Source organism: Aquabacterium humicola, from assembly GCF_030167915.1.
Classification (GTDB): Bacteria; Pseudomonadota; Gammaproteobacteria; order Burkholderiales; family Burkholderiaceae_C; genus Pseudaquabacterium; species Pseudaquabacterium humicola.
In genome coordinates this window covers 1-112,195 of sequence record NZ_JARGNB010000001.1, presented here as the reverse complement: position 1 = coordinate 112,195, position 112,195 = coordinate 1, and the positions used below count along the sequence as shown (strand labels likewise).

At 69.3% G+C, this 112,195-nt stretch carries 103 protein-coding genes, 1 tRNA gene, 4 pseudogenes and 1 riboswitch (1 of these 109 cut by a window edge); of the genes and pseudogenes, 62 read left to right on the top strand and 46 right to left on the bottom strand.

Annotation, left to right across the window (positions count from 1 at the left end; all coding sequences use genetic code 11):
* From P1K89_RS00540 to P1K89_RS00525, 4 genes are all read right to left on the bottom strand, one after another.
* Window positions 1-260: the 5' portion of a 2-hydroxyacid dehydrogenase gene (locus P1K89_RS00540; protein WP_284614397.1), read on the bottom strand. The gene continues 727 nt to the left of window position 1, outside the view; only the first 260 of its 987 coding nucleotides appear in the window; the start codon lies at window positions 258-260; its stop codon lies beyond the left edge, outside the window.
* A gap of 4 nt (window positions 261-264) precedes the next feature.
* The gene (locus tag P1K89_RS00535; RefSeq protein ID WP_284614396.1) at window positions 265-1,686 is read right to left on the bottom strand and encodes a sodium:proton antiporter; all 1,422 of its coding nucleotides are present in this window, start codon (window positions 1,684-1,686) and stop codon (window positions 265-267) included.
* Window positions 1,687-1,787: 101 nt separating this feature from the next.
* Complete coding sequence (locus P1K89_RS00530; RefSeq protein ID WP_284614395.1) at window positions 1,788-2,234, bottom strand: acyl-CoA thioesterase; 447 nt, start codon at window positions 2,232-2,234, stop codon at window positions 1,788-1,790.
* On the bottom strand, window positions 2,231-3,211 hold the full coding sequence (locus tag P1K89_RS00525; RefSeq protein WP_284614394.1) for a histone deacetylase family protein: 981 nt from the start codon (window positions 3,209-3,211) through the stop codon (window positions 2,231-2,233). The genes P1K89_RS00530 and P1K89_RS00525 overlap by 4 nt, the downstream gene beginning before the upstream one ends.
* Before the next feature lie 183 nt (window positions 3,212-3,394).
* On the opposite strand from P1K89_RS00525, the gene phaP reads away from it, so the two are divergent.
* Window positions 3,395-3,958 carry a TIGR01841 family phasin gene (gene phaP / locus P1K89_RS00520; protein ID WP_284614393.1) on the top strand — a complete coding sequence of 188 codons (564 nt, stop codon included), beginning with the start codon at window positions 3,395-3,397 and terminating at the stop codon, window positions 3,956-3,958.
* Between the two features lie 255 nt (window positions 3,959-4,213).
* On the opposite strand, the gene P1K89_RS00515 is transcribed toward phaP, so the two are convergent.
* Window positions 4,214-5,110, bottom strand: coding sequence for a patatin-like phospholipase family protein (locus tag P1K89_RS00515; protein WP_284614392.1), 897 nt, complete (start codon window positions 5,108-5,110; stop codon window positions 4,214-4,216).
* Window positions 5,111-5,263: 153 nt separating this feature from the next.
* Between P1K89_RS00515 and P1K89_RS00510 the strand changes: the two genes are divergently transcribed.
* The 18 genes and pseudogenes from P1K89_RS00510 (at window position 5,264) to P1K89_RS00425 (ending at window position 27,063) form a co-directional block, all read left to right on the top strand.
* The gene (locus P1K89_RS00510) at window positions 5,264-6,031 is read left to right on the top strand and encodes a sulfite exporter TauE/SafE family protein (RefSeq protein WP_284614391.1); all 768 of its coding nucleotides are present in this window, start codon (window positions 5,264-5,266) and stop codon (window positions 6,029-6,031) included.
* A 31-nt stretch (window positions 6,032-6,062) separates the two neighbouring features.
* The gene (locus P1K89_RS00505; RefSeq protein ID WP_284614390.1) at window positions 6,063-7,754 is read left to right on the top strand and encodes a nitrite/sulfite reductase; all 1,692 of its coding nucleotides are present in this window, start codon (window positions 6,063-6,065) and stop codon (window positions 7,752-7,754) included.
* 16 nt (window positions 7,755-7,770) lie between these two features.
* Window positions 7,771-8,322, top strand: coding sequence for a DUF934 domain-containing protein (locus P1K89_RS00500; protein ID WP_284614389.1), 552 nt, complete (start codon window positions 7,771-7,773; stop codon window positions 8,320-8,322).
* Window position 8,323: 1 nt separating this feature from the next.
* A complete protein-coding gene (locus P1K89_RS00495) occupies window positions 8,324-9,100 on the top strand; it encodes a phosphoadenylyl-sulfate reductase (RefSeq protein ID WP_284614388.1) in 777 nt (258 codons plus the stop codon).
* Complete coding sequence (cysD, locus tag P1K89_RS00490) at window positions 9,097-10,056, top strand: sulfate adenylyltransferase subunit CysD (protein WP_284614387.1); 960 nt, start codon at window positions 9,097-9,099, stop codon at window positions 10,054-10,056. Before P1K89_RS00495 ends, cysD begins: the two co-directional genes overlap by 4 nt.
* Before the next feature lie 2 nt (window positions 10,057-10,058).
* Window positions 10,059-11,369, top strand: coding sequence for a sulfate adenylyltransferase subunit 1 (locus tag P1K89_RS00485; RefSeq protein ID WP_284614386.1), 1,311 nt, complete (start codon window positions 10,059-10,061; stop codon window positions 11,367-11,369).
* A 5-nt stretch (window positions 11,370-11,374) separates the two neighbouring features.
* The gene (cobA, locus tag P1K89_RS00480) at window positions 11,375-12,124 is read left to right on the top strand and encodes a uroporphyrinogen-III C-methyltransferase (protein WP_284614385.1); all 750 of its coding nucleotides are present in this window, start codon (window positions 11,375-11,377) and stop codon (window positions 12,122-12,124) included.
* 82 nt (window positions 12,125-12,206) lie between these two features.
* Entirely contained in the window at window positions 12,207-12,530 is a 324-nt protein-coding gene (gene fdxA, locus P1K89_RS00475) for a ferredoxin FdxA (protein WP_284614384.1), read from the top strand.
* Between the two features lie 43 nt (window positions 12,531-12,573).
* Complete coding sequence (locus P1K89_RS00470) at window positions 12,574-13,623, top strand: NAD(P)/FAD-dependent oxidoreductase (RefSeq protein WP_284614383.1); 1,050 nt, start codon at window positions 12,574-12,576, stop codon at window positions 13,621-13,623.
* Between the two features lie 110 nt (window positions 13,624-13,733).
* A riboswitch (TPP riboswitch) is annotated at window positions 13,734-13,838 on the top strand.
* Between the two features lie 78 nt (window positions 13,839-13,916).
* The gene (locus P1K89_RS00465) at window positions 13,917-16,049 is read left to right on the top strand and encodes a TonB-dependent siderophore receptor (protein WP_284614382.1); all 2,133 of its coding nucleotides are present in this window, start codon (window positions 13,917-13,919) and stop codon (window positions 16,047-16,049) included.
* Window positions 16,050-16,108: 59 nt separating this feature from the next.
* Window positions 16,109-16,184, top strand: a tRNA-Asn gene (locus P1K89_RS00460).
* A gap of 265 nt (window positions 16,185-16,449) precedes the next feature.
* Window positions 16,450-16,643 (top strand): annotated as a pseudogene (locus tag P1K89_RS00455) (transposase); the annotation flags it as partial.
* A 54-nt stretch (window positions 16,644-16,697) separates the two neighbouring features.
* Window positions 16,698-19,442, top strand: coding sequence for a type I restriction endonuclease subunit R (locus P1K89_RS00450; protein WP_284616281.1), 2,745 nt, complete (start codon window positions 16,698-16,700; stop codon window positions 19,440-19,442).
* 20 nt (window positions 19,443-19,462) lie between these two features.
* Complete coding sequence (locus P1K89_RS00445; protein ID WP_284614381.1) at window positions 19,463-21,991, top strand: type I restriction-modification system subunit M; 2,529 nt, start codon at window positions 19,463-19,465, stop codon at window positions 21,989-21,991.
* Window positions 21,988-23,718: a restriction endonuclease subunit S gene (locus P1K89_RS00440; RefSeq protein WP_284614380.1), complete on the top strand. Its 1,731-nt coding sequence runs from the start codon at window positions 21,988-21,990 to the stop codon at window positions 23,716-23,718. Before P1K89_RS00445 ends, P1K89_RS00440 begins: the two co-directional genes overlap by 4 nt.
* A complete protein-coding gene (locus P1K89_RS00435; protein ID WP_284614379.1) occupies window positions 23,718-25,520 on the top strand; it encodes an AAA family ATPase in 1,803 nt (600 codons plus the stop codon). The genes P1K89_RS00440 and P1K89_RS00435 overlap by 1 nt, the downstream gene beginning before the upstream one ends.
* 49 nt (window positions 25,521-25,569) lie before the next feature.
* Window positions 25,570-26,613: an HNH endonuclease signature motif containing protein gene (locus P1K89_RS00430; protein ID WP_284614378.1), complete on the top strand. Its 1,044-nt coding sequence runs from the start codon at window positions 25,570-25,572 to the stop codon at window positions 26,611-26,613.
* A 102-nt stretch (window positions 26,614-26,715) separates the two neighbouring features.
* Window positions 26,716-27,063, top strand: coding sequence for a PDDEXK family nuclease (locus P1K89_RS00425; RefSeq protein ID WP_284614377.1), 348 nt, complete (start codon window positions 26,716-26,718; stop codon window positions 27,061-27,063).
* Here the strand turns inward: P1K89_RS00425 and P1K89_RS00420 are convergent.
* Window positions 26,982-27,146 (bottom strand): annotated as a pseudogene (locus P1K89_RS00420) (integrase core domain-containing protein); the annotation flags it as partial. The gene P1K89_RS00425 and the pseudogene P1K89_RS00420 sit on opposite strands and share 82 nt — an antisense overlap.
* Here P1K89_RS00420 and P1K89_RS00415 point away from each other — a divergent pair.
* The 4 genes from P1K89_RS00415 to P1K89_RS00400 all read left to right on the top strand — a co-directional run bounded on the left by P1K89_RS00415 (window position 27,082) and on the right by P1K89_RS00400 (window position 29,990).
* Window positions 27,082-27,213 carry a hypothetical protein gene (locus P1K89_RS00415; protein WP_284616353.1) on the top strand — a complete coding sequence of 44 codons (132 nt, stop codon included), beginning with the start codon at window positions 27,082-27,084 and terminating at the stop codon, window positions 27,211-27,213. The pseudogene P1K89_RS00420 and the gene P1K89_RS00415 overlap by 65 nt on opposite strands.
* A gap of 184 nt (window positions 27,214-27,397) precedes the next feature.
* Window positions 27,398-27,727, top strand: coding sequence for a helix-turn-helix transcriptional regulator (locus tag P1K89_RS00410; RefSeq protein WP_284614376.1), 330 nt, complete (start codon window positions 27,398-27,400; stop codon window positions 27,725-27,727).
* Between the two features lie 3 nt (window positions 27,728-27,730).
* Window positions 27,731-29,005 (top strand): type II toxin-antitoxin system HipA family toxin, encoded by a 1,275-nt coding sequence (locus tag P1K89_RS00405; protein WP_284614375.1) that lies wholly within the window; start codon window positions 27,731-27,733, stop codon window positions 29,003-29,005.
* A gap of 46 nt (window positions 29,006-29,051) precedes the next feature.
* A complete protein-coding gene (locus P1K89_RS00400; RefSeq protein WP_284614374.1) occupies window positions 29,052-29,990 on the top strand; it encodes a helicase-related protein in 939 nt (312 codons plus the stop codon).
* 33 nt (window positions 29,991-30,023) lie between these two features.
* On the opposite strand, the pseudogene P1K89_RS00395 reads toward P1K89_RS00400, so the two are convergent.
* Window positions 30,024-30,845: pseudogene (locus P1K89_RS00395) on the bottom strand (PIN domain-containing protein); the annotation flags it as partial.
* Window positions 30,846-30,908: 63 nt separating this feature from the next.
* Window positions 30,909-31,214, bottom strand: a pseudogene (locus tag P1K89_RS00390) (nucleotide pyrophosphohydrolase); the annotation flags it as partial.
* 180 nt (window positions 31,215-31,394) lie between these two features.
* Between P1K89_RS00390 and P1K89_RS00385 the strand changes: the two are divergent.
* The gene (locus tag P1K89_RS00385) at window positions 31,395-32,375 is read left to right on the top strand and encodes a M15 family metallopeptidase (protein ID WP_284614373.1); all 981 of its coding nucleotides are present in this window, start codon (window positions 31,395-31,397) and stop codon (window positions 32,373-32,375) included.
* Window positions 32,376-32,594: 219 nt separating this feature from the next.
* Here P1K89_RS00385 and P1K89_RS00380 read toward each other — a convergent pair whose 3' ends face one another.
* From P1K89_RS00380 to P1K89_RS00370, 3 genes are all read right to left on the bottom strand, one after another.
* Window positions 32,595-33,569 (bottom strand): sensor domain-containing diguanylate cyclase, encoded by a 975-nt coding sequence (locus P1K89_RS00380; RefSeq protein WP_284614372.1) that lies wholly within the window; start codon window positions 33,567-33,569, stop codon window positions 32,595-32,597.
* A 135-nt stretch (window positions 33,570-33,704) separates the two neighbouring features.
* Window positions 33,705-34,211: a MaoC family dehydratase gene (locus tag P1K89_RS00375; protein ID WP_284614371.1), complete on the bottom strand. Its 507-nt coding sequence runs from the start codon at window positions 34,209-34,211 to the stop codon at window positions 33,705-33,707.
* A 71-nt stretch (window positions 34,212-34,282) separates the two neighbouring features.
* Window positions 34,283-34,672: a hypothetical protein gene (locus P1K89_RS00370; RefSeq protein WP_284614370.1), complete on the bottom strand. Its 390-nt coding sequence runs from the start codon at window positions 34,670-34,672 to the stop codon at window positions 34,283-34,285.
* A gap of 150 nt (window positions 34,673-34,822) precedes the next feature.
* Here P1K89_RS00370 and P1K89_RS00365 point away from each other — a divergent pair, with 150 nt between their 5' ends.
* Entirely contained in the window at window positions 34,823-37,573 is a 2,751-nt protein-coding gene (locus tag P1K89_RS00365) for an ATP-binding protein (RefSeq protein WP_284614369.1), read from the top strand.
* Between the two features lie 10 nt (window positions 37,574-37,583).
* Here the strand turns inward: P1K89_RS00365 and P1K89_RS00360 are convergent, their stop codons facing one another.
* Window positions 37,584-38,849, bottom strand: a complete 1,266-nt coding sequence (locus tag P1K89_RS00360; RefSeq protein WP_284614368.1) for a di-heme oxidoredictase family protein — start codon at window positions 38,847-38,849, stop codon at window positions 37,584-37,586.
* Between the two features lie 124 nt (window positions 38,850-38,973).
* Here P1K89_RS00360 and P1K89_RS00355 point away from each other — a divergent pair, with 124 nt between their 5' ends.
* Window positions 38,974-40,557 carry an ATP-binding protein gene (locus P1K89_RS00355; protein ID WP_284614367.1) on the top strand — a complete coding sequence of 528 codons (1,584 nt, stop codon included), beginning with the start codon at window positions 38,974-38,976 and terminating at the stop codon, window positions 40,555-40,557.
* Window positions 40,554-41,246, top strand: a complete 693-nt coding sequence (locus P1K89_RS00350) for a response regulator (protein ID WP_284614366.1) — start codon at window positions 40,554-40,556, stop codon at window positions 41,244-41,246. Before P1K89_RS00355 ends, P1K89_RS00350 begins: the two co-directional genes overlap by 4 nt.
* 21 nt (window positions 41,247-41,267) lie before the next feature.
* On the opposite strand, the gene P1K89_RS00345 is transcribed toward P1K89_RS00350, so the two are convergent.
* Together P1K89_RS00345 and P1K89_RS00340 are read right to left on the bottom strand one after the other, a co-directional pair.
* Window positions 41,268-41,729 carry an acyl-CoA thioesterase gene (locus P1K89_RS00345; protein ID WP_284614365.1) on the bottom strand — a complete coding sequence of 154 codons (462 nt, stop codon included), beginning with the start codon at window positions 41,727-41,729 and terminating at the stop codon, window positions 41,268-41,270.
* Complete coding sequence (locus P1K89_RS00340) at window positions 41,726-42,511, bottom strand: SDR family NAD(P)-dependent oxidoreductase (RefSeq protein WP_284614364.1); 786 nt, start codon at window positions 42,509-42,511, stop codon at window positions 41,726-41,728. The genes P1K89_RS00345 and P1K89_RS00340 overlap by 4 nt, the downstream gene beginning before the upstream one ends.
* Window positions 42,512-42,704: 193 nt before the next feature.
* Between P1K89_RS00340 and pssA the strand changes: the two genes are divergently transcribed.
* Window positions 42,705-43,322 carry a CDP-diacylglycerol--serine O-phosphatidyltransferase gene (pssA, locus tag P1K89_RS00335; RefSeq protein ID WP_284614363.1) on the top strand — a complete coding sequence of 206 codons (618 nt, stop codon included), beginning with the start codon at window positions 42,705-42,707 and terminating at the stop codon, window positions 43,320-43,322.
* Between the two features lie 48 nt (window positions 43,323-43,370).
* On the opposite strand, the gene P1K89_RS00330 is transcribed toward pssA, so the two are convergent.
* From P1K89_RS00330 to P1K89_RS00290, 9 genes are all read right to left on the bottom strand, one after another.
* Window positions 43,371-43,853, bottom strand: a complete 483-nt coding sequence (locus P1K89_RS00330) for a CreA family protein (RefSeq protein ID WP_284614362.1) — start codon at window positions 43,851-43,853, stop codon at window positions 43,371-43,373.
* A gap of 59 nt (window positions 43,854-43,912) precedes the next feature.
* Window positions 43,913-46,294: an ATP-binding protein gene (locus P1K89_RS00325; protein WP_284614361.1), complete on the bottom strand. Its 2,382-nt coding sequence runs from the start codon at window positions 46,292-46,294 to the stop codon at window positions 43,913-43,915.
* A 92-nt stretch (window positions 46,295-46,386) separates the two neighbouring features.
* On the bottom strand, window positions 46,387-47,916 hold the full coding sequence (locus tag P1K89_RS00320; protein ID WP_284614360.1) for a D-arabinonate dehydratase: 1,530 nt from the start codon (window positions 47,914-47,916) through the stop codon (window positions 46,387-46,389).
* A 63-nt stretch (window positions 47,917-47,979) separates the two neighbouring features.
* Window positions 47,980-48,453, bottom strand: coding sequence for a hypothetical protein (locus tag P1K89_RS00315; protein ID WP_284614359.1), 474 nt, complete (start codon window positions 48,451-48,453; stop codon window positions 47,980-47,982).
* Window positions 48,454-48,585: 132 nt separating this feature from the next.
* Window positions 48,586-49,452: a fumarylacetoacetate hydrolase family protein gene (locus tag P1K89_RS00310; protein ID WP_284614358.1), complete on the bottom strand. Its 867-nt coding sequence runs from the start codon at window positions 49,450-49,452 to the stop codon at window positions 48,586-48,588.
* Between the two features lie 63 nt (window positions 49,453-49,515).
* On the bottom strand, window positions 49,516-50,283 hold the full coding sequence (locus P1K89_RS00305; RefSeq protein WP_284614357.1) for an SDR family oxidoreductase: 768 nt from the start codon (window positions 50,281-50,283) through the stop codon (window positions 49,516-49,518).
* Window positions 50,284-50,290: 7 nt separating this feature from the next.
* The gene (locus P1K89_RS00300) at window positions 50,291-51,331 is read right to left on the bottom strand and encodes an L-idonate 5-dehydrogenase (protein WP_284614356.1); all 1,041 of its coding nucleotides are present in this window, start codon (window positions 51,329-51,331) and stop codon (window positions 50,291-50,293) included.
* Window positions 51,332-51,381: 50 nt separating this feature from the next.
* Complete coding sequence (locus P1K89_RS00295) at window positions 51,382-52,152, bottom strand: SDR family oxidoreductase (RefSeq protein WP_284614355.1); 771 nt, start codon at window positions 52,150-52,152, stop codon at window positions 51,382-51,384.
* A 117-nt stretch (window positions 52,153-52,269) separates the two neighbouring features.
* Window positions 52,270-54,009, bottom strand: a complete 1,740-nt coding sequence (locus tag P1K89_RS00290) for an IlvD/Edd family dehydratase (protein ID WP_284614354.1) — start codon at window positions 54,007-54,009, stop codon at window positions 52,270-52,272.
* A 112-nt stretch (window positions 54,010-54,121) separates the two neighbouring features.
* Here P1K89_RS00290 and P1K89_RS00285 point away from each other — a divergent pair, with 112 nt between their 5' ends.
* The 11 genes from P1K89_RS00285 to P1K89_RS00235 all read left to right on the top strand — a co-directional run bounded on the left by P1K89_RS00285 (window position 54,122) and on the right by P1K89_RS00235 (window position 63,812).
* A complete protein-coding gene (locus P1K89_RS00285) occupies window positions 54,122-55,081 on the top strand; it encodes a 2-hydroxyacid dehydrogenase (protein ID WP_284616279.1) in 960 nt (319 codons plus the stop codon).
* A 127-nt stretch (window positions 55,082-55,208) separates the two neighbouring features.
* The gene (locus tag P1K89_RS00280; protein ID WP_284614353.1) at window positions 55,209-56,585 is read left to right on the top strand and encodes an ABC transporter substrate-binding protein; all 1,377 of its coding nucleotides are present in this window, start codon (window positions 55,209-55,211) and stop codon (window positions 56,583-56,585) included.
* Between the two features lie 37 nt (window positions 56,586-56,622).
* Window positions 56,623-57,495 (top strand): carbohydrate ABC transporter permease, encoded by an 873-nt coding sequence (locus tag P1K89_RS00275; protein WP_284614352.1) that lies wholly within the window; start codon window positions 56,623-56,625, stop codon window positions 57,493-57,495.
* A complete protein-coding gene (locus P1K89_RS00270; protein ID WP_284614351.1) occupies window positions 57,492-58,334 on the top strand; it encodes a carbohydrate ABC transporter permease in 843 nt (280 codons plus the stop codon). Before P1K89_RS00275 ends, P1K89_RS00270 begins: the two co-directional genes overlap by 4 nt.
* 12 nt (window positions 58,335-58,346) lie before the next feature.
* Window positions 58,347-59,423 carry an ABC transporter ATP-binding protein gene (locus tag P1K89_RS00265; RefSeq protein WP_284614350.1) on the top strand — a complete coding sequence of 359 codons (1,077 nt, stop codon included), beginning with the start codon at window positions 58,347-58,349 and terminating at the stop codon, window positions 59,421-59,423.
* A gap of 13 nt (window positions 59,424-59,436) precedes the next feature.
* A complete protein-coding gene (locus P1K89_RS00260; RefSeq protein WP_284614349.1) occupies window positions 59,437-59,961 on the top strand; it encodes a gluconokinase in 525 nt (174 codons plus the stop codon).
* Window positions 59,958-60,728, top strand: coding sequence for a glucose 1-dehydrogenase (locus P1K89_RS00255; protein WP_284614348.1), 771 nt, complete (start codon window positions 59,958-59,960; stop codon window positions 60,726-60,728). Before P1K89_RS00260 ends, P1K89_RS00255 begins: the two co-directional genes overlap by 4 nt.
* A 115-nt stretch (window positions 60,729-60,843) precedes the next feature.
* The gene (locus tag P1K89_RS00250; RefSeq protein WP_284614347.1) at window positions 60,844-61,230 is read left to right on the top strand and encodes a cupin domain-containing protein; all 387 of its coding nucleotides are present in this window, start codon (window positions 60,844-60,846) and stop codon (window positions 61,228-61,230) included.
* The gene (locus P1K89_RS00245) at window positions 61,227-62,018 is read left to right on the top strand and encodes a FadR/GntR family transcriptional regulator (RefSeq protein WP_284614346.1); all 792 of its coding nucleotides are present in this window, start codon (window positions 61,227-61,229) and stop codon (window positions 62,016-62,018) included. Before P1K89_RS00250 ends, P1K89_RS00245 begins: the two co-directional genes overlap by 4 nt.
* Window positions 62,019-62,064: 46 nt before the next feature.
* Window positions 62,065-63,063: a D-erythronate dehydrogenase gene (denD, locus tag P1K89_RS00240; protein ID WP_284614345.1), complete on the top strand. Its 999-nt coding sequence runs from the start codon at window positions 62,065-62,067 to the stop codon at window positions 63,061-63,063.
* Entirely contained in the window at window positions 63,060-63,812 is a 753-nt protein-coding gene (locus tag P1K89_RS00235; protein WP_284614344.1) for an SDR family NAD(P)-dependent oxidoreductase, read from the top strand. The genes denD and P1K89_RS00235 overlap by 4 nt, the downstream gene beginning before the upstream one ends.
* Window positions 63,813-63,867: 55 nt before the next feature.
* Here P1K89_RS00235 and P1K89_RS00230 read toward each other — a convergent pair whose 3' ends face one another.
* The gene (locus P1K89_RS00230; protein ID WP_284614343.1) at window positions 63,868-64,752 is read right to left on the bottom strand and encodes an SDR family NAD(P)-dependent oxidoreductase; all 885 of its coding nucleotides are present in this window, start codon (window positions 64,750-64,752) and stop codon (window positions 63,868-63,870) included.
* A 77-nt stretch (window positions 64,753-64,829) separates the two neighbouring features.
* On the opposite strand from P1K89_RS00230, the gene aat reads away from it, so the two are divergent.
* The 12 genes from aat (at window position 64,830) to P1K89_RS00170 (ending at window position 74,869) form a co-directional block, all read left to right on the top strand.
* Window positions 64,830-65,606 carry a leucyl/phenylalanyl-tRNA--protein transferase gene (gene aat, locus P1K89_RS00225; RefSeq protein ID WP_284614342.1) on the top strand — a complete coding sequence of 259 codons (777 nt, stop codon included), beginning with the start codon at window positions 64,830-64,832 and terminating at the stop codon, window positions 65,604-65,606.
* Complete coding sequence (locus P1K89_RS00220; protein WP_284614341.1) at window positions 65,603-66,352, top strand: arginyltransferase; 750 nt, start codon at window positions 65,603-65,605, stop codon at window positions 66,350-66,352. The genes aat and P1K89_RS00220 overlap by 4 nt, the downstream gene beginning before the upstream one ends.
* A gap of 125 nt (window positions 66,353-66,477) precedes the next feature.
* A complete protein-coding gene (gene ribBA, locus P1K89_RS00215) occupies window positions 66,478-67,575 on the top strand; it encodes a bifunctional 3,4-dihydroxy-2-butanone-4-phosphate synthase/GTP cyclohydrolase II (protein ID WP_284614340.1) in 1,098 nt (365 codons plus the stop codon).
* 30 nt (window positions 67,576-67,605) lie between these two features.
* Window positions 67,606-68,070 carry a 6,7-dimethyl-8-ribityllumazine synthase gene (gene ribH, locus P1K89_RS00210; protein WP_284614339.1) on the top strand — a complete coding sequence of 155 codons (465 nt, stop codon included), beginning with the start codon at window positions 67,606-67,608 and terminating at the stop codon, window positions 68,068-68,070.
* Window positions 68,067-68,555, top strand: coding sequence for a transcription antitermination factor NusB (nusB, locus tag P1K89_RS00205; RefSeq protein ID WP_284614338.1), 489 nt, complete (start codon window positions 68,067-68,069; stop codon window positions 68,553-68,555). Before ribH ends, nusB begins: the two co-directional genes overlap by 4 nt.
* An 8-nt stretch (window positions 68,556-68,563) precedes the next feature.
* Window positions 68,564-69,742: a pyridoxal phosphate-dependent aminotransferase gene (locus tag P1K89_RS00200; RefSeq protein WP_284614337.1), complete on the top strand. Its 1,179-nt coding sequence runs from the start codon at window positions 68,564-68,566 to the stop codon at window positions 69,740-69,742.
* Window positions 69,743-69,849: 107 nt separating this feature from the next.
* Complete coding sequence (locus P1K89_RS00195; RefSeq protein WP_284614336.1) at window positions 69,850-71,028, top strand: serine/threonine-protein kinase; 1,179 nt, start codon at window positions 69,850-69,852, stop codon at window positions 71,026-71,028.
* A gap of 57 nt (window positions 71,029-71,085) precedes the next feature.
* On the top strand, window positions 71,086-71,505 hold the full coding sequence (gene ybgC, locus P1K89_RS00190) for a tol-pal system-associated acyl-CoA thioesterase (protein ID WP_284614335.1): 420 nt from the start codon (window positions 71,086-71,088) through the stop codon (window positions 71,503-71,505).
* A 34-nt stretch (window positions 71,506-71,539) separates the two neighbouring features.
* Window positions 71,540-72,220, top strand: a complete 681-nt coding sequence (tolQ, locus tag P1K89_RS00185) for a protein TolQ (RefSeq protein WP_284614334.1) — start codon at window positions 71,540-71,542, stop codon at window positions 72,218-72,220.
* Window positions 72,221-72,248: 28 nt separating this feature from the next.
* Window positions 72,249-72,674: a biopolymer transporter ExbD gene (locus P1K89_RS00180; RefSeq protein WP_284614333.1), complete on the top strand. Its 426-nt coding sequence runs from the start codon at window positions 72,249-72,251 to the stop codon at window positions 72,672-72,674.
* Between the two features lie 10 nt (window positions 72,675-72,684).
* Window positions 72,685-73,494 (top strand): cell envelope integrity protein TolA, encoded by an 810-nt coding sequence (tolA, locus tag P1K89_RS00175; RefSeq protein WP_284614332.1) that lies wholly within the window; start codon window positions 72,685-72,687, stop codon window positions 73,492-73,494.
* Between the two features lie 52 nt (window positions 73,495-73,546).
* Complete coding sequence (locus tag P1K89_RS00170) at window positions 73,547-74,869, top strand: S8/S53 family peptidase (protein ID WP_284614331.1); 1,323 nt, start codon at window positions 73,547-73,549, stop codon at window positions 74,867-74,869.
* Window positions 74,870-74,878: 9 nt separating this feature from the next.
* Here the strand turns inward: P1K89_RS00170 and P1K89_RS00165 are convergent, their stop codons facing one another.
* Genes P1K89_RS00165 through P1K89_RS00150 form a run of 4 tightly spaced genes read right to left on the bottom strand, consistent with a single transcriptional unit; the run spans window position 74,879 to window position 77,385 of the window.
* The gene (locus P1K89_RS00165) at window positions 74,879-75,358 is read right to left on the bottom strand and encodes a DoxX family protein (protein WP_284614329.1); all 480 of its coding nucleotides are present in this window, start codon (window positions 75,356-75,358) and stop codon (window positions 74,879-74,881) included.
* Entirely contained in the window at window positions 75,355-76,194 is an 840-nt protein-coding gene (locus P1K89_RS00160) for an HvfC/BufC family peptide modification chaperone (protein WP_284614328.1), read from the bottom strand. Before P1K89_RS00160 ends, P1K89_RS00165 begins: the two co-directional genes overlap by 4 nt.
* The gene (locus P1K89_RS00155; RefSeq protein ID WP_284614327.1) at window positions 76,191-77,072 is read right to left on the bottom strand and encodes an MbnB/TglH/ChrH family RiPP precursor modification enzyme; all 882 of its coding nucleotides are present in this window, start codon (window positions 77,070-77,072) and stop codon (window positions 76,191-76,193) included. Before P1K89_RS00155 ends, P1K89_RS00160 begins: the two co-directional genes overlap by 4 nt.
* 37 nt (window positions 77,073-77,109) lie before the next feature.
* A complete protein-coding gene (locus P1K89_RS00150; protein ID WP_284614326.1) occupies window positions 77,110-77,385 on the bottom strand; it encodes a BufA1 family periplasmic bufferin-type metallophore in 276 nt (91 codons plus the stop codon).
* Between the two features lie 157 nt (window positions 77,386-77,542).
* On the opposite strand from P1K89_RS00150, the gene P1K89_RS00145 reads away from it, so the two are divergent.
* The gene (locus P1K89_RS00145; protein WP_284614325.1) at window positions 77,543-78,112 is read left to right on the top strand and encodes a sigma-70 family RNA polymerase sigma factor; all 570 of its coding nucleotides are present in this window, start codon (window positions 77,543-77,545) and stop codon (window positions 78,110-78,112) included.
* Window positions 78,113-78,194: 82 nt separating this feature from the next.
* Window positions 78,195-78,389 (top strand): anti-sigma factor family protein, encoded by a 195-nt coding sequence (locus tag P1K89_RS00140; RefSeq protein ID WP_284614324.1) that lies wholly within the window; start codon window positions 78,195-78,197, stop codon window positions 78,387-78,389.
* 28 nt (window positions 78,390-78,417) lie between these two features.
* Here the strand turns inward: P1K89_RS00140 and pcp are convergent, their stop codons facing one another.
* From pcp to P1K89_RS00095, 9 genes are all read right to left on the bottom strand, one after another.
* Entirely contained in the window at window positions 78,418-79,065 is a 648-nt protein-coding gene (gene pcp, locus P1K89_RS00135; protein ID WP_284614323.1) for a pyroglutamyl-peptidase I, read from the bottom strand.
* 12 nt (window positions 79,066-79,077) lie between these two features.
* Window positions 79,078-79,617 (bottom strand): hypothetical protein, encoded by a 540-nt coding sequence (locus P1K89_RS00130; RefSeq protein ID WP_284614321.1) that lies wholly within the window; start codon window positions 79,615-79,617, stop codon window positions 79,078-79,080.
* A 2-nt stretch (window positions 79,618-79,619) separates the two neighbouring features.
* Window positions 79,620-83,261 (bottom strand): hydantoinase B/oxoprolinase family protein, encoded by a 3,642-nt coding sequence (locus tag P1K89_RS00125; RefSeq protein WP_284614319.1) that lies wholly within the window; start codon window positions 83,259-83,261, stop codon window positions 79,620-79,622.
* A complete protein-coding gene (locus P1K89_RS00120) occupies window positions 83,258-84,241 on the bottom strand; it encodes a TRAP transporter substrate-binding protein (RefSeq protein ID WP_284614318.1) in 984 nt (327 codons plus the stop codon). The genes P1K89_RS00125 and P1K89_RS00120 overlap by 4 nt, the downstream gene beginning before the upstream one ends.
* A 49-nt stretch (window positions 84,242-84,290) precedes the next feature.
* Window positions 84,291-85,592, bottom strand: coding sequence for a TRAP transporter large permease (locus P1K89_RS00115; protein ID WP_284614317.1), 1,302 nt, complete (start codon window positions 85,590-85,592; stop codon window positions 84,291-84,293).
* A gap of 41 nt (window positions 85,593-85,633) precedes the next feature.
* Window positions 85,634-86,152: a TRAP transporter small permease gene (locus P1K89_RS00110; protein WP_284614316.1), complete on the bottom strand. Its 519-nt coding sequence runs from the start codon at window positions 86,150-86,152 to the stop codon at window positions 85,634-85,636.
* Window positions 86,153-86,294: 142 nt separating this feature from the next.
* Entirely contained in the window at window positions 86,295-87,278 is a 984-nt protein-coding gene (locus tag P1K89_RS00105) for a TRAP transporter substrate-binding protein (RefSeq protein WP_439897944.1), read from the bottom strand.
* Window positions 87,279-87,310: 32 nt separating this feature from the next.
* Window positions 87,311-88,096, bottom strand: a complete 786-nt coding sequence (locus tag P1K89_RS00100) for a putative hydro-lyase (protein WP_439897963.1) — start codon at window positions 88,094-88,096, stop codon at window positions 87,311-87,313.
* Window positions 88,097-88,252: 156 nt separating this feature from the next.
* Window positions 88,253-89,197 (bottom strand): LysR family transcriptional regulator, encoded by a 945-nt coding sequence (locus tag P1K89_RS00095; protein ID WP_284614315.1) that lies wholly within the window; start codon window positions 89,195-89,197, stop codon window positions 88,253-88,255.
* Window positions 89,198-89,310: 113 nt separating this feature from the next.
* Between P1K89_RS00095 and P1K89_RS00090 the strand changes: the two genes are divergently transcribed.
* From P1K89_RS00090 to P1K89_RS00065, 6 genes are all read left to right on the top strand, one after another.
* Window positions 89,311-90,318: a TRAP transporter substrate-binding protein gene (locus P1K89_RS00090; RefSeq protein WP_439897943.1), complete on the top strand. Its 1,008-nt coding sequence runs from the start codon at window positions 89,311-89,313 to the stop codon at window positions 90,316-90,318.
* Between the two features lie 103 nt (window positions 90,319-90,421).
* On the top strand, window positions 90,422-90,874 hold the full coding sequence (locus tag P1K89_RS00085) for a TRAP transporter small permease (RefSeq protein ID WP_284616275.1): 453 nt from the start codon (window positions 90,422-90,424) through the stop codon (window positions 90,872-90,874).
* Complete coding sequence (locus tag P1K89_RS00080; protein ID WP_284614314.1) at window positions 90,867-92,168, top strand: TRAP transporter large permease; 1,302 nt, start codon at window positions 90,867-90,869, stop codon at window positions 92,166-92,168. The genes P1K89_RS00085 and P1K89_RS00080 overlap by 8 nt, the downstream gene beginning before the upstream one ends.
* A 156-nt stretch (window positions 92,169-92,324) precedes the next feature.
* A complete protein-coding gene (locus P1K89_RS00075; RefSeq protein ID WP_284614313.1) occupies window positions 92,325-94,844 on the top strand; it encodes a GspE/PulE family protein in 2,520 nt (839 codons plus the stop codon).
* Between the two features lie 177 nt (window positions 94,845-95,021).
* The gene (locus tag P1K89_RS00070) at window positions 95,022-95,654 is read left to right on the top strand and encodes a response regulator (RefSeq protein ID WP_284614312.1); all 633 of its coding nucleotides are present in this window, start codon (window positions 95,022-95,024) and stop codon (window positions 95,652-95,654) included.
* Window positions 95,655-95,842: 188 nt separating this feature from the next.
* On the top strand, window positions 95,843-96,268 hold the full coding sequence (locus tag P1K89_RS00065) for a response regulator (RefSeq protein ID WP_284614311.1): 426 nt from the start codon (window positions 95,843-95,845) through the stop codon (window positions 96,266-96,268).
* A gap of 6 nt (window positions 96,269-96,274) precedes the next feature.
* Here the strand turns inward: P1K89_RS00065 and P1K89_RS00060 are convergent, their stop codons facing one another.
* The 5 genes from P1K89_RS00060 to xseB form a co-directional block, all read right to left on the bottom strand.
* Window positions 96,275-97,498, bottom strand: a complete 1,224-nt coding sequence (locus P1K89_RS00060; protein WP_284614310.1) for an SUMF1/EgtB/PvdO family nonheme iron enzyme — start codon at window positions 97,496-97,498, stop codon at window positions 96,275-96,277.
* Window positions 97,499-97,545: 47 nt separating this feature from the next.
* Window positions 97,546-98,337: a GTP cyclohydrolase FolE2 gene (gene folE2, locus P1K89_RS00055; protein WP_284614309.1), complete on the bottom strand. Its 792-nt coding sequence runs from the start codon at window positions 98,335-98,337 to the stop codon at window positions 97,546-97,548.
* Between the two features lie 84 nt (window positions 98,338-98,421).
* Window positions 98,422-100,338, bottom strand: coding sequence for a 1-deoxy-D-xylulose-5-phosphate synthase (gene dxs / locus P1K89_RS00050; RefSeq protein ID WP_284614308.1), 1,917 nt, complete (start codon window positions 100,336-100,338; stop codon window positions 98,422-98,424).
* Window positions 100,339-100,346: 8 nt separating this feature from the next.
* Entirely contained in the window at window positions 100,347-101,237 is an 891-nt protein-coding gene (locus P1K89_RS00045; protein ID WP_284614307.1) for a polyprenyl synthetase family protein, read from the bottom strand.
* 106 nt (window positions 101,238-101,343) lie between these two features.
* A complete protein-coding gene (gene xseB / locus P1K89_RS00040; protein WP_284614306.1) occupies window positions 101,344-101,580 on the bottom strand; it encodes an exodeoxyribonuclease VII small subunit in 237 nt (78 codons plus the stop codon).
* A gap of 283 nt (window positions 101,581-101,863) precedes the next feature.
* On the opposite strand from xseB, the gene P1K89_RS00035 reads away from it, so the two are divergent.
* The gene (locus P1K89_RS00035) at window positions 101,864-103,015 is read left to right on the top strand and encodes an aromatic ring-hydroxylating oxygenase subunit alpha (protein ID WP_284616274.1); all 1,152 of its coding nucleotides are present in this window, start codon (window positions 101,864-101,866) and stop codon (window positions 103,013-103,015) included.
* 49 nt (window positions 103,016-103,064) lie between these two features.
* Here the strand turns inward: P1K89_RS00035 and P1K89_RS00030 are convergent, their stop codons facing one another.
* The 4 genes from P1K89_RS00030 to P1K89_RS00015 all read right to left on the bottom strand — a co-directional run bounded on the left by P1K89_RS00030 (window position 103,065) and on the right by P1K89_RS00015 (window position 106,895).
* Entirely contained in the window at window positions 103,065-104,213 is a 1,149-nt protein-coding gene (locus P1K89_RS00030; RefSeq protein WP_439897962.1) for an ABC transporter substrate-binding protein, read from the bottom strand.
* A 5-nt stretch (window positions 104,214-104,218) separates the two neighbouring features.
* A complete protein-coding gene (locus P1K89_RS00025; protein WP_284614304.1) occupies window positions 104,219-104,884 on the bottom strand; it encodes a TetR/AcrR family transcriptional regulator in 666 nt (221 codons plus the stop codon).
* Between the two features lie 11 nt (window positions 104,885-104,895).
* Window positions 104,896-106,203, bottom strand: coding sequence for a phenylacetate--CoA ligase PaaK (gene paaK / locus P1K89_RS00020; RefSeq protein ID WP_284614303.1), 1,308 nt, complete (start codon window positions 106,201-106,203; stop codon window positions 104,896-104,898).
* A 179-nt stretch (window positions 106,204-106,382) separates the two neighbouring features.
* Window positions 106,383-106,895, bottom strand: coding sequence for a ZrgA family zinc uptake protein (locus tag P1K89_RS00015; protein WP_284614302.1), 513 nt, complete (start codon window positions 106,893-106,895; stop codon window positions 106,383-106,385).
* Window positions 106,896-107,210: 315 nt separating this feature from the next.
* On the opposite strand from P1K89_RS00015, the gene P1K89_RS00010 reads away from it, so the two are divergent.
* Both P1K89_RS00010 and P1K89_RS00005 read left to right on the top strand, forming a co-directional pair.
* On the top strand, window positions 107,211-110,357 hold the full coding sequence (locus P1K89_RS00010; RefSeq protein WP_284614301.1) for a type VI secretion system Vgr family protein: 3,147 nt from the start codon (window positions 107,211-107,213) through the stop codon (window positions 110,355-110,357).
* Window positions 110,354-111,859, top strand: coding sequence for a hypothetical protein (locus tag P1K89_RS00005; RefSeq protein ID WP_284614300.1), 1,506 nt, complete (start codon window positions 110,354-110,356; stop codon window positions 111,857-111,859). Before P1K89_RS00010 ends, P1K89_RS00005 begins: the two co-directional genes overlap by 4 nt.
* Window positions 111,860-112,195 lie beyond the last annotated feature (336 nt).

The following is a 112,195-nucleotide window of genomic DNA, read 5'->3' as shown; positions in this document are numbered from 1 at the left end:
GCCGTGCAGGCCGGCACGTCGATGTTGTTGAAGCCCACCGCCATGCTGCAGACCGCGCGCAGGTCGGGGCAGGCATCGAGCAGCGCGGCATCGATCGTCGGCGTGCCGGCGACGAAGACGCCGCGCCGGCCCTGCAGCCGGTGGATCAGCTCGTCGCGCGCGGTGATCGGCGCGTCGCCGCAGCTGTCGACCTCGAAGTGCTCGCGCAGGCGCGCCAGCACGTCGTCGAACACGGGAATCGCGACCAGGATCTGGTTCATGGCCTCAGGTCATCCAGATGAACGTGATCAGCACGAACAGCGGTATCAGGATGGTGCCGGACCACAGCATGTAGCCGAAGAAGCTGGGCATGCGGATGCCGCGGTCCTCGGCGATCGCCTTGACCATGAAGTTCGGCGCGTTGCCGATGTAGCTGTTCGCGCCCATGAAGACCGAGCCGGCAGAGATGGCGGCCAGCGTCGTCGCCAGCGGCCCCATCAGCTGCTGCGGATCGCCGCCGGCGAGGTTGAAGAAGACGAGGTAGGTCGGCGCGTTGTCGAGGAAGGACGACAGGATGCCGCTGAACCAGAAGTAGGCCCACGGCAGCGGCTGGCCGTCGGCACCCGTCACCGCGCGCGTCACGGCGGCGAAGGCGCCGGACTCGCCAGCCTTCAGCATCGCGAGCACCGGCAGCATCGTCACGAAGATGCCGATGAAGAGCTTGGCGACCTCCTGCATCGGCCCCCAGCCGAACTGGTTGGCCAGCCGCACCGACTGCGGCGTGATCGCCAGCGACACGAACGTGACGACGATCAGCAGGCCGTCGCGCACCAGCTGCTGCAGTTCGACCGTCGTTCCCCAGACGTCGAAGGCGATGCCCGGCTGCCAGGTGCCGCTCATCAGCACCAGCGCCACGATGGCGGCCAGCGACAGCAGGTTCACCTTGCCGTCCAGGCCGAAGGTGGGGGCCGCGTCGGGCGTGGGGTCGACGGGCAGCACGCCCTCGCGGCGGTACCAGTAGCTGTCGAGCGCGAAGAAGATCGCCAGCAGCGCCCCGACGAGGAACAGCGTCTCCGGAAACAGGTGCTTCAGCGTCCAGGTGAACTCCACGCCCTTCAGGAAGCCGAGGAACAGCGGCGGATCGCCCAGCGGCGTCAGCGAGCCGCCGGCATTGCTGACGATGAAGATGAAGAAGATGACGACGTGCGCGACGTGCCGCCGGTTGTCATTGGCGCGAATCAGCGGCCGGATCAGCAGCATCGACGCGCCGGTGGTGCCCATCAGGCTCGCGAGCACCGCGCCGATGGCCATCAGGCCGGTGTTCAGCGCGGGGCTGCCGTGCAGGTTGCCGCGCACGTAGATGCCGCCCGAGACGGTGAACAGCGCCGTGAGCAGGATGATGAACGGCAGGTACTCGGCCAGCAGCGTGTGCAGCAGCGCCTGCGCCGCGGTGCCGGCGCCGTAGCTGGCCGCGAAGGGCAGCACGAAGGCCAGTGCCCAGCCGGCGGCGATCTTGCCGTAGTGGTGGTGCCAGACCTGGGGTGCCAGCAGCGGCATCAACGCGATCGACAGCAGCACGCCGGCAAAGGGCAGCCCCCACCACGCGGCGAGCGCCGCACCGTTCACCTCGGCCGCCGTCGCCGCGGTGGCCACTGTCCAGAGGCCGAGCCCGAACGACAGCAGGGGCAGGGTTCGACCGAATCGCATGCGCAGCTTCCGCGTTGGTGGGCAATGGCGGCGCATTCTAGGAAGCGCACTGCGCGCGCGGCTGAACGGCGGCTGAATCCGCCGCTCGGGACAACCCGCAGTCAGCCGCCGATCGGACGCAGCGGCTGCAGCGCCTGCTTCAGCGCGTCGGGCAGCGGCACGGGCCGGCGCGTCTGGCGGTCGACGTAGACATGCACGAAATGGCCGATCGCCGCTGCCAGGGGCTCTCCCGGCGCGAACAGGCCGATCTCGTAGCGCACGCTCGAGCTGCCCACATGCGCGACACGCAGCCCGGCCTCGACCTCCATCGGGAACGACAGCGGCGCGAAGTAGTTGCAGTGCGTCTCGACGACGAGGCCGATCACCGCGCCGGCATGGATGTCGAGCGCACCGGCCTCGATCAGGTAGCGGTTCACCACCGTGTCGAAGTAGCTGTAGTACTGGACGTTGTTGACGTGGCCGTAGAGGTCGTTGTCCATCCAGCGCGTGGTGATGCGGGCGTGGTGGCGGAAGGTCTCGCGGCCCTCGGGTATCGGACGAATGCTCATGCGGGCGATTGTTGCCAGCCGGCCGCCGGCGCGCTGTCGCGCGCATGGCAGGTCTGCCAGCGGTTCCAGGCGCCGAGCGCCAGGCGGACCGTCTCCATCTGCGCGGCGACCGTCACCGCGATGTCCCGGCCATAACCGCCGGCCATCGTCACGACGACCGGCACGCGGTGGTGCAGCAGGCGATCGAAGATTCGGCGGTCGCGTTCGGCCAGGCCCGCCAGGCTGAGCTTCAGCCGCCCGAGCCGGTCATCCTCGTGCGGGTCGGCACCGGCGAGGTAGAAGACCAGGCCGGGCGGCGCTTCGCGCTGGCGCTGCCAGGATTGTTCGAACGCGCGGTCCAGCGCATCGAGGTAGGCCTCGTCGCGGCAGCCGTCGGGCAGCTCGACGTCGAGGTCGCCGCGCTCCTTGCGGAACGGGAAGTTCTTCGCGCCGTGCAGCGACAGCGTGAAGACGGTCGGATCGTCCTGGAAGATCGCCGCGGTGCCGTTGCCCTGGTGCACGTCGAGGTCGATCACCCAGACCCGCAGCAGGCGGCGCTCGCGCCGGTGCACCTCCGCCTGCATCAGTCGCGCCGCCACGGCCACGTCGTTGAATACGCAGTAGCCGCCGCCCCGGTCGGCGTAGGCGTGGTGCGTGCCGCCGCCTAGCTGCAGGCCGACGCCTTCGGCCAGCGCGGCGCGGGCCGCGGCGATCGTCGCGCCGACCGAGCGCCGCGAGCGCTCCACCATCTGCGGCGACCACGGAAACCCGATCGCCCGCTGTGCCGGCCCGGGCAGCGTGCCGGCGAAGACCGAGCCGATGTAGTCGGGCGTGTGGGCCAGCGCGAGCTCGCCTTCGGAAGCCGCCTCGGCTTCGGCGAGCCGCAGTTCGGGCAGCTCGGCCTGTACCCGTTCGCGCAGCAGCCGGTACTTCGGCATCGGGAACGTGTGGCCCGCGGGCAGTGCCAGCGCGAAACGGTCGTTGCTGAAGACTTGCATCGATGACGGCATTGTGGCGAAGCGGCGGTAACGGATCGATCCAGGGCTGAACTAGGCCGGCATCCCTAGATTGCTGCACCGCAACAAAAATGTCTTGCAATCACGTCGCCGGCCTCTATACTTCGGGTCATGTTGCAGTGCAACATCGGAATTCAGATCTACCCACTTCCTACGGAGCCGCACATGTCCTACCTGACCCCCGAGCAATTCGCCGCCGCCAACAAGGCCAACATCGAGACCCTGTTCGGTCTGACCAACAAGGCCTTCGAAGGCGTCGAGAAGCTGGTCGAACTGAACCTGCAAGTCGCGAAGACCGCGCTGGGCGAAGTCGCCGAGAACACCCTGGCCGTGCTGGCCGTCAAGGACGCGCAAGAGCTGCTGGCCCTGCAAGCCAGCCTGCTGCAGCCGTCGGCCGAGAAGGCCGCTGCCTACAGCCGTCACCTGTACGACATCGCCAGCGCGACCAACAGCGAAGTCACCAAGACCGCCGAGACCCAGCTCGCCGAGCTGCAGAAGAAGTTCCTGTCGGCCGTCGACACCGCCGTCAAGAACGCCCCGGCCGGCACCGAGAACGCCGTGACGCTGGTCAAGTCGGCGATCACCGCCGCCAACAACGCCTACGAGTCGGTCAACAAGGCCGCCAAGCAGGCTGCCGACATCGCCGAAGCCAACTTCAATGCCGTCACCACGACGGCCGTGAAGGCGTCGCAGGCCGCTTCCGTCAAGCCGGCCAAGCGCGCCGCCTGATGACCCAGGCCCGCGCAGTCGCGGGCCTGAAGCGGGTCGTGTCACGGAGAAAGGCGGAACCAATCCGCCGGCCCGGGCCTCAGACCAGCGACCGTGGCGTTAGCGCGCTGCGGTCAGGGTGAAAGGTTGTCTCCTCGGTACCTCTCGAAACCCCCTTTCAAGGTACCTTCAGCCCGCAGGCTTCGGCTTGCGGGCTTTTTCTTTGGCGGCAACGCCTGTTACCCCGCGGTTCCGGCTCTTGGCGGAGCCAGTCCGTCAGTGCGCCGCCAACGCGGCCAGCCGCTGCTTCAGCGGCCCCAGCGCGGCGAGCGCCGCTTCGCGCCCGGCATCGATGGTCTGCCTGCGCACGGTGAAGTCGGCGCCCGAGAAGCCCCGCAGCTTCGGTCGCAGCACGACGTCGGCTTCCTTCAGCTCGAAGCGGTTGATGCTGCGGCCCATGATCGCGAAGGTCTGCAGCAGCAGGCGCATCATGTCGCCGGTCGGGTTGCCGTCCGGGGCGGTCGAGATGTCGACCGCGATCACCAGCTCCGCACCCATCTGGCGGGCGAAGCGCACCGGCACCGGCGACACGAGGCCACCGTCGACGTATTCGCGCGTGCCGATCTTCACCGGCTGGAACACCGCCGGCACCGCGCTGGATGCCCGCACCGCGACGCCGGGATCGCCGCGCTGGAACAGCACGGCCTCGCCGCTGTCGAGGTCGGTGGCGACGATGCCCAGCGGCAGCGGCAACTGCTCGATCGACTTGCCGCCGGTCTGCTCGCGCACGTAGCGCGCCAGCGCTTCGCCGCGGATCAGCCCGCGGCCGGGGAAGGACCAGTCGGTGATCGCCGATTCGTCCATCGCCAGCGCGATGCGCGCCAGCTCGGCGCCCGAGCGCCCGGCGGCGTACATCGCCGCGACCAGGCTGCCGGCGGACGTGCCGACGACCAGTTCCGGCCGGATGCCGGCTTCTTCCAGAACCTGGATGACGCCGATGTGCGCGAAGCCGCGCGCGGCGCCGCCGCCCAGCGCCAGGCCGATCTTCGGCGGGCGCGGCGGGGGTTCAGGGGTGGCGGGCGGCGGTGCAGGGCTCACCGGCCGCGGGGTGGTCTGGCAGCCGGCCAGCGCGAGCAGCGCGGCGAGCCCCAGGCAGGCATCACGACGGTTCATCGGCTGCGATTCTAGGAAACGGCCGGTCCCGGCTTGCATCTCTAAATTCCGCAGAAGAATTTGCAGACAACTTATATGTAGTTCTCATCTATATACGGGTTTACTACAGTCCGCCACTCGGACGGCCGCCCGGCCGCACGCCTTGGAGCATTCATGGATTGGTTGGCGATCGTCAGTGGGTTCGGCATCGGCGCCATCGTCGGCATGACCGGCGTGGGCGGCGGTTCGCTGATGACGCCGCTGCTGATCAGCGTCTTCAAGCTGCACCCGGCGGTGGCCATCGGTACCGACCTGTGGTTCGCCGCGATCACCAAGTCCGGCGGTTCGTGGGCCCACCACCGCCACGGCCATGTCGACTACCGCATCACCGGCCTGATGCTGTTGGGCAGCATCCCGGCGTCGATCGCGACGATCGGCATGATGCACCTCACCGGCGTCACCAAGGGCTGGGCCAGCGCGCTCACCCTCGCGCTCGGCATCGCGCTGCTGCTGACCGCCGTCACGGTCTTCTACCGCCAGGCCTGGCAGGCCGTCGGCATCCGCCTGGAGCGCTGGCTGCCCGAGAGCCGCAAGCGCGGCCTGACGATCGCCGCCGGCGTGCTGCTGGGCGTGCTGGTGAGCTTGAGCTCGATCGGCGCCGGCGCCGTCGGCGCGACGCTGATCCTGCTGCTGTACCCGCGCCTGCCGGCGCAGCGCCTGGTCGGCACCGACATCGCGCACGCCGTGCCGCTGACGCTCGTCGCCGGCATCGGCCACGCCACGCTGGGCCACATCGACTGGGGCCTGCTCGGCGCTTTGCTGATCGGCTCGCTGCCCGGCATCTGGATCGGCGCCCACCTGACGAAGGCCATGCCCGAGCGCATCGTGCGCACGCTGCTGTGCCTGTCGCTGGTCGGCGCCGGCCTGAAGGTGATCCACTGAGCACCGACTGAACCCACAAGAAGAGCACCCGATGTACGCCTACACCGACTTCGACCGCCAGTTCGTGCACGCCCGCGCGGCGCAGTTCCGCGACCAGCTGGAGCGCAACCTGCGCGGCGAGCTCTCCGATGACGACTTCCGCCCGCTGCGCCTGCAGAACGGCTGGTACGTGCAGCGCCATGCGCCGATGGCCCGCATCGCCGTGCCCTACGGCGAACTCAGCGCGAACCAGCTGCGCCGCCTGGCCCGCATCGCCCGCGAGTTCGACCGCGGCTACGCCCACTTCACGACGCGCCAGAACTGCCAGTTCAACTGGATTCCGCTGCCCAAGGCCGCCGACGTGATGGAGCTGCTGGCCGATGTCGACATGCACGGCATCCAGACCAGCGGCAACTGCATCCGCAACATCACCAGCGACGCCACCGCCGGCGTCGCCGCCGACGAGATCGTCGACCCGCGGCCCTACTGCGAGATCCTGCGCCAGTGGAGCACGCTGCACCCCGAGTTCGCCTTCCTGCCGCGCAAGTTCAAGATCGCCGTCTCCGGCGCGAAGGAAGACCGCGCCGCGATCGCCTGGCACGACATCGGCCTGCAGCTGAAGAAGAACGCGGCCGGTGACGTGGGCTTCGAGGTGCTGGTGGGCGGCGGCATGGGCCGCACGCCGGTGATCGGCCAGGTCGCCAGCGCCTTCGTGCCGTGGCAGCAGATCCTCTGCTACATCGAGGCGATCGTGCGCGTCTACAACCGCTACGGGCGGCGCGACAACGCCTACAAGGCCCGCATCAAGATCCTGGTGAAGGCCGAAGGCAAGAAGTTCTTCGACGCCGTCGCCGCGGAGTTCAAGCACATCCTCGAGGACGACGCCGCCGGCAGCGCCCACCTGATCCCGCAGGCCGAATTCGACCGTGTCGCCGCCTGCTTCGTGCGCCCGGCGGGCGTGGCGCCTATCGCCGAAGAGACGCGGCCAGACGACGTCGACCGCCCCCAGGCCTTCAGCCGCTGGCTCGAGCGCAACGTTCATGCGCACCAGGTGCCGGGCTACCGCGCCGTCACGCTGTCGCTGAAGCGCCCGGGCCAGGCGCCCGGCGACGTGACCGATGTGCAGATGGAGCTGGCCGCCGACCTCGCCGACCGCTTCAGCCACGGCGAGCTGCGCGTCACGCACGACCAGAACCTGCTGCTGCCCTGGGTGCGCGCGAGCGAGCTGCGCGCGCTGTGGCAGGCCGCGCGCGACGCCAGCTTCGCGACGCCGAACATCGGCCTGCTGACCGACATGATCGCCTGCCCCGGCGGTGACTTCTGCGCGCTGGCCAACGCACGCTCGATCCCGATCGCCGCGGCGATCACCGAACGTTTCGACGACCTGGACGCGGTCTACGACATCGGCGACATCGACCTGCACATCAGCGGCTGCATCAACAGCTGCGGCCACCACCACAGCGGCCACATCGGCATCCTCGGCGTCGACAAGGACGGCAGCGAGTGGTACCAGGTGTCGCTGGCCGGCTCCGACGGCTCGACGCTGTCCGGCACCGCGGTGCCCGGCAAGGTGATCGGCCCGTCGTTCGCCGCCGAGGAAGTGCCCGACGTGCTGGAGGCGCTGATCGACGTCTACCGCCGCGAGCGCAGCGCCGGCGAGCGCTTCATCGACACCGTGCGCCGCATCGGCCCCGCGCCGTTCAAGACCGCCGCCGATGCGCAGCGCCACCTCACCGCCGCCTGACCGCCTTCTGAACGCCATGACCATGAAGTTCATCGACACCCACCACGACCAGTGGCACGTCGCCGGCGGCGAAGACGGCCCGATCCAGAACCCCGCGCCGCGCGCGCACCTGCTGCTGAGCCTGGAGCAATGGCACGCGGTGCGCGAGTCGTGGCCCGCAAACCTGCCCACCGGCGTCATCGTTCCGAACGACACCGACATCGAGACGCTGGTGCCCGACCTGCCGCGCCTGGCGCTGATCGCCCTGCAGTTCCCGAAGTGGATCGACGGCCGGGCCTACAGCCAGGCGCGCCTGCTGCGCTCGCGCTACCGCTACGCGGGCGAAGTGCGCGCCACCGGCGACGTGGTCGTCGACATGATGCCGCTGCTGGCCCGCACCGGCTTCGACGCGGTGAAGCTGCGCCATGACCAGAAGCTGGAGTCGGCGCGCCGCGCGCTGAACTTCTTCCCCGGCCACTACCAGGGCGACGTCAAGCAGACGCAGCCCGCCTTCGCGCGCGATGTCGCGGCCGAGGCCCAGGCGCACGCGCAGCGCAAGGCCGATTCGTTCGTCGGCGAGGGGATCTGACATGAGCGCGATCGACCTCTACGCCCGCGCCACCCCGGGCTTCGAAGACCGCGTCGCGCGCACCGTCGCGCAGCTGAAGCAGGCCGCGCATGATCATGCCGGCCGCATCGTGCAGGCCACCAGCCTCGGCGCCGAGGACATGGTGATCACCGACCTGATCGCGCGCCATCACCTGCCCATCGCGATCGGCACGCTGGAGACCGGCAAGCTGCATCCCGAAACCGTCGCGCTGATCGGCCGCATCGAGCAGCGCTATCGGCTCAAGGTCGAGGTCTACCAGCCGAAGCACCAGGCGGTCGTGCACTTCGTGAAGCAGAACGGCGAAGAGCCGATGTACAAGAGCCTGGAGCTGCGCAAGGCCTGCTGCGGGCTGAGGAAGCTCGAGCCGCTGTCGCGCATGCTGGCCGATCGCAGCGCGTGGATCACCGGCCTGCGCCGCGAGCAGAGCGATGCGCGCGGCGAGGTGCCGTTCGAGGACCGCGACGACGCCGGCCGCGCCAAGCTCAACGTGCTCGCCGACTGGACCTGGAACGACGTCTGGCACTACATCGCCAGCAACGACGTCCCGTACAACCCGCTGCACGACCAGTTCATGCCGAGCATCGGTTGCGCGCCGTGCACCCGGGCCATCGCCGTCGGCGAAGACTTCCGCGCCGGCCGCTGGTGGTGGGAACAGGACAACGCCAAGGAGTGCGGCCTGCACGTCAGTGCAGCCGCCGACGAACAAGAAGGCGGCGCCGTCAGCCTGCTGCAGCGCCCCGTGGAGAACCGTGTATGAATGCCCGCGTCGACCTCGACCAACTGCTGCCCGAACTCGACCACCGCCACCTCGACTGGCTGGAGGAAGAGGCGATCTTCATCCTGCGCGAGGTCGCGGCCACGTTCGAGCGTCCCGCGCTGCTGTTCTCCGGCGGCAAAGATTCGTGCGTCGTGCTCCGTCTCGCCGAGAAGGCCTTCAAGACGCGCATCGACGGCAATGACTTCAAGGGCAAGCTGCCCTTCCCGCTGCTGCACGTCGACACCGGCCACAACTTCCCCGAGGTGATCGAGTTCCGCGACCAGCGTGTCGCCGAGATGGGCGAGCGCCTGGTCGTCGGCCACCTCGAGGATTCGATCAAGCGCGGCACCGTGCGCCTGGCCGATCCGCTCGAATCGCGCAACGGCCACCAGACCGTGACCCTGCTCGAAGCGATCGAAGAACACCGCTTCGACTGCCTGATCGGCGGCGCGCGGCGCGACGAGGAGAAGGCGCGCGCGAAGGAGCGCATCTTCAGCCACCGCGACAGCTTCGGCCAATGGCAGCCGAAGGAGCAGCGGCCCGAGCTGTGGACGCTGTTCAACACCCGCCACCGCCCCGGCGAGCACTTCCGCTCGTTCCCGATCTCGAACTGGACCGAGCTCGACGTCTGGCTCTACATCGCGCGCGAGAACATCCCGCTGCCGAACCTGTACTTCGCGCACCAGCGCGAGGTGATCCGCCGCAAGGGCCTGCTGGTGCCGGTGACCGGCGTGACGCCGCCGGCGGCCGGCGAGACGGTCGAGACCGCGACCGTGCGCTTTCGCACCGTCGGCGACATGACCTGCACCTGCCCGGTCGAAAGCGGCGCCGAGACCGCCGCCGACATCGTCGCCGAGACGCTGACCGTGACCGTCAGCGAGCGCGGCGCCACGCGCATGGACGACCGCACGTCGGATGCCTCGATGGAGCGCCGCAAGAAGGAAGGGTATTTCTGATCATGAGCGCCGTGCTGAAGCAACAACAACCCGACCACCGCGCCCTGAGATTCCTGACCGCCGGCAGCGTCGACGACGGCAAGAGCACGCTGATCGGCCGCCTGCTGTTCGATGCGCAGGCCATCCTCGCCGACCAGCTCGACAACCTGCACAAGCGCGCCGCCGGCGAGCCGATCGACCTGTCGCTGCTGACCGACGGCCTGGAGGCCGAGCGCGAACAGGGCATCACGATCGACGTCGCCTACCGCTACTTCGCGACGCGCCAGCGCAAGTTCATCATCGCCGACGCGCCGGGCCACGAGCAGTACACGCGCAACATGGTCACCGCGGCCGCGGGCAGCGATGCCGCCGTCGTGCTGGTGGACATCACGAAGATCGACTGGCAGCAGAAGCCGGTTCAGCTGCTGCCGCAGACACGCCGCCACGCGCTGCTGGCACACCTGCTGCGCGTGCCGAGCATCGTGTTCGCGGTGAACAAGCTCGACGCCGTCGACCAGCCGCAGGCCGCGTTCGAGGCCACGCGCGATGCGCTGCTGAACTTCGCCGAAGAAGCCGTCATCCGCGACGTGGCCGGCATCATCCCGGTCAGCGCGCTGCGCGGCGACAACGTCACGCGCAAGCTCGACGCCGCGTGGTACGACGGCCCGTCGCTGCTCGAGCTGCTGGAATCGCTGCCGACGACGCAGGAGCGCACCGCCGGTGAACTGCTGCAGCCGGTGCAGTACGTCGCGCGCGATGCCGGCGTCGAAGCCGATGGCGCCGGCCACCTGCCGCGCGTCTTCTGGGGCCGCATCGCCCACGGCAACGTGCGCGCGGGTGACTCGATCCAGGTCTTCCCGAGCGGTGAACGCGCGACCGTCGCCGAAGTGCGTCGCGCCGGCAGCACCGTGCCGTCGGCCCAGGCCGGCGAATCGGCCGGCATCGTGCTCGACCGCCAGCTCGACATCTCGCGCGGCGACTGGATCGCCAGTCCCGACAGCCTGAAGCCCACGCAGCGCTTCGACGCCACGCTGGCCTGGCTGGACACCGAGCCCGCGCAGGTCGGCCGCAAGTACTGGGTGCGCCACGGCAACCGCTGGGTGCAGGCGCGCATCGCGTCGATCGAGCACCGCCTGGACATCCATACGCTGGAGCCGACCGGTGCGCACGAGCTCGCCGTCAACGAGATCGGCCACGTCACGGTCGAGCTGCAGCAGCCGCTGCCGCTGGAGGCCTACGAGACCAACCGCGTCGGCGGCGCGCTGATCGTGGTCGACCCCGCGAGCAACCGCACCAGCGGCGCGCTGCTGGTGCGCAAGGCCAACGCCGCGTAAGCACCATGGGCCGCGTGATCTTCATCGGTGCCGGGCCCGGTGCGGCCGACCTGATCACCGTGCGCGGCGTGCGCCGGCTGGCCGCCGCCGACGTCGTGCTGTTCGACGCGCTGACCGACCCCGCGCTGCGCGAGCTCGCACCGCAGGCGCGCTGGGTCGACGTCGGCAAGCGCGGCTTCGGTCCGGCGGCGAACCAGGAGGCGATCAACGCGCGACTGGTGCGCGAGGCCCAAGCCCATGACGTCGTCGTGCGCCTGAAAGGCGGCGACCCCAGCGTCTTCGGCCGGCTCGAGGAAGAGCTGCAGGCGCTGCAGCGCCACGGCATCGACTACGAGATCGTGCCCGGCGTCACCGCCGCGCTGGCCGCCGCCGCCGACAGCGCCCGTCCGCTGACCCGCCGCGGCAGCGGCCGCAGCGTGAGCCTGACCACCGCGATGACGCAGCTCGGCACGCTGCAGGCCACGCGCAGCGCCGACACCGAGGTCTTCTACATGGCCGGCCGTCAGCTCGGCGCGCTGTCGCGCAAGCTGCGCGAAGCCGGCTGGCCGGCCGAGGCGCCGGCCTGCGTGGTGTCGCGCGCCGGCTGGCCGGATGCGATCACCAGCACGCACCGCGTCGAGTCGCTGGCCGATGCCGCGGTGCTGCATGCCGGGCGGCCGGCGGTCGTCACCGTCGGCGCCGGCGCCCTTGCGCTGGATCGACCCACGGTCACGGCCGATACCCAGGCGACATCCCAGACCACGCCGCAGCCTTAAAATCCGCCTTTCGTCGCCCCGGCCGCGTCAACCGCCGCTACAGCGCCGCCTTCAACCGCCGCCAACAACCCTGGCCAGACCCATGACCCACGTCGTCACCGAATCGTGCATCCGCTGCAAGTACACCGACTGCGTCGACGTCTGTCCGGTCGACTGCTTCCGTGAGGGCCCGAACTTCCTCACGATCGATCCCGACGAGTGCATCGACTGCGCGGTGTGCATCCCCGAGTGCCCGGTCAACGCGATCCTGCCCGAGGAAGACGTGCCGAGCGACCAGCTGGCGTTCATCAAGATCAACGCCGACCTCGCGAAGCAGTGGCCCAGCATCACCAAGCGCAAGGCCGCGCTGCCGGATGCGGACGAGTGGAAAGACCGCAAGGACAAGATCCAGGAACTGATCCGCTGATCGGGTCCGTCGGCGCAACCCGGGCCGATCCAGCCGCTTCCCGATGATCGAAACCGATGCCGTCATCGTCGGCGCCGGCCCCGTCGGCCTGTTCCAGGTCTTCGAGCTCGGCCTGCTGGAGATCAAGGCCCACATCGTCGACTCGCTCGCCTACCCCGGCGGGCAGTGCATCGAGCTGTACCCCGACAAGCCGATCTACGACATCCCCGCGGTGCCCGTGTGCACCGGCCGCGAGCTGACCGACAGCCTGCTCAAGCAGATCGAGCCCTTCGGCGCCACCTTCCACCTGGGCCAGGAAGTCACCCGCGTCGAGCGCCAGGAAGACGGCCGCTTCTTCGTCGAGACCAGCCGCGGCACGCAGTTCCTGACGAAGACCGTCTTCGTCGCCGGCGGCGTCGGCGCCTTCCAGCCGCGGCAACTGAAGGTCGAGGGCCTCGACAAGTACAACGACAGCCAGGTCTTCTACCGCGTGCGCGACCCCGCCCAGTTCGCCGGCAAGGAACTGGTGATCGTCGGCGGCGGCGACTCGGCGCTGGACTGGGCGCTGAACTTCGCGCAGGAAGGGCCGAACCAGGCCGCCAGCGTCATCCTGGTCCACCGCCGCGACGGCTTCCGCGCCGCGCCGGCCTCGGTGGCCAAGATGCGCGAGCTGTGCGATGCCCTGCAGATGCAGTTCATCGTCGGCCAGGCCACCGGCATCGAAGAGAAGGCGGGCCGCCTCACCGGCCTGAAGGTCACCGGCGCCGACGCGGTGACGCGCATCGTGCCGCTGGAGATGCTGCTGGTCTTCTTCGGTCTGAGCCCGAAGCTGGGGCCCATCGCCGAATGGGGCCTCGGCATCGAGCGCAAGCAGGTCACCGTCGACACCGAGAAGTTCGAGACCAACATCCCGGGCATCTTCGCGGTCGGCGACGTCAACACCTACCCGGGCAAGAAGAAGCTGATCCTCTCGGGCTTCCACGAAGCGGCGCTGGCCGCCTTCGGCGCCGCGCCCTACGTCTTCCCCGACAAGCGCGTGCTGCTGCAGTACACGACCACCAGCCCGAAGTTGCACAAGGTGCTGGGCGTCGAGACGCCCTCGTTCGACGACTGACCTGGACGACTGACGCAGCGCAAGGCTGCGATGTCCCTGCCGTCGCAACCAAGCGACACCCGTCGTCGATAATCCGTTCTCCTCGCGGCGGGTCCACCCGACCGGCCGCGCGGCTTCGCTAGGGGTGTTGCGCCGGTGCAAGCAGGCGCGACTGAGACAGTCCCTTTGAACCTGACTGAGGTAATCCTCGCGCAGGGAAGCAGCTCTCGAACGGCGCGCCAACTCTGTCGTCTCCCGGCGCGCACCGTCTGCAGTGTTTGCCCACCTGCCATCGACGCATCGAAGGTCACACGATGGCACTCCGCACTTGTTTCGCGTTAGGAACGCTGGCCCTCGCCGCGCTGCAGGCGCTGGCCCAGGACAGCAGCAGCGCCGCGGCGCAAACCGTCACCGTCACCGGCCGCACGCAGGCCAATGCCAGTGTCGCCGGGTTCAACGGCGTGCCGATCGGAAAGCTGCCGATGTCGGCCACCGCCATCGGCACCGACCAGCTGGCCGACGCCGCGATCTCGACGCTGGCCGACATCACCCGGCTCGACGCCAGCCTGAGCGACGCCTACAACTCACCCGGCTACTGGAGCAGCCTGACCATCCGCGGTTTCGTGCTGGACAACCGCTACAACTACCGCCGCGACGGTCTGCCGATCAATGCCGAGACCGCCATCGGCCTGGCGAACAAGCAGGCCATCGAGGTGCTGAAGGGCACCTCCGGCCTGCAGGCCGGCACCAGCGCCCCCGGCGGCCTGGTGAACCTGGTGGTCAAGCGGCCGGTGGCCGGGCTGCGCAGCGCAGCCATCGGCGTGGAACAAGGCGGCAGCGTCGGCGCATCGCTGGACCTGTCCGACCGCAGCGGCACCAACGGCGCTACCGGATCATTCGGCTGGCGCATCAACGCCGACGCCGAGAAGCTGGACCCGCAGCTGCGCCATGCCGAAGGCCGCCGCCACCTGCTGGCACTGGCCGCCGACGCGCGCTTGGGCCCGGGGAGCCTCATCGAAGCCGAGCTCGAATGGAGCCGCCAGCGCCAGCCCAGCCTGCCCGGCTTCAGCCTGCTGGGCAGCCGCCTGCCCGATGCCGGTGCCATCGACCCGCGCACCAACCTCAACAACCAGCCGTGGAGCCTGCCGGTGGTGCTGGAAGGCCGCACCGCATCGCTGCGCTACACGCACGAGCTGCGGCCCGACTGGAAGCTCAGCGTGCAGGCGATGACCCAGCGCCTGCGCAGCGACGACCGCGTGGCCTTCCCCTTCGGCTGCAGCGCCGAGAACAACTACGACCGCTACTGCAGCGACGGCACGTTCGACTTCTACGACTTCCGCAGCGAAGGCGAACGCCGCGACACCGACGTGCTGGACGCCGCCCTGAGCGGCCGCACCACGCTGGCTGGCATGGAGCACCGCTTCACCGTCGGCCTGATGGCCACGCGCCTCGACGCGCGCTTCAACCGCCAGGCCTACAACTGGGTGGGCGTCGGCCACATCGACGGCAGCGCGATCGCCCCCGCCGACCCGACGCTGACCGACGAGAACACGAACCGCGACGAACGCAGCACCGAGCTGCGCCTGCAGGACCAGGTGGCGATCACCCGAGACACCACGCTGTGGGCCGGCCTGCGCAGCTCGAAGGTCGAGCGCGCCAGCGTGCGCACCGACGGCTCGCGCCCGACCGACTACGAGCAGACGCTGAGCACCCCGTGGCTCGCCATCAGCCACCAGCTGAGCCCCGCGACGATGGCCTACGCCAGCTGGGGCCAGGGCGTGGAAACCGAGGTGGCGCCGAACCGTGCGCGCTACCTCAACCGCGGCCAGCCGCTGCCCGCGCTGAAGAGCCGGCAGCTCGAAGCCGGCCTGAAGCACCGCAGCACCGCGGTCGACGCCGGCGTGACCCTCTTCGACATCCGCCGCCCGCTGTGGGCCGACATCGGCAGCTGCGACGACGACGGCACCTGCATCCGCCGCGCCGATGGCGAGCAGCGCCACCGCGGCATCGAGGCCGAGGCCGAGGCCAGGCTGGGTGCCTTCAGCCTGCGGGGAAGCGCGATGCTTCTCAAGGCCCGGATCGAAGGCAACAGCAACCCTAGCGTCGAAGATAAGCGGCCCACGAACGTGCCGAAGATCGCGCTCAAGGCCCAGGCCGCGTACAACGTGCCGACCCTGCCCGGCCTGGCGCTGCTGGGTTTCGTCAGCCACGAGGGCGACCGCGCCGTGCTGCCCGACAACAGCATCGTCGCCGCCGGCTGGACCCGCATCGACCTGGGCCTGCGCTACGCGATGAAGGCCGGCCCCACCACGCTGACCTGGCGCGCCGGCATCGACAACGTGGCCGACCGCCGTGCCTGGAAGGAGACCCCGTACCAGTTCAGCCACGCCTACCTGTACCCGCTGGCCCCGCGCCGCGCACACGCGTCGCTGAACGTGCAGTTTTGACGGCTTGAGGCGGCCGATCTGGACGGCCGAAAAAGTTGGGCTATACTGCGAGGCTCACTTCCCCGATAGCTCAGTCGGTAGAGCGCCGGACTGTTAATCCGTAGGTCCCTGGTTCGAGCCCAGGTCGGGGAGCCAAAAAAGCTAGTAATAGCAAGCACTTAGCCCAGCCTTAACCGGTTGGGCTTTTTGCTTTGTGGGCTGGGCAAGCGCGGGGCAAGCAGGCTGAGATCGCCATGACTACAAGACGCACCGGCCGCCCGCGGATAGCAGACGACCGGCGAGTAGCCTTGAATGGCTGCATTGACAGCCCAGGCCCCACCAAGCATGGAGGGCCGGCATTGGGCTGCCGCCGGTTTCAAAGACACCTTGTTTCGGTGGAAGATGGAACCGGAGGTGGGCGATGGGAACGAGACGGCAGTTCAGCGGGGAGTTCAAGCCTGAGGCCGTGAGGCTAGTCAAGGAACGGGGCGTGACGGAAGCGCGGGCCTCTCGTGACTGGACGTACACGAGAACGCGTCGCGCAAATGGGTTCACGGCAGGCGTCCGATCCGCAGCAATCGTCCCCCCGGCAATGGTGTCATGAAGCCCGAGCAGGCATGTTCGATTCATCGAGTCCAAGGAACCGGCAGCACCCCAGGGAGGACACGCATGTCGATTGCATCAAGCGCCAACGAAGCAACAACGCGATCGCAGGTCATCGACAGCCAGCTTGCTCAAGCGGGCTGGAGCAAGTCACGCCGCAGCCTCATCGAAGAGTTCGTTGTGACAGCGAAAGAGCCAGACCGCGCATTTGACGGGCAGCAGTTCGCAGACTACGTCTTGCTCGGCAGCGACGGCAAGCCGCTGGCAGTCGTGGAAGCCAAACGGACGGCGCGGGACGAGTTGGCCGGCAAGCGCCAAGCCGCCGACTACGCTGACGCTATCAAGTCCAAGTTTGACCACGACCCGTTCATCTTCCTCACCAATGGCAAAGAGATCCAGTTCTGGGATCGCGAACGCTACCCGCCACGAAAGGTGTCCGGCTTCTACACAAGGGACGATCTCGAGCGTCTGCGCCACCAAAGTCAGTTCGCACAGGCGTTGGACGGGATCGCGATCGACGCGGGCATCGCCGGCCGCGACTACCAGAACGAAGCCATCCGCCGAGTTACGGAAGGGGTAGACGCCGCCAAGCGGAAATTCCTGTTGGTGATGGCTACCGGCACAGGCAAGACGCGAACGACCATCGCACTCGTTGACACCCTGCTGCGATCGAAGCGCGTGCAGCGAGTGCTCTTCCTGGCGGACCGTCGGGAGTTGGTGCGCCAGGCCATGTCGGAGTTCAAGACGCACCTGCCCAATGAAAGCCTGGCGCGTATCGAGTCTGGCGAAACGTCGGGTGCACGCATCCAGTTCTCCACCTACCCCAGCATGATGCAGGTGTACTCACGCCTGTCAGTGGGCTACTACGATCTGATCGTCGCCGACGAAAGTCATCGCTCAATCTACCAGCGCTACAAGGCCGTCTTTGATCACTTCGATGCCATTCATCTTGGCCTGACGGCGACGCCAACCGACTATATCGACCACAACACATTTGAACTGTTCGATTGCGGGGATGGCGTGCCGAGCTATTACTACAGCTATGAGCAGGCTGTCGCTGAGAAGAACCTCGTGAACTACCGCGTGCTGGACGCGCAAACCAACTTCCAGTTGAAGGGGATCCAGGGCGACGCCCTACCACAGCCGCTCCAGCAGATGGCGCGTGACCAAGGCGTGGAACCCGACGAACTCAATTTCGACGGCTCCGACATTGAGAAGGGCGTCATCAACCAAGGCACGAACGACGCCATGGTGCGCGAATTCATGGACAAGAGCCGCAAGGACATTCGAGGGCTCCCCCACAAGTCCATCATCTTTGCAGTCAGTCACGCCCACGCAAAGCGGCTGTACGAGAGCTTCAATCGCTTGTACCCAGAGCTGCAACGCCAAGGCCTGGCCGAGATCATCGACAGCCATATGGAACGCGCCGACAGCACGCTCGACGACTTCAAGTTTCGCACCATGCCACGAGTAGCCATTTCAGTGGACATGCTCGATACGGGCGTCGATGTTCCAGCCATTCAAAATTTGGTCTTTGCCAAGCCGGTCTTCAGCAAGGTCAAGTTCTGGCAGATGATCGGCCGCGGCACGCGTCTGCATGTCGACAAGGCCACTGGCGAGATCAAGAAGGACTTCCTGATCATCGACCACTGGAAGAACTTCGCTTACTTCAAGCTCAAGCCCGACGGTGAGATCGATCACCCGAGCGAGCCCTTGCCCGTGCGCTTGTTTCGGCTGCGGCTGGAGGCTTGGCAGTTGCTGCACGGCCTGCAGCCCGACGCAAAGGGCACCCGGGACGCCATTGCTGCGCTGCAAGCTATGTTGCAGGCTCTGCCACGCCAGAGCATCAATGTCCGACCGCACTGGGACGAGCTCGACGCCCTGGCTCAGCAATGGCCCACACCCGACCCTAAAACGCTCGAACACCTGTCGCTGCTCATTGGCCCGCTGATGCGCTTGGCGCCGCTAGCGGGACTGGACGAGTTGCAGTTCCGCATTTGGTGTGAGCGGCTGACAGTTGCCTGGCTCAAGGGCGACCTCGATGAGCAGAGCAAGGTACGCGAGCGCATCCAGAGCGCGGTGGCCAGCTTGGCCGATAGCATCCCCGAGGTGCAGCGCGTAGCCGAGCAGCGCTCCTGGGTCCAGTCCGACGGGTTCTGGAAGCACCTTGATGTGGACCGGCTTGCCACTCTGCAAACCGTGTTTGCGCCGCTGATGCGCTACCGCACCCGCGCTGCTGGGAATACGGTGGAAATCAACCTGCCCGACAGCATCACTCAACGCAGCTGGATCATCTACGGCCCGACCGGCGAAGGTGCCTTCGCAGAGAGCTATCGGGAGCAGGTGGAAGCGTTGGTGCGCCGCCTGGCAGATCAACTCCCCGAGCTGGCCAAACTCAAGAACGGCGAAACCCTGGGCCAGGACGAGATCGAGCGCATCAGTGCCACGCTGAATCAAGCGGACCTCTTTGTCACGGAGGAGACACTGCGCAAGGCCTTCGAGGCGCCGGCTGCGTCGCTTGCGGATTTTTTGCGGCACATGCTATGTGAAGGCGCACACCTGCCCAACCGCGAAGAGCGGATCAATGCGGCGTTTGACACCTTCATTTCGAAGCACGGATACCTGCGCGCCAACCAGCTCAACTTCTTGCGCGCAGTGAAGGCCGCCGTTCTTCGTCACGGTCGCATCACGCTCGCAGCGCTGAACGAGCCCCCGCTTTCGCGCGTGGGTCGTGTGGAGGCGCTGTTTCCTGCGCAGGACATCAACGAACTCATCGCCTTGGCCAACCAGCTGTTGGACGACGCAGCCTAACCCTTTAGGAACGACTCCGAATGCTTGCCCCACACATCAAGAAGAAGGTCGACGAACTCTGGAATCGATTTTGGTCTGCCGGCCTCACGAATCCTCTGGTCGCGGTCGAGCAGATCACCTACCTCCTGTTCCTCAAGCGCCTGGAGGACATTGATCGCAAGCGGGTAGAGCGTGGCCTCCGCTCCGTCTACGCCTTGACGCCTGATGAAGAGCGACAAATCGAGGCTGCCGCAGACGATACCAAGGAAGCACTCCGCACCCAGCTTGACGCCACGTCTTGCCGCTGGAGTTACATCAGGCAAGAGAAGACCAGGCCTTCGCATCTGATCGAAAAGGTCTTCCCGTGGTTGCGGACCATCGGCGCTCGTCTTTCTACTGACGATGCCGGGACGGAGTTGGCCAGCGTTGATGACCGAATGGCCGACGCCTACTTTCAGCTCGATCCGAACAAAGGCAAGGTGCTGAGCGACGCCATCGACGCCATCGACCAGCTCTTTGCCCGCGCCGGTGAAGGCAATGCCGCCCAGGACATCATGGGCGATACCTTCGAATACCTGCTCAGCGAGGTCGCCACTGCAGGCAAGAACGGACAATTCCGCACGCCGCGCCACTTGATTCGCTTCATGGTCGAGCTGCTCGACCCCGAGCCTGGCCAGCGAGTGATCGACCCCGCTGCCGGCACGGGCGGCTTCCTGTTTAGCACACAGCAGCATTTGATGCGCAAGTACACGGCACCAGAAACGGTGGTGCTGGAGTGGGACGGCACGCCGCATCGCACAGACGGCGCGGCAGCAGAGCCCGAGCAATACACCGCCATCCACAACGGCGCCAACTTCGTCGGTCTCGACAACGACCGCACTATGGCGCGAATCGGCTGGATGAACCTGGTTCTCCATGATGTGACCGATCCCCACCTGCTTCAGGGCGATTCCCTGAGCAAGCGTGAAGGCAAGGGGCAACTCAAGCAACTACTGGAACCGGAGACCTACAACTTTGTCCTGGCCAACCCGCCCTTCACCGGCACAGTCGATAGCGGCGATCTGGAACCCGATTCACTGCTGTTTCCGCGCGTCGGCGGAAGCGGCAAGAAGAAGGACGAAAGCATCACCAACAAGAGCGAGTTGCTCTTCTTGTGGCTGATGCTCGACCTCCTGCGCGTGGGCGGCCGATGCGCGGTGATCATTCCCGAAGGTGTGCTTTTCGGAAGTACCGATGCTCACGTTCGCCTGCGCCGCGAGCTGCTGAGCGAGCACGTAGTCGAAGGCATCATCTCTCTGCCGGGTGGTGTCTTTCAGCCGTATACCGGCGTCAAGACTTCGGTTCTCATCTTTCGCAAAGAGACTCGCCGAGACGAACGCCCCACCTCCGCCAGCCGCGCGGCCCCGCGCACTGAGCACGTCTGGTTTTACGAAGTGGAGGAGGACGGCTATTCGAAGGATGCCAAGCGCAATCCCCGGCCCGGCCAGCAGAACGACCTTTGGGATGCACTGGAAAAGTTCAAGGCCTGGATCGCGCACGGCCGCACAGGTGCTCAGCGCCACGAGAAGGTGCTGCTGCAACCTCGCTTTCGCGTCGAGCGCTGGCGCCAGGCGCTGCTGCGCGATACCGCGGATCAACTCACGCCGGCCGGTGAGGCCTTCGCGGCCTTGCCTGACACCAGCATGTGGGATGGGCATGTATGGGGAATCCATGAGCTGTTCCCTGAACTGCCCGCGGACCCGAAAGCCGCAGAAGTACAAGTCCGCAATGCTGCGAGCCAGCAGTTGTACGACTTGGTAATCCGCTACTTTGCTCCCCCCACGCAGCCGATCTGGGAGCAATGGCGCACCGCGGGTACAGGCGACAAGCCCATGATCGCAGAGCATGCCTTGGCCGACTGGCAAAAGGCCATCAAGGTGCCGCAGCAAGACTTCAACCGGGCTGCAAAGGAGGTTCAAAGCTTCTTCGACGCGGAGGACAGCCCTGCCTTGCAATTGTGGAAGGACATGGTCAAGGACGCCGTCAAAGCCGGCCTCTCGTTCCATGAGCACTCCGTCAAGCAGGCGCCCATGTCGCGGTTCAGTCCGCAGGACCCCGTGGCTGACCTCAAGGCTGCACTTGAAGCCATCGCCCGTGAAGTCGCCAAGCTAGACGGCTTCGACGTGACGCTGCGCAGCCTGGAGGTTGATCAAGCCAGTGAACTCCAAGCGACCAAGCACTGGGTCGTTCCGGTTCGCAGCTGGGCGCGAAACGATGAATGGCGCAGCGAGGACGACAAGCTCGTTGGGTCGCATGACGCAGACGGCCTTGTGCGTTTCGCCTATGTTGAGGCCATGCTGGCTGCTGGTCTGTACGACGACAAAGGCACGCTCAAAGACGGGCTGCTAGACCCCGACTGCATCGAGGCACGTGAGTGGAACCTGTCCGCTGGCCAATACAAGCCGTTCGACTTCACTCAGCTCAAAAGTGACAAGAGCGTAGCTGATCTGGTTGGTACGCTAAGGACGACGGAGCTGGACATCATTCGGGGCCTAGACAAGCTGCTCGCGATGGTGGAGGGACGGGAATGAGAATTCCAGAGACCTGGGCAGAGGTGCGGCTCACTGATGTCTGCGAGCTGAACCCTCGACTGCTGGCCGAGGAGCGGCCCGCCGACGATTTGCGAGTGACCTTTGTTCCGATGTCCGCCGTGAACGAATCCGCGGGTGAGATCGACAAACCGGAAGAGCGCACGTTCGGCGAGGTGGCGAAAGGCTACACAAGTTTTCGCGAACGCGATGTGCTGTTCGCAAAGGTCACGCCTTGTATGGAGAACGGAAAGGCTGCAGTTGCGCGTCAACTGCAGAATGGAATGGGATTCGGTTCTACCGAGTTTCATGTTCTCCGTCCTACGCCTGCGGTACTCCCTGAATTCCTGTTCAGCTTCATTCGTCAGCAGGCGTTTCGTGACCGAGCCGCGTCTGCCTTTGTCGGTACGGGCGGCTTGCAGAGAGTCCCTCCAGAATTTTTGGGTCGGGTCAAACTCCCGCTCCCGACCCTGCCGGAGCAACAGCGCATCGTTGATGTGTTGCAGCAGGCAGAAGCCCTCAGCCAAGTCAACGAACGGCGCGGACATCTCGATCAACTGATCAAGGCTGCACTCGATCAACTAGTGCTTGACCGCGACGATGGTGAATGGGTCCAACTCGGCGCGCTAGTTGACACGCGCTACGGCACTTCGGTATCGGCCGACGCGACGGCGGCAACCGGGGTTCCGGTGCTGCGCATCCCCAACGTCATGGGTGGTGAAGTTGACACCACGGACATGAAGTACGTCGAGCTCACTCAGGCTGAGTTGGGCCGATTGCGATTGACGGCGGCCGACGTGTTGATTGTTCGATCCAATGGCAACCCAGAGTATGTCGGGCGGTCAGCGCCTATCACTGAGGATGTTTGCCATTCTGTGATCGTGTACGCGTCGTACTTGATTCGCCTACGAACGGATGGCGTCCGCTTGCTGCCCGAGTATCTGAGCGCCTTCCTCAACAGCGCCTACGGCCGGGCGGCGATGAGGAATGCCATCAGAACGACAGCGGGTCAGAGCAACTTGAGCGGTGAGAACTTGGCCAAGGTTCGATTGCCTGTTCCGGATATCGAAGCGCAAAGGCGGTTCCGCCAGCTGTGGCTTCAGGTCAGGGAGATTCGTCGCCTCGTTAGGAAGTCGGAAGATGCTGCGACAGCACTGCGTTCGGCCCTCACCATCAGCGCGTTGTCGGGTGACCTCACTGCTCAATGGAGGGAAAGTCACGCAGCAGAGCTTGCCCAGGCTGCACTCGTACGTGATGAGCTGCTGCGCGAGCGCGGCGCAAAGATCACGCTCGGCGCCACCATCACCGCGACGACCTCGGTGCAGGCCCATCTGACTATCCGACCCGCGCGCCATTGGCTGCTTGGCGAACTGAGCGACTTCCAGCGCCATGTGTTGGCGGCGTTCACCACGTATTGCGAAGCAAGCGGCGAGCCCCTCTTGGTCGAGGACCCGGACGTGTTCGCGCGATTCTGTGACGACACGTCAGTGACCGAAAGGCTGCAAAGCTACGGTAGCTCGCAAGGCAACCGTATCCGCCGCACGCTCGGCCAACTCGCAGCCCTGGGCTTGATCGCAAAGGTCACTTTGCCCAAGGTCGACACGGAGAGTGGCGAGCTCGAGTACCTGAAGGCGTTCCGGCCCCTGCGCGAAGACGAGTACACGCGTCTGGCAGACCTGCAGGTATTTCGCAAGTCCATGGCGCCTGACACAGGTGAGGAGGCGAACTGATGCGCCTGCGCTATCTTCACCTTCAGAACTATCCGCCGATCTCGAACATCAAGGTGTGCTTCGCGAGTGGCTCGCCACTGGGGCGCGAATGCTCAATCCGGTTTGTGATTGGCGTGAACGGGAGCGGCAAGTCCAATCTGCTACGGGCCGTCGCCGAAGTATTCCTGGCACTGGCCGACTTGCGCGTGCCAGCGTTCCCCGTAAGCCTGGTCTACGAACTGGGTGTTCGTGGCTCACCGAGCCACCGCACCCTGTTGTTGCACTGCCCCGGCGACAGGCAACAAGCTAGCTTGTGGCTGCACGAGCGCTTCCAGTTCGACGACGACAACGGGCAAGAGGTTTTTGAGGCGTGTATCGAGCATTTGGCGGTCAAGGGGCTACCTACTGTGCCGGGTTTCACGGCTCTGATTGACCGTGGTCGCTGGCCACAACGCGACAGTACGCCACCCCAGATTGCGCTGCCCTCGGCAGTGCTCGCCTACACAACGGGCGACCTCCGGCCGTGGCGGTCCGTTTGGAGTCGCAACCAGAACGCGGAGGGCTGGCAGCGCAGCGATGCTGACAACGAAGGGGAAGAGCGACCGGCAGGCTGGACCGTTGCTCAGGAGCGCGCGTTACGAGCGGCCCGCCCACCCTTTCAAGCAACTCGTGATCTCGACAAACGACTTTCACCTGTGGAGGCTGATAGCTTCCGGCGCCCCCTGCTGCTGGATGCAACCCTGCTCAAGTGCGCGTTGCTGGCGGTGGCCCTGCCACAGGCATTCATAGAGACCACGGACTATCCTGGTCGTGCCAAAGCCGATGCCGCGATGGCTCGGCTTCGTCGTCGCTCCGACAACAAGAACGGGCTTCAGGAACTCTTGGAGCGCGGAGGATGGCATCACCTGGTGTCAGTGACCTTCCGCTCACGCTTGCAGGCGGCTCAGTGGGACCAGAAGCTCTGCGAGACAGCGCACGACTGGTGGCTGTGTGCGAGCGAAGTGTTCGCCGAACCCCATCCGGCGGAAGCCCGCCGCACCCTCGTGTTTGACCTTAAGGGAGCGTTCGATGCCCAGACGCTGAGCTTCGCTTCGGCTGCCCGCGACGAGCTTCAGACATGCACCACCCATGGCGAAGCACTGTGGGCCTTGTTGGGCGGGGCCAAGGATGCGAGCGCATTCGAGCTGTTCACTCGACTGCTGGAACTGAACCAGGTCGGACTGTTCGACGATCTGTTGATTCGCCTCCGACGCGCACCGCTGCCCGGCGACGGCGATGTGAACGAGGCGGATGACATCGGCGTGCTTCGCTACGAAGAGCTGTCAGACGGCGAACAAATGGTGCTGGGCCGCATGGCACTCTTTCACTTACTGCAGGGTCAGCAGGACGCTCTGCTCCTGCTCGACGAGCCCGAGACCCACTTTAACGACAAGTGGAAGCGAGAGATCGTCGACATCATCGACGACGCCATCGGCCACACCAGCAACGATGTGCTGATCTCCACGCATTCAGCCATCGTGCTTTCTGATGTGTTCAACAACGAAATCGTGATGGTTCAAAAGAGTGCAAGCGGCTCGACCGTGCGTAGTGTGGACGAGCCAACCTTCGGCACCGACCCCAGCGCGCTGATGATGACGGTCTTTGGTGCAGACGACAGCATCGGCAAGCGAGCGCAAGAGTTCATCGAGGACAAGCTGCGACAAGCGACCGGCACTCAGGCGGAAATTGTTGATCTGGAGCGGCTGATCGACCGAATGGGCTCCGGCTTTTACCGCAGCGAGTTGCGGACGCTGCTGAATACGTGGCGAGGTGGCGATGCTTAAGCCAGTCCATCGCGTCGTGTGCTCACCGGCTCTGGCAGCGTGCCAGCAAATGATGCAGCGATTCGCGCTTTGGTTGTGCCAGCCTGCGACCGCCCCTGCACATGTCAGCCAGCAGGGCCTACAGCCGCCGGTTCTTTTGACGGCGATAGAGGCCGATTGGTTATGGGGTCTTCTCCAGCGCATCGAGTCTGGGCAAACCCTTCTGAGCCGCGCACAGACAATTGCAGCGTTGCCTGCAGCGCAAAAGACTGCCCTGGCGACCTGGGTGCAGACGATCTCGGCGCTGCCTGCACAGTTTCAACCCGGTGCGGCCGTGTGGCCAGTGACGCGGCCACTTGCCAGCAAACAGGACTGGAACACGTTCAAGGCGCTGATGGAGTCCGTCTACGAGAAAGGCTTCGTCGACGGCCTGCCCTATCAGGGCGATGGCACGCCTACAGCCGCCGGGGGGGTGACTTATGCAGAGTATGTGCGGGCGTTTCGAGGTGCGCACCGCCTGAATCCGAACCCGCATGCCCGCGAGGTCTGCGTTCTCTGTGGCGGCCCCCTTGGCGACACCCCGCACGTCGACCACTGGGTGACCAAGGGCGCGTTTCCACTGCTAAGCGTATGTGCCGACAACCTGCAGTTGATTTGCAGCACCTGCAACGAGGCGCCGAACAAGGGGCAAAAGCCTGTTCATTCCGCCGGGAGTTTCGCGGACTGGTTCCACCCCTACTTGCGTCCAGGCAACGGTTGCGTGCAGTTGGACTATGTGCCGCCTGCCTTCGCGGTGCGGTGCGCTGCCGCGCCAGCAGATCAGCCGAAGGCAACCAATCTGGATGGCATGCTCAACCTGTCAAGCCGATGGACGCGCGAATTCAAGGCCGAGTATGCCAAGCATCAGGATCTCTTGCACCGCCGGGAGCGTCGTCGAATTGCGCTGGGGCAAGCAAGGCACTCGTTGGCAGAGATCCAGCAGCACGTGCAACAGTGGACTGCCACTCTTTCGCCGAGCGAGCCGCACCATGCAGTGCACTCCGTGCTGAGTCACGCGCTGATGCAACCGGCTCGAACGCGGGCCTGGTTGGCAGAACTGGCGTTAGTCATCTAGGCGCACGAGGCAACCCGTCCCCATGGTTGAGATGCCGCGGCGCCGCAAGCTCCCTTGGCTCGCTGTGCGCGCGGCACGACCCGAGCAGCTGGGGGCCGCAGCATGAGTGACATCAAACTCTTCCGGCTGCAGGCCGGTAAAGCCCTCGAGCTTCAGGGTGACGCATCCGAGCTGGAGAAGCCGCTGCAGACGCTGATCGAGGCCAACCTCGACACCCTGCTGGGCATCCGCTTCCTGGCCACCGAGTACTCCACCGGCAAGACCCATGCGGGCCGGATCGACTCGCTGGGCCTGGACGAGAACAACTGTCCCGTCATCCTGGAATACAAGCGCTCGATGGGCGAGAACGTCATCAACCAGGGCCTGTTCTACCTGGATTGGCGATGTAGCGAAGCGAACTTCGCCGGTGGCATCCTGCCGCAACTGCTGTGGGGCCGCACTTCGTTGTAGTCCAGGCGCCAGTTCGCGATGATCACCCTGGCCTGGGGCAGCGTCTCGAACCAGTGCTCGTTCAAGCACTCGTCGCGAAGCTTCCAGCGGCGGCCGATCTGCATCGCGCTGATACGGCCGGTGTTCACCAGGTCCCAGGCGGTGCAGTAGTTGATGCTCAGCATCGTGGCCACCTGATGCAGGTCGAAGAAGAGGGGTTGAACGGCAGAGCAATTTGCTACCCACTATCCGACAATATGGGTACCGAACTACCCACCATGACAGTCGCGGCCATTGCCCTCGGTTCACGAAAATGGGTAAACTATTACTCACAAAGTCGCTTTATGGGTAGCAGATGACAACCGAGACGACCCTTCCGCTGGAAGTCACCACGGCAGCGCAGAGGTTCGGCGAGAACGTCCGGCTCGCCCGCGTCCGCCGTCACCTGACCCAAGAAGAACTCGCTCAAGCCTGCGGCATCACCCGCAAGACCCTGTACGCCCTCGAGAAAGGCGCATCAGGCGCAACCGTCGCCACGGCCTTTACCGTGCTCTGGAAGCTCGGCCTGCTCAGCACGGCGGCTGCGCTTGCCGACCCCGATGCCGACGAGCACGGGAAGATTCTCGAGGCTGCCCGCAGGCCGAAGCGCGTGCGCAACCCGCTCGACAGCGACAACGACTTCTGACCCATGGCCAACGACGAACAAGCCTGCTACGTCTACATCCAGCTCCCTGGGACGATGGAAACGGTGCCCTGCGCGTCGCTCAAGGTCCGTGCCGTCGGCGCAGGCGCCTTCGAAGGCACCTTCACGTACGGCAAGCGCTATCTCGAACGGCCTGAGGTGGTGGCCTTGGACCCGTTCCACCTACCCTTGTCGACGCGTCCTCAGAGGTTCACGAAGCTCAAGGGCATTCCCGGCGCCGTTCGTGACGCGAGCCCGGACGCCTGGGGCCGTCGAGTCATTCAGGCCAAGCTGCAGCGGCCCGAAGGCGACATCCAGGAAGTGGAGTACGTGCTCAACGGGCCGGACGATGGCGCTGGCAACCTGAGCTTCGGAAGAACCGCAACTCCGCCCGCTCCGCGGCGACGCTTCAATCGCACGCATCAGCTGCCTGCCCTCATCGAAGCAGCCGAGAAGTTGGAAGAAGACGGACGGCTTCCACACGAGGTACTCGAGGAACTCGAACCCGGCACGAGCATGGGTGGTGCAAGACCCAAAGTGACGGTCGAGGACGACCACAGAGTCTGGCTGGCCAAACTGCCTGAGAAGGCAGACCGGCACAACATGCAGCGCATCGAGTACGCGACACTCGAGTTGGCCCGCGCCAGCGGCCTTCGCGTCTGCGGAACCCGCCTCGAGCGCGTCGCGAACCGCGACGCGCTGATGCTCGACCGCTTCGACCGCGAATGGAATCCGGACGCCAACGCCTACTGGCGCTACGGGCTTGTCTCGGGTCTGACGGTGCTTGACGCTGAAGATGGCTACCTCGGTCGCGAGCGCTGGTCGTACCGGCTGCTGGCGGATGAACTTCGGCGCTGGTCCGTCAAGAGCAACGATGACCGTCGCGAATTGTTCCTCCGCATGGTGTTCAACGCCATGGTCACCAACAACGACGACCATCCGCGCAACCATGCGCTCTTGCAGACCAGAGGTGGCTGGCGGCTATCACCCGCGTACGACATCCTGCCCGTCGCCATGGTCTCGGTCGAGCGGCGGGACTTGGCTCTCGAGGTCGGCCGCTTTGGTCGAGCCGCGAGTCTCTACAACATCCTGTCGCACTGCGATGCGTTCGGGCTCTCGAAGGAAGAGGCCCAGGCGCTGATCGACGGGATGCTCGCCGTCGTCCGCGGCTGGCGCGAGTTCTTCACCGAACGCGGTGTCGAACAGCGCAGCATCGAGATGCTCGAGCAGGCCATGCTCCCGCCTTCCTTCTTCCGCGACACGCCACCAGACGTCGTCTGAATTGGCTTTCACTCGTTTCACCCGACCCTCGGCAGGATCTGCACCGGTGAGCCGCACCGCCTACGGACGCACGTGGTGGGGCGCGCAATGGCTGCAGGCGCTGACGCAGATCGACCACGAGAACCGCCTGCCGCGCGGGCGCAGCTACGCCAACCGCGGCGCGGTGCTCGGCCTCGAGGTGGAAGAAGGTCGCGTGCATGCCCGCGTGCAGGGCTCGCGGCCGCGGCCCTACGAGGTCGAGGTCCAGGTGCCCGCGGTCTCCAAGGCCGATGCCGCTCGGCTGGTGAAGCGCCTGGCGGCCGATGCCGGCGAATCGGTGGTGAAGGAAGGCCTGAAAAGCATCGCGGGCGAATCGGACACCTTCCAGCGCCAGGGCCTGGTGCTGCAGATGATCCTGGCGCTCAAGCAGGTGTGCAACCACCCGGCGCACTACCTGAAGCAAGGCGCGGCCGACCCGGACGAATCAGGCAAGGCCCAGCGGCTGCTCGACCTGCTGGAGGAGATCCACGCGGCGCAGGAGAAGGTGCTGGTCTTCACGCAGTTCCGCGAGATGGGCGAGCTGCTGCAGCGCATGCTGCGCGAACGCCACGGCCACGAGCCGCTGTTCCTGCACGGCGGCGTCACGCGCGCGCGCCGCGACCAGATGGTCGACCGCTTCCAGGGCGAGCGCGCCGAGCGCGTGTTCCTCCTCTCGCTGAAGGCCGGAGGAACGGGCCTGAACCTCACCGCCGCCAGCCATGTTGTGCACTTCGATCTGTGGTGGAACCCGGCCGTCGAGGCGCAGGCGACCGATCGCGCCTACCGCATCGGACAGCAGCGCAAGGTGCAGGTCCACCGCTTCATCACCCGCGGCACCTTCGAGGAGCGCATCAACGAAATGATCCGCAGCAAGCGCGAGCTCGTGGAGATGACAGTGGGCAGCGGGGAGACGTGGGTCGGGCAATTGCCGCCGGAGGAGTTGAAGGCGCTGTTCAGGCTGGGGTGAGTCGAAGTTCGACGGGGCGCTCGCCAGCATGTGTCACAGCGCATATGCCACTGCGCCCGACGCATCGATGGTGACCTTGCCGCTGGCAAACAACTGCGCCAGCACCGAGTTCAGCAACTGCTCGTTCCCGGTCGGCCCGAGCAGCGACTTCACAGTGGACAGCAGCTTTGCCTGCTTGGTCGGCCTGCTTGTCGTCTTCTTCAGGCTGGCGATGACGTGGTTCACCGCCTTGTTCAGGTCGGGCACGCTGCCGCCATCGATTCGCGTCGAATCGAAACCCGCCGGCGCCGCCGTCTGGCCGGCGGCCAGCTTCTTCTTCGCTGGTGACTTCTTCGCCGCCGGCGTCTTCTTCGCTGGCTCTTTCGCGGACGCGGGCACTGCTTTGCTCGCAGGATCCGGCTTCGGCTTCGAGGCGGCGGTCTTCGCCGGCGTCTTCTTGGCCGTCACCTTCTTGGCCGCAGGCCCGGCCTTCTTGGCTGCAGGCCCGGCTTTCTTCGCCGGGCTGCTCTTGGTCGTCGCTTTGGCACCAGCAGCATCAAACCCGATCAGTCGCGCCGCATAGCCCAGTTCGGCGGCGTGCTCCAGCATCGGCAAGTAGTCTTGGTCGTTGGAGACCACCACGAAACGCGCTTCAGGGTGGCGCGCGGCGATGTGGCCCATGTAGAACGACAGGTGCATGTCGAGCGAGTTCTTTCCAGCACGCGAGGTCTTCACCAACGTCACCTTGTCGCCGAATGACGCGTGCCGTGCGCCCACCGCCTTCTGGTCTGGCCCATGGAAGAGCCAGACGTCGGTCACGTCCGGCACCAGAGTTCGGACATCGGTGTCGTTCGGCTGCACGTTCTCCCAATCGACGAGCACATGGGTCTCGACCCGGGCCGGACCGGATGAGCCTGACGGAAGACCGGGCCGCACGGGCGGATGCTTCCTGGCGTTCTTGACGAGCTTGCGGCCCACCGCCCGCTTCAGATCGACGCCGGTGCGATCGGCGATCTGGAGCAGGTAGAGCAGGACGTCCGCCACTTCGTCCGCGACCCGCTCCTGCGTCATCGAGTCCGTACCCGCCGCCTGCGACTGCTCGGGCGTCATCCACTGGAAGATTTCGGCCAGTTCCGCTGCTTCCACCATCAAGGCCATCGCCAGGTTCTTCGGCGTGTGGAAGGGCTGCCATGCGCGTTCCGCTGCGAACTCGCGCAGCGTGGTCTGCAACGCTTTCAAGTCCAAGGGCGACCCCTCCCAATGTTTCGGCGGCAAGCATCGCCGTTCGGCGTGCACCATTAGAGCAGCGAGGTCCGACAGGAGACTACGCCAACGTGTGTCGCCTGGTGGCCGCCGGCAAGCGGTCGTCCGCATGTCCGGCCGGCTGGCCAACGTGATGCGCCCCTACCTCGAAAGCGTCACGGCGTGACGCGCAACCTCGCCGCATCTGTACGCGACCGGCTGAAGCAGCACGCCGACGCTGCGAACGAGGACTTCAACCTCACACTGACCCGCTACGGCCTGGAGCGGGGCGACTCGCGGTCTCGCCTCCCCCCTCTCCTCAAAGTTGCCGATGAGCACGCCCGCCGCTCGACCCTACAGTGTCCGGCCGCGGGAGGAGCCATGAATGCCGCCGAAAGCTTTCGAGACAGATCGTTCCTTGTCGTCGATCCGGACGCTCGCATCCGCCGACCCGAAGACCTGATGGCCTTTGCGCTCGACGCCGGCGGGCGCTTCCAGACCATCCCGAAGGGCACGCAGGTGCGCATCGACGCCGTGAAGGTGGTGGAGACCGGGAGCCGCAGCAACATCGTCTTCGGTCATGCGACCTCGGTGAATGGCAACCGCCTCTTCGGCTGGACCTCGACGCGGAACCTCGAAGGCAAGTTCATGAACGAGACGATCGGCGCCGTTTCGCCCGCGCCCGGCGCGAGCCGGTTCGGACCGAACGCGGCGTGGGCGCGCGGCAGCTTCCTGGGTCAGATCGAGCTCGCAGCCATCGTCGACGCCAAGCTGGAGATCGAACGCCTCGCGCTCTCGACCATCGAGCCCTACGCAGCGCTCGTGGCCGCCGCCGCAAGGGACGGCGTGCTGGTCACGCTGAACAGCGGCTTCCGCTCCTACCCGGAACAGAAGCACCTGCACGACGGCTTCGAGCGTGGCCTGCCGGGATTCAACACCGCGGCCCGACCCGGCCTCTCGAATCACCAGAACGGCATTGCGTTCGACATCGCAGTGCCCGGTGGCGACGGCAATCCGACCTACGAGTGGTTGAAGAAGCACGCCACCCGCTTCGGCTTCGTGCGCACGGTCAGCAAGGAGCCGTGGCATTGGGAGTTCGATGTAGATCGGGCGCGGGTCGCGTTGCAGGCCGGGACCTTCATGACACCGAACGTGACGGCTTGAGTTCGGCCGTCGGCCACCATCCCGAGTGAAGCACGCTGGACGCCGCGGCCGTGGGCCTGGCCAGTTATGGTTTGCTGACACTTCCGGCGCCGAAGCCGCCAGCACGACGGTACGCGCGTTGGCCTGTCGCGCTGGGCGCTGACGAGCATCGCGTAGCACAACGCCCGGCGCCCATCGCCCGACGTCCGTCCGGCCCCGCGCCGCCGCAGGCGGGTCCGGTCAGGCGGCGGCGCCCGCCGCCACCTGCTCCCGCTTCTTCGCGTACATCTGCTCGTCCGCCTTCTGCAGCGCATCCCGCAGCCCGACGGCCCCCGGGCTGACCACCACGCTCGCCCCCGCGCTGTAGCGCAGCGTGTAGCCGAGGCCGGCACGCCGGTTGACGACGTTGACATGCCGCTGCAGCCGCACCAGCGCCGGCGGAATGTCCGCCAGGCCGGCCGCGCTCAGCAGCACGGCGAACTCGTCCCCGCCCATGCGGGCGACGACGTCGGAGACGCGGAAGGTCTGGGTCAGGCAGTGCGCGAACTGGCGCAGCGCGTCATCGCCTTGTTCATGGCCCAGCGTGTCGTTGATCTGCTTGAAGCCGTCGAGGTCGATGAACAGCAGGCAGGCGGCCTCGCGCTCGCGCTCGGTGTGGCTGAGGCACTGCCTGGCAACGAGCTCGAAGCCGCGGCGGTTCAGCAGGCCGGTCAGGTCGTCGGTGGTCGCCGTCTCGGCGGAGTGCAGTTCCCGCTCCACCAGCGCGGCCAGGTCGGCCAGGTGGCGGCGGTCGGCATCGCTGAACTGCCGTGGCTGCGTGTCGACGACGCACAAGGCGCCCAGCAGGTGGCCGGCCGCGCGGATGGGGTGCCCGGCGTAGAAGCGCACGTGCGGGTCGCCGGTGACGTTGGGGTTGTCGTGGAACCGCGGGTCGGCGTGCGCGTCCTCGACGATCAGCGGCTGCGCGTCGTGCACGACATGGCCGCAGAGCGAGGTGCCGCGCGGCGTCTGCGCGTCCTTCAGGCCGATGCGCGACTTCATCCAGGTGCGCTCGGCGTCGACGAAGTTCACCGCGGCCATGGGCGTGCCGAACAGCGCCTGCGCAAGCCGCGTGATGCGGTCGAAACGTTCGTCCGGCGGTGTGTCCAGCACCTGCAGGCTGCGCAGCGCGCGCACGCGGTTGTCGTCGTCGGGGGTCGCACCGGCCGGGATCATGTAGGCACTCCTTCGGGAGCGCCCAGTGTGCGCAGGCGGGCCGCCGCGGAAACCGCGAACAGCGGGCGATTTCCGCGGCTAGTCGGGGCAACGGCGAACCGGCGCCCCGCTTCGGACGCGCCGCCGCGCGGCCGTTCAGCGCAGGTCGGCCGGCCGGCGGCGGAACATGCCCCAGCCCTCCATCGACAGCACCGCGTCGCCATGCTGGTTGAAGATCTCCCAGCGCGATTGCACCAGGCCGACGTCGGGCCGGCTGTTCATCGGCCGCGCCGCCAGCACGGTCAGCCGCCCGCGCAGCGTGTCGCCGGGGAACACCGGCTTCAACCAGCGCAGGTTGTCGATGCCTGGGCTGCCCAGGCTGGCGGCGTCCAGCAGGTAGTCGTCGCACATCATGCGCATCGTCATCGCGCAGGTGTGCCAGCCGCTGGCCGACAGGCGGCCGAACAGCGAGGCCTCCGCCGCCGCGTCGTCCAGATGGAAGGGCTGCGGGTCGAACGCCTGCGCAAAGGCCAGCGTCGCCTCGCGCGTCACCGGCATGTGGCCGAACTCGCGCACATGGCCGGCCGGGAAGTCTTCCCACCAATAACGTGGAATGCGCTCGGGTGCCGGGCGGGTGGCGGCAGTGGGCGGATCGGTGCTCATCGGGCCAGCATACCCGGGCCGCCGCGGCCCCGCCGTTGGGCGCGCGACACGGAACCGCCGGCCCGCCCCGGCTAGCGCTTGACCCCGGCCATCGGAAACTGCTGCCCGTTGAAATAGGTCACCGTGCCGTTGAAGCTGCGCCGGTCGCCGCTGATCCGGCCCTGGAAGGTCACGTCGCCGTTCGGCGATTCCACCGCCAGCCGCATCGCCGAGCGCTCCAGCGTCAGCGTGCGCACCTTCAGCACCTGGTTGCCCTGGTCGGTGGTCAGCGTGCCGCCGTAACGCTCGGCCTCCTTCGTCACGTTCAGCTGGCCGTTGGCCACGCCGGCCGGCGTCGCGACCTGGAAGCTCCAGCGGCCGCTCAGGTCGGCGGCTGGATCGGCCGCTGGACCGATGCCCTGCGGGCTGGCACAGGCCGACATCAGCATCGCGATCGACGCCGGGAACACGCTGCTTCGCATCGGAATCTCCTCGGGGAACCACAGGAGGCGCCGATTCTGGAGAGCCGCGATCGCCCGGGCAGCGCGCACGCGACGAGCGACCGGAATCCGGCCGCGAACGACCGAAAGGCGAACCATTTCGCGGCCCGGCGAGGCATCATCGCCCTGCCCATGACGCACCGATTCGGTCTGCAAGCCCGCCTCGCCGCGCTGCTCGGCATGCTGCTGGTGCTGCTGGCCCTCGGCGGCGTGCTGACGGTGCGGCACTTCCGCGGCGCCACGTCGGCGCTGCAGTCGGTGGTGGACGACCGCATCGCGCCGCTGCGGCAGCTGCGCCTCGTCGCCGACGGCTACGCGCAGGGTTTCGGCGACACCGTCGCGCGCCTGCGCGAAGGCCGGCTCGACAAGGCGCAGGCGCTGGCGCGGCTGGATGCCGCGCGCAGGCAGGTCGACGAGCAGTGGGCGGCCTACCTGCGCACGCTGCTGGTCGACGACGAGCAGCGCCTGATCGCCGCGGCCCGGCCGCTGCTGCACGCGGCCGACCGGCGCTGGGCCGAGCTGCGCACGCTGATCGCCGCCGACGCCGGCAGCGCCTGGCGCGACGATGCCCAGCCGCTGCGCCAAGTCCTCGATCCCGTGGCCGACGCGCTGGCGCGGCTGATGGACGTGCAGTGGTCGGTCGCGCAGTCGCTGCTCGCGCAGGAGCGGCAGCACCAGCGCGAATCGACGGTGCGGCTGGCGGCGCTCGGGCTGGTCGGGCTGCTGGCCTGCGGCGCGCTGGGCTGGGCCGTGCTGTCGCGGCACGCGCACGAGCGCCGGGAGTCCGAGGCCCGCGAACAGCGCATGCTGGGCTTCTACCAGGCGCTGTCGCGCACCAACCAGCTGATCGTGCGCGAGCGCGACATGCAGCGCCTGTTCGACGAGATCGTGCGCATCTGCGTCGACACCGGCCATGCCTGGGCCACCTGCGTCTTCGTGCTCGAGGACGGCCACCTGCAACTCGCGTCCTCGGCCGGCGAGTCGCACCGGCTGCATGCCGGCGTGCCGGTGCGCTGGGACATCGAGCAGCCCGCGGTGCGCGGCTCGGTCATCGGCCATGCGTTCACGACGCAGCAGCCGACGGTCAGCAACGACTACGTCGCCGACCCGCGCTCGGCGCTGCTGCGCGAGCAGGCCGTCGCGCTCGGGCTGCAGGCGGTGGCCGCCTTCCCGCTGCTGCGCGGCGGCCGGGCGGTCGGCGTGCTGTCGGTCTACGCGACCGAACGCGACTTCTTCGACGAGGCCCTGACCGGGCTGCTGACCGAGATGGCCCACGACCTCTCGTTCGCGCTCGACGACATCGACCGCCGGGCCGAACGCGTGGCCGCGCTGCGCGAGGCCGAAGCGGGGCTCGAACGCTTCCGCCGCGTCTTCCACGCGTCGCCGATCGCCACGGTCATCACCTCGATGCGCGACTACCGCATCGTCGACATCAACGACACCTGCTGCCAGCGCTACGGCCTGCCGCGCGACGCCTTCATCGGCCACACCCTGCGCGCGCTGGGCATCGGCCTGGTGTCCGAGGACCGCGACGCGTTTTATACCGAGCTGCGCCAGACCGGCCGCGTGCGCGACCGCGTGGTGCGCGTGCGCGACCGCGACGGCACGGTGCGCCGCGAGCTGATCAGCGCCGAGCCGATCGACTACCTCGGCGAGCCCTGCCATGTGGCGATGTCGCTCGACGTCACCAGCCTGCACCGTGCCGAGCAGGCCCAGGCGGTGGCCGAAGCGGCGAACCGCGCGAAGACCGAGTTCCTGTCGCGCATGAGCCATGAGCTGCGCGCGCCGCTGAACGCGGTGATCGGCTTCGCGCGGCTGCTGCAGGACGATGCCGGCGCCGCGCTTGATGCGCCGCGGCGCGCGCAGCTGGGCCACATCCACCGCGCCGGCCAGCACCTGCTGGCGCTGATCGACGACGTGCTCGACGTCTCGCGCATCGAGGCCGGCCAGCTGCAGCTGAGCCTGCAGCCGGTGGCGCTGGGCCCGCTGATCGACGAGGCGCTGCAGATGAGCCGCCCGCTCGCCGACCGCCACCAGGTGACGCTGCAGGCGACGCCCGCCGCGCGCGACGGCACCTGGGTCCGCGCCGACCCGATCCGGCTGCGCCAGGTGCTGCTGAACCTGCTGTCCAACGGCGCGAAGTACAACCGGCCGGGCGGCAAGGTCACCGTCGGTCTGGCGCAGGCCGACCACCATGTCGCGATCGAGATCACCGACACCGGCCTCGGCATGCAGCCCGAGCAGCTGGCGCAGCTGTTCCAGCCCTTCAACCGGCTCGGCCGCGAAGGCAGCGGCATCGAAGGCACCGGCATCGGCCTGACGCTGACGCGGCAGCTGGTGCACATGATGAACGGCACGCTGCAGCTCGACAGCACGCCCGACCAGGGCACCTGCGCACGCATCGAGCTGCCGCTGGCGCGTGCGCCCGCCGATCCGGCGTCGGCCGCGGCGGCCCCGGCGGTGGCCCCGGCCGCACCCGGCGACGGCCCGCCGCCGCGCGGCCTGGTGGTCTACGTCGACGACGACCCTGTCAACCTGCTGCTGGTCGAGCAGCTGCTGGCGCGCTGGCCCGAGGTGCGCACGGTCACCGCCGGCGGCGGCGAGCGCGGCTTGGCGCTGGCACGTTCGCTGCGGCCGGACCTGCTGCTGCTGGACCTGCACCTGCCCGACCTCGGCGGCCTGGAGGTGATGCGCCGGCTGCGGGCCGATCCATCGATGTCGACGCTGCCGATCGTCGCGCTGTCGGCCAGCGCGATGCCGGAGGACGTGGCTGCGGCGATCGCCGCCGGCGCCACCGACTACTGGACCAAGCCGCTGGACTTCGACCGCGTGCTGCCGCGGCTGCGCGAGCTGCTCGCGCCGGCGGCGGCGCGGCCGGCGTGACGGCTTCGCGTCACAGCGTGCGCAGGAACTCCAGCAGCTGCCGCTGCTCGGCCGCTGACATGGCCTGGTAGCGCTGGCGCGCCGCGCCCGCTTCGCCGCCGTGCGCGGCGATCGCTTCGGCCACCGTGCGGGCACGGCCGTCGTGCAGGTAGCTCGGCCGCAGCCGCAGGCCCCACAGCGGCGCCGTGCGCATCTCGCGGCCCGATGCACTGCCCTGCTCGATGCCGTCGCCGAGCGTGCCCATGTCGTGCAGCAGCAGGTCCGAGTACAGCCGCACCGGCTGGTGCGCCAGCGCCGCGATGGCGCTGGCGCCCGTGTTCATCGACGGCACGTGGCAGGCGGTGCAGCGCGCCTGCTCGAACAGGCGCTGGCCCGCGACGCTGGCCGCGGTCGGCGCCAGCGTCGGTGGCGGCGCGAGCAGGCGCATGAAGTCGGCCAGTGCATCGACGTCGCCGCGGCCGGTCGCCGGGTTCACCGCGTCCTCGATGTCGGGCACGCGGTCGAAGCGGGCCAGCAGGTCGGCGCGGCCGTTGGGCGCGTTCTCGGTCGGGAAGAAGCGGTTGGTGACGCCCATCTCGTTGAGGTAGGCGTCGGCCGAGAACGACAGCAGCGTCGCGTGTTGCGCCTTCCAGCCGAAGCGGCCGACGCGCGACTGCCCGCTCGCCACATCCACCACCCGGTGTACGCGGCCGCGCACGCCATCCGGCTTCGGCCGCTGCGCCTGCAGCTCCAGCGTCAGATCGTCGATGGCCTCGATCAGCCCGGCGCCGAACAGCGGCGTCGTGACGCGACGCGCGACCACGTTGGCCTGCGGCGGAATGCGCTCGAGCGCCGCCGGGTCGATCGCCCGCGCCTGCAGCAGCGAGCCGCCCAGGTGGGCCAGCGCGTCGAAGCGGCCATCGGCCACGCGGCGGCCGAAGCGCGTGACGGTGCGCGGGCCACCGCCACCGATGCCGCCGGCGTCGTGGCAGGCGGCGCAGCTGCGGTCGTTGAAGATCGGGCCGAGGCCGCCTTCCGGGGTCTCGACCGCCTCGAACTCCTCGCGTCCGGTCGTGAAGGCCTGCGCCTGAGCGTCGTTCAGGCCGACGAGCGGCGCGCCGGGCAGGTTGACGCCGGGCGGCGGCGCTGCGTTCACCACCGGCGGCGCGAGCTTGGGCCGCGGCGCGAAGCTGGCGGTCTGCGCGACCGCCACCACGGCGGTGGCGATGGCGCCGGCACCGATCACGGCGGCAGCGCCTGCGGCGACGCGGCGCCGCGGCGGGAACGGGATCTTCATCGGGTCTCCTCGGGTACGGATGTCGGACGGCCCGCAGCGTGAACGCCGACCGTGGAGCGAGCATGGAGCGCTCTCCACAATGCCTCCACAATCGCCGCGCCTACTCGCCTGCACCCGTCCCGCCATGCGCCTGCGCCTCGTCCACACCCTGTCGCTGTGCCTCGTGGCGGCGGTGGCCTCGAGCGTTCTGGCGATGGGCGCGGTGCTGGCCTGGAATCTGCGCCAGGGCTTCGGCGACTACCTGGCCGCGCGCGACACCGAGCGGCTGGAGACCTTTGCCGGCGTGGTCGCCGATGCGCTGCGCGCCGGCGGCGGCGAAGCGGCGCTGCAGGACGGGCGGCTCGACATGCGACAGCTGCTGCGCGAGGTGGCGCTGCGCGAGGGCGACACCTCGGCGCTGCGCAACCCGTCACCGCAGGAAGACGTCGCTCGGCCGGGACGCGCGCAGGATGGACGCGGCCCCCCGGGCCGACAAGCCGACGGGCGCGGCCCACCGGGCAGCGAGGGCGATGCTCGCCGGCCGCCGCCGCACCTGCGTGCCGACGGTCCACCGGGTGGTCCGCCCGAGGCGCGCGGCGAGCGCCCGCGCCGTCCGGACCATGGCTTCGGTGGCCGCGTCGCGCTGTTCGACCTCGAAGGCCGCCGCCTGGCCGGCCATGCGCTGCCGGAGACCGGCGCCGCGCTGGTCGAGCGGCCGGTGCAGCTGGACGGCCGCACCGTCGCCATCGCCCGCATGCGCGCACCGCAGCGCGCGCCGGAAGCGAGCGAGCAGAAATTCCTGCGCCACCAGTACGCCGGCATCACCGGCGTGGCGCTCGGGCTGACGCTGCTGGCGGTGGCGGTCGGCTGGTGGCTGTCGCGCCAGTGGGTCAGGCCGCTGCTGGCGGTGCAGGCCGCCACCGCGCGCATCGCCCGCGGCGAGCTCGACGTTCGCCTGCCGCGCACGCGCGACGACGAGTTCGGCGATGTCGTCCACAACGTCAACCTGATGGCCGAGAGCCTGCAGCGCATCGAGGGCGCGCGGCGGCGCTGGATCGCCGACCTGTCGCACGAGCTGCGCACGCCGCTGGCGGTGCTGCGCGGCGAGATCGAGGCGCAGATCGACGGCGTGCGGGCGTGGACGCCGCAGGCCGCGCAGTCGCTGCGCGAGGAGGTGCTGCGCCTGGGCACGCTGGTCGACGACCTGCACCTGCTGGCGATGGCCGACTTGAACGCGCTGCCCTGCCGTTTCGACGCCGCCGATGCCGCCGCGCTGTGCCGCGACGCCGTGCAGCGCTTCGCCGCGCGCGCTTCGGCGCAGCGGATGACGCTCACTTTGAACGCTGGCGATGCGCCGCTGCCGGTGCGCTGGGACGCCGGCCGCATCGGCCAGCTGCTGGGCAACCTGCTGCAGAACAGCCTGCGCTACACCGATGCGCCGGGACGCATCGAGCTCGCGCTGCAGCGCAGCGGCGAGCGCGTGCGCATCACGCTCGACGACAGCGCGCCCGGCGTGCCGGCCGCCGAGCTGCCGCGGCTGTTCGAGCCGCTGTACCGCGCCGGCCGCGCGCGCGACCGCGAATCCGGCGGCAGCGGCCTGGGCCTGGCGATCTGCGCGGCGATCGTGCAGGCGCACCAAGGGCGCATCGAGGCGCTCCCCTCGCCGCTCGGCGGACTGCGCATCACCGTCGAGCTGCCGCTCGACGCGTCGAAGGAAAGCGGGCGATGAATCGCCCGGCCGTGCTGCCGCGCCCGGTGCTGGTCGTCGAGGACGATCCGAAGATCGCGCGCCTGCTGCTGGACTACCTGCAGGTCGAGGGGCTCGAGGCCGAAGCCTTCGGCGACGGCGCGTCGGCGCTGGAGCGCATCCGCGCGCAGCCGCCGGCCGCCATCGTGCTGGACCTGATGCTGCCGGGCCTCGACGGCCTGGCGGTCTGCCGCGCGGTGCGCACGTTCAGCGACGTGCCGATCGTGATGCTCACCGCGCGCGTCGACGAAGTCGACCGCCTGCTCGGGCTGGACAGCGGCGCCGACGACTACGTCTGCAAGCCCTTCAGCCCGCGCGAGGTCGTGGCGCGGGTGAAGGCGCAGCTGCGGCGTGCCGAGGGCCGGCTGGTCGCCGCCGCCGCGCCGTGGACGGTCGACGACGACGCCCTGCGCATCGCCTGGCGCGGCCAGTGGCTGCCGCTGACGCCGCTGGAGTTCCGCATGCTGCGGCGGCTGCTGGCGCGGCCTGGCCGCGTGTTCTCGCGCGCGCAGCTGCTCGACGGCCTGCGGCCCGAGTTGCGCGAGGTCAGCGACCGCGCGATCGACAGCCACGTGAAGAACCTGCGCCGCAAGATCCAGGCGGTGGAGCCGGGCTGCGACTGCATCGCGGCGGTCTACGGCGTGGGCTACCGCTTCGATCCGCCGACGTGATGCTCCGGCTCGGGCCGCGGCTCAGGCCGCGCGCATGAAGCGCTCGATCGCCGCGCGCAGGTCGGGCGGGATCTCGATCGAGCGGTGCGTCTCGAGGTCGGTCGTCACGATCACCTTGCTCGCCTGCACGCGCAGCCCGCCGTCGGCGCCGCGCACGTCCAGCGCCAGCGTGAACGAGCGCGCGCCGAGCCGCTGCACCGCGAGGCCGAGCACCACCTCGTCGCCCATGCGGCTGATCGCCTTGAAGTCGGTCTGCAGGCTGACCGTCGGCAGTCCGGTGCGGCGCTCGCCGAGCAGCGACGCATACGGAATGCCCAGCCCGTCGCTGATCCAGTCCTCGACCAGGCCGTTGAGCATCACGAAGTAGGTCGGGAAGTAGACGATGCCGGCCGGGTCGCAATGGCCGAAGCGGATGCGCAGCGGGCGCTCGAAGCGCGCACCCGCCGCCGCGGCGGCGGCCGCCGGGCGCCCGGCGGCGCTCAATTCATCACCTCGCCGCCACTGACCGAGATCGACTGGCCGTTGATCGATGCCGCCGCCGGCGTCGCCAGCCAGGCCACCGCGTCGGCCACCTCGTCGGGCTGCACGATGCGGCCCTGCGGGTTGCTGCGCTCGAAAGCCGCGCGCGCGTCCTCGGCGCTGCGGCCGGTCTTGTGCATCACCTGGTCGACGCTGGCCTGCAGCAGCGCGGTCTCGGTGTAGCCGGGGCACACCGCGTTCACCGTGATGCCCTGCGCAGCCACCTCCAGCGCCAGCGAACGCGTCAGGCCGATCACGCCGTGCTTGGCCGCGGCATAGGCGGCGACGTAGGCATAACCCCGCTGGCCGGCAGTGCTGGCGATGTTGACGATGCGGCCCCAGCCGGCCCGCTGCATCGCCGGCAGCGCGGCGCGGGCGCAGTAGAAGCTGCCGCTCAGATTGACCGTCAGCATGCGCTGCCACAGCTCGTCGCTGGTGCGGCCGAACGGCGCGGCTTCGGCCTGGCCGGCGTTGTTGACCAGCACCTGCACGCCGCCGTGCACCTCGGCGGCTTCGTGGAACGCCCGTGCGATGGCCTGCGCATCGCCGACGTCGCAGGCGATGGCGTGGGGGCGCGCGCTGGCGGGCAGTTCGGCGGCCAGCGTCTGCAGCGCCTCGGCGCCGCGGCCCAGCAGCGTCAGCACGGCCCCGTCGGCCGCCAGGCGGCGGGCGATCGCGGCGCCGATGCCGCGGCCGGCACCGGTGACCAGGGCATGGCGGCCGGCTAGAGGCACCGGGCTTGGCATCGGGGTCGGCATCGGCATCGGGCTCGGCGAGTTCATGCAATTACTTTAGACTTAAAGTAATTGAGCGTCAACCGCCGGGCGGCTGGTGCGTGGCCGGCGCGTGGGCCCGCGACTTGCCCCGCCGCATGCCAGGCCCCGCGGGGCGCTGCCGGCCCGTGCCGGCCGGGAGCGCAAAGTGCGATCATTCCTGACCATGGATAGACCGAAACCCTTCTCGATGATCCGCGAGTTCCACCTCGCGGACTGGTTCACGCTGGCCAATGCCTTCTGCGGCGTCGGGGCGCTGTTCGCGGTGATGTCCTACCTGCAGACCCGTGAAGTGCAGCACCTGTACTTCGCCTGCGCACTGATCCCGCTGGCGCTGGTGTTCGACGTGCTGGACGGCCGCATCGCGCGCTGGCGGCAGCGTTCGTCGGCCATGGGCCGCGAGCTCGATTCGCTGGCCGACGTGATCTCCTTCGGCGTCGCGCCGGCGGCCATCGCCTACGCCTGCGGCATGCAGGGGCTGTACGACCGCATCATCCTGGTCTTCTTCGTCGCCTGCGGGGTGTCGCGCCTGGCGCGCTACAACATCACGGCCGAGAAGCTGGCCGACGGCGGCGACAAGGTCAAGTACTTCGAAGGCACGCCGATTCCCACCTCGCTGCTGCTGGTGATCGTGCTGTGGATCGCCGCGTGGCAGGGTGCGCTCGGCCCGCAGCTGTGGTTCGGCGTGATCGAGCTCGGCGGCTTCAAGCTCCACCCGCTGGTGCTGATGTTCCTGGTGTCCGGCTCGCTGATGATCAGCCGGATCCGGATACCGAAGGTCTGAGCCCCCAGGCCCGGAGTACCGCGCCCTCGCCTCAGCGTCGATGACGCGCTATTTCAGCGGAATGGGCGTGCCGCGGTCCACCGGCACCGCCGTCACGCTGTTCTGCGGCGAGCCTTCGATCAGCTTCTCCGAGTAGGTCATGTAGACCAGCGCGTTGCGCCTCGCATCGACCATGCGCACGATGCGCAGGCGCTTGAAGAGGATCGACAGGCGTTCGTTGAACACCTCCTCCTGCTGCGGCAGCGGCTTCGGGAACGAGACCGGGCCGACCTGGCGGCAGGCGATCGAGGCTTCCGACTTGTCCTCGGCCAGGCCCAGCGCACCCTTGATGCCGCCGGTCTTCGCGCGCGACACGTAGCAGGTGACGCCGACGACCTTCGGGTCGTCGTAGGCCTCGACGACGATCTTGTGGTCCGGGCCGATCAGCTTGAAGACGGTGTCGACTTCGCCGACCGGCTCGGCGCCGGCGCTGCAGGCCGCCAGCAGCAGCAGCGCGGGCCAGCAGCCGGCGCCCAGGGCAATCGATCGCATGCAGGGGTCCTTCGCCATCGTGAAGGCCGCATTGTGCTTGCGGCCGGGCGCAGCGCCCTTCAAGGCCCCAGCGGCGCCAGCAGCTGTCGCACCACGGCCGGCAGCTCGTCGTAGCTGTCGGCCTTGGGCACCAGGCGGCGCACGCCGGCGCGGCGGGCATCGATGCGCAGCTCGTCCGAGATGTAGCCCGAGCACAGCACGATCGGCAGGTCCTCGCGCAGCTGGTGGATGGCCGCGGCCACCACCAGCCCGTCGGCCACCGGCATGTTGTAGTCGGTGACCACGACGTCGACCGCCGCCGGGTCCGCCCGCACCGCGGCGATCGCCGGCTCGCCGCTGCCGAAGGCCGTGACCTGGTAGCCGTCGCGTTCGAGCAGCCGCTGCAACACCAGCAGCATGGTCGGGTCGTCGTCGATGCACAGCACACGTTCGCCGTGGCCGCCGCCCGCGGCGCCCGCCGTCGTTTCCAGCTCGGGCGCCAGCGCCGGCAGGTGGATCGTGAAGCAGCTGCCGGCGCCGGGTGCGCTGTCGATGGCGATCGCGCCGCCATGCGCCATCACGATGCCGTGCACCACCGACAGCCCGAGCCCGGTGCCCTTGCCCACCGGCTTGGTCGTGTAGAAGGGCTCGAAGATGCGTGCGCGGGTCGCCGCGTCCATGCCGATGCCGTCGTCGCGCACCTGCAGCCGCACGTGCACGCCGGGCAGCAGGCCCGGCCGCGTGCGCGCCGCCTCGGCATCGAGCCGCACCTCGTCCAGCACCAGCGCGATGCGTCCGGCGCGGCCTTCGATCGCATGCAGCGCGTTGGTGCACAGGTTCATCAGCACCTGGTGCAGTTGCGTCGGGTGTGCCGATACGCGGCACGGCGCGTCGCCAAACTCGGCAACGATGGTGCTGCCAGCCGGCAGCAGCGTGCGCAGGGTCTGCACCACCTCCTCGACCACCGGCTTCAGCGGCAGCTTGACGTAGGGCTCGGGCCCCTGCCGGCTGAACGTGAGGATCTGCGAGACCAGGTCTTTCGCGCGCATGCCGGACTTCAGCAGCTCGTCCAGCGCCAGTCGCGCCGGATGCGCCGGCGCCACGTCCTGCCGCGCCAGCACCACGTTGCTGAGCATCGCGCCGAGGATGTTGTTGAAGTCGTGCGCAATGCCGCGCGCCAGCGTGCCGATGGCCTCCAGCTTGTGCGCCTCGCGCAGCCGCTCCTCCAGCTCGGCGCGCGCGGCCTCGGCGGCGATGCGGTCGCTGATGTCGCGCACGTTGATCGTATTGCGCAGGTGCCCCTGCGCGTCGACATGCACCGCGGCGAAGATCTCGGCTTCGAAGACCCGGCCATCGGCGCGCAGCAGGCGCAGCTGGCCCTTGAACAGGCCGGTGCGGCGCACTTCGTCCAGCGCCGCGTGCAGTCGCGAGTCGCCGGCATCGACCAGCGACGCCGCCCCGAGCCGCTGCAGCGCCTCGCGCGAGCGGCCCAGCATCTGGCAGGCCGCCGGATTGGCATCCAGGATGCGGCCGCGCGCCGCGGTGTAGAGGATGCCGTCGAGGCTGTTGTCGAACAGCTGCTGCAGCAGCTGCTCACGCTCGCGCAGGTGGTCCTCGGCCTGCTTGCGCTCGGTGATGCCGGTCAGCCGCAGCACGCAGCCCTCGCCCAGCGGGCCCAGCTGCGCGAGGAAGACGCTGCGCCGGCCGCCGCGCCGCAGCGCCACCTCGCAGCTCGAGCCGGCCGACTGCGACATCGCGGCGCGGCAGCGCTCGTCGAGCTGCAGCTGCGGCCAGGCCGGGTACGCGACGCTGACCAGGCAGCCGGTCGGGTTCTCCACCGCCGCCTCGAGCAGTTCGCCGAACTGCCGGTTGACCATCACGACCAGCCAGTCGACCTGGCGGCCGGCGCTGTCGCGGATCGCGCGCAGCGCGATGATGCCGTCGCTGGTGGCATTGAGCACCGCCTCCAGCATCTGCTGGCGCGACTCGAGCGGCGTGTTGTAGGCCAGCAGCACCACCTCGCCGCCCGCTGCATCGTGCTCATCGCCATCGAGCAGCGGCAGGATCAGCCGCTCCCAGGTGAAGACGCTGGGCGCGCGGTCGGAAAAGTGCACCGTGTACAGCGGCCGCCGCCCGCTGACCGCCTTGCGGTAGCGCTCGAGGAAGAACTCGCCGAGCTCGCCGCCGAACTCCGAGACCCGGTGTCCGGTGAGGTCGAACTTCGCATGGCGCTGGATGTCCAGCCCGTAGTGTTCGTAGCGGAAGTCGCTGCCTTCGGCACGCAACAGCATCATCTTGTCGGCGATGAAGCCGAGCCGCGCGAGATCAAAATCGGCCAGCAGCGGCAGCGCGCCACCGCGCTCCTCGGACAGGGCCTGCCAGCGGCGGAAGAGCGCGATCACCTCGGGGTTGTCGACCACCGAGTCGATGCCTGCGGTGACTTCCTTGTGCCAGATGGCCATGGCGCTGTGAGGCTACCGCTGCCGGTGGCGACAGCGCAACCGTGCTCGCCCGGGGCCGGGGATGGCGCCCGGGAGCGCGGCGGCGTACCGCCCTACATCACCGCGCCCAGTTGCCAGGGCACGAACTCGTTCTGCCCGTAGCCGTGCTGCTCGCTCTTCGTGCGCCGGCCGGAGGCGGTGTCCAGCATCAGCCGGAAGATGCGCTCGCCGGCCGCGTCGACGCTGTCGTTGCCCTCGACGATGCCGCCGCAGTCGATGTCGATGTCGTCCTGCTGCTTCAGCCACAGCGCGGTGTTGGTCGACAGTTTCAGGGAAGGCGACGGCGCGCAGCCGTAGGCCGAGCCGCGCCCGGTGGTGAAGCAGATCAGGTTCGCGCCGCCGGCGACCTGGCCGGTGGCCGACACCGGGTCGTAGCCCGGGGTGTCCATGAACAGCAGGCCGCGGGCCGTGGCGGGTTCGGCGAACTGCAGCACGTCGACCAGCGCGGTGGTGCCGCTCTTGGCGATCGCGCCGAGCGACTTCTCGAGGATGGTGGTCAGGCCGCCGGCCTTGTTGCCGGCCGACGGGTTGTTGTCCATCTTCATGCGGTGGCGGGCGGTGTAGTCCTCCCACCAGGCGATGCGCGCGAGCAGCTTGTCCGCCACCGCGCGCGACACCGCGCGGCGCGTCAGCAGGTGTTCGCCGCCGTAGACCTCGGGCGTTTCGCTCAGGATGGCGGCCCCACCATGGCGCACCAGCCGGTCGACCGCCGCCCCCAGCGCCGGGTTTGCACTGATCCCCGAATAGCCATCCGAGCCGCCGCACTGCAGCCCGACCGTCAGGTGGCGCGCCGGCACCGGCTGGCGCTGCACCCGGTCGGCCTCGGCCAGCAGGCCATGCACCACGGCGATGCCCTTGGCCACGGCCTTCGCGGTGCCGCCGCTGCCCTGGATGTCGAAGAGCTGCAGCTTCGCGCCTTCGGTCAGGCCTTCCTGGGCCACCATGCCCTGGATCTGGTTGGTCTCGCAGCCCAGGCCGATCACCAGCACCGCGGCGAAGTTCGGATGGCGGGCGTAACCGCCGAGCGTGCGCCGCAGCACGCGCAGGTCCTCGCCCTCGCTGTCGGTGGCGCAGCCCATGCCGTGCGTCAGCGCGACCACGCCGTCGACGTTCGGGTAGGCGGCCAGCACCTCGGGATGCACGTCGCGCCGGAAATGGTCGGCGATCGCCCGCGCGACCGTCGCCGAGCAGTTCACCGAGGTCAGGATGCCGATGTAGTTGCGCGTCGCGATGCGCCCGTCGGCGCGCACGATGCCGTCGAACGTGGCGGGTTCGGCGACGTAGGCGGTCGGCAGTGCGCCGGCACCGGGTTCGTGCGCGCGGGTGAAATCGCTGCACGCGAGGTTGTGCGTATGCACATGCATGCCGGGCGCGATGGGCTGCGTCGCCAGGCCGATGACCTGGCCGTAGCGCAGCACCGCCTCGCCGGGCGCGATGGCGCGCGTGGCGATCTTGTGCCCGGGCGGCACCAGGCCCTGCACGGCGAAACCCTCGGCGTCGATGACCGTGCCGCCCAGCAGTTGCCGGCGTGCGATGACGACGTTGTCCGCCGCATGGATGCGGATCACGGCGCTGGCAGTCATGACAGCGCTGCCATCACGCCGGCAGCGCAAGCCGCCGGCGCGAGGTTCAGGACGAGCGCCGCGTCAGAGTTTCGCGACAGCTTTTCGTTTGGCCGCCGTGGCAGCCTTCTGGTATTCCTCTTCGGCCTGCTTGCGCAGCTCCATCGCGGTTTGCAAGGCCTGCTCGTAGCGTTCCTTCGAGTAGGTGTTCTTGCTGGCGATGTAGACGCTGCGGCGCAGCGGCTTGTCGCCGTAGCGCGGCAGGTTGACCGAGAAGCTGCACTCCTGCACCGAGCTGCCCCGGCGCTGGCGCAGGATCGGGCCGCTGATGCCCACCGGCAGGTCGTTCTGCTTGTGCGCACTGACCTTGCGTTGCAGCCCGGTGGGCGCCGGCAGCTTGCGCACGCGGGCGCGCAGCTCGACGACCGCCATGGCGAGCGCTGCACGTGCGCCCTTGTTGTCGTGCGACTTGTCAGAGAAGAAGCGCGTCGGCGTCCCGTAGCGCAACTGCCAGCCGTGCGTGCTGTGCGAGTCGATGCGCTGGACGTGTTCCGGCACGCGACAGCGTGCCCCGTACGGCAATGTGATGGTCCTGAACTGCATGGCCTGGTTCCCCCAACGGAACACCACACCCTGAGGCCGCCGATCCCCATCGCCGGCAGCGCGTAGTGCCTGAGCATCGCGCCGCGCCTAACCATCGATCAACTCGGGGTTCCACGCATGCACGGTCTGTTCTTGTTGCCCCAGACCTTCAATGCCCAGGCGCATTGTATCCCTAGGCCTCAAATAGACGGGAGAGGGTTTCTGCCCCATGCCGACGCCGGGCGGCGTGCCCGTGCTGATCAGATCCCCCGGATAGAGGGTCATGAAGCGGCTGATGTAGCTCACCAGCTGGGCGACGCCGAACACCATCGTGCGCGTGCTGCCGTTCTGGTAGCGGTGGCCGTTCACTTCGAGCCACATCGCCAACTGTTGCGGATCGGCCACTTCATCGGCCGTGACCAGCCACGGACCGATCGGTCCGAAGGTGTCGCAGCCCTTGCCCTTGTCCCAGGTGCCGCCGCGCTCGATCTGGTATTCGCGCTCCGAGACGTCGTTGACCACGCAGTAACCGGCGACGTGCTGCAGCGCATCAGCCTCGGCGACGTAACGCGCCTTGCGGCCGATAACCACCCCCAGCTCGACCTCCCAGTCGGTCTTCACCGAGCCCTGCGGCAGCACGACGGGATCGTTGGCACCGATCACCGTGCTGGTGTGCTTGGTGAACAACACCGGCTCGGCCGGCACCGGCAGCCCGGACTCGGCCGCGTGGTCTGCATAGTTCAGGCCAACGCAGACGAACTTGCCCATGCCGCTCCACGGCGGCGCGATGCGGCCCGGCCGCTCGACGATCGGCAGCGACGACGGATCGACCGCGCGCAGCGGCGCCAGGCCCTCGGGCGTCAGCATCGCCGCGTGCAGGTCGGGGATCACGCCGGACAGGTCGCGCACGCGCCCTTCAATGTCCAGCAGCGCCGGCTTCTCGCGCCCCTTCGGGCCGATGCGCATCAGTTTCATTCGGAACGCTCCTTGCTTATGGATCGATGAGGTCGGATGGTTACCGACTGACCGGTCAGTTGTTCAGTTCGACCAGCCGCCGTCGATGACCTGGGTCGTGCCGGTGGTGAAGCCCGATTCGTCGCTGGCCAGGTAGACGGCCAGCGCGGCGATCTCCTCGGTGCGGCCGAGCCGGCCCATCGGCTGGCGCGCGACGAAGCCGGCTTCCACCTGCGCCAGCGTCTGGCCGCTGGCCTGGGCCTGCGCCGCGATGCGCTCGCGCAGCGACGGCGACTCGACCGTGCCCGGGCAGATCGCGTTGCAGCGCACGCCGCGGGCGACGAAGTCGGCGGCCACGGCCTTGGTCAGGCCGATCACCGCGGCCTTGGTCGTGCCGTAGACGAAGCGGTTCGGCGCACCCTTCAGGCTGCCGGCGACCGAGGCCACGTTGATGATCGAGCACGAGGCGCCCTGCCCTGCGCGCTCCAGCATGCCCGGCAGCAGCGCCTTGATCGTGCGGTACATCGAGCGCACGTTCAGGTCCATCGCGAAGGCCCACTGCTCCTCGCTGCAGTCGAGCACCGTACCGGCGTGAACGAAACCGGCGCCGTTGAACAGCACGTCCACCGGTCCCGCGGCGGCCGCGGCCGCGGCGATCGCCTGCGCATCGGTGACGTCGAGCTGCCGCCCGCGGCAGCCGCAGTCGGCGCGCAGCCGCTCCAATGCCGCGGCATCGATGTCGGTGGCCAGCACGTCGGCGCCCTCGCGCACGAAGGCCAGCGCCACCGCGCGGCCGATGCCCTGGCCGGCCGCGGTCAGGAACGCGGTCTTGCCTTTCAGTCTTCCAGACATGTCTCTGCTACTCCAATACCAGTTGAACCTTGGTGCTGCGGCTGCGGTCGAGCGCCAGCTCGAAGGCCTCGAGCGAACGCGACAGCGGGATCTGCGCGGTGATCAGCGGCCGCACGTCGACGCGGCGACTGCGGATGGCCTGCACCGCCCAGTCGAATTCCAGATGGGCGCGGAAGCAGCCGCGGTAGTCGAGCTCGCGCTGCATCAGGCTGTTGGCCGGGAACGGCAGTTCCGGCGGCAGGGTGCCGACCTGGATGATGCGGCCGCCACGCTTCGTCGCCGCGAGGCAGGTGGCCAGCGCCGACGGGTGGCCGGCCGCCTCGATCGTCACGTCGGCGAGGTCGCCCAGCTCGGACGCCGCGACCTGGTCGCTGCGCACGGTGCGGTCGGCCCCGGCCTGGCGCGCGATGCCGAGCGCCCGGTCGTTGACGTCGCAGGCGATCACCTGCGCGGCGCCGGCCAGCCGCGCGGCCATCACGCACATCGCGCCGATGGTGCCGGCGCCGGTGACGAGCACCGTCTCGCCGATCATCGGCCCGGCGCGGTTCACCGCGTGCAGGCCGATCGACAGCGGCTCGGCGCAGGCGATCTCGCCCAGCGTGATGCCGGGCTCGTCGATCGCGGTGAGCTGGCGCTCGCCCATCACGAAACGTTCGCGGAACATGCCCTGCGCATGCGGAAAGACGCTGGCGCTGCCGAGGAAGAACATCTTCCGGCACAGGTTGCCGCGGCCGGCGCTGCAGTAGTCGCAGCGGCCGCAGGGGTGGGAGGGGTTGATGGCCACCTTCTGGCCGGGCTGCACGCGGGTGACGGAGGGGCCGATCGCGACGACGATGCCCGAGGCTTCATGGCCGGGGATCAGCGGCTCGCGCACCTCGAACGCCCCCACCCGCCCATGCTCGAAGTAGTGCATGTCCGAACCGCAGATGCCGCCGGCGCCCAGCCGCAGCAGCACGTCGGTCGGCCCCAGCGGCGGCGCTTCCTCTTCCTGCAGCCGCAGGTCCAGCCTGCCGTGGATCATGCAGGCCAGCGTCCAGCGTTTGTCCATGGGCGGATCCCTGTCGGAAGCGAGTGGTGCGATGCCCCGCGAAGCGAGCGTCAGCCGCGGCCGACGTAGGGCATCTTGGTGGCCATCACCGTCATGAACAGCACGTTGGCCGTCAGCGGCAGCCGGGCCATCGCCATGAAGGTGTCGGTGAGCGACGACATCTGCATGCGCGGCTCCGGCCGCACCGTGCCGTCGGCCTGCGGCACGCCGGCGACCATGCGCGCGGTCATGTCGCTGGCGACATTGCCGATGTCGATCTGGCCGACGGCGATGTCGAACGGCCGGCCGTCGAGCGCCGCGGTCTTGGTCAGTCCGGTGATCGCGTGTTTGGTCGCGGTGTAGGCGATCGAGCCCGGCCGCGGCGCGTGCGCGGAGATCGAGCCGTTGTTGATGATGCGACCGCCCATCGGGCGCTGCGCGCGCATCAGCTTGAACGCCTGCGACAGGCAGAAGAAGGCGCCATTGAAGTTGGTGTCGACCGCGCGCCGCCAGGTCGCGGCATCCAGCTCGTCGGGCGTCGTCGGCGGCAGCGAGATGCCGGCGTTGTTGAACAGCAGGTCGAGCCGGCCGAAGCGCGCCTTCACCTGCTCGAACAGCGCGGCGACCGAATGTTCGTCGCCGACGTCCGACGGGATCGCCGCGGCGCGCTCGGCGATGTCGCCGAACGGGTCGCCCGCAGCCGCGATCGCCGCCTGCAGCGCGTCGGCCCGGCGCCCGGTGAACACCACCCGCCAGCCATCCTTCAACAGTGCGGTGGCGCAGGCGGCGCCGATGCCGGAGCCGGCGCCGGTGACGAGGGCGATGCGGTTGTGGGGGCTCATCTCAATCCCTTCCAATTCGTGCACTCAAGCGGACGCCGCGGATCCGGCTCTGCCGGGCCGCTGGGGTCGCCCCCTTGAGGGGGAAGCGGCGAAGCCGCTCCGGGGGTGGGCCACATCTCAGTGGTTGTCCTTGGGGACGAACGCGCCGCGCTGGCCCTTGAGGAAGTCGAGGTCGGCGCCCTCGTCGGCCTGCAGCACGTGGTCGACGTAGAGTTTCCAATAACCGCTCTTCAACGGCGGCTCCGGTGCTTGCCATGCGGCGCGGCGGCGTTCGAGCTCGGGCTCGTCGACATGCAGGTGCAGCTTGCGCTGCGGCACGTCCAGCGTGATCAGGTCGCCGTTCTTCACCAGCGCCAGCGGGCCGCCGGCGGCGGCTTCCGGCGCGGTGTGCAGCACCACGGTGCCGTAGGCCGTGCCGCTCATGCGCGCGTCGCTGATGCGCACCATGTCGGTGATGCCCTTCTTCAGCACCTTGGGCGGCAGGGGCATGTTGCCGACCTCGGCCATGCCCGGGTAGCCCTTGGGGCCGCAGTTCTTCAGCACCAGCACGCAGGTCTCGTCGACGTCCAGCGATTCGTCGTCGATGCGATGGTGAAAGTCATCGGAGTTCTCGAAGACCACAGCGCGGCCGGTGTGCACCATCAGTTCCGGTGTCGCCGCACTGGGCTTGATCACGGCCCCGCGCGGCGCGAGGTTGCCGCGCAGCACCGCGATACCCGCATTGGCCTTGAAAGGCGCGTCCATGGTCTTGATCACGCGCTCGTCGAAGTTCTGCGCGCCGGCGATGTTCTCGCCCACCGTCGCGCCGCTGACCGTCGGCAGGTCCAGGTGCAGCACCGACTCGATGGCTTTCATTACGGCGGGCAGGCCGCCGGCGTAGCAGAAGTCCTCCATCAGGTGCTCGCCCGACGGCTGCAGGTTGACCAGGCAGGGCAACTCGCTGGCCAGGCGGTCGAAGTCGTCGATGCTCAGCGGCACGCCCAGGCGCCCGGCGATGGCGATCAGGTGGATCACCGCATTGGTGCTGCCGCCGATCGCGGCCAACGTGCGGATCGCGTTCTCGAAGGCTTCACGCGTCAGCACCTGCGAGATCGTCTGGTCCTGGTGCACCATCTCGACGATGCGCCGGCCCGCGGCGCGGGCCAGCACGTTGCGCCGGCCGTCGACCGCCGGATAGGCGGCATTGCCCGGCAGCCCGATGCCCAGCGCCTCGACCATGCAGGCCATCGTGCTGGCCGTGCCCATCGTCATGCAGTGGCCGTGGCTGCGGTGCATGCAGCTCTCGGCCTCGAAGAAGTCCTGCAACTTCAGCGTGCCGGCGCGCACCTCTTCGCTCATGCGCCACACGCCGGTGCCCGAGCCCAGCGTCTGGCCACGCCAGCGGCCGTTGAGCATCGGCCCGCCGGAGACGCCGATCGTCGGCAGGCCGACGCTGGACGCGCCCATCAGCAGCGCCGGCGTCGTCTTGTCGCAGCCGAACAGCAATACGACGCCGTCGATCGGATTGCCGCGGATGCTCTCCTCGACATCCATGCTCGCGAGGTTGCGGTAGAGCATCGCGGTGGGCCGCAGCAGCGTCTCGCCGAGCGACATCACCGGGAATTCAAGCGGGAAGCCGCCGGCTTCGTAGACGCCGGTCTTCACCTGCTCGGCCAGGGTGCGGAAATGCGAGTTGCACGGCGTCAGCTCGCTGAAGGTATTGCAGATGCCGATCACCGGCCGGCCGTCGAACTGGTCGTGCGGCACGCCCTTGCCCTTGACCCAGCTGCGGTACGCGAACCCGTCGCGATCCTGGCGGCCGAACCACTGCTGGCTGCGCAGTTCAGACGGGTGTTTCTTCCTCGTTGGCGAACTCATGCGTGCTGGCTTTCCCGGAGAGGCGGCCTCGATGCGGAAGCATATTATGGTATGACGATTGACCCTCGACTGAGGTCGAACCCGAAGGAGTGGCCCCTTGTCGCAGACGGAGATGACCGGGCAGAAGCCCGAGGTGCTGGCGGTGGCAAAGCTGTCGCCGTTGCTGCTGCCGCAGGTCGAAGCGGCGTTCACGCTGCACGACAGGCTGCACGAATCGGATGCCGCCGCGTTCGCGGCGATCGCGCCGCGCATCCGCGCGGTGGTCGGCAGCGGCGAGTCGAAGGTGCCGGCCGCGCTGATCGAACGCCTGCCGGCGCTGGAGATCGTGTCGATCATGGGCGTCGGCTACGACGGCGTCGACGTCGCCAGCGCGAAGGAGCACGGCGTGATGGTGACGCACACGCCGAACGTGCTGAACGACGACGTCGCCGACCTCGCGCTCGGGCTGATGCTCAGCGCCGCGCGCCAGCTGCCCGCGGCCGATCGCTGGGTGCGCGGCGGCGACTGGGTGCAACGCGGCCCGATGCCGCTGGCACGCAAGATGTCCGGCGCGCGCCTGGGGATCGTCGGCATGGGCCGCATCGGCCAGGCCATCGCGCAGCGCGCGGCGGGGTTCGGCATGGCCATCGCCTACACCGCCCGCAGCGCCAAGGCCGCGCTGCCATACCGTTATCTGCCCGACGCACGCAGCCTGGCCGCGGAAAGCGATTTCCTCGTCGTCATCACGCCGGGCGGCGCCGGCACGCGCAAGCTGATCGACGCCGCGGTGCTCGAGGCGCTGGGCCCGCAGGGCATCCTGGTGAACGTCGCGCGCGGCTCGGTGATCGATGAAGCGGCGCTGGTCGACGCGCTGGAGCGCGGCGTGATTGCCGGCGCCGGACTCGACGTGTTCGAGAACGAGCCGCATGTGCCCGAGCGCCTGAAGGCGCTGCCGCACGTGGTGCTGGCGCCGCACATCGGCAGCGCGACCGGCCAGACCCGGCAGGCGATGGCCGACCTCGCGTTCCAGAACCTGCACGCGCACTTCGCCGGGCAGGCGGTGCTGACGCCGGTGCCCGAATGCGGGTCGTGAGCGCATGCCCCGACCGTACGGGCCGACCCGGCTGCGGGTAAGTCCCGGCTGAGGCACGGATCAATCGTCATACGATAACACCACAACCGCGGGCCGGAGGCCCGTCTGACTCAAGGAGACAGTGGACATGCAACTGAAGACTTGGATGACGGGCGCGCTGATCGGCGCCGGCCTCGTGGCCGCGGCCCCCGCCTTCGCGCAGGAAAAGCTCACCGTCTGGTGGGGCAAGGGCTTCTACAAGGCCGAGGACGACGCGCTGTTCGCGGCCATCAAGAAGTTCGAGGCCAAGTACCCGAAGGTCAAGGTCGAGCTGTCGCTGTACGCGCCGCAGGAAATGATCCCGAAGTCGGTGGCCGCGCTCGATGCCGGCAATCCGCCGGACGTGGCCTATGGCGATGTCTACGACTTCCAGGTCACCGCGAAGTGGGCCTACGACGGCAAGCTGGAAGACGTCTCCAGCATCATCGATCCGATGCGCGCCAAGTTCGAACCGACGGCGCTGTCGACGACGTTCCTCTACAACAACGCCACCCAGAGCCGGGCCTACTACGCCTTCCCGATCAAGCAGCAGACGATGCATATCCAGTACTGGAAGGACATGCTCGCCGACGCCGGCTTCAAGGAAAGCGACATTCCGAAGGACTGGAAGGGCTACTGGAGCTTCTGGTGCGACAAGGTGCAGCCCGCCTACCGCCAGAAGACCGGCCAGCGCGGCTTCGCCACCGGCTTCCCGATGGGGGTCGATTCGAGCGACTCGTTCTACTCCTTCCTGACCTTCATGGACGCCTACAACGTCAAGCTGGTCAGCGACTCCGGCAAGCTGCTGGTCGACGACCCTGCCGTGCGCCAGGGCCTGATCAACGCGCTGACCGACTACACGCAGGTCTATTCCAAGAGCTGCACGCCGCCGTCGGCCACGAACTGGAAGGACCCGGACAACAACGTCGCCTTCCACAACAAGACCATCATCCTGACGCACAACGCGACGATCTCGATCGCCGCGAAGTGGCTGGACGACATGAACAACACCACGCTCAACGAGGTCCAGCGTGCACAGGCCAAGAAGAACTACACGGAATTGATCGCCACGGCCGGCTTCCCGAACAAGCCCGACGGCTCGAAGATGGTCTACCGCGCCGCGGTGAAGACCGGCGTGATCTTCAAGGACGCGAAGAACAAGGCGCTGGCCAAGCAGTTCGTCGCCTTCATGCTCGACGACGCGAACCTGACGCCGTACGTCGAAGGTTCGCTCGGCCGCTGGTTCCCGGTGACCAAGGCCGCGCAGCAGAGCCCGTTCTGGAAGGCCGATGCGCACCGCACCGCGGTCTACAACCAGTTCATGGCCGGCACGACGCCGTTCGAATTCACGAAGAACTACAAGTTCACCGTGCTGAACAACGAGAACGTCTGGGCCAAGGCGATGAACCGGATCCTCAACGAGAAGGTGCCGGTGGACAAGGCGACGGACGAGATGATCGCGCGCATCAAGGCGGTCGCGAACTGATCCCGGCGGCCAGCGGACGACCTGCCGAACGACCAGGATGAGCCACGTCCTCACCTCCCCGGCGTCAGCGGCCGCGCCGCGCGTCCGCAAGCCCGTCAGCACCTGGGTCTGGTGGGGGCGCGCGCTCGTCGTGCCCTACCTGCTGGTCTTCCTGGTCTTCGTGCTCTACCCGGTGGGCTACGGGCTGTGGCTGGCGCGGCACCCGCAGAGCTACGCCAAGCTCTTCGACGACCCGATCTTCTTCCGCACCGCGGTCAACACGGTCATCTTCGTGGTGGTCGCGGTGAACCTGAAGATGATGATCGCGCTCGGGCTGTCCGGCTTCTTCGTGCAGCAGCGCTGGTGGATTCGCGCGCTGTCGGTGCTGTTCATCCTGCCGTGGGCGGTGCCGTCGATCCCGACCATCCTGTCGGTGCGCTTCATGCTGAACCCCGAATGGGGCGTCATCAACTCGACGATCTTCCGCCTCACCGGTCTCGACGGCCCGAACTGGCTCAACGATCCAACGCTGGCGCTGAGCTTCTCGATGTTGATGCACATCTGGAAGTCGCTGCCGTTCTGGACCTTGATCCTGATCGCCGGCCGCCTCGCCATTCCTTCGGAACAGTACGAAGCCGCCAGCGTCGACGGCGCGACGCGCTGGCAGAAGTTCCGCTTCATCACCTGGCCGTCGATGCGCGGGCTCTACTTCACCTCGACCATCCTGTCGATGATCTGGACGCTGGGCGACTTCAACTCGGTCTACCTGCTGACCGGCGGCGGGCCCGCGGACCTGACGCACGTGCTGGCGACGCTGGGCATCCGCTACCTGCGGCTGGACCAGGTCGACCTGGCGATGGCCTCCATCGTCGTCGCGCTGCCGCTGGTGCTGCCGCTGGTGTACGTGATGATGAAGAGGCTGTCCAAGTGAGCCCCAGGAAACTCTGGGCCGAAACCCGGCTGCTGCTGATCGGCCTGCCCGTGCTGCTGTGGACCGTGATCCCGGTCTACCACCTGTTCCTGTTCGCGATCTCCGAGCGCGATTCAGCCACCTCCGGCCGGTTGTGGCCGAAGAACCCGACGCTGCAGAACTTCGACACCGTGCTGCACCAGAAGCACTTCTACCTGAACCACTTCTGGCAGCAACTCGGCAACTCGCTGGTGATCGCCTTCGCGGTCGGCCTGCTGACTCTCTTCGTCGCCACCACGGCCGCCTTCGCGATCAGCCGGCTCAAGGTGCGGGGCGGCCGCACGGTGATGAACCTGGCGCTGTTCACCTACTTCATCCCGGCCGCCTTCCTCGCGGTGCCGATGTACAAGACGATGGCCAACTACGGCCTGCTGAACAACCGCTGGTCGCTGATCCTGGCGATGGTGACGATCGCGTCGCCCTACTGCATCTGGGTGCTGAAGCAGGCCTCCGACAAGCTGCCCTGGGAGCTTGACGAAGCCGCGCGCATCGACGGCGCGACACCGCTGCAGCTGTTCCGCCTGGTCTACGTGCCGCTGATGGTGCCCTCGCTGGTCGCCGTCGGCACCTACGCGCTGCTGCTGGCCTGGAACGAGTACCTCTACGGCTTCCTGATGCTGTCGAACGAGACCGACCTGACGCTGGCCGTCGCACTCGGCAACTTCCTGGCGGCCGACGACTCGCCGTGGGAGCTGCTGATGGCCACCGGGCTGATCTACGCACTGCCGCCGGCAGCCATCTACTACGCCTTCAAGCGCTACATGGTGTCCGGCCTGACCGCCGGCGCCGTGAAGTCATAACCTTCATCCGACATGGCCGCTGTCTCCTTCCGCAACATCCAGAAGTCCTACGGCAAGGTCGACGTCATCCACGGCATCGGCTTCGACATCACCGACGGCGAGTTCGTCGTGCTGGTCGGCCCGTCGGGCTGCGGCAAGTCGACCCTGCTGCGCATGCTGGCCGGGCTGGAGGAAATCTCCGGCGGCGAGATCGTCATCGACGGCAAGGTCGTCAACGAGCTCGAGTCGAAGGACCGCGACATCGCGATGGTGTTCCAGAGCTACGCGCTCTACCCGCACATGACGGTGCGCGAGAACATGGGCTTCAGCCTGAAGCTGCGCCGCGCGGACACGGCGATCACCGCGAAGCGGGTGGCCGATGCCGCGCGCATCCTGAACCTCGACGCGCTGCTCGACCGCTACCCGCGCGAGCTCTCCGGCGGCCAGCGCCAGCGCGTGGCGATGGGCCGCGCGATCGTGCGCGACCCCAAGGTCTTCCTGTTCGACGAGCCGCTGTCGAACCTCGATGCCAAGCTGCGTGTCGCGATGCGCGCCGAGATCAAGGCGCTGCACCAGCGGCTGAAGACGACCACCGTCTACGTCACCCACGACCAGATCGAGGCGATGACGATGGCCGACCGCATCGTCGTGATGCACGACGGCATCGTCGAGCAGATCGGCACGCCGCTGGAGCTGTTCGATCGGCCGGGCAACCTCTTCGTCGCGCAGTTCATCGGCTCGCCGGCCATGAACGTCTTCCCGGGCCAGCTGGTGCCCGACGGCGACGGCCGCGCGGTGCGGGCGCTCGGGGCCACGTGGCCGGTCAACGGCATGAAGGGCGGCAGCGCCGGGCAGCCGGTGCACTACGGCATCCGCCCCGGCGACATCCACCTTGCCGCGCACGGCACACCGGCCAAGGTGATCGTCGTCGAGCCCACCGGCGCAGAGACCGAGCTGCTGCTGCAGGTCGGCAGCAACGGGGATGCGCAGACGCTGACCCTGGTGATGCACGGCCGCACGGATGCGAAGCCTGACGACATCGTGCACCTGGCGATCGACGGCGCGAAGGCGCATGTCTTCGACAGCGCGGGCGGGCAGCGCCTGTCGTGACACCCCCTCGGCCGTGGACACGTTGCAGGTGGTCGTGATGGGCGTCAGCGGTTGCGGCAAATCGACCATCGCGCGCGAGCTCGCCACCACGCTGGGCGTCGAGTTCGTCGAGGGCGACGAGCTTCACCCGCCGGCCAACGTGCAGCGCATGGCCGCCGGCATCCCGCTGACCGACCATGACCGCCGCGACTGGCTGGCGGCGATCGGCCAACGGCTGGGCGCGGCGCACGACGCCGGCCGCGGCGTGATCGTCGCCTGCTCCGCGCTCAAGCGCCGCTACCGCGACGAGCTGCGCCACCGCGCGCCCGGGCTCAAGCTCATCCACCTGCACGGCGACGCGCCGCTGCTGGCCGAGCGGCTCGAAAGCCGCAGCGGCCACTACATGCCGCCCTCGCTGCTGCCGAGCCAGCTGCAGGCGCTGGAACTGCCCGGCCCCGACGAGGACGCGCTGGTGCTCGACATCCGCATGCCGCCGGCGCGCCTCGTGCAGCAGGCGCTGGTCGGGCTGGCCTCGGCCGTGCGCGGGGATGCCGCATGATCGACGCGTCCACGTTCCGGCTCGACGGCCAGCTCGCGCTGGTCACCGGCTCGTCGATGGGCATCGGCCTCGCGCTGGCGCGCGGCCTCGCCGAGGCCGGCGCCGCGGTGGTGCTGAATGCCCGCGACGACAACCGCCTGCAGGCCGCCGCCGCCGCACTTCGCGCCGCCGGCCACACCGTGCACGCGCTGGCCTTCGACGTCACGCAGCGCCCCGCGGTCGACGCCGCCATCGAGACCATCGAATCGTCGATCGGGCCGATCGGCATCCTGGTCAACAACGCCGGCATGCAGCGCCGCAACGCCTTCGCCGACTACGACCCGGCCGACTGGGATGCCCTGATGCGCACCAATGTCGACAGCCTGTTCCATGTCGGCCAGGCGGTGGCGCGGCGCATGATCCCGCGCGGGCGCGGCCGCATCATCAACGTCGCCTCGGTGCAGAGCGAGCTCGGCCGGCCCGGCATCGCGCCTTACGCCGCGACCAAGGGCGCGGTGAAGATGCTGACCAAGGGCATGGCGATCGACCTCGGGCCGCACGGCATCACCGTCAACGGCATCGGCCCGGGTTACTTCCGCACCGAGCTGAACCAGAAGCTGGTCGACGATCCGCAGTTCAGCGCCTGGCTGGTCAACCGCACGCCGTGCCGGCGCTGGGGCGAGGTGGAGGAATTGGCACCGGCGGCCGTCTTCCTCGCCAGCGACGCGGCGCGCTTCATCAACGGCCATATCCTCTACGTCGATGGCGGCGTGACCGCATCGCTATGACCAAGCCCCCCCCGAAGCGGCCTCCGGCCGCCTCCCCCCAGGGGGCGCCCCCAGCGGCCCGGCAGAGCCGGTTCCGCGGCGGCCGCTTGGGAAGGCGCAGTGAGCACAATCCAGCATGACTTCGACCTTCACCAAGATCATCCTGTTCACCGACGCCGACGGCCGTGCCCGCTTCCGCGAGGAAACCATCGCGCTGACCGAAGGCAAGCCGGCTGCGCGCCTGTCGCCGCTGATGCCCTCGGGCGGGCTGCAATTGCGCGAGAGCCCGGTGGGCTTTCGCAGCGAATTCCATTGCACCGGCGATCCGCAATGGGTCTTCATCCTCGGCGGCCAGATGGAGATCGGGCTGCAGGACGGCACGTCGCGGATCTTCTCGCCCGGCCAGCACTTCTATTCGGCCGACGTCCTGCCACCGGGCGCCACCTTCGACCCGACCGTGCACGGCCACTGGAGCCGCCAGGTCGGCCCCGATCCGCTGGTCACGGTCTTCGTGCGCGGATGAGCGCCGCCGTGGTGATGCACCTGCCCGTCATCAAGAACGTCCACGGCAATACGCTGGACGTGCTGGGCGAGGCCATCGTCTCCGGCCGTTATCCGCCGAGCCAGTCGATCCCGCCGGAGCCGATGCTGTGCGAGGAGCTCGGCGTCAGCCGCACCGTCGTGCGCGAGGCGGTCAAGTCGCTGGTCGCCAAGGGGCTGCTCGTCACCGGCCCCAAGCTCGGCACGCGGGTGATGCCGGAGGAGCACTGGAACTGGTTCGATCCGGACGTCGTGGTCTGGCACTCCAAGATCGGCCTGACACGCGAGTTCCTGCGCGACCTGCAGGAGCTGCGCCGCGTCGTCGAGCCGGCGGCTGTGAAGCTGGCGGCCGAACGCGCCACCGCGCAGGACATCGCCGAGATCGAGCTCGCCTACGCCGGCATGAAGGCGGCCATCGAACAGGGCGGCGACTACGTGACGCACGACCTGCGCTTCCACCAGGGCCTGCTGCGCGCCTGCCACAACCGCATGCTGGTGCAGATGAGCAAGGCGCTCGGCGCGCTGCTGCGCACCAGCTTCGAGATCTCGACCTCCCGGCCCGACGGCCCGGCCACCTCGCTGCCGCTGCACCGCGCGGTGCTCGACGCGGTGATCGCGCGTTCGCCGCCGCGCGCCGAGCGCGCGATCCTGACCTTGATCGACAGCGCGCGCGAGGACATCGAGACGGTGCTGGCGTCGCGGCGCAAGCTGCCGTCCCTGAGCCAGCCCGCGCCGCAGCTGAAGGCGCGGCTGCCGACCACTGAGCGTTAGCGCCTCGACCGCGACGCGATAGCGCCCGAAAGACACGGAGACATCGATGGATGTGCTGATCACCGGAGGCGCCGGCTTCGTCGGCACGCGGCTGGCGCGCGAACTGCTGGCACGCGGCGAACTGGCCGGTCGCCCGATCGGCCGCATCGTGCTGGCCGACCAGGCCGCACCGCCCGCGGACCTGGCCGCCGCGCCGCGCATCGAGGCCCGCGTCGGCCCCTTGCTGGAACAGTGCAACGCGCTGCGCGGCGACGCGTTCGACGCGGTGTTCCACCTCGCATCGGCCGTCAGCGGCGAATGCGAGCGCGACTTCGATCTCGGCCTGCGCTCCAACCTCGATTCGACGCGCGCATTGCTCGAGGCGCTGCGCGCCGCGGGCAACGCACCGCGCTTCGTGTTCTCCAGCTCGATCGCCGTCTTCGGCCACGATGCCAGTCACCCGATGCCGGCGCGGATGGACGACGACACGCAGCCGGTGCCGCAGACCTCGTACGGCACGCACAAGCTGATGTGCGAGTACCTGATCGCCGACTACACCCGCAAGGGTTTCGTCGACGGCCGCTCGGTGCGGCTGAACACCGTCACCGTGCGCCCCGGCCGGCCCAACGGCGCGGCATCGTCGTTCTTCAGCGGCATCGTGCGCGAGCCGCTGGCCGGCGTGGAGGCGATCTGCCCGGTGTCGGCCGAGGTGCGCCACGCGCTGTCGTCGCCACGCCGCACGGTCGAAGGGCTGATCGCAGTGGCGGAGGCCGACCGGGAACAACTCGGCAGCCGGCTGGCGCTGAACCTGCCGGCGCTCAACGTCAGCGTGCAGCAGATGCTCGACGCGCTCGAGGCGGTGGCCGGCCGCGCCGTGCGCGAGCGCGTGCGCTTCCAGCCCGACCCGGAGATCGTGCGCATCGTCGACGGCTGGCCGCGCGCCGTCGCCGCGAGCCGCGCGAGCGCGCTGGGCCTGAAGCCCGAGGCGAGCTTCGAGCACATCGTCGCCGCCTACATCGAGGACTGCGCCGGCGACCCCGCGGCACTGCGCGGACTTCCCGCATGAACCAGATCGACCTGCAGGGCCGCGTTGCGGTGATCACCGGCGGCGCGCAGGGCATCGGCTACGCGGTGGCCGAACGCTGCCTGCAATCCGGCGCGCGGGTCGTGCTGTGGGACGTCGACGAAGCGCGCCTCGGCGAAGCGCGCGCCGCGCTGGCGCCGCTCGGCCAGGTCGACACCGCGACCGTGGAACTCAGCGACGAGACCGCGGTGAACGACGCGGCCAGACGCGCGCTGGCGCTGGCCGGCCGCGTCGACATCCTCGTCAACAACGCCGGCATCACCGGCGGCAACGCGTCGACCTGGGAACTGGACCCGGCCGTCTGGCGCCGCGTGATCGAGGTCAACCTGATCGCCCCCTACCTTACCTGCCGCGCGCTGGTGCCGGCGATGCTCGACGCCGGCTACGGCCGCATCGTCAACATCGCGTCGGTCGCCGGCAAGGAAGGCAACCCGAACGCCTCGCACTACAGCGCGTCGAAGGCCGGGCTGATCGCGCTGACGAAATCACTGGCCAAGGAGACCGCGCAGCGCGGCGTGCTGGTCAACGCCGTGGCACCCGCTGCCGCGCGCACCGCGATCTTCGATTCGATGACGCCGCAGCACATCGAGTACATGCGCGCGAAGATCCCGATGGGCCGCTTCGTGCAGCCGTCGGAGATCGCCGCGATGGTCGCGTGGCTGGCGAGCGAGGACTGCTCGTTCACCACCGGCTCGGTGCTCGACATCTCGGGCGGCCGCGCGACGTACTGACTCACCACCCGCACGCGACAACCGTCCCGGCACGGCCCAGGCCGTGCCCGCTCGGTCAGCGCACGGCGGACATCGCCGCCGCGATCTCCTGCTGCGTCTGCGCCGCCCCGCTGCCCGGCACCTGCTCGCCGTCGCGGTCGCTGACCTCGCCCCAGGCCTCGGCCAGCCGCTCCGGCGTCGTCGCGTCGATGCCCAGGTGCACGCCCCGGGTCAGCGTGACATGCGCCGCCTCGAAGGTGCCGGCGCCGGCACAGCCGATCGCCCGCGTCGGCGCGTCTTCGCTGGCCAGCCACAGCAGCGCCGGCACCACGGCCTCGGGCTGCAGCATCGCCAGCACCTCGGGCGGCATCAGGCCCTCGGTCATGCGCGTCGCGGCGGTCGGCGCGAGGCAGTTGACGCGGATGCCGTGCTTCGCGCCTTCGATCGACAAGGTCTGCATCAGGCCCACCAGCGCCATCTTCGCGGCGCCGTAGTTCGACTGGCCGAAGTTGCCGTACAGGCCGCTCGACGAGGTCGTCATCACGATGCGGCCGTACTGCTGGGCCTGCATCACGCCCCAGGCCGCCTTGCAGCAGTGCACCGCGCCCATCAGGTGCACGTCCAGCACCAGCCGGAAGTCCTCGATCGGCATCTTGGCGAAGCTCTTGTCGCGCAGGATGCCGGCGTTGTTGACCAGGATGTCCAGCCGTCCCCAGGTGTTGACCGCGTCGGCCACCATCGCCTGCACCGCGTCGAAGTCGGTCACCGACGCGGCGCTGGCGATCGCCTCGCCGCCGGCGGCGCGGATCTCATCGACCACCGCCTGCGCAGCGCCCAGGTCGTTGACCACCACCTTCGCGCCGCGCGCGGCCAGCGCCAGCGCATGCGCGCGACCCAGGCCGCCGCCGGCGCCGGTCACCAGCGCCACGCGGCCATCGAATCGAAGTGTCTTCTGTGCCATCTGCGGCATCCTTTGCGTCCCAACGAAACCCTCGCTTATACCGGCAGTCTCGGCCGACACCGCACAATCTGCGCACGATGTCCACGCAGACCCTGCTCTGGATCGACGACCTGACGCCGCTGCCGCCGACGGGCCGCGCGCTCGGGCCCGACAGCGATGCGCCGGGCCTGCTGGCGGCCGGCGGCCGCGTCACGCCGGGCCGGCTGGAGGAGGCCTACCGTCACGGCGTGTTCCCCTGGTACAGCCCGGGCCAGCCGGTGCTGTGGTGGAGCCCCGATCCGCGCATGGTGCTGCCGGTCGACGAGTTCCGGCTGTCGCATTCGATGCGCAAGACGCTGCGCCGCTTCGCACGCGATCCGGCCTGCGAGATCCGCATGGACAGCGCCTTCGCGCGGGTGATGCGCGCCTGCGCCAGCGTGCCGCGCGAAGGCCAGAACGGCACCTGGATCGTGCCCGAGCTGCTGCAGGCCTACGGCACCTGGCACGCCCGCGGGCGGGTGCACAGCGTCGAGACCTGGATCGACGGCGAACTGGTCGGCGGGCTCTACGGCGTCGGCATCGGCAGGATGTTCTACGGCGAATCGATGTTCGCGCACCGCACCGATGCGTCGAAGATCGCGCTGGCCGCGCTGGTGGCCTTCTGCCGAGAGCATGGCATCGGGCTCATCGATTGCCAGCAGCACACGCGCCACCTGGCGTCTTTCGGAGCGCGAGAAATTCCTCGCGCGGCCTTCGAAGCGCACCTGGCGCAGGCGCTGGTCGCACCGCCGCCGCCGGCCTGGGCCTATCATCCCGGGCTGTGGGCGCAGCTGGGCATCGGCGCGCCCGATGAAAGCCCAACCCGCCCGGCGTGACGCATCCGAAAGAACTCCCGCTCTCGTCGCTGCAGTTCTATGCGACGGCGCCGTACCCTTGCAGCTACCTGCCCGACCGGCTGGCGCGCTCGCAGGTGGCCACGCCCAGCCATCTGATCCATGCCGACGCGTATTCGGGCCTGGTCGCCAACGGCTTCCGGCGCAGCGGCATGTTCACCTACCGGCCGTATTGCGACTCCTGCCGCGCCTGCGTGCCGCTGCGCGTGCCGGTGGCCGGCTTCGAGCCCACGCGCAGCCAGCGCCGCGCCTGGAAGCGCCATGGCGGCCTGAAAGCCCGGGTGCTGCGGCTGTGCTTCGTGCCCGAGCACTACCAGCTCTACCTGCGCTACCAGTCCGGCCGCCATGCCGGCGGCGGCATGGACCACGACAGCGTCGACCAGTACACGCAGTTCCTGCTGCAAAGCCGCGTCAACTCGCGCCTCGTCGAGTTCCGCGAGCCCGCGCCCGACGACCAGGGCGCCGGCACGCTGCGCATGGTGGCCATCGTCGACGTGCTCAACGACGGCATCTCGGCCGTCTACACCTTCTACGACCCCGAGCACAAGGGCAGCCTCGGCACCTACAGCATCCTGTGGCAGATCGAGCAGACGAAGCAGCTGAAGCTGCCCTACGTCTACCTCGGCTACTGGATCGCCGAGAGCACGAAGATGAACTACAAGGCCGAGTTCCAGCCGCACCAGGTGCTGATCGACGGGCACTGGCAGTCGCCGACGGGCCGCCCCTAGGCGACTGCTCCCCCTCGGGGGGACCGGCCCGCAGGGCCGTAGGGGGCAAGGTTCGTCCGGAGCCGCCGAAGCCCGCCAGAGGCCCGCCGACCGGTCCCCATAGCACCGCCTTCTACAATCCGGGGATGCCGATTACCCCGATTCCCGAGCTCGTCAGCGAGCTCGCCGCCGGCCGCATGGTGATCCTCGTCGACGAGGAGGACCGCGAGAACGAAGGCGACCTGGTGATCGCCGCCGACCACATCACGCCGGCGGCGATCAATTTCATGGCCAAGCACGGCCGCGGCCTGATCTGCCTGACCCTCACCCGCGAGCGCTGCGAACGCCTGCGCCTGCCGCCGATGGCCGCGCGCAATGGCACGGTGCACGGCACCGCCTTCACCGTCTCGATCGAAGCGGCCGAGGGCGTGTCCACCGGCATCTCGGCTGCCGACCGCGCCCGCACCGTGCAGGCCGCGGTGGCCCGCGACGCCCGGGCCAGCGACCTGGTGCAGCCCGGCCACATCTTCCCGCTGCAGGCCCAGGACGGCGGCGTGCTGATGCGCGCCGGGCACACCGAAGCCGGCTGCGACCTGGCCGGCATGGCGGGCCTGACCCCGGCCGCGGTGATCTGCGAGATCATGAACGACGACGGCACGATGGCCCGGCTGCCGGACCTGGAGGTCTTCGCCGCCGAGCACGGCCTGAAGATCGGCACCATCGCCGACCTGATCGCCTTCCGCAGCCACAACGAGACGCTGATCGAGCGCGCCGGCGAGCGCGTGCTGCTCACCGCCCAGGGCAGCTTCCACTGCACCGCCTACCGCGACCGCTCCGGCGGCCTGCACCTCGCGCTGCGCCATGGCCAGTGGACCGCCACTGACGAGGTGACGGTGCGCGTGCACGAGCCCTTCACCGCGCTGGACCTGCTGGATGTGGGCGCCTGCTCGCATTCCTGGCCGCTGCCGAAGGCGCTGGCGGCGATCCAGGAGGCGCAGCGCGGCGTGGCGGTGCTGCTGAACTGCGGCCACGACGTGCAGACGCTGCTGCCGCAGCTGATCGGCGACCGCGCCGGCGGCCCGGCGCCGCGCAGCACGCAGATGGACCTGCGCACCTACGGCGTCGGCGCGCAGATCCTGCGTGACCTCGGCATCGGCCGCATGAAGCTGCTCGGCAGCCCGCGGCGCATGCCCAGCATGGTCGGCTACGGCCTCGAGGTGGCCGGATTCATCACCAACGGCTGAAGCCGCTGCCAGAACAACAGAAAGACACCCATGCAGAACGCCAACCAGGGCAAGGCAGCGAATCTCGACGGCGACGGCCTCGCGATCGGTATCGTGCAGGCCCGTTTCAATGCCGAGCTGACCGACAAGCTGGCCGAGGCCTGCCGGGCCGAACTCGCCATCCTTGGCGTGCCGGCCAAGCTGGTCACCCATGTCACCGTGCCCGGCGCGCTGGAAGTGCCGGTGGCGCTGAAGGCCATGGCCGACAGCGAGGACTTCGACGCGCTGATCGCGCTCGGCTGCATCATCCGCGGCGAGACCTACCACTTCGAGCTGGTGGCCAACGAAAGCGGCGCCGGCGTCACCCGCGTGTCGCTGGACCACCAGATCCCGATCGCCAACGCGATCCTCACCGTCGAGAACGAAGCGCAGGCCTGGGCCCGCGCCGAAGACAAGGGCCGCGACGCGGCGCGTGTCGCCGTCGAGATGGCCAACCTGATGGACGAGCTGGCATGACGACGGCACCGAAGTCCGCCGCGAAGCCGGCCGGCGCCAAGGGCACGCGGCCGAAGTCCGCCCGCCGCCGCTCGCGCGAGCTGGCGCTGCAGGGCCTCTACGAATGGCTGATCGGCGGCGGCGACATCGCCGCGATCGAGGCCCACATGCGCGAGCAGGAAGGCTTCGACAAGGCCGACCGCGTGCACTTCGATGCGCTGCTGCAGGGCTGCATCAACGAAGCGGCCGACCTCGACGCGGTGCTCGCCCGCCACGTCGACCGCAAGACCAGCGAGCTGTCGCCGGTGGAGCACGGCGTGCTGCTGATCGGCGCCTACGAGCTGAAGTACTGCATCGACATCCCGTACAAGGTGGCGATCAACGAAGCCGTCGAGCTGGCCAAGTCCTTCGGCGGCACCGACGGGCACAAGTACGTCAACGGCGTGCTCGACAAGACCGCGGGCGACCTGCGGCCGGCCGAAGTGCAGGCCCGGCGCAGCAGCTGAAGCGCCCCATGAAAGTCGCGCGCCGGCTCGACCACATCGAGCCCTTCTACGTGATGGAGTGCGCCAAGACGGCGTTCGAGATCGCGGCCAGCCCCGAGTGCGATCCGCGCCAGGGCGGCGAGCCGATGATCTTCCTGAACATCGGCGAGCCCGACTTCACCGCGCCGCCGCTGGTGCGCGAAGCGGCCGAGCGCGCGATCCGCGACGGCCGCTCGCAGTACACCGCGGCCACCGGACTGCCCGAGCTGCGCGAGCGGCTGTCGCGCTGGTACGCCACGCGCTTCGGGCTGCACATCCCGGCCCGCCGCATCGTCATCACCGCCGGCGCCTCGGCCGCGCTGCAGCTGGCCTGCCTGGCGCTGTTCGAAGCCGGCGACGAGGTGCTGATGCCGGACCCGAGCTATCCGTGCAACCGCCACTTCGTCGCCGCGGCCGAAGCGGTGGCGCGGCTGCTGCCGTCGAGCCCCGAACACCGCTTCCAGCTCGATGCGCAGGCGGTCGAGCGGGCCTGGAGCCCGGCCACGCGCGGCGTGCTGCTGGCCTCGCCGTCGAACCCGACCGGCACCTCGATCCATCCGGACGAGATGCGGCGCATCGACGCGGTCGTGCGCTCGCGCGATGGCGTGACCATCGTCGACGAGATCTACCTCGGCCTCTCGTACGACGAGACCTTCGGCCACAGCGCGCTGCAGCTGGGCGAGCACATCGTCTCGGTCAACAGCTTCAGCAAGTACTTCAACATGACCGGCTGGCGCCTGGGCTGGCTGGTGCTGCCGGAGGCGCTGGTGGCGCCGGTCGAGCGGCTGGCGCAGAACCTCTACATCTGCGCGTCGACGATCGCCCAGCATGCCGCGCTGGCCTGCTTCGAGCCGGAATCGATCGCCGAGTACGAGCGCCGCCGCGCCGAGTTCCGCCGCCGGCGCGACTTCGTCGTGCCGGCGCTGAACCGCCTGGGACTTTCCGTGCCGGTGCTGCCGGACGGTGCGTTCTACGCCTACGCCGACTGCAGCGCGCACCATGCCGACAGCTGGGACTTCTGCTTCGAGCTGATGCGCCGCGCCCATGTCGCGCTGACGCCGGGACGCGATTTCGGCCGCGCCGAGCCGCAGCGCTGGCTGCGCCTGTCCTTCGCCAACTCGATGGCCCAGCTCGACGAAGCGCTGCAGCGCTTGCAGCGCGCACTGTGACATTTGCCCGTTCCGCGTGGCGGGATGGGTGACGAGCGGTAAACAACCGGCACTACCCCACGCATTTGGAATCATGGGCGGCCCGCGCGGGCCCGTAAGCTGCCGGGGTGAAGTCCAATCGACCCTCCGCCCGCAGCGACATGCCGGCCTTTGCGCCGACGCAGATCGACCCCAACCCGCCGTCGCTGCCGCCGGACGAATGGCCTGCCGCGACCTTCGCCGACGATTCGGCGCCGGTGCCGCTGGACCTGCTGCCCGAGCCGAACCACGCCGAACCGACCATCGGCCACGTCGGCCGCTACGCGCTGAAACAGCGCCTGGGCGAAGGCGGCCTGTCACGCGTCTACACCGCGTGGGACCCGATCCTGTCGCGCAACCTGGCGATCAAGACGCTCGAGCTCGGCGCCGTCGGCACCGTGCGCGAGACGCTGAACGCGATGATCCTCAACGAGGCCCGCGCCGTCGCCGGCCTGTCGCACCCGAACATCGTCACCGTCTTCGACGCCGGCCTGTCCGAGCGCGGCGTCTACATCGCGATGGAGCAGCTGCCGGGCCGCGACCTGCGCGAGCTGCTCGCCGAAGGCTGGCGGCCCGACTTCGTGCGCTCCGCGAAGATCGTGCGCCGCGTCGCCGATGCGCTGACCTACGCGCACGCCAAGGGCGTGATCCACTGCGACATCAAGCCGGCCAACATCTTCATGGTCGACCAGCGCAAGCCCAAGGTGCTGGACTTCGGCATCGCCCGCGTCGCGCACCAGCCCGGCGCGCCGATGCTCGAGGGCCTGATCACCGGCACGCCGCACTACCTGGCGCCCGAGCAGATCCGCGGCGGCCCGGTCGACGAACGTTCGGATGTCTATTCGCTGGGCGTCGTGCTCTACGAGCTGCTGACCGGCCGCAAGGCCTTCAGCGGCACCTCGCTGACGACCATCACGCAGGCGGTGCTCGACGGCAACCCGGTGCCCGCGCACGCGCTGGTGCCGGGACTGCCGGCGGAGCTGTCGCAGATCGCCAGCCGCGCGATGGCGCTCGATCCGGCGCAGCGCTACCCGTCGGCCCGCGAGATGTCGATGGCGATCCGGCGCTGGCAGGCCCAGGCCGCCGCGCAGGCCCAGGCCGTCGCGGCCGCGCATGCGGCGGCGGATGCCGGCGCACAGCAGGACGCCGCCAGGTCCGCCGCCAAACGCGCCGCGCGGCGTCGCCGCACCGTCGCGCTGGCAGCGATCACCGGCCTGCTCGTGCTGGCCGCCACGGCCGCGTGGCTGTGGCCCGGCGCCGCGCCCTGAACCGCACCTGACGGCACCGGAGCGCCGGAAGGCGCTCGGCTATCATCGCCCGGGCCGATGTCCGCCCGCCTGCCCACGATCCAAGAGCCTTTCCGCCACAGCGTGCGCGTGTACTGGGAAGACACCGACGCCGGCGGCGTGGTGTTCTATGCCAACTACCTGAAGTTCTTCGAACGCGCGCGCACCGAATGGCTGCGCTCGCTGGGCATCGGCCAGCAGGACCTGCGCGAAAGCACCGGCGCGATCTTCGTCGTCACCGACACGGCGCTGCGCTACAAGCTGCCGGCGCGGCTGGACGATGCGCTCGCGATCACCGTGGTCGTCGACCAGTTCCGCCCGGCCTCGATGCTGCTGTCGCAGCAGGCCTGGCGCGGCGACACGCTGCTGTGCGAAGGCGAGATCCGCATCGGTTGCGTGGATGCGGGAACCTTCCGGCCCTGCCGCATTCCCTCCGCGATCACCGCCCTCTTCGAATGACACCCCGCGGCCGCCCTCGCGGACGCACACTGCCATGAACCAGGACCTCTCGATCGTCAACCTCGTGCTGCAGGCCAGCCTGGTGGTGCAACTGGTGATCGCCGGGCTGATGCTGACCTCGCTGGCCAGCTGGACGGTGATCTTCTCGAAGGTCTTCGGGCTGCGCCGGCTGCGCGGCAGCAACGAGGACTTCGAGCGCGAGTTCTGGTCCGGCAAGAACCTGAACGACCTCTACAACGCCGCCGGGACCAAGGCGCAGACGGCGCCGATGGAGCGCCTGTTCGCCTCCGGCATGCGGGAGTTCCTGAAGCTGCGAGAACGCCGGCTAGAGGCGCAGTCGCAGCTCGACGGCGCGCGCCGCGCGATGCGCGCGAGCCTGCAGCGCGAGCTCGACATGATGGAAGGCAGCGTCGGCTTCCTGGCGTCGGTCGGCTCGGTCAGCCCCTACGTCGGCCTCTTCGGCACCGTGTGGGGGATCATGCATGCCTTCGTCGGGCTGTCGAACGTGCAGCAGGTGACGCTGGCCACCGTCGCGCCCGGCATCGCCGAGGCGCTGGTGGCTACCGCGATCGGCCTCTTCGCCGCCATCCCGGCGGTCGTGGCCTACAACCGCATCGCGCGCGACATCGACCGCATCGCGATCCAGCTCGAGACCTTCATGGAAGAGTTCTCGAACATCCTGCAGCGCAACGCCGGTGCGCCGGTGCCGCACTGAGCGCTGACGCGGAAAAGGAACGTCACCGATGCCCGCCGTCGCCTCCCGGGGCTCGCACCGCCGCCGCGCGGTCAGCGAGATCAACATGGTGCCCTTCATCGACGTGATGCTGGTGCTGCTGATCATCTTCATGGTCTCGGCGCCGCTGATCACCACCGGCCTCGTCGAGCTGCCATCGGTCGGCAAGGCGGCGCAGAAGCCGGACAAGGTGATCGAGGTCATCATCGGCACCGATGAACGCGTGCGGCTGCGCGTCGACGGCGGCGACGCCACGGCGACATCCATGGCGCAGCTGGGCACCAAGGTGAAACAGCTGCAGGGTGGCAACCCTCAGGTGCCGGTCGTGATTTCGGCCGACAAGAACGTCAAGTACGACCTCGTCGTCAAGGCAATGGGGATTCTGCAGACGAACCAGATCGCCCGTGTCGGCTTGGCAGTGAAGCAAAGCAACTGAGGACCCGGGCGTGACTTCGGCGGTCATCGGCCCGCGCGACATCTGGAAGCCGGAGAACCCCGGCGGCTTCGGCGTCGGCGCGGTCGCCGCGGTGATCGCGCATGCGGCGCTGATCGCGATGCTGGCCTTCGGCGTGCACTGGCGCAGCAGCCCCAGCGAGACCATCGTCGCGGCCGAGCTGTGGGCCGCGGTGCCCGAGATCGCCGCGCCGAAGCCGGTGGCGCCGCCGCCGGAGCCCGAGCCGGTGCGCAAGCCGGTCGAGAAGCCGCAGCCCGATCCGCGCATCGAGCAGCAGCGCATCGACGCGCAGATCGCCATCGAGAAGGCCGAACGGGAAAGGAAGAAACGCCAGCAGGAGCTCGAGGAGAAGCAGAAGGAAGAGAAGGCGAAGGAAGAGAAGCTCAAGCAGGACAAGCTGAAGGAAGAGAAGAAGCGCGCCGAGCTGACGGCCAAGCTGCGCGAGGAGCAGCTGGCGCGCATGCGCGAGCTGGCCGGCGCCACCGGCACCGGCGCACCGACCGCCACCGGCAGCGGCCAGCGCGACGCGTCGCCGTCGAAGGAATACGGCGGCCGCATCAAGGCCCGCGTGAAGCCGAACATCGTGCTGACGGCCGAGATCCTCGGCAATCCGATCGCCGAGGTCGAGGTGCGCTGCGCGCCCGACGGCCGCATCGTCGGTCGCCGCATCGTCACGCCCAGCGGCAACCCGCAGTGGGACGAGACCGTGCTGCGCGCGATCGACCGCACCGAGGTCTTCCCGCGCGACACCGACGGCCGCGTGCCGTCCCCCATGTTGCTGAAGTTCGCGCGCCAGGAATAGCGAACACTGTGCAGTGCCGCCGCCAGGTGCGCGGCGCGCTGAAAGGCCCACGATGCGGCAACACCAGGTCCTCGAGCTCGATGCCCGCGGCATCGCCCACGCGAGCACGGTGCTCGCCACCTACCTGCCGGCCTTCAGCCTGGGCCTGCAGCCGATCACCGCGCGGCGCCTGCTGGTCCCCGGCAGCACGCTCGACGCGCTGGCGATCGAGTACGGCGGCGCCCACGTCCCCGCCATCCTCGCCGCCGCCGGAGCGGTCGCCGCGCAGGCCGTCGACGACAGCGGCGCGATCGCGTTGCTGCGCCTGCGCGACCGGCCCGCGCTGCCCGCGCGGCCGACGCCGGCGCCGGTGGCCGGCGTGGACTGGCACCTGGATGCGATCAACGCGCCGGCCGCGTGGGCGATGCTCGGCGGGGCCGGCGCGATCGCCTGGGGCGGCGTGCGCGTCGGCCACATCGACACCGGCTACACCCGCCACCCGGCCTTCGGCTTCACGACCGGCGGCGGCGGCACCAACGCCTGGCTGGACACGGCCCAAGCCCAGACCTTCTTCGCCGCCCACGCCGAGCTGGACGATCCCGGTCCCGGCGGCGGCGTCGATCCGCTGGCCTTCTCGATGGACGGGCACGGCACGCGCACCGCGGCGACGATCTGCGGCTTCGCGCCGAACGCGGCCGGCGGCGCCTACTTCGGCGTCGCGCCGAAGGTGCCGCTGGTGCCGGTGCGCATCGCCAACCACGTGTGGATCAACCACGCGCAGGAGCAGTTCGCGCAGGCGGTCGACCACCTGATCGACCGCGCCGGCGTCGCGGTGATCAGCCTCAGCATGGGCATCTTCCTGTCGGCGATCCGCCGGCGCCTGCGCCGCGCGCTGGACAAGGCCTACGAGCGCGGCGTGATCGTCGTCTGCGCGGCCGGCAACGTCGTGCAGGACGTCGTCGCACCGGCGCGCCTGAACCGCACGCTGGCCATCGGCGGCGTCACGCGCCTGGACGGGCAGCTGAAACCCTGGTCCGGCAGCAGCCACGGCCCCGAGGTCGAGTGGAGCGGCCCGGCCGAAGGCATCCGCCGCGCCGAATCGAGACCCGACGGCTCGATGGTCTACAGCGGCGGCGGCGACGGCACCTCGTATGCCACGGCGATGACCGCCGGCGCCGCGGCGCTGTGGCTGGCGCGGCACGGCGATGCCGCGCTCGCCACGCAGTACCCGCTGCCGTGGCAGCGCATCGAGGCCTTCAAGGCGCTCGCGCGCCAGACGGTCCGGGTGCCGCCCGGCTGGCAGCCCGGCAGCTTCGGGGACGGCGTGCTGGACGTGGCCGCCCTGCTCGCGGCGCCGTTGCCCGCCGCGGCCGCGACGCCCGACGCGCAGGCGTGAAGCCCCGGGCTAACGCGGGGCCGCAGCGGCCCCGCCGCACCACCGCTGCACCAGCCAATGGTCGGCTGACCACCGCCCCGGCCCCCACAGCACCAGCCCGACCAGCAGGCTGCCCCAGAACAGGTGCTGCTGCAGCGCGGCGTCGGTGATCTCCGGCAGCGCGATCACCGCGACGGCGTTGACGAAGAACAGCCCGAAGGCCCCGAAACGCGTCGCCAGACCCACGGCCAGCAGCACCGGCAGCAGAACTTCAGCGGCCGTGCCGAGCAGCGCGGCGAGCATCGGCGGCAGCAGCGGCACGTGGTACTCGTCCATGAACAACGCCAGCGTGGTATCCCAGTCGCGCAGCTTGGTCAGCCCCGAATAGAAGAACACCTTGGCGACGTAGAGCCGCGCGGCCAGCAGCGCCAGCGGCTGCAGCGCTTCGAGCACCTGGGTGATGCGCTGGGCCGGTGCGGCCAGCGCGCGCAGTGTCGAGCTCGGATTCATCGTTCGTCGTCTCCGGAGTGGTGCGGGCACGGCAGCAGCGCCGCCAGCCAGCCGTGCTGCAGGGCCTGCAGCAACCAGGGTTCAAAATCGAAACCGGCGCCGGCCGCGTCCAGCGCGGCCCCGAGGGGCCGGGCCGCGAGCAGCGCCGCGGTGAAGCGGGCGTCGGCCTCGGCCAGCGCCAGCACGCGCGGCCGCCAGCCTTCACGCCAGACCAGGACCTGCTCGCCGGTGCCGGTGGCCAGCGCCTCGCGCACCGGCGCGAAGCGGTCGGCGTCGGCCTGGCGATGCGCATGCCAGATCGTCGCCACCGGCCAGCGCGAGCCCAGCAGCACGATGCCCGGCCGCAGCAGCATCGCCAGCTCGACGGGGTCGTCTGTGCCCAGGCGCTCCAGGCCTTCCGGCGGCTGGTGCACGTCGGCGGCGGATTCGATGCGGTGCACCGCCCAGTCCAGCCGGGCGACATCACCGAGGTAAGGCAGGTCGGCGAGCTGCGCATCGCGATCGATGAACGCGGCCAGCGACGCGCCGTAGGTCGCCATATCGCCTGAAGTGGGCGGCTGCACGCGCCAGTGCGCGGCGGCCAGGCCGGCGAAGGCCTCGCTGCCGACGAGCTGCTCGACCGTCGGGAAGGCGGCGGCCAGCGCGCGCGCGGCCAGGGCTTCGCCGTTCACCCGGTAGGCCGCCAGTGCACGCTGCTGGCGCGTGGGCGTATCGCGCAGCCAGCCGCCCAGCGCCGCCTCCGGCGCCTCGCGCCACAGCGCCCGCAACAGCAGCTGCTGGCGCAGCGCCTCGTGCCCCAACGCGTCGGCGCAGGCGGAATCGTCGCTGCACTTCATGCCGGCACCAGCTCCGCCTGCTCGCGGCGCTGCAGGGCCGCGGCCGCGCATCGTTCCGCCGTCGCCGCTTCGTCCAGCAGCACGTCCAGCGCCGGCAGGTCGGTGTCCCACTCGATCAGCGTCGGCACGGCGCCGAAACGCGCGATCGCGTGGCGATAGGCGGCCCAGGTGACCGCGTCGACCCGGCTGCCGTGGTCGTCGATGACGATGTCGCCGAGCTCGGCATGGCCGGCGAGGTGGATCTCGCCGACGATGCCGGCGTCGAGCGCATCGATGACCTCGGAGGTCGTGCGCAACGGGTCGGTGCCGGCGTTGAGCGCGTTGACCACCAGGTTGTTGACGTCCAGCAGCAGGCCGCAGCCGGTGCGGCGCGCCAGACGGTTGAAGAAATCGGCCTCGGCGAGGCTGTCGTCGGCCCAGCGCAGGTAGGCGCTGAGGTTCTCGACCAGGATCGGCCGCTGCAGCCGGTCCTGCACGCGCTGCACGTTGGCCGCCATGATCGCCAGCGAGGCCGGCGTGAAGGCCGCGGGCAGCAGGTCGTTGGCATGCAGCACCGGCTGGCCGGGCGCGCGCGGTGCGCGGGCGAAGCTGGCGTGGTCGCTGACGCGCACCGGATCGATGCGCTTGACCAGCCGCGCCAGCCGGTCCAGGTGCCACGGATCGAGCCCGGCCGCCGATCCCAGCGACAGGCCGACGCCGTGCAGGCTCACCGGATAGGCCGCCCGGCCTTCGTCCAGCACCGCCAGCGCGGCGCCGCCGTCGCCGAAGAAGTTCTCCGAGTGCACCTCGACGAAGGCCAGCGCCGGCCGGCGCCGCATCAGCTCGGCATAGTGCGGCTGGCGCCAGCCGATGCCGGCGATCGGGCTCGGGGTGCTCATCGGAGAAGACATCGGTTGCAGGACGGCGCCGAGCGGCTTACTTCTTCGCCGCGGCCTTGGCTTCGGCTTCGGTGAGGCCCTTCATGTCCTTGCAGGTGCCCTTGGCGACGTACTTCCATTCGTCGGCGGACATGTCGGCCTTGGACTGGCCGGCGCACGAATGCGAGCCCGACAGGTTGGCGCAGTCGTTCTGGCCGGCCTTGGCGATGCCGTAGCATTTTTCCTTTTCCTTCGCCTGCGCGGCGACCTGGCCGACGAGGCCCAGCGCGAGGGCGGAGGCGAGCGCGGACGAGAGAATCAGACGTTGGTTCATGAGGAACTCCTTGAGTGATGAGGGAGGGGACGACAACACGCGATCAGGCTGACATTCGATCGCCTCGGCTGCACGATGCAGCGGGCGACGCAGAGTCCGTCGCCTGCCCCCGAGGATTCCTTACACTGCCCTCCGTTTCAATCCCACTGAACCCGCCGTGACCGATTTCGCGCGCCAGGTCGAGACCCTGCGGCCGCAGCTGATGCGCTTTGCGCGCACGCAGCTGCGCAACGATGCCTGGGCCGAGGATGCGGTGTCCGAGACCCTGCTGGCGGCGCTGGAGAAGCCGCAGGCCTTTGCCGGCCAGTCGCAGCTGAAGACCTGGCTGATCGGCGTGCTCAAGCACAAGGTGGTCGACCAGCTGCGGCGCCACACGCGGGAGGCGACGATCCTCAGCACCGATGACGGCGAAGACCTCGACGAAGCGCTCTTCGACGAGACCGGCCACTGGCGCGACAAGCCCGCCGACTGGGGCAACCCGGAACAGCAATGCGGCCAGCACCAGTTCCTGCAGGTGATGGAGATCTGCATCGAGCAGCTGCCGCCGACGCAGGGCCGCGTCTTCATGATGCGCGAGTGGCTGGAGCTGGACAGCGACGAGATCTGTAAGGAACTGCAGATCACGGCGACGAACCTGTGGGTCCTGCTGCACCGCGCCCGCTTGCGGCTGCGGGACTGCCTGCAACAGCGCTGGTTCGACGAGCGCGCCCGGCCCGCAAAGAGCTGAAGCAACATGACCCCCACGCTCACTTCGTTCGCTGCCCCCCGAGGGGGCCGTCAGGGCCTTCGGGCGGCCGGGCGGCACTGACATGAAACTGCGCCGAACCTGCAAGGAAGTGACGCGACTGGTCCTCGAATCGGAGGAGCGGACGCTGAACGGCCTGGAGAAGCTCTCGCTGCAGATCCACTGGCGCGCCTGCGCCGCCTGCTCGCGCTTTCGCGACCAGGCGCGCACGATGCGCATGGCGATCGACCGCTGGCGCAGCTACCGCGACGGCGACTGATCGCGCCGGCCGGCGCGCCGCATGCCGGTCAGTCGATCGCGCCGGCCGTCACCCGCAGGTCGGCGCTGCGCGTCAGCATGATCGCCGCGGCCAGCTCGATCGCCTGCACCTGCTGCGCCAGCGCCAGCGGGCGCGTACCCGGATGGCGGGCGGCCTGCTCGGGCAGCGGTGGCAGGTGGATGAAGCCGCCGCGCACTCCGGGCAGGTTTTTCAGGTGGTGCATCAGGCCGAAGAAGACCTGGTTGCAGACGAAGGTGCCGGCCGTCTGCGAGATCTCGACCGGCAGGTTGGCCTCGCGCAGGCCGGCGGCGATGGCCTTGATCGGCAAGGTCGAGAAGTAGGCGGCCGGGGCATCGGCAAGCACCGGCTCGTCGATCGGCTGCGCGCCCAGGTTGTCGGCGATGCGCGCGTCGACGAGGTTGATCGCCACGCGCTCGACCGACACCGCCGGGCGGCTGCCGGCCAGGCCGAGCGCGATCACGCCCTTGGGCTTCAGCCCGTCGATCGCATCGGCCAGCAGCGGCAGCGCGGTGCGGAAGGCGCAGGGCAGCTTGCGCGCGACGATGCGCCGGCCGGCGATGCGGCGGCCGTCGAGCGCGCGCGCAACTTCCCACGACGGGTTCAGCACGTCGCCCGCGAAGGGCTCGAAGCCGGTGATCAGGAGGGTGTCGCTCATCGGTATCTCGGGCTATCGGATGGCAGCGAGCCGGTCCAGCACCGGCTGCAGCGCCGGCAGGTCCGGCGCGCCGGGCGCCAGCCGGTCGGCAGGGCACCAAGGATAGGGCAGTCGGGCGGCCCAGCCCGCCAGCGCGGGCAGGGTTTCCGGCGGCAGCAGGCGCATCTGCTCGATGGCGATGTCCAGCGCGCTCGCCAGGCCCGAACGCGCATCGAAGCGCCAGTCGTAGCGGCCGCAGCCGATGCGCACGATGCCCGCGCCCTTCTCCGACATCACGACCAGCCAGTCGCACGACCAGGCCGACGCATCGTCGGGCGGCGGCTTGCCGATGCAGAACGTGTAGACGTTCTCGTAGCGCTGGCTGAAGCTCGACACCAGCAGCTCGGCGATCGCCGCGCGACCGGCGGTCAGCGGCGGAAAGTTGATCGCCGCGCCGGGCTGCACCTGCATCGTCAGCCGGGCATCGGCGGCGAAGGCCTCGTCCAGCCGGTGCGGCCGGTTGTGGTCCTTGCCGTGCACATAACCCGATATGCACTCGGCCGGCGTCGGCATGATCAGGCCTGATGCGCCGGGCCGAAGCCGCCGCCGCCGGGGGTCTCGATGACGAACACGTCGCCGGCGGCCATCTGCACCGAGCCGATGTGGCCGAGCTGCTCGCGCCGGCCGTCGGCCCGCTCGATGCGGTTGACGCCCGGCGCGCCGGGCGAGCCGCCGTCGAGGCCGAAGGCGCCGCGGCTGCGGCCGTTCGACAGGATCGACGCGGTCATCGGCTGCAGGAAGCGGATGCGGCGCACACCGCCGTCGCCGCCGCGCCAGCGCCCGGCGCCGCCGGAGCCGCGGCGGATCTCGTAGCTCTCCAGGCGCACGGGATAGCGGAATTCCAGCACCTCGGGGTCGGTCAGGCGCGAGTTGGTCATGTGCGTCTGCACCACCGCCGTGCCGTCGAAGCCCGGGCCGGCGCCGGAGCCGCCGGAAATCGTCTCGTAGTACTGGTGCTCGTCGTCGCCGAAGGTGAAGTTGTTCATCGTGCACTGGCTGGCGGCCATCACGCCGAGCGCGCCGTAGAGCGCGTTCGTCACGCAGGACGAGGTCTCGACGTTGCCGGCCACCACCGCCGCCGGCGCGCGCGGGTTCAGCATGCAGCCCTCCGGCACGATGACGTGCAGCGGCTTCAGGCAGCCGGCGTTGAGCGGGATGTCGTCGTCGACCAGCGTGCGGAAGACGTACAGCACCGCGGCCATGGTCACCGCCTTCGGCGCATTGAAGTTGTTCGGCAGTTGCTCGCTGGTGCCGGTGAAGTCGATGGTCGCGGCGCGCTGCTTGGCATCCACCGCGACGCGCACGACGATCTGCGCACCGTTGTCCAGCGGCAGCTCGAACGAACCGTCCTTCAGCGCGGTGATCACGCGGCGCACCGACTCTTCGGCGTTGTCCTGCACGTGGCGCATGTAGGCGGCCACCGTCTCGCGGCCGAACTGCGCGACCATCGCCCGCAGCTCCTGCACGCCTTTCTCGTTGGCAGCGATCTGCGCGCGCAGGTCGGCGATGGTCTGGTCGGGGTTGCGGGCCGGCCAGTGCCCGCTGGCCAGCTGGGCGCGCAATTCGTCGTGGCGCAGATGCCCGTCGCGCACCAGCAGGAAGTTGTCGAACAGCACGCCCTCCTCCTCGATCGTGCGCGAGAACGGCGGCACCGAGCCCGGCGTGATGCCGCCGATGTCGGCATGGTGGCCGCGGCTGGCGACGTAGAAGCTGGGCTGCTTGTCGCCGGTCTCGAGGTACACCGGCGTCACGACCGTCACGTCCGGCAGATGCGTGCCGCCGTGGTAAGGATCGTTCAGCACGTACACGTCGCCCTGGTGCATCGCCGGGTTGCGCTGGATGACTGTCTTGATCGACTCGCTCATCGAGCCGAGATGCACCGGCATGTGCGGCGCGTTGGCGATCAGCTGGCCGTCGGCATCGAACAGCGCGCACGAGAAGTCCAGGCGCTCCTTGATGTTCACCGAGTGCGCGGTGTTCTGCAGGCGCAGACCCATCTGCTCGGCGATGTTCATGAACAGGTTGTTGAACACCTCCAGCATCACCGGATCGGCCTCGGTGCCGATGGCATGCGCGGTGAGACGCGCCCGGATGCGCTCCAGCGTCAGCAAGCCGTCGTCGCCCAGGCGCGCCTGCCAGCCGGGCTCGACCACCGTCGTCGCATTGCGCTCGGCGATCACCGCCGGGCCGTCGATCAGCGCGCCGGCGGGCAGTTCCTCGCGCACGAAGAGGCCGGCCTCGCGCCACGCGTCGCCGCTGCCGTCGTCGGCCGCGGCGAACATCTTCACCTGCGCCAGCGCCGCCGGTCGCTGCGACACGCTGAACGCGACCGGCGCGGCTTCGGCCAGGCCCTCGCCGGCGCCGATCGCCTCGACCGACACCGCCTCGATGATCAGGCGCCGGTCCGGCATCAGGAACGCGAAGCGCTGGCGGTAGGCGGCCTCGAACTCGGCCTGCGCGGCGCGTGCATCGGCATACGCGACTTCCAGCGCGGTGTCGGTGCCCTCGTAGCGCAGGTGCAGGCGCTCGCGGCGCGTGATGCGGTCGGCGGCCACACCCTGCGCGGCGACCTCGGCACCGGCCGATGCGCCGAGCTCGGCCAGCTTGTCGCGCGCCAGCTGCAGGCCGCCGGCATCGAGCGGCTGCTCCAGCGACGCCTCGCGCATCGCGATCTGGTCGGCCAGGCCCATGCCGTAGGCCGACAGCACGCCGGCCAGCGGATGCACCAGCACGCGCTGCATGCCCAGCGCGTCGGCCACCAGGCAGGCGTGCTGGCCACCCGCGCCGCCGAAGCATTGCAGCGTATAGCCGGTGACGTCGTAGCCGCGGGCGACCGAGATGCGCTTGATCGCGTTGGCCATGCTGGCGACCGCGATCTGCAGCGCGCCGGCGGCCACGCCTTCAGGCGTCGTCGCCTTGCCGGTGGCGGCGGTCATGCGCTGCGCGAGCTCGGTGAACCTGGCGACCACCGCGTCGCGGTCCAGCGGCTGGTCGGCCGCGGGGCCGAAGACGCGCGGAAAGTGCGCCGGCTGGATCTTGCCGAGCATCACGTTCGCATCGGTCACCGCCAGCGGGCCGCCGCGGCGGTAGCAGGCCGGCCCCGGGTTCGCACCGGCCGACTCGGGGCCGACACGCAGCCGCGCGCCGTCGAAGCTGATGATGGAGCCGCCGCCGGCGGCGACGGTGTGGATGCTCATCATCGGCGCGCGCATGCGCACGCCGGCCACCTGGGTCTCGAAGGCGCGCTCGAAGGCGCCGGCGAAGTGCGAGACGTCGGTCGAGGTGCCGCCCATGTCGAAGCCGATCACCTTGTCGTGGCCGGCGGCCTGCGCGGTGCGCACCATGCCGACGATGCCGCCGGCGGGGCCGGACAGGATCGCGTCCTTGCCCTGGAAGCGGTGCGCTTCGGTCAGGCCGCCCGAGCTCTGCATGAAGAACAGGCGCACGCCCGGCATCTGGCTTTCCACCTGCTCGACGTAGCGGCGCAGGATCGGCGACAGGTAGGCGTCGACCACCGTCGTGTCGCCGCGCGATACCAGCTTCATCAGCGGGCTGACCTCGTGCGACGCGCTGACCTGCGTGAAGCCGATCTCGCGCGCCAGCCGTGCCGCGGCCTGCTCGTGCGCCGTGTAGCGGTAGCCGTGCATGAAGACCACTGCACAGGCGCGGATGCCATCGGCGTAGGCCGACTGCAGCGCGCGCTTCAGCGCCGGCTCGTCCAGCGGCTGCACCAGCTCGCCGCGCGCGCCGACCCGCTCGTCGGCCTCGATGACACGTTCGTACAGCAGCTCGGGCAGCAGGATGTGGCGGTCGAAGAGCCGCGGCCGCGCCTGGTAGGCGATGCGCAGCGCGTCGCGGAAGCCGCGCGAGGTGACCAGCAGCGTGCGGTCGCCCTTGCGCTCGAGCAGCGCGTTCGTCGCCACCGTGGTGCCCATCTTCACGCACTCGACCTGCGCCGGCGTGATCGGCTCGCCCTTCTGAAGCCCCAGCAGCCGGCGGATGCCCTCGACTGCGGCGTCGCGGTACTGCTCGGGGTTCTCGCTCAGCAGCTTGGCGGTGGCCAGGCTGCCGTCGGGCCGGCGCGCGACGATGTCGGTGAACGTGCCGCCACGGTCGATCCAGAACTGCCAGCGGGAGGGAGTGGTCGGTTGGTTCATGTCGTCGTGAAGTATTGGATGAACATCTGGTTCGCTTCCGGGCCGACCGAGCGGACCCATTCCAGCGACAGTTTCTCGCCGAGCCGGCGCAGCGCCTGCGCCAGCTCGGACGTGACGGGTTCGACGCGCATGCCGTTGCTGCGCAAGGTGTCGACGGATTCGCGCGCCGCCTGCTCGCTCAGGCGCCAGCCGCGCTGCTCGGCATGGATCGCCGCCTGCGCCAGCGCATGCCGCTGCGCGGGCTCGAGCCGGTCGTGCACGTCGCTGCGCATCATCAGCAGGTTCTTCGGGAACCAGGCATTGATCGGATAGTAGAACTTCAGCCCGGTCCACACCTGGTTCTCGACGCCGGTGACGGCCGAGGTGATCATCGCGTGGATGCGCCCTTCGGAGAGCGCCCGGCCGACCTGGATCATCGGCACGTCGACGGCCTTGGCCTTCAGCAGCTCGGCGATGCGCACGGTGGTCGAGTTGTAGGTGCGCATGCTCAGACCCGCGAGGTCGGCCGCGCCGGCGATCGGCCGCTGCGAGAACAGGCCCTGCGGCGGCCATGGCACGGCCAGCAGCACGCGCAGGCCGCGGCTCGCGAGCTGCGCCTCGATCAGCGGGCGCTGGTGGCGCCAGAGCCGGCGCGCGTCGTCGTAGCTGCGCACGATGAAGGGCACGCTGTCGGCACCGGCCAGCGGCAGGTCCTTGACCAGGCCGGTCATGATGGCCTCGCCCATCTCGGCCTTGCCCTCGACGAGCCCGGGCAGCATCTGCGCCAGCGGCAGCAGCCGGCCTTCGGGATGCAGTTCCAGCCGCAGCGTGCCGCCGCTGGCCTGCGTCAGCTCGTCGGCGAACTGGCGCAGGTTCTGCCCATGCAGCGAATCGGCGCGGTAGCCGGTGGCCAGGCGCCAGACCGCGCCGGCCTGCGCCGGACCCGCGGCGCCGAGGCCGATGCCGGCCAACCAGGCCAGCGACTGTCTGCGATGCATCATGGCCGGTCTCCTTTGCTTCGAGAACCCGACGGACGGACGGCGCGCTACATCAGGCTCGGCCCATCAGGCTCGGTCCGAACAGCACGATCTGCGGGAACAGGTAGATCACCAGCACCGCCAGCACCAGCAGCGCGAAGAACGGCAGCGCCATGCGCGCCAGCTCGGGCAGCTCGCGCCGGGTCAGGCCCTGCAGCACGAAGAGGTTGAAGCCGACCGGCGGCGTGATCTGCGCCATCTCGACCACCAGCACGACGAAGATGCCGAACCAGATCAGGTCGATGCCCGCGGCCTGCACCGTCGGCAGCAGCACCGCCATCGTCAGCACCACCATCGAGATGCCGTCGAGGAAGCAGCCGAGCACGATGAAGAAGACCATCAGCAGCATCAGCAGCCAGAACTGCGACAGCTGCAGCCCGCCGATGAACTGCGCGACCTCGCGCGGCAGGCCGATGAAGCCCATCGCCAGGGTCAGGAAGGCCGCGCCCGCGAGGATCAGGCCGATCATGCAGTAGACGCGGCAGGCGGCGAAGAGCCCGTCCTTGAAGCTGGCCCAGGTGAGCGAGCCTTCCAGCCGGCTCAGCAGCAGCGCGCCGGCGACCCCCATCGCTGCCGACTCGGTGGCCGTGGCGATGCCGCTGTAGATCGCCCCGATGACCAGCGCGATCAGCGAGACGATGGGCAGCAGGTGGCGCGCCGCATGCAGCTTCTGCAGCAGGTTCATCTCGGCGTCGGCGGCGGGCACCTGGTCCGGATGGCGCAGCGCCCAGACGGCGATGTACACGGAGAAGATCGCCATCAGCAGCAGGCCCGGCAGCACGCCGGCGACGAACAGCTTGGCGATCGACACGTCGGCCGCCACCGCGTAGACGATCATGATGATCGACGGCGGGATCAGCAGGCCGAAGGTGCCGGCGCCGGCGAGCGAGCCCATCGAGATCGCGTCCGGGTAGCCGCGCTTCTTCAGCTCGGGCAGCGTGATCTTGCCGATCGTCGCGCAGGTCGCGGCACTCGAGCCCGACACCGCGGCGAAGATGCCGCAGCCGATCACATTGGCGTGCAGCAGCCGGCCGGGCAGGCGGTTGAGCCACGGCGCCAGGCCCTTGAAGAGGTCGGCGGTCAGCCGCGAGCGGAACAGGATCTCGCCCATCCACAGGAAGAGCGGCAGCGCCGTCAGCGTCCAGCTCGAGGTCGATCCCCAGATGGTGAAGACCATGCTGTCGCCGACCGGCCGCCCGGTGAAGACCTGCATCGCGAAGACCGCGACGCCCAGCAGCGCGAGGCCGATCCACAGGCCGGTGCCCAGCACCACGATCAGCAGCGCGATCAGTCCGGCTGCGACGACGATGTCCATGTCTTGTCTCCTGGTGGTTGCGTATCGGTCGTCTGCGCGACCTACTCGACGTGCGCCGCCTCGCCGGCCGGCGCCGCGACGAAGAAGCTGCGGCCCTTCAGCTGGCAGGCCAGCGCATGCGCCATCGACACCGCCAGGCCCGCGCAGCCGAGCGCCATCGCCAGCTGCGGCAGCCACAGCGGCGTCGCGTCCGAGCTCGGCGACACGTCATGCGTGGCGAAGGAGATCCACACCAGGCGCGCCGCGTACCACGCGAGGAAAGCCGACAGCGCGAAGCCCGCGGCGGCGCCCCACAGCTCCAGCGCGGCGCGTCCGCGCTGCGGCAGCCGCTGCAGCAGCAAGGTCACGCGGATGTGGTCGCCGCGGCGCAGCGTCTCCGGCAGCGCGAGGAACAGCGCCGCGGCGATCGCGTAGCCGGCATAGGCATCGAGCCCGCCGACCGTGATCAATCCGGTTTCGCGGCCGACGATGCCCAGCATCACGATCAAGAAGGTCGAGACCATCGCCAGCGCGGACAGCGCGCACAGCAGGGCATAGAACCGCGTCAGCAGGTTCGACATCGGGAACTCCTGATGGGCCGGGCGGGTGCCGGCGAGACTCGGCCGCCGCGCGGCAGCCGGGGGGTCATGCATGGCGCGCGTGGCGTGCGGGAACCCGCACCTGCGCGGCGGGCGAGGCCCGGGCGGCCCCGCCTGCGGGGGCTTACTTGCGGAAGGCCTCGATGATGGCCTTGCCGTCGTCGCCGGCAGCTTTCATCCATTCGGTGGTCATGCGCCCGCCGATCAGCTTGAGCTCGCGCTTGAGCGCCTCGCTGCTGGTGTCGACGGTCATGCCCTTGGCCGCCAGTTCCTTCATGTACTCGGCGTCCTTCTGCTCGCTGATCTTCCAGCCGCGCGGGCCGGCCTCGGCGGCCACCTTCAGCAAGGCCTCCTGTGTCGGCTTGTCGAGCGCGTCGAAGGCCTTCTGGTTCACGACCACCGCGTTGCGCGGCAGCCAGGCGTTGACGTCGTAGAAGAACTTCACGTGCTCGTAGAGCTTGCTGTCGACGCCCGAGGCGCTCGAGGTCAGGAAGTTCTGCACCGTGCCGGTCGCGAGGCCCTGCGGCAGCTCGGCGAGCTGGATCGTCACCGGCTGCGCGCCGACATACTCGGCGATGCGCGTGGTGGCCGGGTTGTAGGCACGCATCTTGGTCGCCTTCAGGTCGGTCATGCTGGTCACCGGCTTGGCCGAGTACAGGCCCTGCGGCGGCCAGGCGACCGTGTACAGCAGCTTCATGCCCTGCGACGCGAGCAGCTTCTCGAGGTAGGGGCGCGAGATCTCGTCGAGCTTCCTCGCCTCGGCATAACTCGTCGCCAGGAAGGGCACCGAGTCCACGCCGAAGAGCGGGTTCTCGTTCGACGCGCCGGACAGGATGAACTCGCCCGCCTGCGTCTGGCCGGTCTGCACCGCGCGCTTGATCTCGTTGGCCTTGAACAGCGAGGCGGTCGGGTGCAGCGTGATCTTCAGCTTGCCCTTGCTGGCCTTGTCGACCTCCTCGGCGAACCACTGCAGGTTCTGCACCTGGAAGGTATTGGTGCCGTAGCCGGAGGGCAGGTCCCACTTGGTCTGCGCCAAGGCGGGCAGTGTCACGGACAGCGTCACGGGCAATGCAGCGGCCATCGCCAGCGTGCGGGCGAGCTTGTTCATCGATGTCTCCTGGTCGGTTCGGTCGTCGGGAATCAGAAGCTGGACAGCTGGTGGTTCAGCAGGTCGGTGATCAGCATCGCCCCCGGCGCATGCGTGATCGCGAAGGGCGGGCGCGCCTGCGCCAGCGCCGCCTGCGGCGTGACGCCGCAGGCCCAGAACACCGGCAGCTCGTCGGGCAGCACGGCCACCGCGTCGCCGTAGTCGGGCTGCTGCAGGTCGCGGATGCCGATCAGCGACGGGTCGCCGATGTGCACCGGCGCGCCGTGCACGTTCGGGAAGCGCGAGGTGATCTGCGTCGCGCGGATCGCGTCGGCCGCCTTCATCGGTCGCATCGTCACCACCATCGGGCCGCTGAACCGGCCGGCGGCGACGGTGGCGATGCTGGTGCGGTACATCGCGACGTTCTTGCCTTCGTCGACATGCCGCAGCCGGATGCCGTCCTCGATCAGCGCCTGCTCGAACGAGAACGAACAGCCGAGCACGAAGCTCACGAGGTCGTCGCGCCAGATCGCGCGCACGTCCAGCGGCTCGTCGACCAGCACGCCTTCGCGCCAGACGCGGTAGCGCGGCACGTCGCTGCGGATGTCGAGATCGCCGGCCAGCGTCGGCAGCGTCGGGTCGCCGGGTTCGCTGACCGCCAGCACGGGACACGGCTTCGGATTGCGCTGGCAGTAGCGCAGGAACTCGTCGGCGACGTCGCGCGGCAGGATCACGACGTTGCCCTGCACGTGCTGCGTCGCGAGGCCGCTGGTGTGCCGGTCGAGCCAGCCGGCGCGGGCCGCGAGGCGCACGGCCAGGCCGCTCGATTGCGGACCCAGCGCGGGCGGGTCGGCCGGCGGGTCCTGCCGCGGTGTCGTCGACGTGATTCCGGAACCTTGCACCACGCTCTTGTCTCCTGTGCGGCCCCTGGGGGGTCGTCATGGAGGCAGATTGTGGGCAGCGGCCCCAGTCGCCGCCAACGCAAAATCCTTCGCTCAGCTCATCGATTTTTTCGATGAGGCCGCGGTGGCGCCACTGGTGCGCGACGCACCGCGGCGGGGCGCCTTGAGTCCCGCGAAGGCCGCTGCCGCATCGAGCGCGGCGAGCGTGATCGTCGAGGTCGGGTCCTCGCGGAAGCTGGCATGCAGCGGCAGCGGCGCGAGCACATCCGTGAAGTTCAGCACGCGCAGCGGCTGGCGCTGCGCGAGGCGCTCGGCGGCCACGCGCGGCAGCGTGGCGATGCCGAAGCCGCCCTCGACCAGCTGCACCATCGCCGAGATCGACGAGATCGCGTGCACGCGCGGCGGCTCGATGCCGGCCGAGCGGAACAGGTCGAGCAGCGCGACATAGGGCTGCGAGGCGCGCTGGAAGGTCAGCAGCTCGAAGCGCGCGAGGTCCTCGAGCGCGTAGCGCTTGCGCGGGTGCAGCACCGCATGGCCGACGAAGACCATCTCCATCGGCTGCAGCGCGCGGGTGCGGATGCCCTCGCCCGCCGCCGGCAGCGCGGCGAACACCAGGTCGAGCGTGCCGCGGCGCACCTGCTCGGTCAGCAGCGGCGTGGTTTCCACCGTCAGCTCGAGCTCGAAGGCCGGGTGCTCGGCGCGCATCTGCTGCAGCCACTCGGTGAGCCAGCTGTGCACCACCGACTCGATCGCGCCGATGCGCAGCAGCAGCGAGCGCGCGGCGTCGGAGCCGAGCTCGGCCTTGATCTGCCGCTGCAGCTCGAGCAGGCGCTGCGCATAGCCGAAGAAGCGCGTGCCGACGATGGTGACGCGGAACTGCTTGTCGCGCCGGTCGAGCAGCAGCACGCCGAGCTCCTCCTCGAGCGCAGCGATGCGGCTGGACAGCGCCGACTGGGTGATGAACAGCTTCTCGGCCGCGCGCGTCACGCTCTTGAGCGACACGGCCCAGTAGAAGGCTTCGACGAAGCGCAGGTTCATGCGAGGGCGGCGGCCGTCTTCGGAGAGATACGCATGGAAGGCGCGGTGGTTGTCGTTATTCTCGGCCTACTTTTCCATTGCCCGTCACCCCAGGAACCGATCGGAGTCCGATGATGCTGCGTCGCACCTTCACCGTCTCGTTCACCGCGCTGATCTTCGGCGCCGCCCTCTCCCCCGCGATGGCCCAGACCAAGTGGGACCTGCCCGCCGCCTACCCCGCGAGCAACTTCCACACCGAGAACCTGACCCAGTTCGCCGCCGACGTCGACAAGGCCACCGGCGGCAAGCTGAAGATCACCGTGCATGCCAACGCCTCGCTGTTCAAGGCCAACGAGATCAAGCGCGCGGTGCAGGGCGGCCAGGCCCAGATCGGCGAGATCCTGCTGGCCAACTTCGCCAACGAGGCGCCGATCTACGCGCTCGACGGCGTGCCCTTCCTTGCCAGCTCCTACGACGAGGCGAAGGTGCTGTACGACCTGCAGCGCCCGGTGCTCGACAAGCAGCTCGGCGGCCAGGGCATGAAGCTCTTGTTCTCGGTGCCGTGGCCGCCGCAGGGCATCTACACGAAGAAGCCGATCAACTCGGTGGCCGACATGCGCGGCATCAAGTGGCGCGCCTACAGCCCGGCCACCGCGAAGATCGCCGAGCTGATCGGCGCGCAGCCGGTGACCATCCAGGCCGCCGAGCTGTCGCAGGCGCTGGCCACCGGCGTCGTCGAGAGCTACATGTCCTCGGGCTCGACCGGCTACGACTCGAAGACCTACGAGCACATCAAGAACTGGTACGACACGCAGGCCTGGCTGCCGAAGAACGCCGTGATCGTCAACCGCAAGGCCTTCGACGCGCTCGACAAGGCGTCGCAGGACGCCGTGCTGAAGGCCGCCGCCGACGCCGAGGCCCGCGGCTGGAAGATCAGCATGGAGAAGAACGACTGGTACAAGCAGGCGCTGACCGAGAAGGGCATGACGATCCATCGGCCGCATGCCAAGCTGAAGCACGACCTGAAGCAGGTCGGCGACATCATGCTGTCCGACTGGGAGAAGACCGCCGGCGCCGAGAACGCCGCGGTCGTCGCGGCCTTCAAGAAGGCGATCGCGGCGAAGGCGCCGGCGAAGAACTGAGGTGCCGACCACCCCGACGTCCGAGGTGACGCCCGGCGCGGCGCCGCTTCGCCGCGCGCTCGACGGCCTGTACGACGCCAGCGCCGCGCTCGCGGCGCTGGCGATGGTCGGGCTGCTGCTGGCCATCGTCGCCTCGGTGGCCGGCCGCGAGTTCGGCTTCAACCTGACCGGTATCGACGGCTACGCCGGCTACCTGCTCGCGGCCACCGGATTCCTGTCGCTGGCGCAGACGCTCAAGCGCGGCGAGCACATCCGCGTGACGCTGCTCGTCAACGCGCTGCCGCCGCGCTGGCGCCGCGCGCTCGAGCTGTGGTCGCTCGCCGCCGGCACGCTGCTGGCCGCTCTTTTTGCATGGTATTCGGCACGGCTCGCCTGGCAGTCGCACGAGTTCCACGACGTCTCCACCGGCGGCGACGCGACGCCGCTGTGGATTCCGCAGATCGCGATGGCTGCCGGCGCGCTGGTGCTGGTGATCGCGCTGCTGGACGAGTTCGTGCTGGAGCTGCGCGGGCAGCGCAAGCCGCCGCAGGGCGAGGAGGCGCTGCGCAATGAATGAGATCGCCGTCACCGCGCTGCTGATCGCGGCGCTGTTCCTGATCCTCGCCAGCGGCGTGTGGATCGGGCTGACGCTGTCGGGCGTCGCCTGGATCGGCATGCAGCTGTTCAGCTCGCGCCCGGGGGGCGACGCGATGGCGCTGACCATCTGGGGCTCGGCCTCAAGCTGGACCCTGACGGCGCTGCCGCTGTTCGTGTGGATGGGCGAGATCCTGTTCCGCACGCGGCTGTCGCAGGACATGTTCAAGGGCCTGGCACCGTGGATGCAGTGGCTGCCGGGCCGGCTGCTGCACACCAACGTGATCGGCTGCGCGATCTTCGCCGCGGTGTCCGGCTCGAGCGCCGCGACCTGCGCGACGATCGGCAAGATGTCGCTGCCCGAGCTCGCCCGGCGCGGCTATCCGCCGGAGCTGACGATCGGCTCGCTGGCCGGCGCCGGCACGCTCGGGCTGCTGATCCCGCCGTCGATCATCATGATCGTCTACGGCGTCTCGGCCGACGTGTCGATCGCCCGGCTGTTCATCGCCGGCGTGATCCCGGGCATCCTGCTGGCCGCGCTGTTCTCCGGCTACCTCGTGGTCTGGGGCCTGCTCAACCCGCAGCGCGTGCCGCCGGCCGATCCGCCGACCTCGCTGGGCCACAAGCTGCGCGAGTCGCGGCACCTGATTCCCGTCGTGCTGCTGATCGGCGCGGTGCTGGGCTCGATCTACACCGGCATCGCCACCGCCACCGAAGCGGCGGCGGTCGGCGTGATCGGTGCACTCGTGCTGTCCGCGCTGCAGGGCTCGCTGAGCTGGGCCAGCTTCCGCGATGCCCTGATGGGCGGCACGCGGCTGTACTGCATGATCGCGCTGATCCTCGCCGGGGCGTCCTTCCTGACGCTGTCGATGGGCTACATCGGCCTGCCGCGGCACCTGGCCGAATGGATCGGATCGCTGGGGCTCACGCCCTTCGCGCTGATCCTCGCGCTGATGCTGTTCTACGTGCTGCTCGGCTGCTTCCTCGACGGCATCTCGATGGTCGTGCTGACGATGGGCGTGATCCTGCCGACGGTGCAGAAGGCCGGCATCGACCTGCTGTGGTTCGGCATCTTCGTCGTGCTGGTGGTCGAGATGGCGCAGATCACGCCGCCGGTCGGCTTTAACCTGTTCGTGCTGCAGGGCATGACCCGGCGCGAGGTGGGCTGGATCGCCCGTGTCACGCTGCCCTTCTTCCTGCTGATGGTCGCGGCCGTGCTGCTGATCTGGTATTTCCCCGGCCTGGTGACGGCCCTGCCGCGGCAGATGTCAGGCTGAGTGGCCCCCCACGTCGCTTCGCTCCTGCCCCCCGAGGGGGCATCAGCCGCCCAGGGGCGGCCCGGCGGCGGCTGAGGCGTCGAAGCCGCCGAACTGGGCGGCGGCGCTTGCGCTTTTTGCCGGTTTGGCTTGGGCGAGGCGGCCTAGCATGCCCGCATGAGCAACCTGTCCGAGCCGTCTTCGGCGCTGCTGTCGGGCACCGGCGCGGCCGAGGCCTTGGCCTGGCCGACGCCACCCTACGCGGCCTACCCTTCGCCGCGGCCGGCGAAGGCACCGGAGCCCTGCGAGATCGAGGGCCCCAACGGCAAGGTGACGACGGGCCGGCTCGCGCTGTTCGACGCCGCGGCCGGCGTGGTGCACCTGATCGTGCCGCCGGCGCGCGGAACGCTGACGCTGCGCCTGACGCAGTTCCGCCGGCTGACGCTGCTGAACCCGCTGCCGCCGCTGGAGGGCGTGCCGCCGGGTTCGCCGGCCGGCGCGCTGCATGCAGCGCCGCGCAACACCTGCCGCATCGCCTTCGCCGGCGGCGCGACGACCGAGCTGATCACCATCGGGCATGTCGAGCATGCGCTCGGCCATTTCCTGTTTCCGCCCGCGGGCACCGGCGACGCCGTGCTGCGCAGCTTCTACCCCCGGCCGGCGGTCGACGGCGTCGAATTCGGCCCGCGCGTCGGGGAACTGCTGGTCGAACACCAGGCCGCCAGCGCCGACGACGTCGAGCGCGCAGCCGGCGAACAGAGCGACCTGCGCCGCCGGCGCCTGGGCGAGCTGCTGCTGTCCGAGCGCATCGTCGAGCCGGAGCAGCTGGCCGAGGCGATCGAGCAGCAGGCCCGCATGCCGATGGTGCGCATCGGCGAGGCCCTGATCGCGCTGGGCATCATCGACGAGAACGAGCTCGGCGATGCGCTTCAGCAGCAGACGCGCGAACGCAACGTGCCGCTCGGCGAGCTGCTGGTACAGCGCGGCGTCGTCAGCCGCGGCGAACTGCAGACCGCGCTCGCGCGCAAGATGGGCTATCCGGTCGTCGACGCCGGCGAGTTCCCGGTCGAGCCCGAAGCGGCGATGAAGCTGCCGGCGGCGCTCGCGCGGCGGCTGCCGGCGCTGCCGCTGATGATGCGCGGCGGCCGGCTGATCGTCGCGCTGGAGGACCCGTCGGCCCGCATCCTGATCGACGAGATCGAGTTCACCACGCAGGCCAAGGTGGTGCCGGTGCTGGCACGAGAAGGCACGCTGCTGCCGGCGATCAACCGGCTCTACCAGCGCCTGGGGCAGCAGGAGCTGCCGGGCGGCGCGAAGGCGGTCGAGACCAGCGGCGCACTGCGCGGCGCCATCTACACCGACAGCGCCGACAGCGCCGACCGGCTGCTCGCGAACCTGGAGCAGCAACTGCGCCAGGAGGCGCAGGACGAGCTGCCGGCGATCGAGCAGTCCGACAACTCGCTGGTCCGGCTGATCAACACGATGATCCTGGAGGCCCAGCAGACCGGGGTGTCGGACATCCACATCGAATGCCCGGGCGGGCCCGACAAGGTGCGCATCCGCTTCCGCCGCGACGGCGTGCTCGAGCCCTACCTCGAGCTGCCGCCGAACTACAAGCAGGCGGTGATCGCCCGCCTGAAGATCATGTGCGACCTCGACATCTCCGAGCGCCGCAAGCCGCAGGACGGCAAGATCAACTTCGGCCGCTTCGTGCAGGGCCAGTCGCTGGAACTGCGCGTCGCGACGATCCCGACCGCCAACGGTGTCGAGGACGCAGTGCTGCGCCTGCTGGCGCAGGCGCGCGCGCTGCCGCTGTGTGACATGCAGATGGCCCCCGAGGTGCTCGCCGGGCTGAAGTCGGCGATCGAGCGCCCGCACGGCCTGGTGCTGTGCGTCGGCCCGACCGGCAGCGGCAAGACGACCACGCTGCATGCGGCCCTGGCCCACATCAACACGCCGGCGCGCAAGATCTGGACCGCCGAGGACCCGGTCGAGATCACGCAGGCCGGCCTGCGCCAGGTGCAGGTCAATCCGCGCATCGACTGGACCTTCGCGAAGGCGCTGCGGGCCTTCCTGCGCGCCGACCCCGATGTCGTGATGGTCGGCGAGGTGCGTGACGCGGAGACCGCGCAGGTGGCGATCGAAGCCTCGCTGACCGGCCACCTCGTGCTGTCGACGCTGCACACCAACAGCGCCGCAGAGACGGTCGTGCGCCTGCTCGACCTCGGCCTCGACCCGTTCGCTTTCGCCGATTCGCTGATCGCCGTGCTGGCGCAGCGCCTCGTCCGGCGGCTGTGCCGCCATTGCGTCACGCAACGGCCCGCGCGCGACGACGAGATCGAGAATCTTCTCGACGACTGGCTATCAAGCTTTCCCGACAGTGCGACCCGGCCGTCGCGCGAATCCGTGCTGTCGCAATGGCGTCATCACCACGGGCGCCACGGCGTGCTGCAATGGCACGGGGCCGCGGGATGCGCGCACTGTCGCCACACCGGTTTCAGCGGCCGCGTCGGCGTGCACGAGCTGCTGAGCATCGACCGCGAGCTTCGCCGCATGGTGCAGGGGGCCGTGCCCGCCGAGGAGCTGCAGCGTGCGGCGATGGCCCGCGGCATGCGCACGCTGCGTCAGGACGGCATCCAGAAGGTGCTGATGGGCCTGACGACCGCGGAAGAGGTTCGGGCCAGCAGCAACACGTAAGAGAAGCGTCCAGCACAAGCGACCGATTTCGCGTCGTCCGTGCTACAAAACTTCCATTCGAATGCCGCAGCAATGCGGCATTTTGGTATCTTGTCGCGAGTACCGGCGCGAAAGCCGAAGACCTCAAGGGAGCTCCATGTTTCACCGCCTCGTGTCGTCCCGCGGAGTCCTCCGCCCATGACACGCCTGTACCTCGTCGACGACCAGCTGTTGCTGCGCGATGGCCTGCATGCGCTGCTCGAAGGGGCCGGCCACGAGGTGGTCGGCGAAGGCAGCGACCCGACGCACGCGGTCGTCGATGCGCAGCAGCGCGGCGCCGAGGTGATGCTGCTCGACCTCGGCCTCGGCGAGCGCTCGGGCTTCGAGGTGCTGCAGGAGCTGAAGCGCCGCGACTCGTCGGTGCGCGCGATCGTGCTGACGATGTCGGCGCAGCCGCGCCACGTCGCCGAAGCCGTGCGGCTCGGTGCCGCAGGCTACGTGCTGAAGGACTCGGGCGCCGTCGAGCTGCTGCAGGCCATCACCACCGTCACCGCGGGTCGCCGTTTCTTCGGCCCGCAGGTGGCCGACCTCGCGCTGCAGGCGCTGGCCGACGATGCGCCGCCCGATCCGTTCTCCACCCTGTCGCCGCGCGAACGGCAGATCGTCACGATGGTCGTCAACGGCATGAGCAGCGCGGCCATCGGACACGACCTGCACCTGTCGCCGAAGACGGTCGACACCTACCGCAGCCGCATCATGACCAAGCTCGGCGTCAGCGGCGTCACCGCGCTGGTGCGGCTGGCGGTGCGCGAAGGCCTGATCGAAGGCTGATCGTTCGAGGTCGGTTCCGCCGGGTACCGCCGCCCGGCCGTCGTCTCCGCGATGCCGTCCCCCGTCCGGGGGATCACTGCGCTTGTCCTACAGCACTCGTCAAGGACTCCCCGCAGCCGCTTGACGATTGCCAAGCCAACATTGGGCCAGACGGCAGCGTTGGGCGTGCCGCGACCAGGGAGAACGACATGGACAGGCTGCGCCGGGCCGCGGGCCCCGGACCCTCGTTGGTGGCGCCATTGCGACCGGTCGAGGGCAGCGTTCTGATCGTCGACGACAACCCCCTCAACGTGCTCCTGCTGCAGGAGTACTTCCGCATGCGCGAGCGCGAGGTCGCGCGCTGCGCAGGCACCGTGCGCGAGGCCCTGGCGATGGCCCGCGCCGAGCCGCCGCTGGCCATCCTGCTGGATCTGCAGCTGCCCGACGGCAACGGGCTCGACCTGCTCGCCCACCTGCGCGCCGACCCGGTGCTGCGGCACGTGCCGGTGGCCATCGTCTCGGCCAGCCATGACGAGGCGGCGCACGAAGCCGCGATGGCGCTGGGGGCACGCGCCTGCTGGCCCAAGCCGCTGGACCTCGCGACGCTGGACGACCGCCTCGACGAACTGCTGTGACGGGCGTCAGATCGCGCAGCTGCGGAAGCCGCTGAACCCGGCGTCGGCATCGGGGGGCAGGAAACGCCGCGCACCCGGGTGGCGCTGGCGCGCCGCCGTCCACGCCGATGCCCCGCGCAGCACGCGCCAGCCCGGCTGCTCGGGCAGGGCGAAGGCGCCGCTCGGGCCGCGGCGGTAGCCGGAGAACGCGCGAGCGCGGCCGGCCACCCACTCGATCACGTCGCCCCAGACGAAGCCGCGGCCGGTCGAGGCCACGGCGGCCACCCATTCGGGTTCGGTCGGCAGCCGCCGCCCGGCCCAGCGGCACCAGGCTTCGGCTTCATGCACGCCCACATGCACGGCGGCCTGCGCGCCCGGCACGCGCTGCAGTCGCCCCGCGCGGTGCAGCAGCACGCCGCCCGCCAGCTGCTCGACGTAACGCGGCGCGCGGCGGCCATCGGCCTGCAGCCACTGCCAGCCCGCGTCGTCCCACCAGGCCTGCTCGTCGTAGCCGCCGTCCTCCGCGAACTCGGCGAACTGCGCCCAGCTGACCACCTGCGCATCGATCTCGAACTCCGGCAGCGCGACCTCGTCGGTCCCGGTCTCGCCGGCCGGCACCAGGCCGCGCGCCGGCGTGCCCAGCGTGACCCGCTGGGCCGGGAACCACAGCGCTTCGCGCGTGGCGCGCACCGGGAACTCGGCGGCCAGGCCGGCCGGCAGCGCCAGACCCAGCTGCTGCGCGATCTCGGCCAGCGACTCGGCCAGCGCGTCCTCGTGCGCCAGCGCGAGGCGGAAGAAGTACAGGCCGGCGTCGCTCGCCTCGGCCTTGTCCAGCAGCTCCAGCGTCGCTTCCAGCGTGGCCTCGAGGTAGGCCCGCACCGCTTCGGCGCCCGGCGCGCTGCCGGCCCAGCGCTGCGCGCGCGAACCGGCGGCCGGGTCGAGCCACCAGTCGAGCACCGGGTCGATCGTCGCCAGCCGCGGCCCCTGGGGATCGCAGGCCTCGCCGCGCCCACGCTGCAGGTGTCGGGTGATCCACAGCTCCTGGAAGCGGCCTGCCTGCCCGATCAGCCACGCCGGCGGGTCGACATCGGCCGGCGGCGTCGCCTGCGCGGCCACGCCATCGAACAGGCCCAGCCACTGCAGCGTGCGGTTGCGCGCATCGAGCAGCGCGAGCGACAGCACATCGGCCGTGGCCGCGCGCATCGCCTGGGGATCGTGGAGGTCGGCGGCGACGAAGCGGGTACTGCTCATCGTCGCGACGCCGCGAGCGTCAGTTGCGCTCGATGCGCGCGCACACCCTAGGCGCGCTCGATGCGCGCGTAGGCGCTGTGGTTGTGGATCGACTCGAAGTTCTCGACGTCGACGCTGTAGCGCCCGATGCGCGCATCGGCATTCAGCCGCAGCGCCACGTCGCGCACGAGGTCCTCGACGAACTTCGGGTTCTCGTAGGCGCGCTCGGTGACCCACTTCTCGTCGGCGCGCTTGAGCAGCGGCCAGAGCTCGCTGGACGCCGAGTCCTCGGCGAAGCGCACCAGCTCGTGCCACTCGATCGCCTGCTCGAGCTCGACGCGGATCGTCACCAGCGAGCGCTGGTTGTGCGCGCCGTAGTCGGAGATCTCCTTCGAGCACGGGCACAGGCTTTTCACCGGCACGCCGACCTCGGCCCAGATCGATGTCTGGCCGCCGCGCGACTCGGCGATCCAGCGGCCCTGGTAGTCCAGCAGGCTCTGCACGCCCGACACCGGCGCGCGCTTGCGCAGGAAGAACGAGAAGCGCGCCTCGATGCGGCCCTCGGTGGCGCCGAGCTTGTCGAGCATGACCGCCAGCTGCTGCTCGAGCCGCGGCTTGTCGATCGCCGCGTCCTGCGCGTCGAGCCAGGCGACGAACCGCGACATGTGCGTGCCCTTCTGCTCCGCGGGCAATGCGACGTCGAGGTCCCACAGCGCGACCGTGTCCTGGTCATGGCCGGCGATGCGCAACGTGAGCGGCCAGCGCACGTCCTTGATGCCGACGCGCTGGATCGCGACGCGGCGCTGGTCGCGTTCGCTCTGCGTATCGGGAATGTGCAAGGCGTCGGTCAGGTTGGTCATGTGGTCTTTTCCGTCAGGCCGGCGGCGAGCATCTCATCGATTGTCGAACCGTGCCACGGCGGGGGCTTGTCACGCGCGTGTCAATCAGTGATTCGCCGCGGGCCGCACCAGCGTCAGGTGGGTGCCGAAGCGCTGGCGCACCGACTGCTCGATGCCCGCCGCGTCCAGCCCCTGCAGCGCCAGCAGCTTGACGGGATCGCCGTGTTCGATGAAGGCATCGGGCAGGCCCAGCGACAGCAGCGGCGTCGCCAGCCCCGCGGCATGCAGGCACTCGCCGACCGCGCTGCCGGCGCCGCCGGGCAGGCAGCCTTCCTCGACCGTCACCAGCGCATCGTGCGTGCGCGCGAGCTCGGCCACCAGCGCGGTGTCCAGCGGCTTGGCGAAGCGCATGTTGGCAACGGTCGCGTCGAGCTTCTCGGCGGCCTCCAGCGCCGGGTACAGCAGGGTGCCGAAGGCCAGCAGCGCGATGCGCTTGCCGGCCCCCGCGGCGATCGACGAGGTGCGCCGCACCTCGCCGCGGCCCCACGGCAGCTCCTCGAGGGTCGCTTCCGGCTGCCTGCCGACCCCCGCGCCGCGCGGGTAACGCACCGCCGCCGGCTGCGCGCGCCGGAACGCGGTGCTCAGCGCGCGCCGGCACTCGGCCTCGTCGGCCGGCGTCAGCACCGCCATGTTCGGGATGCAGCGCAGGTAGGCGATGTCGAAGGCGCCGCAGTGCGTCGCGCCATCGGCACCGACGATGCCGGCGCGGTCGAGCGCGAAGGTCACCGGCAGGTTCTGGATCGCGACGTCGTGGATCAGCTGGTCGTAGCCGCGCTGCAGGAAGGTGGAATAGATCGCCACCACCGGCTTGAGGCCCTCGCAGGCGAGGCCGGCGGCGAAGGTCACGGCATGCTGCTCGGCGATGCCGACGTCGTAGTAGCGCTTCGGAAAGCGCTTCTCGAACTCGACCAGGCCCGACCCCTCGCGCATCGCCGGCGTGATCGCGACGAGCCGCTCGTCGGCCGCCGCCATGTCGCACAGCCACTGGCCGAAGACCTGGGTGAAGGTCGGCTTCGGCGCGGTGGCCGGCTTCTGCAGGCCGACCGCGGGGTCGAACTTCGACGGGCCGTGGTAGTTCACCGGGTCGGCCTCGGCCAGCTTGTAGCCGTAGCCCTTCTTCGTCACCACGTGCAGGAACTGCGGGCCCTTGGCCTCGCGCAGGTTCTCCAGCGTCGGGATCAGAGAGTCGAGGTCGTGGCCGTCGATCGGGCCGACGTAGGTGAAGCCCAGTTCCTCGAAGATCGCGCCCGGCACCACCATGCCCTTGGTGTGCTCCTCGAAGCGCTTGGCGAACTCGTACAGCGGCGTGCCCTTGAGCACGCTCTTCGCGCCCTCGCGCACCGCGCTGTAGGCCTTGCCGCTCATCAGCCGCGCGAGGTGCTTGTTCAGCGCACCGACCGGCGGCGAGATCGACATGTCGTTGTCGTTGAGGATCACCAGCACGTCGGCCGGGCCGACGCCGTGCGGCGCGCCGCCGTGGTTCATCGCCTCGAAGGCCATGCCGCCGGTGAGCGCGCCGTCGCCGATCACCGCCACCGCCCGGCGGTTCTCGCCCTTGAGCTTGGCGGCATGCGCCATGCCGAGCGCGGCCGAAATCGAGGTCGACGAATGCGCGGTGCCGAAGGTGTCGTACACGCTCTCGTCACGGCGCGGGAAGCCGGACAGGCCGCCGAGCTGGCGCAGCGAGCCCATGCGGTCGCGCCGGCCGGTGAGGATCTTGTGCGGGTAGGTCTGGTGGCCGACGTCCCAGACGATGCGGTCGTTCGGCGTATCGAAGACGTAGTGCAGTGCGATGGTCAGCTCGACGGTGCCGAGGTTCGACGACAGGTGGCCGCCGGTGCGGCTGACGCTGTCGAGCACGAACTCGCGCAGTTCGCCGGCCAGCGTGCGCAGCTCGGCACGCGACAGGCGCCGCAGGTCGGCGGGGGATTCGATCTTCTGCAGCAACGACGAGGTGCCCATGGCGGCTTTCAGTGTTCGCGCTCGACCACCATGTCGGCCAGCAGCCGCAGGTGATCGCAATCGGCCAGGCCGCTGCGCGCCAGCGCGGCGAGTGCCTGCGCATGCAGGCGTTTCGCTTCGGCGCGGGCGGCTTCGAGGCCGAGCACGGTGACGTAGGTCGGTTTGTCCTGGTCCAGGTCCTTGCCGGCGGTCTTGCCCAGCTTGTCGGAGGCCTGTGTGACGTCGAGGATGTCGTCGACGACCTGGAACGCCAGGCCGATCGCGTCGCCGTAGTCGGCCAGCGCCTTCCAGGCGTCCTGCGTGGCGGCGCCGGTGGCCGCGCCCATCAACACGCTGGCCTGCAGCAGCGCACCGGTCTTGCGGTGGTGCATGTCGCGCAGCTGCGCCTCGCCCAGCGGCTTGCCGATGCTCGCGAGGTCGATCGCCTGGCCGCCCGCCATGCCGGCGTGGCCCGCGGCACGCGCCAGCAGCGCGCACAGGCGCGCCTGCAGCGCGGGTGCCAGGGATGCGTCCTCGGGCGTCAGCACCTCGAAGGCCAGCGCCTGCATCGCGTCGCCCGCGAGCATCGCGCCGGCTTCGCCATAGCGCACGTGCACCGTCGGCTTGCCCCGGCGCAGCACGTCGTTGTCCATGCAGGGCATGTCGTCGTGCATCAGCGAATACGCATGGATCAGTTCGACCGCCACGCCGGCACGCAGCGCGGCCTCCGGTGCCCCGTCCACCGCCTCGGCCGCCGCCCGCACCAGCAGCGGCCGCAGCCGCTTGCCGCCATCGAGCACGCCGTAGCGCATCGCTTCGCCCAGCCCCGCCGGCGCCTCGGCCGGCACCCAGCGCTCCAAGGCACGTTCGACTTCCTGCAGCGCCTGACGCATCCACGCGGCGAAGTCATCTTCCCTCATCTGATGCTCTCGCAATGCAGCCAAGCGGACGCCGCGGAACCGGCTCTGCCGGGCCGCTGGCGGCGCCCCCTTGAGGGGGAGGCGCCGAAGGCGCTACGGGGGTGGGTCATGGCTCCGGGGTCCATTCCTTCAGCTGGCCCTGCTCGAGCACCTGCACCTGGGCCTCGACGGCCTGCAGCCGCTCGCGGCACAGCGCCAGCAGCTCGACGCCGCGGCGGTAGTTGTCCAGCAGGTGGTCCAGCGGCATCTGGCCGCCTTCCATCGCCTGCACCAGGCGTTCCAGTTCGGCCAGCGCGTCTTCGTAGCGCGGCGCTTCGGCGCCCGGGGTCGGCAGCTCGGTCATCGGGGAGTGTTGGGGACGAAGGGCGCGATTTTAGTCGCTGGCCTCCAGGAAACCCCTGGGGGCCGGCGACTAGTCAAGGCGGCACCAGGACCCGGCCGAACCCCCCGGCTACAATCCGCGGCTCGGTCGCCCGGGGGTGTCGCAGGACACCCCACTTTCCGAGCAGGACGCACAGCAGTACGCGAACAGTCCGGAGCGGCCGATTTCCATCACCGTTGAACAAACCCATCCCGCGGGGCCACCGGGTGGGGGGTATGACATCCTTTTGGAGATCCTGGGGATCATGTCGGACCTGAGCATCAGTCTCGAAGCTCTGGCGTCGCGCACCCTCGCGCGGCCCCTGACGCAACTATCCGTATCGACCTATTTCGCCGACGAGGTGTTTCGTCGCGAGATGGAGCTCATCTACCAGCACGGTCCGCGCTACCTCGGGCACGCGCTGGCGGTGCCCGAGGTCGGCGACTACTACGCGCTGCCGCAGGAAGGCGAAGGGCGCGCGCTCGTGCGCACGCCGCAGGGCGTCGAGCTGATCTCGAACGTCTGCCGCCATCGCCAGGCCGTGATGCTCAAGGGCCGCGGCCATACGCGCTCGAACATCGTCTGCCCGCTGCACCGCTGGACCTACGACCTGAAGGGCCAGCTGCTCGGCGCGCCGCACTTCGACCAGGACCCGTGCCTGCACCTGAACAACTACCCGGTACGCACCTGGAACGGCCTGGTCTTCGAGGACAACGGCCGCGACGTGGCCGCCGACCTGGGCGGCATCGGCCCGCGCGCGGCGCTCGACTTCAGCGGCTACGTGCTCGACAAGGTGCACATGCACGAGTGCAACTACAACTGGAAGACCTTCATCGAGGTCTACCTCGAGGACTACCACGTCGGCCCGTTCCACCCGGGCCTCGGCCGCTTCGTCAGCTGCGACGACCTGCAGTGGGAATTCGGCCGCCACCACTCGGTGCAGACCGTCGGCATCCACCAGGACCTGAAGAAACCTGGCAGCGCGACCTACCAGCGCTGGCACGACGAGGTACTGAAGTTCAACGGCGGCCAGCCGCCGAAGCAGGGCGCGATCTGGCTGACCTACTACCCGAACATCATGGTCGAGTGGTATCCGCACGTGCTGGTGGTGTCCACGCTGTATCCCAAGGGCCCGCAGAAGACGCTCAACGTCGTCGAGTTCTACTACCCCGAGGAGATCGCGGCGTTCGAGCGCGAGTTCGTCGAGGCCGAGCAGGCCGCCTACATGGAGACCTGCATCGAGGACGACGAGATCGCCGAGCGCATGGACGCCGGCCGCAAGGCGCTGTTCGAGCGCGGCGACGACGAGGCCGGGCCGTACCAGAGCCCGATGGAAGACGGCATGCGCCACTTCCATGTCTGGTACCGCGAGGCCATGGCCAGGCCGGCGGCCTGGCGGCAGGGGCCGGTCACCTGAAGCCCCGGGCGGCGGACGCCCTGCCCCGCCGGCCCGGGCACCGCGGGACTCAGGGCTGGTAGACCCAGCCGCCCTTCTCGATCTTCACCATCACGCGGGCGCGCTGGTCGAGCCCGAGGTGGTCGTTCGGCGACATGTTGAAGACACCGTGCGCGCCGGCGACGTTGCGCACGCGCTCCAGCGCATCACGCAGCGCGGCGCGGTACGCCGGCGTGCCCGGCTCCGCGGTCTTGCCGACCGACGCCACCGCGGCCTGCAGCAGCAGGCCGGCGTCCCAGGCATGCGCGCCGAAGGTCGACACCGAGCCCGGGCCGTGCGCCGCCTCGTAGGTGCGCACGTAGTGCAGCGCGGTCTTCTTCACCGGGTGGCCGTCGGGCAGCTGCGAGGCCACCAGCACGCCGCCGGCCGGCAGCAGCGTGCCCTCGACGTCCTTGCCGCCGACGCGCAGGAAATCGTTGTTCGCGACGCCGTGCGTCTGGTAGATGCGGCCGGCGTAACCGCGCTCCTTCAGCGCCTTCTGCGGCAGCGCGGCCGGCGTGCCGGAGCCGGCGATCAGCACCGCCTGCGGGTTGGCGCCGACCAGCTTCAGCACCTGGCCGGTAACCGACGAATCGGTGCGGTTGTAGCGCTCGGTGGCGACGATCTGGATGCTCTTCAGGCCAGCGGCCTTGCCGAATTCCTGCAGCCAGCCCTCGCCGTAGGCGTCGGCGAAGCCGATGAAACCGACCGACTTGATGCCGTTGTCGGCCATGTGGGTGGCGATCGCCAGCGCCATCATGATGTCGTTCTGCGGCGTCTTGAACACCCAGCGCCGCTTGGCATCGACCGGCTCGACGATGCGCGCCGACGCGGCCATCGAGATCATCGGCGTCTGGCTCTCGGCGACGATGTCGATCATCGCCAGCGAGTTCGGCGTCGTCGTCGAGCCGATGATCACGTCGACCTTGCTCTCGGTGATGAAGCGGCGCGCGTTGGCCACCGCGGCGGTGGTGTCGGACGCATCGTCGAGCACGATGTAGTTCACCTTGTGGCCGCTCATTTCCTTCGGCATCAGGGCGATCGTGTTCTTCTCGGGGATGCCGAGCGAAGCCGCCGGGCCGGTGGCCGAGACGGTGACGCCGACGTTGATGTCGGCGCGCGCCGGCAGCGGGGTCAGCGCGACGGCGGCGAGCGCCGCGGCGGCAAGCAGCGTGCGGATGGTCTTCACAGCAGGGTCTCCTTCTTCGTGGTCATCGTCGAACGTCGGGCGGCCGCGGAAGCGGACTGCGGGCCCGGGGCCTGCACGGCCCCGAGACCGCCGAGGAACAGGTCGACCACCACCGGCGCCATCGCCGCGTGGTCGTAGCGTCCGCCCGGCTTCAGCCAGGTGAACATCCAGTTGATCATGCCGAACAGCAGCATCGCGAGCGGCTTCGCGAGCGCCGCCTCGGCGAGCTCGGGCCGCAGCGCGTGCACCGCGTCGGCGAACGCGGCGACGACGCGGCGCTCGCCGGCGAGCACGCGCTCGCGCGCCTCGGCATCGAGGAACTTCACGTCCTCGGTCAGCACGCGGTGCTCGTGCTGCGCGTCGGCGTAGGCGAGCACGAAGCGCGACACCAGCGCCTGCAGGCGCGCGCGCGGCGCCAGCTGCTCGACGGCCACCGCGGCCACCAGCGCCTCCAGCCGCGCGACATGCGCCTCGGCCACCGACAGCAGCAGCTCGTGCTTGTCGCGCACATAGTGGTAGAGCGTGGGCTTGGAGATGCCGCAGGCCGCGGCGACCTCGTTCATCGAGGTCGCCGTGTAGCCCTGACGCGCAAAGAGCGCGGCCGCCTGCGCGAGGATGGTCTCGCGCTGGTCGTCGAAAGCGGCGCTGCGGACGCGGGCCATGCGGCGAGTTTTCAGCGGGGCCGCTTGTCGACCACGCGGCGCGCCTTGCCGACCAGCGTGCGTTCGATCGATTCCGGCAGGCCGATGTCCACCGCCGCGCTGACGCCGATCAGGTTCTTGATGCGCTGCGCCAGCGCCTCGCCGATCGCCGCGCGGTCGGCACCGGCATGTTCGGGCAGCAGCTCGCAGCGCACGGTCAGCTCGTCGAGCAGCGCCTCGCGGCTGACGACCAGCTGGTACTGGCCCGCCAGCTGCCCGTGCGCGAGCACCAGCTCCTCGACCTGCGTCGGGAACAGGTTGACGCCGCGGATGATCAGCATGTCGTCGCTGCGGCCGACCAGCTTGGCCATCCGGCGCATGCTGCGCGCGGTCGGCGGCAGCAGACGCGTCAGGTCGCGCGTGCGGTAGCGCACCAGCGGGAGCGCTTCCTTGGTCAGCGTGGTGAAGACGAGCTCGCCCTCGCTGCCTTCGGGCAGCACCGCGCCGGTGTCGGGGTCGATGATCTCGGGCAGGAAATGGTCCTCCCAGATCACCGGGCCGTCCTTGCTCTCGATGCACTCGTTGGCGACGCCGGGGCCCATCACCTCGGACAGGCCGTAGATGTCGACCGCGTCGATGTCGGCGCCCGCCTCGATCTCGGCGCGCATCGCCTCGGTCCACGGCTCGGCGCCGAAGACGCCGACCGAGATCGACATGGCGCGCGGGTCCAGCCCCTGGCGCCGGAACTCCTCGATGATCACCTGCATGTAGCTCGGCGTGACGAGGATCGCGTCGGGCCGGAAGTCGTTGATCAGTTGCACCTGCTTCTCGGTCTGGCCGCCGGACATCGGGATCACCGTGCAGCCCAGGCGCTCGGCGCCGTAATGGGCCCCCAGGCCGCCGGTGAAGAGGCCGTAGCCATAGGCCACGTGCACCAGGTCGCCCGGCCGCAGGCCCGACGCGCGCAGCGAGCGCGCCATCAGCTGCGCCCAGGTGTCGATGTCCTTCTGCGTGTAGCCGACGACGGTGGGCTTGCCGGTGGTGCCCGACGACGCGTGCACGCGCGCCACCTGCTCGCGCGGCACCGCGAAGAGGCCGAACGGGTAGTGCGCGCGCAGGTCGGCCTTGGTGGTGAACGGGAACTTCGCGAGGTCGGCGAGCGCGCGGCAGTCCGAGGGGTGCACGCCGTGGGCGTCGAAGGCCTGGCGGTAGTGCGGCACACGGTCGTAGACCCGCGCGAGCATCGCCTGCAGCCGCTCGAGCTGCAGCGCCTCGATCTGATCGCGGCTGGCGCGTTCGATCGGCTCGAGCTCTTCGGCACGGGATTGCTTGACGGGCATCGGTCCATCTCCTGGAGCACCGGACACAGGCCGGACGAAGGGTCGCCCGGGCAACCACCGCCCGGACGATTGACCGACCGGTCGGTCGTCCAATGTCGCCGATGCTAGAGGCCCGGCCCGGGCGGGGCAAGCCGGTCGGGATCGGGCCTTTCCCGGGTGTACAGACCCGCGCGCCGCCCTCAGCGGCCCCAGCGCAGCTCGGTCGCCGGCCTTTTCAGCGCCACGCGGAACTGCCCCGACGCCGTGGCGACGTCAGCCTCCACCTGGGCGATGCGCGGAAAAGCCTTCATCAACACGCCGATGTCCAGCGCGCGCAGCGAAGCGGCATCGCGGCAGGCGAAGCGCCATCGCGCCTGCAGGTCGGCGTGCTCCGCGGCTTTTGCGCCGGGCTTGACCACGTCGGACGCCGCCTCCGCGCTCTGCAGCGTGCAGCCCGGCGCCGCCAGCGGCGGCGGCACGGCTTTCAGCGCCGCGAACATCGCATCGACCTGCGCCCGCTCGGCGGCCGTGCGCGGCGCCCGCTCGAAGCCGAGCAGCGCGTCCAGCGGCGCATCGAGCGCCACGTCCAGCGACGCCGCTTCGACCGCGATCTCCAGGCGCACCGCGCCATGGCGGTGCTGGGCCTGCGCGGGCAGCGGCGCGACTGCAGCGCCGAGCAGCAGCGCAACCGGAACGGCAGACCATGAATTCATCACGCGCCGATTCTGCCGCTGCGCGCGCAACAGTCGAAACGTGTCGACCTGTCGCAGGAACGGCACTGCAACGGGCACGTCGGATGCTGCAGGCATTCGAACCGGAGACCGACCATGAGCCGCACCCGCACGCTGATCCACCACAAACGCCTGCAGGCCCGGCGCCCGCGACTGGGTTTCGTTCGTGCCCCCCAGGTGCCCGCCGCGCCCCGCGCCTACACGAACGCCGCGTAACCAGGCCATCGGCTTTAGGGGTTGGCGGTTGGCCAGCCCTGTCCACAATGCGCGCCCATCGTCGAAGAGAGAGGGCGGGCAATGGATGCGGGGGCATGGCTGGGCGCGGGGCCGGATGTGCTCGGCGCGATGCTGCAACCGCTGAAGGCGCTGAGCAGCCGCCTCGATTTCGCCGCGCTGATCGACCAGCGCGGCCGCCTGCTGCAGATGGCCACCGCGCTGCCGCAGCTGGCGCTGGTGCCCGAGCGCCTGGTGATGCGCGACGCCGTCAGCCAGCCCTTCGAGCTGGTGGTGGAGGCGGTCAGCACGTCCGCCTACTTCGAGCTCAAGACCGTCATCGGCGAGCAGATGAGCGTGCGGCTGCTACAGCCGAATGGTTCGTACAAGCCGTGGCACGGCTACGTCACCGAAGCCGCGCAGCTGGGGGCCGACGGTGGCCTGGCGCGATACCGCCTCGTGATGCGGCCCTGGCTGCAGTTCCTGGCGCTGCGCCGCGACTGCTTCGTCTGGCAGGACCGGGACGCCCGCGCCATCGTCGAGGACGTCTTCGCCGACTACCCGCAGGCCAACTTCCGCTTCGAGCTCGCTGAACCGCTGCACGAACGCAGCCTGTGCGTGCAGTACCGCGAGAGCGACCTGCAATTCGTGACACGCCTGCTGGCCGAGGAAGGCCTGAGTTATCACTTCGAGCACGACGACTCCGGCGCCGACCTGAGCCTCGCGAAGAGCGCACTGCACACGCTGGTGATCACGGACCGGCTGGCCGAGCGGCCATCGCTGGGCCAAGCGCGCTTCACGTCGCAGCACCCCACGGCGAACGAGCCCGGCCAGCGCGATGCGATCACCGCCTTCGCCACGCGTCGCTCGCTGCAGGCCAACGCGGTGAGCCTGGGGTCGTGGAACTACAAGCACCTGGCCGGCACGGGCGCCGAGATCGCCAGCGCGCTCGAGCTGGGCGAGCTGCCCGCACTGGAGGTCTACGACGGCGCGGGCGCCTACCGCTACCGCGACCCGGCGCATGCCGAACGCGCCGCCGGGCTTGCTCTGCAGGCGCTGGAGCTCGACGTCAAGCGCTTCGAGGGCCAGGGCAGCACGCGCCATTTCGAGGCCGGCCGGCGCTTCACGCTGGTCGACCATGCGCTGTACGGTGCCTCGACGGCGCAGACGGTGAGCCACGCGCGCGCCGACAATCAATTCACGCTGCTCGCCATCGAGCACCACGCGACCAACAACCTCGGCGCGCAGGCCGCGAAGCTGCTGCAGCTGTCGGACCTGGAACGCGGGACCTACCGCAACCACTTCCACGCCGCGCCATCGGCGGCACCGGTCGTGCCGCGCTTCGTGCGCAAGCCCACCGCGCCGGGGCTGCAGACGGCGCTGGTCGTCGGCGTGCCCGGCGAGCCGCTGACCACCGAGCGCGAGCACCGCGTGAAGATCCAGTTCCCGTGGCAGCGCGGCGTGGCGCCGCTGCCCGGGGGCCTGGCGCACGACAGCAGCAGCGCCGATGCCCAGGGCAACGCGCCTGGCGACGAGCGTTCCGGCACCTGGGTCCGGGTCGCGCTGCCGGCCGCCGGCGCGAACTGGGGCGCGGTCTTCACGCCGCGCCTCGGCACCGAGGTGGCGGTGCAGTTCGTCGAAGGCGACATCGACCGCCCGCTGATCGTCGGCAGCCTCTACAACGGCCCCGACCGGCCGCCCTACGCCGCCGGCGTCGACTCGGGCATCAACCACCCCGGCGTGATCTCCGGCCTTCTCACGCATGCGCTCGACGGCGCCGGCTTCAACCAGCTGGTGCTCGACGACGCCACCGGCCAGATGCGCGTGCGCCTGCTGTGCAGCTACACCGCCGCCGAAGTCGGCCTCGGCCACCTGATCCAGCAGCCTTCGACGTCGGCGCAGCGTGGCCCGTGGCGCGGCTCGGGCTTCGAGATGGCCTGCCAGGCCTGGATGAGCCTGCGTGCGGCCAAGGGGCTGCTGGTCAGCACGGCAGCGCGCAGCGGCAGCCACGGCTCGGCGCAGTCGACGCAGATGGATGCCGACGAGGCCGCGGGCAAGCTCACGGCGGCGCGCGCGCTGGGCCAGACGCTCACAGCCGCGGCGCGCCACGGCCAGGCCCACGGCCTGTCGACGCACGATGCACAGCAGGCGATGCAGCGGTTCGGCGATGCGATCGACCTGGCGCAACGCGGCAGGCACGAGGGCGCCGTCGGCGGCCAGCCCGCACGGCAGCAGGACGCGCAGCGCGGCGACACCGACCCGGTGCACGCCTTCGCCGACCCGGTGATCGCGCTCGACGCGACCGCCAGCACCGCCTTCGCCACCGAAGCGCAGATCGCCGCGATGTCCGGCCAGGACCTCACGGTCACCGCCCACGGCGACCTGCAGCAGACCGCCGCGCACACCTTCTCGTCCGTCTCCGGCCGCACCACCAGCCTCTACGCCCACGAAGGCGGCGTCAAGGCCTTCGCCGCCAGCGGGCCGGTGTCCCTGCGCGCGCACACCGACGCGATGCAGCTGCTGGCCGACCAGGAACTGACCGTGATCTCGGTCAACGACGAGATCCACATCGATGCGAAGAACCGCATCGAGCTGCGCGACGGCGAGAGCTCGATCGTGCTGGAGGGCGGGGACATCACGTTCACGATGCCGGGGCTGTTCTCGGCGCCGATGAGCACGCACGAGTTCATGCCGGCGGGGGGTGGCAGTCCCGAGCTGCCGAACCTGCCGAACCCGGCGAATCAGAAGCACTGGATCGAACTCAACTACCGCGACGTTGCTGCCGTGCCGATGGCGGGTGCCGACTACACGATCCGCTTCGACAGCGGGATCATGATCAGGGGCAAGCTCGACGCCCGGGGTTTCGCGCGCCTCGACGGGGTGCCCTATGAGCCCTACACGGTCACGTTCAACGAGTCGGCCGAAGCCCCCAAGCCGCGGCGCGAGCGCAAGCCGAACCCCTTCTTCGGCAGCTCCGCAGTCGCCAACGCGGAGGAGGCTGCGCAGCGCTTGCAGGCCTTCAGCGACATGGAGATGGCCGCGCTGCAGGACGATTACTTTCCCGACGAGATCGCCGCCATGTTCGGAACCGTCGGCGAAGAAGGCGGCACGATCAGCGAAGACGTGGAGATGTACATCGACGACTACCGCACCGATTCGCCGGCCGAGCAGGCGCTGAAGTACGAGGACTACCGAGCCGAGCATCCCGAAGGCGGCGAGGGCAAGGCATGACGGCAACGACCGCTGCAGTCAAGGGCGCCGTCAAGGCGGCTGACGACGACGTGGGGACGTGGCTCAAGGGCATCGTCACCGGCGCGGGCGACTCGCCCTCGCAGATCATCGTTTCCGGCATTCTCGGGGTCGTTCCGGGTATCGGCCAGGCGATGGACGTGAGGGACATCGTGCTCGGCGTCATCGCCATTGCCGGCGCGCCGGGCAACCCAATGGCATGGCTCGAGATGGCCATCACCCTTGTCGGCTGCATTCCCGCCGCCGGTGATGCGCTGAAGACGACATTCAGGCTGCTGAAGCGTGGCGATTCGCTGCCTCGCATCCTCGATGGCCTGTCGCCGGCGATCCGCGGCAACGTCGATCGCTTCTTTCGCGACATCAACTGGGGCCAGGTCGCGAGCACCGTCAGGGGCAGCTTCGACAAGGTGATTGCCTCGTTCATCGATGGCCTCGACTCATGGGTCGTGAAGACGGTCATGGGGCGCGGCGAAGTGAACCTGCTCATCGAGCAGCTGAAGCAGATGCGCAAGCAGGCGCCGAAGATGCTCGACGAGGCCATCGTCGAGCTCAAGGCGATGTGGAACAAGGCGCTGGGCGACAAGGTGCCGAGCAGCACTGCACATGGAACGCCCGCCAAGTCATCGGCGCCTTCGAGCGCATCCGGTGGTGGTGGGCGCGCTGCCGGCGCTGACCCGAAGATCGGCCCGAAGGACGTGAAGCGGGACCGTAGCGACAAGCCGACTTCCACGCCCGATAAGCCACGCACCGAGCAGCGTCGAGCGGCAAAGAAGAAACAGGACTTCCGGACCGGCGTGCCAGGCGAGCACATGGCCGACTACTGGGTGGCCCGCAGCAAGCGCAATCTCAAGAAGGCCAACAATGGCGGCCGCTTGTGGGAGGAAACCGATCGTCCGGGACGCCAAGGCATCGACCACGTCTGGGTCCAGCAAGGCAGCACGACGCGACCAGGCGTGATCGGCGAGACCAAGAGCAGCCTGCTAGGTGCCTTCGGATTCCTGCAGGCGCTGCCAGAGGACATCCGGACGCAACTGGCAAGTCTCAGTGCAGACGAGGCCAGCAACCCCACGCCGGCCACGGCGGCCGGCGACAAGCCCGTGCCCAACATCTTCGAGAACGACAAGCGCGATGGCGTGTCCACCAAGACGAAGATCGACGGCAAGACGGCCGATGACGCCTTGAAGAAGAAGCCGGGGCAATCGGGGTTGGCGGAGACGAAGACCAAGGGGGTGCAGATGAGTCACCTTTGGATCTACAAGTCGCTGCCCGACGAGCGATTGACGCCACAAGGACTGGAACTCAATCGCCAAGTCAAGCGCTACTGGAAGAACCTGCTACTCGACGACATCTCGACCCCGCCCTACGCGCGCTGGATCCTCATGGTGACTGGCAGGCAGAAGCATCGTCACGAAAAGCCTCAAGGGCACCATCACGAAGTTCAGCCACCACTGGTTGCGCTGCCCGACACCATCTTGAGCAAATAGCCTCGACTCGATCCATGAGCGCATACGATCTTTCACCATTGCAGGAGTCCGCGTTCCTGTCCAAACGTCGATCCATCCTCCTCGGGCCATCGACCTACCACGAGATTGCCAATGACGCCATCGAAACGTTCGATGTCGTGACGAAGTCGCTGTCGGACCGAGAAAAGATCGCGCGTATGGATCCGGCAAGGCCAATGGGAGCGACCCGCTGGTCGCGTCCCAACCCGTGGTGTAGGTCCACAGCCCGGACAAGGCTGAGACGCACGGTACTCAGCGCGCCACAGCGGGCAGCCGAGTGGGGGCAGTATCGGTGAGGGTCTGCAGGCCTTCAAGCTG

What these genes read in the sequence shown, in the direction of transcription:
- P1K89_RS00535 (WP_284614396.1), bottom strand. Translation starts at nt 1,686, where the DNA reads ATGCGATTCGGTCGAACCCTGCCCCTGCTGTCGTTCGGGCTCGGCCTC.
- P1K89_RS00530 (WP_284614395.1), bottom strand. Translation starts at nt 2,234, where the DNA reads ATGAGCATTCGTCCGATACCCGAGGGCCGCGAGACCTTCCGCCACCAC.
- P1K89_RS00525 (WP_284614394.1), bottom strand. Translation starts at nt 3,211, where the DNA reads ATGCAAGTCTTCAGCAACGACCGTTTCGCGCTGGCACTGCCCGCGGGC.
- phaP (WP_284614393.1), top strand. Translation starts at nt 3,395, where the DNA reads ATGTCCTACCTGACCCCCGAGCAATTCGCCGCCGCCAACAAGGCCAAC.
- P1K89_RS00515 (WP_284614392.1), bottom strand. Translation starts at nt 5,110, where the DNA reads ATGAACCGTCGTGATGCCTGCCTGGGGCTCGCCGCGCTGCTCGCGCTG.
- P1K89_RS00510 (WP_284614391.1), top strand. Translation starts at nt 5,264, where the DNA reads ATGGATTGGTTGGCGATCGTCAGTGGGTTCGGCATCGGCGCCATCGTC.
- P1K89_RS00505 (WP_284614390.1), top strand. Translation starts at nt 6,063, where the DNA reads ATGTACGCCTACACCGACTTCGACCGCCAGTTCGTGCACGCCCGCGCG.
- P1K89_RS00500 (WP_284614389.1), top strand. Translation starts at nt 7,771, where the DNA reads ATGACCATGAAGTTCATCGACACCCACCACGACCAGTGGCACGTCGCC.
- P1K89_RS00495 (WP_284614388.1), top strand. Translation starts at nt 8,324, where the DNA reads ATGAGCGCGATCGACCTCTACGCCCGCGCCACCCCGGGCTTCGAAGAC.
- cysD (WP_284614387.1), top strand. Translation starts at nt 9,097, where the DNA reads ATGAATGCCCGCGTCGACCTCGACCAACTGCTGCCCGAACTCGACCAC.
- P1K89_RS00485 (WP_284614386.1), top strand. Translation starts at nt 10,059, where the DNA reads ATGAGCGCCGTGCTGAAGCAACAACAACCCGACCACCGCGCCCTGAGA.
- cobA (WP_284614385.1), top strand. Translation starts at nt 11,375, where the DNA reads ATGGGCCGCGTGATCTTCATCGGTGCCGGGCCCGGTGCGGCCGACCTG.
- fdxA (WP_284614384.1), top strand. Translation starts at nt 12,207, where the DNA reads ATGACCCACGTCGTCACCGAATCGTGCATCCGCTGCAAGTACACCGAC.
- P1K89_RS00470 (WP_284614383.1), top strand. Translation starts at nt 12,574, where the DNA reads ATGATCGAAACCGATGCCGTCATCGTCGGCGCCGGCCCCGTCGGCCTG.
- P1K89_RS00465 (WP_284614382.1), top strand. Translation starts at nt 13,917, where the DNA reads ATGGCACTCCGCACTTGTTTCGCGTTAGGAACGCTGGCCCTCGCCGCG.
- P1K89_RS00450 (WP_284616281.1), top strand. Translation starts at nt 16,698, where the DNA reads ATGTCGATTGCATCAAGCGCCAACGAAGCAACAACGCGATCGCAGGTC.
- P1K89_RS00445 (WP_284614381.1), top strand. Translation starts at nt 19,463, where the DNA reads ATGCTTGCCCCACACATCAAGAAGAAGGTCGACGAACTCTGGAATCGA.
- P1K89_RS00440 (WP_284614380.1), top strand. Translation starts at nt 21,988, where the DNA reads ATGAGAATTCCAGAGACCTGGGCAGAGGTGCGGCTCACTGATGTCTGC.
- P1K89_RS00435 (WP_284614379.1), top strand. Translation starts at nt 23,718, where the DNA reads ATGCGCCTGCGCTATCTTCACCTTCAGAACTATCCGCCGATCTCGAAC.
- P1K89_RS00430 (WP_284614378.1), top strand. Translation starts at nt 25,570, where the DNA reads ATGATGCAGCGATTCGCGCTTTGGTTGTGCCAGCCTGCGACCGCCCCT.
- P1K89_RS00425 (WP_284614377.1), top strand. Translation starts at nt 26,716, where the DNA reads ATGAGTGACATCAAACTCTTCCGGCTGCAGGCCGGTAAAGCCCTCGAG.
- P1K89_RS00415 (WP_284616353.1), top strand. Translation starts at nt 27,082, where the DNA reads ATGATCACCCTGGCCTGGGGCAGCGTCTCGAACCAGTGCTCGTTCAAG.
- P1K89_RS00410 (WP_284614376.1), top strand. Translation starts at nt 27,398, where the DNA reads ATGACAACCGAGACGACCCTTCCGCTGGAAGTCACCACGGCAGCGCAG.
- P1K89_RS00405 (WP_284614375.1), top strand. Translation starts at nt 27,731, where the DNA reads ATGGCCAACGACGAACAAGCCTGCTACGTCTACATCCAGCTCCCTGGG.
- P1K89_RS00380 (WP_284614372.1), bottom strand. Translation starts at nt 33,569, where the DNA reads ATGATCCCGGCCGGTGCGACCCCCGACGACGACAACCGCGTGCGCGCG.
- P1K89_RS00375 (WP_284614371.1), bottom strand. Translation starts at nt 34,211, where the DNA reads ATGAGCACCGATCCGCCCACTGCCGCCACCCGCCCGGCACCCGAGCGC.
- P1K89_RS00370 (WP_284614370.1), bottom strand. Translation starts at nt 34,672, where the DNA reads ATGCGAAGCAGCGTGTTCCCGGCGTCGATCGCGATGCTGATGTCGGCC.
- P1K89_RS00365 (WP_284614369.1), top strand. Translation starts at nt 34,823, where the DNA reads ATGACGCACCGATTCGGTCTGCAAGCCCGCCTCGCCGCGCTGCTCGGC.
- P1K89_RS00360 (WP_284614368.1), bottom strand. Translation starts at nt 38,849, where the DNA reads ATGAAGATCCCGTTCCCGCCGCGGCGCCGCGTCGCCGCAGGCGCTGCC.
- P1K89_RS00355 (WP_284614367.1), top strand. Translation starts at nt 38,974, where the DNA reads ATGCGCCTGCGCCTCGTCCACACCCTGTCGCTGTGCCTCGTGGCGGCG.
- P1K89_RS00350 (WP_284614366.1), top strand. Translation starts at nt 40,554, where the DNA reads ATGAATCGCCCGGCCGTGCTGCCGCGCCCGGTGCTGGTCGTCGAGGAC.
- P1K89_RS00340 (WP_284614364.1), bottom strand. Translation starts at nt 42,511, where the DNA reads ATGCCAAGCCCGGTGCCTCTAGCCGGCCGCCATGCCCTGGTCACCGGT.
- pssA (WP_284614363.1), top strand. Translation starts at nt 42,705, where the DNA reads ATGGATAGACCGAAACCCTTCTCGATGATCCGCGAGTTCCACCTCGCG.
- P1K89_RS00330 (WP_284614362.1), bottom strand. Translation starts at nt 43,853, where the DNA reads ATGCGATCGATTGCCCTGGGCGCCGGCTGCTGGCCCGCGCTGCTGCTG.
- P1K89_RS00325 (WP_284614361.1), bottom strand. Translation starts at nt 46,294, where the DNA reads ATGGCCATCTGGCACAAGGAAGTCACCGCAGGCATCGACTCGGTGGTC.
- P1K89_RS00320 (WP_284614360.1), bottom strand. Translation starts at nt 47,916, where the DNA reads ATGACTGCCAGCGCCGTGATCCGCATCCATGCGGCGGACAACGTCGTC.
- P1K89_RS00310 (WP_284614358.1), bottom strand. Translation starts at nt 49,452, where the DNA reads ATGAAACTGATGCGCATCGGCCCGAAGGGGCGCGAGAAGCCGGCGCTG.
- P1K89_RS00305 (WP_284614357.1), bottom strand. Translation starts at nt 50,283, where the DNA reads ATGTCTGGAAGACTGAAAGGCAAGACCGCGTTCCTGACCGCGGCCGGC.
- P1K89_RS00300 (WP_284614356.1), bottom strand. Translation starts at nt 51,331, where the DNA reads ATGGACAAACGCTGGACGCTGGCCTGCATGATCCACGGCAGGCTGGAC.
- P1K89_RS00295 (WP_284614355.1), bottom strand. Translation starts at nt 52,152, where the DNA reads ATGAGCCCCCACAACCGCATCGCCCTCGTCACCGGCGCCGGCTCCGGC.
- P1K89_RS00290 (WP_284614354.1), bottom strand. Translation starts at nt 54,009, where the DNA reads ATGAGTTCGCCAACGAGGAAGAAACACCCGTCTGAACTGCGCAGCCAG.
- P1K89_RS00285 (WP_284616279.1), top strand. Translation starts at nt 54,122, where the DNA reads ATGACCGGGCAGAAGCCCGAGGTGCTGGCGGTGGCAAAGCTGTCGCCG.
- P1K89_RS00280 (WP_284614353.1), top strand. Translation starts at nt 55,209, where the DNA reads ATGCAACTGAAGACTTGGATGACGGGCGCGCTGATCGGCGCCGGCCTC.
- P1K89_RS00275 (WP_284614352.1), top strand. Translation starts at nt 56,623, where the DNA reads ATGAGCCACGTCCTCACCTCCCCGGCGTCAGCGGCCGCGCCGCGCGTC.
- P1K89_RS00265 (WP_284614350.1), top strand. Translation starts at nt 58,347, where the DNA reads ATGGCCGCTGTCTCCTTCCGCAACATCCAGAAGTCCTACGGCAAGGTC.
- P1K89_RS00255 (WP_284614348.1), top strand. Translation starts at nt 59,958, where the DNA reads ATGATCGACGCGTCCACGTTCCGGCTCGACGGCCAGCTCGCGCTGGTC.
- P1K89_RS00250 (WP_284614347.1), top strand. Translation starts at nt 60,844, where the DNA reads ATGACTTCGACCTTCACCAAGATCATCCTGTTCACCGACGCCGACGGC.
- P1K89_RS00245 (WP_284614346.1), top strand. Translation starts at nt 61,227, where the DNA reads ATGAGCGCCGCCGTGGTGATGCACCTGCCCGTCATCAAGAACGTCCAC.
- denD (WP_284614345.1), top strand. Translation starts at nt 62,065, where the DNA reads ATGGATGTGCTGATCACCGGAGGCGCCGGCTTCGTCGGCACGCGGCTG.
- P1K89_RS00235 (WP_284614344.1), top strand. Translation starts at nt 63,060, where the DNA reads ATGAACCAGATCGACCTGCAGGGCCGCGTTGCGGTGATCACCGGCGGC.
- P1K89_RS00230 (WP_284614343.1), bottom strand. Translation starts at nt 64,752, where the DNA reads ATGGCACAGAAGACACTTCGATTCGATGGCCGCGTGGCGCTGGTGACC.
- aat (WP_284614342.1), top strand. Translation starts at nt 64,830, where the DNA reads ATGTCCACGCAGACCCTGCTCTGGATCGACGACCTGACGCCGCTGCCG.
- ribBA (WP_284614340.1), top strand. Translation starts at nt 66,478, where the DNA reads ATGCCGATTACCCCGATTCCCGAGCTCGTCAGCGAGCTCGCCGCCGGC.
- ribH (WP_284614339.1), top strand. Translation starts at nt 67,606, where the DNA reads ATGCAGAACGCCAACCAGGGCAAGGCAGCGAATCTCGACGGCGACGGC.
- nusB (WP_284614338.1), top strand. Translation starts at nt 68,067, where the DNA reads ATGACGACGGCACCGAAGTCCGCCGCGAAGCCGGCCGGCGCCAAGGGC.
- P1K89_RS00200 (WP_284614337.1), top strand. Translation starts at nt 68,564, where the DNA reads ATGAAAGTCGCGCGCCGGCTCGACCACATCGAGCCCTTCTACGTGATG.
- ybgC (WP_284614335.1), top strand. Translation starts at nt 71,086, where the DNA reads ATGTCCGCCCGCCTGCCCACGATCCAAGAGCCTTTCCGCCACAGCGTG.
- tolQ (WP_284614334.1), top strand. Translation starts at nt 71,540, where the DNA reads ATGAACCAGGACCTCTCGATCGTCAACCTCGTGCTGCAGGCCAGCCTG.
- P1K89_RS00180 (WP_284614333.1), top strand. Translation starts at nt 72,249, where the DNA reads ATGCCCGCCGTCGCCTCCCGGGGCTCGCACCGCCGCCGCGCGGTCAGC.
- P1K89_RS00170 (WP_284614331.1), top strand. Translation starts at nt 73,547, where the DNA reads ATGCGGCAACACCAGGTCCTCGAGCTCGATGCCCGCGGCATCGCCCAC.
- P1K89_RS00165 (WP_284614329.1), bottom strand. Translation starts at nt 75,358, where the DNA reads ATGAATCCGAGCTCGACACTGCGCGCGCTGGCCGCACCGGCCCAGCGC.
- P1K89_RS00160 (WP_284614328.1), bottom strand. Translation starts at nt 76,194, where the DNA reads ATGAAGTGCAGCGACGATTCCGCCTGCGCCGACGCGTTGGGGCACGAG.
- P1K89_RS00155 (WP_284614327.1), bottom strand. Translation starts at nt 77,072, where the DNA reads ATGAGCACCCCGAGCCCGATCGCCGGCATCGGCTGGCGCCAGCCGCAC.
- P1K89_RS00150 (WP_284614326.1), bottom strand. Translation starts at nt 77,385, where the DNA reads ATGAACCAACGTCTGATTCTCTCGTCCGCGCTCGCCTCCGCCCTCGCG.
- P1K89_RS00140 (WP_284614324.1), top strand. Translation starts at nt 78,195, where the DNA reads ATGAAACTGCGCCGAACCTGCAAGGAAGTGACGCGACTGGTCCTCGAA.
- pcp (WP_284614323.1), bottom strand. Translation starts at nt 79,065, where the DNA reads ATGAGCGACACCCTCCTGATCACCGGCTTCGAGCCCTTCGCGGGCGAC.
- P1K89_RS00130 (WP_284614321.1), bottom strand. Translation starts at nt 79,617, where the DNA reads ATGCCGACGCCGGCCGAGTGCATATCGGGTTATGTGCACGGCAAGGAC.
- P1K89_RS00125 (WP_284614319.1), bottom strand. Translation starts at nt 83,261, where the DNA reads ATGAACCAACCGACCACTCCCTCCCGCTGGCAGTTCTGGATCGACCGT.
- P1K89_RS00120 (WP_284614318.1), bottom strand. Translation starts at nt 84,241, where the DNA reads ATGATGCATCGCAGACAGTCGCTGGCCTGGTTGGCCGGCATCGGCCTC.
- P1K89_RS00115 (WP_284614317.1), bottom strand. Translation starts at nt 85,592, where the DNA reads ATGGACATCGTCGTCGCAGCCGGACTGATCGCGCTGCTGATCGTGGTG.
- P1K89_RS00110 (WP_284614316.1), bottom strand. Translation starts at nt 86,152, where the DNA reads ATGTCGAACCTGCTGACGCGGTTCTATGCCCTGCTGTGCGCGCTGTCC.
- P1K89_RS00105 (WP_439897944.1), bottom strand. Translation starts at nt 87,278, where the DNA reads ATGAACAAGCTCGCCCGCACGCTGGCGATGGCCGCTGCATTGCCCGTG.
- P1K89_RS00095 (WP_284614315.1), bottom strand. Translation starts at nt 89,197, where the DNA reads ATGAACCTGCGCTTCGTCGAAGCCTTCTACTGGGCCGTGTCGCTCAAG.
- P1K89_RS00090 (WP_439897943.1), top strand. Translation starts at nt 89,311, where the DNA reads ATGCTGCGTCGCACCTTCACCGTCTCGTTCACCGCGCTGATCTTCGGC.
- P1K89_RS00085 (WP_284616275.1), top strand. Translation starts at nt 90,422, where the DNA reads ATGGTCGGGCTGCTGCTGGCCATCGTCGCCTCGGTGGCCGGCCGCGAG.
- P1K89_RS00080 (WP_284614314.1), top strand. Translation starts at nt 90,867, where the DNA reads ATGAATGAGATCGCCGTCACCGCGCTGCTGATCGCGGCGCTGTTCCTG.
- P1K89_RS00075 (WP_284614313.1), top strand. Translation starts at nt 92,325, where the DNA reads ATGAGCAACCTGTCCGAGCCGTCTTCGGCGCTGCTGTCGGGCACCGGC.
- P1K89_RS00070 (WP_284614312.1), top strand. Translation starts at nt 95,022, where the DNA reads ATGACACGCCTGTACCTCGTCGACGACCAGCTGTTGCTGCGCGATGGC.
- P1K89_RS00065 (WP_284614311.1), top strand. Translation starts at nt 95,843, where the DNA reads ATGGACAGGCTGCGCCGGGCCGCGGGCCCCGGACCCTCGTTGGTGGCG.
- P1K89_RS00060 (WP_284614310.1), bottom strand. Translation starts at nt 97,498, where the DNA reads ATGAGCAGTACCCGCTTCGTCGCCGCCGACCTCCACGATCCCCAGGCG.
- folE2 (WP_284614309.1), bottom strand. Translation starts at nt 98,337, where the DNA reads ATGACCAACCTGACCGACGCCTTGCACATTCCCGATACGCAGAGCGAA.
- dxs (WP_284614308.1), bottom strand. Translation starts at nt 100,338, where the DNA reads ATGGGCACCTCGTCGTTGCTGCAGAAGATCGAATCCCCCGCCGACCTG.
- P1K89_RS00045 (WP_284614307.1), bottom strand. Translation starts at nt 101,237, where the DNA reads ATGAGGGAAGATGACTTCGCCGCGTGGATGCGTCAGGCGCTGCAGGAA.
- xseB (WP_284614306.1), bottom strand. Translation starts at nt 101,580, where the DNA reads ATGACCGAGCTGCCGACCCCGGGCGCCGAAGCGCCGCGCTACGAAGAC.
- P1K89_RS00035 (WP_284616274.1), top strand. Translation starts at nt 101,864, where the DNA reads ATGTCGGACCTGAGCATCAGTCTCGAAGCTCTGGCGTCGCGCACCCTC.
- P1K89_RS00025 (WP_284614304.1), bottom strand. Translation starts at nt 104,884, where the DNA reads ATGGCCCGCGTCCGCAGCGCCGCTTTCGACGACCAGCGCGAGACCATC.
- paaK (WP_284614303.1), bottom strand. Translation starts at nt 106,203, where the DNA reads ATGCCCGTCAAGCAATCCCGTGCCGAAGAGCTCGAGCCGATCGAACGC.
- P1K89_RS00015 (WP_284614302.1), bottom strand. Translation starts at nt 106,895, where the DNA reads ATGAATTCATGGTCTGCCGTTCCGGTTGCGCTGCTGCTCGGCGCTGCA.
- P1K89_RS00010 (WP_284614301.1), top strand. Translation starts at nt 107,211, where the DNA reads ATGGATGCGGGGGCATGGCTGGGCGCGGGGCCGGATGTGCTCGGCGCG.
- P1K89_RS00005 (WP_284614300.1), top strand. Translation starts at nt 110,354, where the DNA reads ATGACGGCAACGACCGCTGCAGTCAAGGGCGCCGTCAAGGCGGCTGAC.